This is a genomic window from Pseudoalteromonas sp. CNC9-20, assembly GCF_022347875.1.
Taxonomy (GTDB): Bacteria; Pseudomonadota; Gammaproteobacteria; order Enterobacterales; family Alteromonadaceae; genus Pseudoalteromonas; species Pseudoalteromonas ruthenica.
This window is the reverse complement of record NZ_JAKRFS010000003.1, coordinates 230,686-346,028: the sequence shown is the minus strand read 5'-3', so window position 1 is coordinate 346,028 and position 115,343 is coordinate 230,686. Positions and strand designations below refer to the sequence as shown.

General features: G+C 48.5%; 102 protein-coding genes (2 of these 102 only partly in view). 43 read left to right on the top strand and 59 right to left on the bottom strand.

Annotated features, from left to right (window positions below; genetic code table 11):
- The 3 genes from MHM89_RS08715 to MHM89_RS08705 all read right to left on the bottom strand — a co-directional run.
- Nucleotides 1-1,818 carry the 5' portion of an exonuclease domain-containing protein gene (locus MHM89_RS08715; RefSeq protein ID WP_239408615.1) on the bottom strand. 321 nt of this gene lie to the left of the window's left edge, so only the first 1,818 of its 2,139 coding nucleotides appear in the window; the start codon lies at nucleotides 1,816-1,818; its stop codon lies off the left edge, out of view.
- Between the two features lie 46 nt (nucleotides 1,819-1,864).
- On the bottom strand, nucleotides 1,865-2,470 hold the full coding sequence (locus tag MHM89_RS08710; protein ID WP_130148659.1) for a fumarylacetoacetate hydrolase family protein: 606 nt from the start codon (nucleotides 2,468-2,470) through the stop codon (nucleotides 1,865-1,867).
- 63 nt (nucleotides 2,471-2,533) lie between these two features.
- Nucleotides 2,534-3,271, bottom strand: a complete 738-nt coding sequence (locus MHM89_RS08705) for a hypothetical protein (RefSeq protein WP_239408614.1) — start codon at nucleotides 3,269-3,271, stop codon at nucleotides 2,534-2,536.
- 151 nt (nucleotides 3,272-3,422) lie between these two features.
- Between MHM89_RS08705 and MHM89_RS08700 the strand changes: the two genes are divergently transcribed.
- Both MHM89_RS08700 and MHM89_RS08695 read left to right on the top strand, forming a co-directional pair.
- Nucleotides 3,423-4,556, top strand: a complete 1,134-nt coding sequence (locus MHM89_RS08700; RefSeq protein WP_239408613.1) for a histidine kinase — start codon at nucleotides 3,423-3,425, stop codon at nucleotides 4,554-4,556.
- A complete protein-coding gene (locus MHM89_RS08695) occupies nucleotides 4,537-5,202 on the top strand; it encodes a response regulator transcription factor (RefSeq protein ID WP_239408612.1) in 666 nt (221 codons plus the stop codon). The genes MHM89_RS08700 and MHM89_RS08695 overlap by 20 nt, the downstream gene beginning before the upstream one ends.
- Here the strand turns inward: MHM89_RS08695 and MHM89_RS08690 are convergent.
- Nucleotides 5,192-6,610 (bottom strand): diguanylate cyclase, encoded by a 1,419-nt coding sequence (locus tag MHM89_RS08690; RefSeq protein WP_239408611.1) that lies wholly within the window; start codon nucleotides 6,608-6,610, stop codon nucleotides 5,192-5,194. The genes MHM89_RS08695 and MHM89_RS08690 overlap by 11 nt on opposite strands.
- Before the next feature lie 128 nt (nucleotides 6,611-6,738).
- Between MHM89_RS08690 and MHM89_RS08685 the strand changes: the two genes are divergently transcribed.
- Complete coding sequence (locus MHM89_RS08685) at nucleotides 6,739-6,972, top strand: hypothetical protein (protein ID WP_045979681.1); 234 nt, start codon at nucleotides 6,739-6,741, stop codon at nucleotides 6,970-6,972.
- 57 nt (nucleotides 6,973-7,029) lie between these two features.
- Here the strand turns inward: MHM89_RS08685 and pepB are convergent, their stop codons facing one another.
- Complete coding sequence (pepB, locus tag MHM89_RS08680) at nucleotides 7,030-8,325, bottom strand: aminopeptidase PepB (RefSeq protein ID WP_045979682.1); 1,296 nt, start codon at nucleotides 8,323-8,325, stop codon at nucleotides 7,030-7,032.
- Nucleotides 8,326-8,403: 78 nt separating this feature from the next.
- Here pepB and sfsA point away from each other — a divergent pair, with 78 nt between their 5' ends.
- Nucleotides 8,404-9,111 (top strand): DNA/RNA nuclease SfsA, encoded by a 708-nt coding sequence (gene sfsA, locus MHM89_RS08675; RefSeq protein ID WP_022944265.1) that lies wholly within the window; start codon nucleotides 8,404-8,406, stop codon nucleotides 9,109-9,111.
- Here sfsA and MHM89_RS08670 read toward each other — a convergent pair.
- Entirely contained in the window at nucleotides 9,083-11,641 is a 2,559-nt protein-coding gene (locus MHM89_RS08670) for a penicillin acylase family protein (protein WP_239408610.1), read from the bottom strand. The genes sfsA and MHM89_RS08670 overlap by 29 nt on opposite strands.
- A gap of 151 nt (nucleotides 11,642-11,792) precedes the next feature.
- Between MHM89_RS08670 and MHM89_RS08665 the strand changes: the two genes are divergently transcribed.
- The 8 genes from MHM89_RS08665 to MHM89_RS08630 all read left to right on the top strand — a co-directional run bounded on the left by MHM89_RS08665 (nucleotide 11,793) and on the right by MHM89_RS08630 (nucleotide 18,303).
- Entirely contained in the window at nucleotides 11,793-12,800 is a 1,008-nt protein-coding gene (locus MHM89_RS08665) for an AraC family transcriptional regulator (RefSeq protein ID WP_239408609.1), read from the top strand.
- Between the two features lie 193 nt (nucleotides 12,801-12,993).
- Nucleotides 12,994-13,437: an RNA polymerase-binding protein DksA gene (gene dksA, locus MHM89_RS08660; protein ID WP_022944268.1), complete on the top strand. Its 444-nt coding sequence runs from the start codon at nucleotides 12,994-12,996 to the stop codon at nucleotides 13,435-13,437.
- A 6-nt stretch (nucleotides 13,438-13,443) separates the two neighbouring features.
- Nucleotides 13,444-14,388 carry a tRNA glutamyl-Q(34) synthetase GluQRS gene (gluQRS, locus tag MHM89_RS08655; protein ID WP_239408608.1) on the top strand — a complete coding sequence of 315 codons (945 nt, stop codon included), beginning with the start codon at nucleotides 13,444-13,446 and terminating at the stop codon, nucleotides 14,386-14,388.
- Nucleotides 14,389-14,465: 77 nt separating this feature from the next.
- On the top strand, nucleotides 14,466-15,896 hold the full coding sequence (gene pcnB, locus MHM89_RS08650) for a polynucleotide adenylyltransferase PcnB (protein ID WP_082079329.1): 1,431 nt from the start codon (nucleotides 14,466-14,468) through the stop codon (nucleotides 15,894-15,896).
- A complete protein-coding gene (gene folK / locus MHM89_RS08645) occupies nucleotides 15,896-16,375 on the top strand; it encodes a 2-amino-4-hydroxy-6-hydroxymethyldihydropteridine diphosphokinase (protein WP_239408607.1) in 480 nt (159 codons plus the stop codon). Before pcnB ends, folK begins: the two co-directional genes overlap by 1 nt.
- A 12-nt stretch (nucleotides 16,376-16,387) precedes the next feature.
- Nucleotides 16,388-17,182, top strand: a complete 795-nt coding sequence (gene panB / locus MHM89_RS08640; RefSeq protein WP_239408606.1) for a 3-methyl-2-oxobutanoate hydroxymethyltransferase — start codon at nucleotides 16,388-16,390, stop codon at nucleotides 17,180-17,182.
- A 12-nt stretch (nucleotides 17,183-17,194) separates the two neighbouring features.
- Complete coding sequence (panC, locus tag MHM89_RS08635; protein ID WP_045979689.1) at nucleotides 17,195-18,046, top strand: pantoate--beta-alanine ligase; 852 nt, start codon at nucleotides 17,195-17,197, stop codon at nucleotides 18,044-18,046.
- 20 nt (nucleotides 18,047-18,066) lie between these two features.
- Nucleotides 18,067-18,303: a hypothetical protein gene (locus tag MHM89_RS08630; RefSeq protein WP_026111017.1), complete on the top strand. Its 237-nt coding sequence runs from the start codon at nucleotides 18,067-18,069 to the stop codon at nucleotides 18,301-18,303.
- Between the two features lie 27 nt (nucleotides 18,304-18,330).
- Here the strand turns inward: MHM89_RS08630 and MHM89_RS08625 are convergent, their stop codons facing one another.
- The 10 genes from MHM89_RS08625 to ndk all read right to left on the bottom strand — a co-directional run bounded on the left by MHM89_RS08625 (nucleotide 18,331) and on the right by ndk (nucleotide 29,533).
- Nucleotides 18,331-18,714, bottom strand: a complete 384-nt coding sequence (locus MHM89_RS08625; RefSeq protein ID WP_045979690.1) for a VOC family protein — start codon at nucleotides 18,712-18,714, stop codon at nucleotides 18,331-18,333.
- 92 nt (nucleotides 18,715-18,806) lie between these two features.
- Nucleotides 18,807-20,267, bottom strand: a complete 1,461-nt coding sequence (gene der / locus MHM89_RS08620; RefSeq protein WP_045979691.1) for a ribosome biogenesis GTPase Der — start codon at nucleotides 20,265-20,267, stop codon at nucleotides 18,807-18,809.
- Nucleotides 20,268-20,357: 90 nt separating this feature from the next.
- Nucleotides 20,358-21,530, bottom strand: a complete 1,173-nt coding sequence (gene bamB, locus MHM89_RS08615) for an outer membrane protein assembly factor BamB (RefSeq protein WP_022944277.1) — start codon at nucleotides 21,528-21,530, stop codon at nucleotides 20,358-20,360.
- Between the two features lie 12 nt (nucleotides 21,531-21,542).
- The gene (locus tag MHM89_RS08610; RefSeq protein WP_022944278.1) at nucleotides 21,543-22,178 is read right to left on the bottom strand and encodes a tetratricopeptide repeat protein; all 636 of its coding nucleotides are present in this window, start codon (nucleotides 22,176-22,178) and stop codon (nucleotides 21,543-21,545) included.
- A gap of 21 nt (nucleotides 22,179-22,199) precedes the next feature.
- Nucleotides 22,200-23,474 carry a histidine--tRNA ligase gene (gene hisS, locus MHM89_RS08605; RefSeq protein ID WP_022944279.1) on the bottom strand — a complete coding sequence of 425 codons (1,275 nt, stop codon included), beginning with the start codon at nucleotides 23,472-23,474 and terminating at the stop codon, nucleotides 22,200-22,202.
- Nucleotides 23,475-23,587: 113 nt separating this feature from the next.
- Nucleotides 23,588-24,706 carry a flavodoxin-dependent (E)-4-hydroxy-3-methylbut-2-enyl-diphosphate synthase gene (gene ispG / locus MHM89_RS08600; protein ID WP_022944280.1) on the bottom strand — a complete coding sequence of 373 codons (1,119 nt, stop codon included), beginning with the start codon at nucleotides 24,704-24,706 and terminating at the stop codon, nucleotides 23,588-23,590.
- Between the two features lie 5 nt (nucleotides 24,707-24,711).
- Entirely contained in the window at nucleotides 24,712-25,641 is a 930-nt protein-coding gene (locus MHM89_RS08595) for a RodZ domain-containing protein (RefSeq protein ID WP_239408605.1), read from the bottom strand.
- Between the two features lie 2 nt (nucleotides 25,642-25,643).
- The gene (gene pilW / locus MHM89_RS08590; RefSeq protein ID WP_239408604.1) at nucleotides 25,644-27,710 is read right to left on the bottom strand and encodes a type IV pilus biogenesis/stability protein PilW; all 2,067 of its coding nucleotides are present in this window, start codon (nucleotides 27,708-27,710) and stop codon (nucleotides 25,644-25,646) included.
- 91 nt (nucleotides 27,711-27,801) lie between these two features.
- Nucleotides 27,802-28,932 carry a bifunctional tRNA (adenosine(37)-C2)-methyltransferase TrmG/ribosomal RNA large subunit methyltransferase RlmN gene (locus MHM89_RS08585; RefSeq protein ID WP_022943790.1) on the bottom strand — a complete coding sequence of 377 codons (1,131 nt, stop codon included), beginning with the start codon at nucleotides 28,930-28,932 and terminating at the stop codon, nucleotides 27,802-27,804.
- Between the two features lie 169 nt (nucleotides 28,933-29,101).
- A complete protein-coding gene (gene ndk, locus MHM89_RS08580; protein WP_130148693.1) occupies nucleotides 29,102-29,533 on the bottom strand; it encodes a nucleoside-diphosphate kinase in 432 nt (143 codons plus the stop codon).
- Nucleotides 29,534-29,820: 287 nt separating this feature from the next.
- Between ndk and yegQ the strand changes: the two genes are divergently transcribed.
- The gene (gene yegQ, locus MHM89_RS08575; protein WP_022943788.1) at nucleotides 29,821-31,176 is read left to right on the top strand and encodes a tRNA 5-hydroxyuridine modification protein YegQ; all 1,356 of its coding nucleotides are present in this window, start codon (nucleotides 29,821-29,823) and stop codon (nucleotides 31,174-31,176) included.
- Here yegQ and MHM89_RS08570 read toward each other — a convergent pair.
- From MHM89_RS08570 to MHM89_RS08560, 3 genes are read right to left on the bottom strand one after another with little or no spacing between them, the layout of a single operon-like run.
- Nucleotides 31,157-32,935 (bottom strand): sugar phosphorylase, encoded by a 1,779-nt coding sequence (locus tag MHM89_RS08570; RefSeq protein WP_239408603.1) that lies wholly within the window; start codon nucleotides 32,933-32,935, stop codon nucleotides 31,157-31,159. The two genes, yegQ and MHM89_RS08570, sit on opposite strands and share 20 nt — an antisense overlap.
- Before the next feature lies 1 nt (nucleotide 32,936).
- Nucleotides 32,937-34,178, bottom strand: coding sequence for a glycosyl transferase (locus MHM89_RS08565; protein WP_239408602.1), 1,242 nt, complete (start codon nucleotides 34,176-34,178; stop codon nucleotides 32,937-32,939).
- Nucleotides 34,171-35,898, bottom strand: coding sequence for an HAD-IIB family hydrolase (locus MHM89_RS08560; RefSeq protein ID WP_239408601.1), 1,728 nt, complete (start codon nucleotides 35,896-35,898; stop codon nucleotides 34,171-34,173). Before MHM89_RS08560 ends, MHM89_RS08565 begins: the two co-directional genes overlap by 8 nt.
- A 258-nt stretch (nucleotides 35,899-36,156) precedes the next feature.
- Between MHM89_RS08560 and MHM89_RS08555 the strand changes: the two genes are divergently transcribed.
- Complete coding sequence (locus MHM89_RS08555) at nucleotides 36,157-36,426, top strand: YfhL family 4Fe-4S dicluster ferredoxin (RefSeq protein WP_152440252.1); 270 nt, start codon at nucleotides 36,157-36,159, stop codon at nucleotides 36,424-36,426.
- A 1-nt stretch (nucleotide 36,427) separates the two neighbouring features.
- On the opposite strand, the gene MHM89_RS08550 is transcribed toward MHM89_RS08555, so the two are convergent.
- From MHM89_RS08550 to trmJ, 13 genes are all read right to left on the bottom strand, one after another.
- A complete protein-coding gene (locus MHM89_RS08550; RefSeq protein WP_138509400.1) occupies nucleotides 36,428-36,670 on the bottom strand; it encodes a hypothetical protein in 243 nt (80 codons plus the stop codon).
- Nucleotides 36,671-36,949: 279 nt separating this feature from the next.
- A complete protein-coding gene (locus tag MHM89_RS08545) occupies nucleotides 36,950-38,326 on the bottom strand; it encodes a Gfo/Idh/MocA family oxidoreductase (RefSeq protein WP_239408600.1) in 1,377 nt (458 codons plus the stop codon).
- A gap of 128 nt (nucleotides 38,327-38,454) precedes the next feature.
- Entirely contained in the window at nucleotides 38,455-39,528 is a 1,074-nt protein-coding gene (locus tag MHM89_RS08540) for an aminoglycoside phosphotransferase family protein (protein ID WP_239408731.1), read from the bottom strand.
- A gap of 4 nt (nucleotides 39,529-39,532) precedes the next feature.
- Entirely contained in the window at nucleotides 39,533-40,438 is a 906-nt protein-coding gene (locus MHM89_RS08535; protein ID WP_239408599.1) for a sugar phosphate nucleotidyltransferase, read from the bottom strand.
- A 114-nt stretch (nucleotides 40,439-40,552) separates the two neighbouring features.
- A complete protein-coding gene (locus MHM89_RS08530; RefSeq protein ID WP_239408598.1) occupies nucleotides 40,553-41,986 on the bottom strand; it encodes an NAD-dependent succinate-semialdehyde dehydrogenase in 1,434 nt (477 codons plus the stop codon).
- Between the two features lie 75 nt (nucleotides 41,987-42,061).
- On the bottom strand, nucleotides 42,062-42,400 hold the full coding sequence (fdx, locus tag MHM89_RS08525; RefSeq protein ID WP_022943778.1) for an ISC system 2Fe-2S type ferredoxin: 339 nt from the start codon (nucleotides 42,398-42,400) through the stop codon (nucleotides 42,062-42,064).
- Nucleotides 42,401-42,403: 3 nt separating this feature from the next.
- A complete protein-coding gene (hscA, locus tag MHM89_RS08520) occupies nucleotides 42,404-44,266 on the bottom strand; it encodes a Fe-S protein assembly chaperone HscA (protein WP_239408597.1) in 1,863 nt (620 codons plus the stop codon).
- A 30-nt stretch (nucleotides 44,267-44,296) separates the two neighbouring features.
- Complete coding sequence (gene hscB, locus MHM89_RS08515) at nucleotides 44,297-44,821, bottom strand: co-chaperone HscB (protein ID WP_022943776.1); 525 nt, start codon at nucleotides 44,819-44,821, stop codon at nucleotides 44,297-44,299.
- 88 nt (nucleotides 44,822-44,909) lie between these two features.
- Nucleotides 44,910-45,233 (bottom strand): iron-sulfur cluster assembly protein IscA, encoded by a 324-nt coding sequence (gene iscA / locus MHM89_RS08510; protein WP_022943775.1) that lies wholly within the window; start codon nucleotides 45,231-45,233, stop codon nucleotides 44,910-44,912.
- Between the two features lie 11 nt (nucleotides 45,234-45,244).
- Nucleotides 45,245-45,628 (bottom strand): Fe-S cluster assembly scaffold IscU, encoded by a 384-nt coding sequence (iscU, locus tag MHM89_RS08505; RefSeq protein ID WP_022943774.1) that lies wholly within the window; start codon nucleotides 45,626-45,628, stop codon nucleotides 45,245-45,247.
- 35 nt (nucleotides 45,629-45,663) lie between these two features.
- Nucleotides 45,664-46,881, bottom strand: a complete 1,218-nt coding sequence (locus tag MHM89_RS08500) for an IscS subfamily cysteine desulfurase (RefSeq protein ID WP_045980587.1) — start codon at nucleotides 46,879-46,881, stop codon at nucleotides 45,664-45,666.
- 30 nt (nucleotides 46,882-46,911) lie between these two features.
- Complete coding sequence (iscR, locus tag MHM89_RS08495) at nucleotides 46,912-47,403, bottom strand: Fe-S cluster assembly transcriptional regulator IscR (protein ID WP_022945495.1); 492 nt, start codon at nucleotides 47,401-47,403, stop codon at nucleotides 46,912-46,914.
- Nucleotides 47,404-47,605: 202 nt separating this feature from the next.
- Nucleotides 47,606-48,337, bottom strand: a complete 732-nt coding sequence (gene trmJ, locus MHM89_RS08490; protein ID WP_022945496.1) for a tRNA (cytosine(32)/uridine(32)-2'-O)-methyltransferase TrmJ — start codon at nucleotides 48,335-48,337, stop codon at nucleotides 47,606-47,608.
- Between the two features lie 206 nt (nucleotides 48,338-48,543).
- Here trmJ and suhB point away from each other — a divergent pair, with 206 nt between their 5' ends.
- The gene (gene suhB / locus MHM89_RS08485) at nucleotides 48,544-49,347 is read left to right on the top strand and encodes an inositol-1-monophosphatase (protein WP_022945497.1); all 804 of its coding nucleotides are present in this window, start codon (nucleotides 48,544-48,546) and stop codon (nucleotides 49,345-49,347) included.
- Nucleotides 49,348-49,421: 74 nt separating this feature from the next.
- Here the strand turns inward: suhB and MHM89_RS08480 are convergent, their stop codons facing one another.
- Together MHM89_RS08480 and MHM89_RS08475 are read right to left on the bottom strand one after the other, a co-directional pair.
- Nucleotides 49,422-51,515, bottom strand: coding sequence for a TonB-dependent receptor (locus MHM89_RS08480; RefSeq protein WP_152440245.1), 2,094 nt, complete (start codon nucleotides 51,513-51,515; stop codon nucleotides 49,422-49,424).
- A gap of 82 nt (nucleotides 51,516-51,597) precedes the next feature.
- A complete protein-coding gene (locus tag MHM89_RS08475) occupies nucleotides 51,598-52,263 on the bottom strand; it encodes a tRNA-uridine aminocarboxypropyltransferase (protein ID WP_343224223.1) in 666 nt (221 codons plus the stop codon).
- Between the two features lie 57 nt (nucleotides 52,264-52,320).
- Between MHM89_RS08475 and MHM89_RS08470 the strand changes: the two genes are divergently transcribed.
- From MHM89_RS08470 to MHM89_RS08450, 5 genes are all read left to right on the top strand, one after another.
- Nucleotides 52,321-52,863 carry a GNAT family N-acetyltransferase gene (locus tag MHM89_RS08470; protein ID WP_239408595.1) on the top strand — a complete coding sequence of 181 codons (543 nt, stop codon included), beginning with the start codon at nucleotides 52,321-52,323 and terminating at the stop codon, nucleotides 52,861-52,863.
- 108 nt (nucleotides 52,864-52,971) lie between these two features.
- Nucleotides 52,972-54,267 (top strand): hypothetical protein, encoded by a 1,296-nt coding sequence (locus tag MHM89_RS08465; RefSeq protein ID WP_239408594.1) that lies wholly within the window; start codon nucleotides 52,972-52,974, stop codon nucleotides 54,265-54,267.
- Complete coding sequence (locus tag MHM89_RS08460) at nucleotides 54,267-54,761, top strand: hypothetical protein (RefSeq protein ID WP_239408593.1); 495 nt, start codon at nucleotides 54,267-54,269, stop codon at nucleotides 54,759-54,761. Before MHM89_RS08465 ends, MHM89_RS08460 begins: the two co-directional genes overlap by 1 nt.
- An 8-nt stretch (nucleotides 54,762-54,769) precedes the next feature.
- Nucleotides 54,770-56,773 (top strand): GMC family oxidoreductase, encoded by a 2,004-nt coding sequence (locus tag MHM89_RS08455; protein ID WP_238319702.1) that lies wholly within the window; start codon nucleotides 54,770-54,772, stop codon nucleotides 56,771-56,773.
- A gap of 4 nt (nucleotides 56,774-56,777) precedes the next feature.
- Complete coding sequence (locus MHM89_RS08450; RefSeq protein ID WP_045980581.1) at nucleotides 56,778-57,740, top strand: DUF2608 domain-containing protein; 963 nt, start codon at nucleotides 56,778-56,780, stop codon at nucleotides 57,738-57,740.
- Between the two features lie 95 nt (nucleotides 57,741-57,835).
- On the opposite strand, the gene lpdA is transcribed toward MHM89_RS08450, so the two are convergent.
- The 5 genes from lpdA to mdh all read right to left on the bottom strand — a co-directional run bounded on the left by lpdA (nucleotide 57,836) and on the right by mdh (nucleotide 66,062).
- Nucleotides 57,836-59,263 carry a dihydrolipoyl dehydrogenase gene (gene lpdA, locus MHM89_RS08445; RefSeq protein WP_045980580.1) on the bottom strand — a complete coding sequence of 476 codons (1,428 nt, stop codon included), beginning with the start codon at nucleotides 59,261-59,263 and terminating at the stop codon, nucleotides 57,836-57,838.
- 155 nt (nucleotides 59,264-59,418) lie between these two features.
- On the bottom strand, nucleotides 59,419-61,326 hold the full coding sequence (gene aceF, locus MHM89_RS08440) for a pyruvate dehydrogenase complex dihydrolipoyllysine-residue acetyltransferase (protein ID WP_239408592.1): 1,908 nt from the start codon (nucleotides 61,324-61,326) through the stop codon (nucleotides 59,419-59,421).
- An 11-nt stretch (nucleotides 61,327-61,337) separates the two neighbouring features.
- Nucleotides 61,338-64,004 carry a pyruvate dehydrogenase (acetyl-transferring), homodimeric type gene (gene aceE, locus MHM89_RS08435; RefSeq protein WP_239408591.1) on the bottom strand — a complete coding sequence of 889 codons (2,667 nt, stop codon included), beginning with the start codon at nucleotides 64,002-64,004 and terminating at the stop codon, nucleotides 61,338-61,340.
- Between the two features lie 89 nt (nucleotides 64,005-64,093).
- Nucleotides 64,094-64,843: a pyruvate dehydrogenase complex transcriptional repressor PdhR gene (pdhR, locus tag MHM89_RS08430; protein ID WP_022945361.1), complete on the bottom strand. Its 750-nt coding sequence runs from the start codon at nucleotides 64,841-64,843 to the stop codon at nucleotides 64,094-64,096.
- Between the two features lie 283 nt (nucleotides 64,844-65,126).
- Nucleotides 65,127-66,062, bottom strand: coding sequence for a malate dehydrogenase (gene mdh / locus MHM89_RS08425; protein WP_053910041.1), 936 nt, complete (start codon nucleotides 66,060-66,062; stop codon nucleotides 65,127-65,129).
- Between the two features lie 229 nt (nucleotides 66,063-66,291).
- Between mdh and argR the strand changes: the two genes are divergently transcribed.
- Nucleotides 66,292-66,759 carry a transcriptional regulator ArgR gene (gene argR / locus MHM89_RS08420; RefSeq protein WP_022945358.1) on the top strand — a complete coding sequence of 156 codons (468 nt, stop codon included), beginning with the start codon at nucleotides 66,292-66,294 and terminating at the stop codon, nucleotides 66,757-66,759.
- On the opposite strand, the gene MHM89_RS08415 is transcribed toward argR, so the two are convergent.
- From MHM89_RS08415 to MHM89_RS08390, 6 genes are all read right to left on the bottom strand, one after another.
- Nucleotides 66,719-67,657, bottom strand: coding sequence for a Dyp-type peroxidase (locus MHM89_RS08415; RefSeq protein ID WP_022945357.1), 939 nt, complete (start codon nucleotides 67,655-67,657; stop codon nucleotides 66,719-66,721). The two genes, argR and MHM89_RS08415, sit on opposite strands and share 41 nt — an antisense overlap.
- A gap of 92 nt (nucleotides 67,658-67,749) precedes the next feature.
- On the bottom strand, nucleotides 67,750-68,784 hold the full coding sequence (locus MHM89_RS08410) for an ABC transporter ATP-binding protein (protein WP_239408590.1): 1,035 nt from the start codon (nucleotides 68,782-68,784) through the stop codon (nucleotides 67,750-67,752).
- Complete coding sequence (locus tag MHM89_RS08405; RefSeq protein ID WP_151173222.1) at nucleotides 68,781-70,415, bottom strand: iron ABC transporter permease; 1,635 nt, start codon at nucleotides 70,413-70,415, stop codon at nucleotides 68,781-68,783. Before MHM89_RS08405 ends, MHM89_RS08410 begins: the two co-directional genes overlap by 4 nt.
- Before the next feature lie 13 nt (nucleotides 70,416-70,428).
- On the bottom strand, nucleotides 70,429-71,445 hold the full coding sequence (locus MHM89_RS08400; protein ID WP_022945354.1) for a Fe(3+) ABC transporter substrate-binding protein: 1,017 nt from the start codon (nucleotides 71,443-71,445) through the stop codon (nucleotides 70,429-70,431).
- Between the two features lie 1,062 nt (nucleotides 71,446-72,507).
- Nucleotides 72,508-73,023, bottom strand: coding sequence for a hypothetical protein (locus MHM89_RS08395; protein ID WP_239408589.1), 516 nt, complete (start codon nucleotides 73,021-73,023; stop codon nucleotides 72,508-72,510).
- A gap of 294 nt (nucleotides 73,024-73,317) precedes the next feature.
- The gene (locus tag MHM89_RS08390) at nucleotides 73,318-73,764 is read right to left on the bottom strand and encodes a Spy/CpxP family protein refolding chaperone (RefSeq protein ID WP_045980573.1); all 447 of its coding nucleotides are present in this window, start codon (nucleotides 73,762-73,764) and stop codon (nucleotides 73,318-73,320) included.
- Nucleotides 73,765-73,929: 165 nt separating this feature from the next.
- Here MHM89_RS08390 and MHM89_RS08385 point away from each other — a divergent pair, with 165 nt between their 5' ends.
- From MHM89_RS08385 to MHM89_RS08375, 3 genes are read left to right on the top strand one after another with little or no spacing between them, the layout of a single operon-like run.
- A complete protein-coding gene (locus tag MHM89_RS08385) occupies nucleotides 73,930-74,613 on the top strand; it encodes a response regulator transcription factor (RefSeq protein ID WP_045980572.1) in 684 nt (227 codons plus the stop codon).
- Nucleotides 74,614-75,981, top strand: coding sequence for an ATP-binding protein (locus tag MHM89_RS08380; RefSeq protein WP_239408588.1), 1,368 nt, complete (start codon nucleotides 74,614-74,616; stop codon nucleotides 75,979-75,981).
- Nucleotides 75,982-75,987: 6 nt separating this feature from the next.
- Entirely contained in the window at nucleotides 75,988-76,929 is a 942-nt protein-coding gene (locus MHM89_RS08375; RefSeq protein ID WP_235419260.1) for an alpha/beta fold hydrolase, read from the top strand.
- A gap of 12 nt (nucleotides 76,930-76,941) precedes the next feature.
- Here MHM89_RS08375 and panP read toward each other — a convergent pair whose 3' ends face one another.
- Nucleotides 76,942-78,567, bottom strand: a complete 1,626-nt coding sequence (gene panP, locus MHM89_RS08370) for a pyridoxal-dependent aspartate 1-decarboxylase PanP (RefSeq protein ID WP_022945348.1) — start codon at nucleotides 78,565-78,567, stop codon at nucleotides 76,942-76,944.
- Between the two features lie 241 nt (nucleotides 78,568-78,808).
- Nucleotides 78,809-79,825, bottom strand: a complete 1,017-nt coding sequence (gene tsaD, locus MHM89_RS08365; protein WP_239408587.1) for a tRNA (adenosine(37)-N6)-threonylcarbamoyltransferase complex transferase subunit TsaD — start codon at nucleotides 79,823-79,825, stop codon at nucleotides 78,809-78,811.
- Between the two features lie 199 nt (nucleotides 79,826-80,024).
- Between tsaD and rpsU the strand changes: the two genes are divergently transcribed.
- From rpsU to MHM89_RS08305, 12 genes are all read left to right on the top strand, one after another.
- Nucleotides 80,025-80,240, top strand: a complete 216-nt coding sequence (rpsU, locus tag MHM89_RS08360; RefSeq protein ID WP_022945346.1) for a 30S ribosomal protein S21 — start codon at nucleotides 80,025-80,027, stop codon at nucleotides 80,238-80,240.
- A gap of 21 nt (nucleotides 80,241-80,261) precedes the next feature.
- Nucleotides 80,262-80,708 (top strand): GatB/YqeY domain-containing protein, encoded by a 447-nt coding sequence (locus tag MHM89_RS08355; RefSeq protein ID WP_239408586.1) that lies wholly within the window; start codon nucleotides 80,262-80,264, stop codon nucleotides 80,706-80,708.
- 148 nt (nucleotides 80,709-80,856) lie between these two features.
- The gene (gene dnaG, locus MHM89_RS08350) at nucleotides 80,857-82,626 is read left to right on the top strand and encodes a DNA primase (RefSeq protein ID WP_239408585.1); all 1,770 of its coding nucleotides are present in this window, start codon (nucleotides 80,857-80,859) and stop codon (nucleotides 82,624-82,626) included.
- Between the two features lie 124 nt (nucleotides 82,627-82,750).
- Entirely contained in the window at nucleotides 82,751-84,592 is a 1,842-nt protein-coding gene (gene rpoD, locus MHM89_RS08345) for an RNA polymerase sigma factor RpoD (protein WP_022945343.1), read from the top strand.
- A gap of 62 nt (nucleotides 84,593-84,654) precedes the next feature.
- Nucleotides 84,655-85,533, top strand: coding sequence for a 50S ribosomal protein L11 methyltransferase (gene prmA / locus MHM89_RS08340; RefSeq protein WP_239408584.1), 879 nt, complete (start codon nucleotides 84,655-84,657; stop codon nucleotides 85,531-85,533).
- A 263-nt stretch (nucleotides 85,534-85,796) separates the two neighbouring features.
- A complete protein-coding gene (dusB, locus tag MHM89_RS08335; RefSeq protein ID WP_045980568.1) occupies nucleotides 85,797-86,762 on the top strand; it encodes a tRNA dihydrouridine synthase DusB in 966 nt (321 codons plus the stop codon).
- A 26-nt stretch (nucleotides 86,763-86,788) separates the two neighbouring features.
- Nucleotides 86,789-87,079: a DNA-binding transcriptional regulator Fis gene (fis, locus tag MHM89_RS08330; RefSeq protein WP_010374122.1), complete on the top strand. Its 291-nt coding sequence runs from the start codon at nucleotides 86,789-86,791 to the stop codon at nucleotides 87,077-87,079.
- A 211-nt stretch (nucleotides 87,080-87,290) separates the two neighbouring features.
- Nucleotides 87,291-88,877, top strand: a complete 1,587-nt coding sequence (gene purH, locus MHM89_RS08325) for a bifunctional phosphoribosylaminoimidazolecarboxamide formyltransferase/IMP cyclohydrolase (protein ID WP_022945340.1) — start codon at nucleotides 87,291-87,293, stop codon at nucleotides 88,875-88,877.
- Nucleotides 88,878-88,987: 110 nt separating this feature from the next.
- Nucleotides 88,988-89,809: a class I SAM-dependent methyltransferase gene (locus tag MHM89_RS08320; protein ID WP_045980566.1), complete on the top strand. Its 822-nt coding sequence runs from the start codon at nucleotides 88,988-88,990 to the stop codon at nucleotides 89,807-89,809.
- 12 nt (nucleotides 89,810-89,821) lie between these two features.
- Complete coding sequence (gene purD / locus MHM89_RS08315; protein WP_130148753.1) at nucleotides 89,822-91,108, top strand: phosphoribosylamine--glycine ligase; 1,287 nt, start codon at nucleotides 89,822-89,824, stop codon at nucleotides 91,106-91,108.
- Nucleotides 91,109-91,477: 369 nt separating this feature from the next.
- Nucleotides 91,478-94,000 (top strand): EAL domain-containing protein, encoded by a 2,523-nt coding sequence (locus MHM89_RS08310; protein WP_239408583.1) that lies wholly within the window; start codon nucleotides 91,478-91,480, stop codon nucleotides 93,998-94,000.
- Nucleotides 94,001-94,042: 42 nt separating this feature from the next.
- Entirely contained in the window at nucleotides 94,043-94,864 is an 822-nt protein-coding gene (locus MHM89_RS08305) for a DUF2797 domain-containing protein (RefSeq protein ID WP_022946777.1), read from the top strand.
- Here MHM89_RS08305 and MHM89_RS08300 read toward each other — a convergent pair.
- Nucleotides 94,837-97,353 (bottom strand): EAL domain-containing protein, encoded by a 2,517-nt coding sequence (locus MHM89_RS08300; RefSeq protein ID WP_239408582.1) that lies wholly within the window; start codon nucleotides 97,351-97,353, stop codon nucleotides 94,837-94,839. The two genes, MHM89_RS08305 and MHM89_RS08300, sit on opposite strands and share 28 nt — an antisense overlap.
- 22 nt (nucleotides 97,354-97,375) lie before the next feature.
- Here MHM89_RS08300 and MHM89_RS08295 point away from each other — a divergent pair, with 22 nt between their 5' ends.
- A complete protein-coding gene (locus tag MHM89_RS08295; RefSeq protein ID WP_053910054.1) occupies nucleotides 97,376-97,702 on the top strand; it encodes a hypothetical protein in 327 nt (108 codons plus the stop codon).
- Here MHM89_RS08295 and MHM89_RS08290 read toward each other — a convergent pair.
- From MHM89_RS08290 to MHM89_RS08270, 5 genes are all read right to left on the bottom strand, one after another.
- On the bottom strand, nucleotides 97,699-98,616 hold the full coding sequence (locus MHM89_RS08290; RefSeq protein WP_239408581.1) for a histone deacetylase family protein: 918 nt from the start codon (nucleotides 98,614-98,616) through the stop codon (nucleotides 97,699-97,701). The two genes, MHM89_RS08295 and MHM89_RS08290, sit on opposite strands and share 4 nt — an antisense overlap.
- Nucleotides 98,617-98,731: 115 nt before the next feature.
- On the bottom strand, nucleotides 98,732-100,288 hold the full coding sequence (locus tag MHM89_RS08285) for a serine hydrolase (RefSeq protein ID WP_239408580.1): 1,557 nt from the start codon (nucleotides 100,286-100,288) through the stop codon (nucleotides 98,732-98,734).
- Nucleotides 100,285-100,785: a gamma-glutamylcyclotransferase family protein gene (locus MHM89_RS08280; RefSeq protein WP_022945892.1), complete on the bottom strand. Its 501-nt coding sequence runs from the start codon at nucleotides 100,783-100,785 to the stop codon at nucleotides 100,285-100,287. The genes MHM89_RS08285 and MHM89_RS08280 overlap by 4 nt, the downstream gene beginning before the upstream one ends.
- A complete protein-coding gene (locus tag MHM89_RS08275; RefSeq protein WP_239408579.1) occupies nucleotides 100,782-101,408 on the bottom strand; it encodes a LysE family transporter in 627 nt (208 codons plus the stop codon). Before MHM89_RS08275 ends, MHM89_RS08280 begins: the two co-directional genes overlap by 4 nt.
- On the bottom strand, nucleotides 101,405-102,184 hold the full coding sequence (locus MHM89_RS08270; RefSeq protein WP_239408578.1) for a hypothetical protein: 780 nt from the start codon (nucleotides 102,182-102,184) through the stop codon (nucleotides 101,405-101,407). The genes MHM89_RS08275 and MHM89_RS08270 overlap by 4 nt, the downstream gene beginning before the upstream one ends.
- A 120-nt stretch (nucleotides 102,185-102,304) precedes the next feature.
- Here MHM89_RS08270 and MHM89_RS08265 point away from each other — a divergent pair, with 120 nt between their 5' ends.
- Nucleotides 102,305-102,892, top strand: a complete 588-nt coding sequence (locus MHM89_RS08265; protein ID WP_022945895.1) for an outer membrane beta-barrel protein — start codon at nucleotides 102,305-102,307, stop codon at nucleotides 102,890-102,892.
- A gap of 11 nt (nucleotides 102,893-102,903) precedes the next feature.
- Nucleotides 102,904-103,233 (top strand): 5-carboxymethyl-2-hydroxymuconate Delta-isomerase, encoded by a 330-nt coding sequence (locus MHM89_RS08260; RefSeq protein ID WP_022945896.1) that lies wholly within the window; start codon nucleotides 102,904-102,906, stop codon nucleotides 103,231-103,233.
- Nucleotides 103,234-103,286: 53 nt separating this feature from the next.
- Here MHM89_RS08260 and MHM89_RS08255 read toward each other — a convergent pair whose 3' ends face one another.
- A complete protein-coding gene (locus MHM89_RS08255) occupies nucleotides 103,287-105,329 on the bottom strand; it encodes a winged helix-turn-helix domain-containing protein (protein ID WP_343224225.1) in 2,043 nt (680 codons plus the stop codon).
- A gap of 340 nt (nucleotides 105,330-105,669) precedes the next feature.
- Between MHM89_RS08255 and MHM89_RS08250 the strand changes: the two genes are divergently transcribed.
- Nucleotides 105,670-108,708 (top strand): TonB-dependent receptor, encoded by a 3,039-nt coding sequence (locus MHM89_RS08250; protein WP_239408576.1) that lies wholly within the window; start codon nucleotides 105,670-105,672, stop codon nucleotides 108,706-108,708.
- Nucleotides 108,709-108,763: 55 nt separating this feature from the next.
- Here the strand turns inward: MHM89_RS08250 and MHM89_RS08245 are convergent, their stop codons facing one another.
- Both MHM89_RS08245 and MHM89_RS08240 read right to left on the bottom strand, forming a co-directional pair.
- Entirely contained in the window at nucleotides 108,764-109,606 is an 843-nt protein-coding gene (locus MHM89_RS08245) for an amidohydrolase family protein (protein WP_239408575.1), read from the bottom strand.
- A complete protein-coding gene (locus MHM89_RS08240; RefSeq protein ID WP_045980555.1) occupies nucleotides 109,607-110,335 on the bottom strand; it encodes an SDR family NAD(P)-dependent oxidoreductase in 729 nt (242 codons plus the stop codon). It abuts the gene before it with no gap.
- A 74-nt stretch (nucleotides 110,336-110,409) separates the two neighbouring features.
- Between MHM89_RS08240 and MHM89_RS08235 the strand changes: the two genes are divergently transcribed.
- Nucleotides 110,410-110,799 carry an acyl-CoA thioesterase gene (locus MHM89_RS08235; RefSeq protein WP_022945901.1) on the top strand — a complete coding sequence of 130 codons (390 nt, stop codon included), beginning with the start codon at nucleotides 110,410-110,412 and terminating at the stop codon, nucleotides 110,797-110,799.
- On the opposite strand, the gene MHM89_RS08230 is transcribed toward MHM89_RS08235, so the two are convergent.
- Nucleotides 110,796-111,200 carry an META domain-containing protein gene (locus MHM89_RS08230; RefSeq protein WP_239408574.1) on the bottom strand — a complete coding sequence of 135 codons (405 nt, stop codon included), beginning with the start codon at nucleotides 111,198-111,200 and terminating at the stop codon, nucleotides 110,796-110,798. The two genes, MHM89_RS08235 and MHM89_RS08230, sit on opposite strands and share 4 nt — an antisense overlap.
- A gap of 197 nt (nucleotides 111,201-111,397) precedes the next feature.
- Here MHM89_RS08230 and MHM89_RS08225 point away from each other — a divergent pair, with 197 nt between their 5' ends.
- Nucleotides 111,398-112,972 carry a S41 family peptidase gene (locus MHM89_RS08225; protein WP_130148773.1) on the top strand — a complete coding sequence of 525 codons (1,575 nt, stop codon included), beginning with the start codon at nucleotides 111,398-111,400 and terminating at the stop codon, nucleotides 112,970-112,972.
- Between the two features lie 5 nt (nucleotides 112,973-112,977).
- Nucleotides 112,978-113,346 (top strand): hypothetical protein, encoded by a 369-nt coding sequence (locus tag MHM89_RS08220; RefSeq protein WP_045980552.1) that lies wholly within the window; start codon nucleotides 112,978-112,980, stop codon nucleotides 113,344-113,346.
- A 49-nt stretch (nucleotides 113,347-113,395) separates the two neighbouring features.
- Here the strand turns inward: MHM89_RS08220 and MHM89_RS08215 are convergent, their stop codons facing one another.
- A complete protein-coding gene (locus MHM89_RS08215) occupies nucleotides 113,396-114,571 on the bottom strand; it encodes a mandelate racemase/muconate lactonizing enzyme family protein (protein WP_022945905.1) in 1,176 nt (391 codons plus the stop codon).
- A gap of 12 nt (nucleotides 114,572-114,583) precedes the next feature.
- Nucleotides 114,584-115,343, bottom strand: the 3' portion of a protein-coding gene (locus MHM89_RS08210) for a class II aldolase/adducin family protein (protein ID WP_239408730.1). Its footprint extends 8 nt past the window's final position; only the last 760 of its 768 coding nucleotides appear in the window; its start codon lies beyond the right edge, outside the window; the stop codon is at nucleotides 114,584-114,586.

Below are 115,343 nucleotides of genomic sequence, written 5' to 3'. Positions count from 1 at the left end.
CATCACATTATCTATGCCGGTAAGCTCGGTAATTGCTCGCGGTATGTGACGCTGTGGGTTAACTAACGAATGCCAACGCGCAACTTCCTTACCAGCCACCACCTTGATAGCGGCGACTTCGGTGATCCGATGGCTTTGATGGCGCCCACCGGTGGTTTCTATATCAACAATCACATAAGGCTGTTCACTGTTCACCTGCCAGCGTACGGTTTGCACACTGACATCAAACCCGGCACGCTGCAATTGTTTTAACGCCACCAGCTGGTTACGGCGCAAGCTATCACCCGGCGCTTTTATTTCTTCAAAACGCACTTTGCCAGATGTGATCACCATCAAATCTGGATAACCGTCCTTGGCGCTGCGGAAGTCTTTCGCCATGGTTTCCAGCTGCGTATAAACCGCGCTTAGGGGAGCATGATTGATTAGAGCGACCAATGGCGCTAATACTTCTTCGTGCCAACGAATAAATGCGTTAGGCTGATGGTAGTAGCGACTGGCCGCCGCGCTGATGTGAGTGATTAACGCCCCTTTACTACTATGCTCTGCGAACAGTTCACGTATTTGCTGCTGATAATAGTGATAAAACTGGCCGTCACGTAAGCTTGCAGGAAAAACATCAAACTCACTCCCCCTGCCAGCCTGCTCGCCATCAAACAGTAAGTGCCAAAAACAGAGCGCAAATAAGTGTTGCCACAACTGATTTTCGCTATGCAGCGCTTGTTCGCCGCGTTGGGTATATAAATCTATCACCCCCTGCTCGACTTGATGGCGATACGCCTCATCTATAGCCAGCGGTTCTTTCTCAGCCAGCAGGTCGCTCAGTACGCTGGTGCGTTTGCCTTGATATTTTAAAGCGTAAAAACCCTCGGCGAATACAAATACCTCATCGCTAGGCGGATCGTCAATCAATGCGCATAAACGCTGCTCAACCCATTGCCTGTGCCCTTTTTTAAAGCGCTGACGCAGCAGCAATTCAATGGCGCGGTTATCCTCACTGTGTGCTAGCACTGATAATGCTAAATCTTGATGCGGCGCTTCCGCGAGTAAGGCTTTACCTAAACGATAGAGATACTCATGCGAGTAGCGCTCTGCCAGCGCACCAATAGCGCTTGGTAGCTGCGTTACTTGCTCGCCATGCTGCACCAGCTGCTGCTCGCTCAACTCGCTAACCTGGGCCCGTAATTGCGCATAAGTGAACGCACTTTTAGCCTCCTCTAAGGTGTCAAAGCGCGGGATGACCTTGCCTTGTTGGGTGCGCATGATCCCTAAATCACGTAACGAAAAATGACCCAGCCCAGCTTGTAGACGACCAAAAAAGATAAAACATAAATAAGCTAAAACCGGGTTATAGGCATGGACTACATAACTGAGAAATACATGGCTGTGGCAAGCTTTAGCAAAGCTCACGTGGGTTTGGCAATAGCCCAACCATTGCTCTTTACGCTTAGACAACGCCACCCCGGGTAGTCCCAGTTCACGACAAAGTGCGACTAGCTCAGCTTTGGTTAATGCCACCAACCATTGTTCAAACTCCCCCTCGTGTACATGACGCAACCAACCTCGACGCTTGAGTAAGGCGAGCGCCAGTGGCGCTTGCTCTATCTCGTCATAATGCAAGCTGCTTTGTTCAAGAAAATCAGACTTGCGATTAAAGCCGCGTACCAACACACATTGGGCATTTTTTGGCAAGGCTAAAAAGTCATCAATAAAGCGTTGTTCATGGGCACCGCATAAATGCCAGCCTTGGTGCTGGAAAAAATGCAGCAACTCCAAGAAGTGATCATGATAATAGGTTGGGGGTAAAGACTTGTTGTACATAAACTCGGTAATTCCGACTTGGTGGCACAAGCCTAATACTGTTTATTTATACAGTCAAGTTATCTCTTGCGCGCCAGCTCTGGCTCACTATCACCTCTTGGGAGAGCAGCAGCTGCGCCGTAAACTCAGCTCCTGCGTGTACTTCACCAACGCCTTTAGGGGTGCCAGTCATCAGCCAATCGCCCGGCTGCAGAGCCATAAATGTGGCCAGCTCTTGCACCGCCATAAGAGGCGGATACATCATATGCTTTACTTCACCGTGCTGTACTTGCTTGCCATCAATCAGTAAACGCACACCCAATTGCGAAATCTGTGCTTCGCTAATATCAATAAAGTCGCTCATCACCACGGCACCGTCAAAGGCTTTAGCACGCTCCCAAGGCAGTCCTGCTTGCTTGAGCTGGCTTTGCAGCATGCGCTTAGTTAAATCAAGGCCCACCGCTGCTTGAGTGAGACCTTGCTCGGTCATACGCAAGCAGATCTCAGCTTCGTAATGTAACCTATCGCCTTGATGCTGAGCATAAAGATGCTGGCTAAGACTACTGCTAGGCTTGTTAAATACCACCATCTGCTCTGGAATAGCATTGCCCAACTCGTGAATATGCTCAACATAATTACGGCCAATACATACAATTTTTCCCGGTAAGCTCATGGGCGTTATCTCTTTTTTCTTTATTTGCGGCTCAGTGTAACTGCCTTTGTAAAGAGCGCCAAGCTAGACACCATAGCGTCGACGATAGTGCTGCGCGGCGTACATCAAACCCGCGCTACCTATCAAAGAGGGTAGCAGCCAACCAATTAACTGGGCATCACTTCCTAGTACCGCATTAAATAGACGGCGTCCGCCAAAGGCACCAAAAGCGGTATACACACCAATACCGGAGCCTAACATGGCGCTCAGGTGCTCAATAACCCAGCTACGAGGCCGCACAGAGGGGCGGTAAATATAATGCGCCATAGTGACTGCGATAACCATGGCTAACACCGAAAACGCCAGCAATAACACTTGTTGCTGTTGCCACCCTAGGTAAAAGGTATAACAAGCACATAGAGCCAGTGCTGCAATAAGCCCAAGGTGAGCTGGCGTGCGTAATAAGGAACGCTGCTCCTTGGCCACCAACACTCGCCGACCATGATAAACCGACACCCACACTAACATTGACAACATGCTTAAAAACCATGCCATACGATGGTTAACCTGTAGATAGCGGCGCAACTCTTCTGCCGTGCTCAAGGTATCGATATTGCGCGCGCCCAACGGGTCTAATAGCACTAGTGCACAGCAAAAAAGGCCACTGCCTGCAATTGCGTACATCACATACGCATAGACCTTACCACTTTGATTGTGCAGCCGGGAGCCTTTGGCTGCGCACACTGGCAGCCAAAATAACACTAAAGCAATGCATCCTAATACAATATGTATATAAAGCGCCCCTTGATGTAACCAATACATAACTCTTCTCACTGTGTTGCCAATTAACAGTGTTAGAGTACAAACGCCAAGCTGGCACGGTAAGTCACATTCGTCATTTTGGCGCATGACATCTGTCACAACATGCGTTGCACTGCTGGTGTTAGATGCGTGCTGTGGATATAGTTAAGAAATGAAAAAATACTTTCGTTATCAGTTATCTTGGTTAGTGGTCGTGCTCGTAACTTGGGCCGTTATCGCGATACCGCGCATCATGGTCAACACTGAGCATGGGTTTACTGCATTAGCCACCATAGAAGTGGTGATACACACACTCATGTTGCTTTGCTTACTACTGGTCATAAACGAGCAAGAGCAAAGTTACGGCTACCCGGTACGCTATGTACTACTCGTTGTTATTGGCGCGGGCATTATCGGCCTGCAACTGCTCACTAGCGCAACACTGATTCTCATCTACATGGTGATGTTTAGCGCCATTTTAGTTTATTACTTGCCGCTGCGTTACTGTTACCTCAGCATTGCTGTTAACGCGGTACTTTTTTTACTCCTACAGCGATTTTATTGGCATCACCCATGGCCTGTTTTGAATACGCTTTCTACCAGCGCCTTTTGCTTATTCGCGTTAGTGGTGAGTCAACGCACAATGGCCGAACAGCAAGCCAAAGAAGCACTGCAAATCAGTAATGCTTCATTACAAACCACTCAAGCCTTATTAATCCAAGCTGGAGCAAGTGAAGAGCGCTTACATCTTGCGCGTGAACTGCATGATGATGTAGGCCATCAATTAACGAGCCTTATAATGCAACTAGATATTGCTCGGCGTACCGCCTCGGATACGCTTAAACCACAACTTGAACACTGTTATCAACATGCTCGGAAAACGCTTGCTAGTGTCCGCTCTGTAGTCAGTGACAAACGCAACCACAGCCCGATTGATTTACAGCCTACCTTAATGCAGTTAGCTGAAAACACACCACGCATTGCGGTGGTTGTACACTACCAAGCTCACCCACTGCTGACACAACTTAATTATGCCCAATGTGTGCTGCGCTGTGCTCAAGAGGGAATTAGCAACGCTTTAAAGCATTCGCTTGCTACGGAGCTACATATACATTTATATAACCATAACCCACTGCGGTTGACGATAAGTGACAATGGTGGTCACTTACATAATCCAGTACCTGGCAATGGCCTGTTAGGGTTAAAGGAGCGCGTTGAAACCTTAGGCGGCACGTTTACGTTCACCCCCAATAGTAAAGGCATGGTGTTAAATGCGGAGTTTCCCTATGCAAACGACAGCCATTAAAGTTCACCTGGTTGACGACCAACACTTAGTTCGTGCAGGGTTGGCGAGTTTGCTGGCGCTCGATAAGCGCATCCAGGTCAGTGGTGAGTCTGTGGACGGCCAAGCCTTTTTAGAGTGTTATCAACAGGGAAACGTGGATGCGGATGTAATTCTACTGGATGTACGCATGCCACGATTAGACGGCATAGGCGTGCTACAGGCACTTGCGAAGTACCACGCGCCACCCTGCCTTATCTTAACCACCTTCAACGACAGCGACATTTTGTTTCGGGCTATTGAGCACAACGCCAAAGGATTCATGCTCAAGGATGCATCACTGGAAGAGTTGGTTGCGGGGATCATAGCACTCTCGCAAGGCGGTAGCGTATTACAACAAGCACTAAAAGAGGCGGTGATGGCTAAGCAGCGCGGTGCAATAACACCACAAGTACAGGGCTTAACAGCGCGCGAACAGCAAATTTTACAGCTTATTTGTGCAGGCTATGCCAATAAAGAAATCGCCGCTAAATTACACAAAGCACCAGGCACTATTCGCAACGCGGTATCGACGATATTAACTAAACTTGAAGTGCGCGATCGCACCCAAGCCACCATTAAAGCCATCGAATTAGGCCTGTACTGCGCTGCGAATACACCTAGTGATTAATACACACTTGATTACGACCCTGCTGCTTTGCCTTGTAGAGGCTTCCATCCGCACGACTGAGCGCAGAACCGATATCTTCACCTTGGTTAACGTGAGTAACACCGATGCTGCACGTCACGCGAAGTTCGGGGTAGTCATCAAAAGTAAGTTCACTAATGGCGATGCGAATTCGCTCGACAATGCCACAGCCTTGCTCAAGGTGGGCACTGAGCAACAATACAAACTCTTCACCACCAAAACGAGCGGCTAAGTCATGCTCACGTAATTGCTTGGTGAGGCAGTAGGCCACGCATTCCAACACTTCATCACCAGCCTGATGACCAAAGCGGTCATTCACCTTCTTAAATAAATCTAAATCGACGACCGCAATGCTGCTACTTTTTCCCTTTAGCCCACCGCAGCGTAAGCTGTGCTCAGCGGCATCCATAAAGGCATTTCGCTGCATTAACTGCGTCAAGTCGTCAAACCGAGCTTGGTGCTGCCAATAGTGTTTTGAATCGGTCTCATTGAGTAATTGCGACTGCAATAGCCGCCCACCTATAGTCAACATAGAAAGGGTCACAATAAACGATTGCAGCATAAACAATGACTGCATGGGGGTATCTTGAATAAAAGGGCCAAAGTCATGACCAAAAAGCACCACCAGCGCCGCCACAACGGCTAGCAATACCGAATAAACAAAGACACTGGCGCAGACAAATATCATCACCAGTACGCAAGGCAAAACAGCAAAAATAAAGCCACCGAGCCAGAGTTTGGCTGTGAGCATCGCCGCCAAAGCCAGCACAATCGCTGCACATGCCAGCGCCGATTGGCGCAGTGGCCATTGCTGTTGCTTCACAAAAGCATCAAAAAATGCGTAGACCAGCAAAGCACCTAAAATGTCGGAAAACAGCAATTGCAGCACATACTGAGCAAAGAGTTCGCTACCAATATACCCACCTAAAATAAGGTTGACCGTTAGCATCACCACAGACAACGCAATAGGTAGCAGATAAACTCGCACAACCAAGGTGACCAAGTCTTGAAAGCGGCTTAAGCCACTTTGTAAATGGCGTTTAACAAGCCCCGCCATCACCCAAGGCGCAAGTGTATCAATCAAAGCCGCGATACTGGTATGCACTACCCCATGGGCCATGTCCGCCACCTGCATACCAGGATAATTAGCAGCGAAACTTGCAATAAAAACCACAATGGCCGATGCCTTGCCCAATCGCAAATACATCACTAGCGCTACACCGACACTGAGCCAAATCAAGGTGATATTAGCAGGCTGAGTTGCCATAAAGGTCATACCGAACTGCGCTAAAGCGTAGTACAACAGGCCGCCAATCAATAGCTTAGGAAACGTATTGAGATGAGGTAAGCGCGCGCTTGCATGAGATTGTGCTTTTACTGTCGGTGTCACAGCGAACCTGTCTAATGATTATTTATTATTTTGGGACGAAATATACCTTGTATGAGGTAGATCAATCCAATAAAAATTTACATTTGCTTAAATAATAGTCGCAAAATGTGACTAAAAGTGATTACCCCATGCAAAAAACCACCCAACTCACCCTATTAAAATGCATCATAGTATTGGGACTGTTGCTCATTTTGAGTGGTCATAGCCTGCTTGTCGTGGATGGATTCCGCCAGTATTTTGGTATGTACAGCTATATGCTTGGCGCTATGTGTATTGCTATTGGGCTTATTCTCTCGCTCCCCACCAAAATATATCTAACCATTTTATTAATGCGCCATGAGGGCCACGATTCCAAGCTTTAGGTTAATTTTAGGCATAAAAAAAGCGGCGCAAGGCCGCTTTCTATCGAAGTGTTAAAGTTACGACTTTTCTTGTAGCGTACGTGCAACCGTACGCATGCCTTGTGTCGTTGCCCCAGCTGCCCACATGCCCGTAGCGGATGTTTGAAACGCTGCGGCTAAATCGATATGCACCCAGCCTTGGCCTTCATCACGAACAAAGCGAGACAAGAATCCGGCGGCGTTTGAGGCGCCACCAAAACCACCACCTTTTTGTGGACGACTATTAGCGGTGTCAGCATAAGGTGATGGACAGTTGTGCTGGTGGAACTTCTCTAATGGCAACGGCCATGCACCTTCAAATTCTTCTTTAGCGAAGCCTTCAACATCGCGCACCATGTCTTTGTCTAAGCCAAACAGAGCGTTATATTCCTGACCCACAGCCACTAACGCTGCGCCCGTTAAGGTGGCTGCATTAATAATGGTTTTCGCCCCAGACTCACTGGCGGCCATCAAACCATCAGCTAGCACTAGGCGGCCTTCGGCGTCGGTATTCACAATTTCCACTGTGGTGCCGTTTTTATAGGTCAGAATGTCACCAAGTTTATATGCGTGCCCTGAAATCAGGTTCTCGGCACAACAAAGGTATAATTTTACTCGCTTATCTAAACCACGACTAATTGCCAGAGCCAAGCCTGCGGTGACAGTTGCTGCACCGCCCATATCGCACTTCATGCCCAGCATTCCTTCGCTCGGCTTGATTGAATAACCGCCAGAATCAAAGGTGATCCCTTTACCAACAAGTGCAGAAGCCACTTCAGCGGCATCATCACCTGTGGGGTTAAAATCAAGCTCTAGTAGCACCGGTGGGCGCTCACTACCGCGACCTACTTCGTAAATACCAATCCACTGCTGCTCTTTTAGTGCTTCGCCTTTAATAATTTGATAGCTGACATGCTCAGGCGCCAGCGACTGAATAAACTCACCCGCCTTTTCTGCCAGGCTTTCTGGGTAAATTTCTTCTGCCGTGCCGTTGATCATCTGGCGCATCCAAGTCGCTGCTTGCTTAAGCGCTTGCAGCTCCTTAATGTCGCTTTGGTCGTTATCAACAAAGCTCACCCCATCGAGTACCTTAGGGCTAACAAAGCCTTGGTAGAATGCCCACTGACTTTCAGTGCACCAAGTATCGCCGCTTAACTGCACCGCTTTTACGCCTTGATTAGCTATGGCGCGGCCCGCCTTTTGTACGTTTTTAAGGGTTTCATCTTCACTTAAGTGCACCGTGGCACCTTGTTCATTGAAAGACACTGATGCAGATTCGCCCCAATGACTAGGCGCAGCTTGTTCACTTAGGTGTACTAAAAATTGTTGACTCATGTGGGTCCTCTTGGACTGTGATTACAATTACTCGCAGTTTACACTAGGGCTATGCAGTTCTAAAGCGAAGTGAGATTAATGTTATTTCCTGCCCCGTTACAAAGCGCCATCCTGCTAAAGCGCTATAAACGTTTCTTAGTGGATTTGCGCGACGAAGATGGTAATGAGTTCACCGTGCACTGTGCTAACACCGGTAAAATGACCGGCTGTGCCGAGCCTGGCGTGCACGCCTACTACTCCACCAGCGACAACGCCAAACGCAAATACCCGCATAGTTTGGAGCTCAGTAGTAACGCCCAAGGGGATTTAATTTGTGTTAATACCGCCGTGGCTAATAAAGTCGCCATTGAGGCCATCAACAACGATGTGATCGAAGAACTGCAAGGCTATGAACAACTACACAGTGAAGTAAAATACGGTGCAGAAAATAGCCGTATCGACATACTGTTGCGCGATGCCGACAAAGCAGATTGCTATATCGAAGTAAAATCGGTGACCTTACTTGAGCACTCAGGACAGGGTTACTTCCCCGACGCGCAAACGCTACGTGGGCAAAAACACCTGCGCGAGTTAACCGCCATGCGCCAACAAGGAAAGCGGGCGGTGTTACTGTTTGCAGTGCTGCACAGCGGCATCAACCAAGTCAGCGCCGCCGCCCATATTGATCCGGTTTACGCCGACCTCCTGCGCCAAGCGCAGCAAGCCGGCGTTGAAGTGTTAGCCTATAAGGCCCGCATCAGTGCCGAGGAGGTCACCCTCACTCAGCGCTTGGCTTTTCAAGACTAATACTCATCTCGGCAATCAAGTTGTTGCTAATGTCGCCCTCAGAAAAATACAGCGGGCGCAAAGCGGCTTGTTGCGAATAATAACGGCTTTGATCGTCGAAGTGTGGTGAGTCTGAGTGTGCGCTCTGAGACATGGTCAGCAACCCTTTGGCAACCGGGCCGTTCTCGGTAAAGTTCATCACAAACATCCAGCTTGAGCCATAGTTGACGGGGTAACCAGATGCACTGAGATTGGAAGCCAGTGGTGCGCCGCTAAGCGCATCATTGAGCGCGGGGTAGCTGACATAGGGGATCACCGTCGAATCGGAAAGCCCACGGCGGTCAAAGCGAAATACATTAAAGCCGCCTTCAACATGCATAGGGCCAGCCCAGGGGAGTTTTTCTCCTGAGGCCATGCCCCCGGCCAGTGTTTTTTCAACGAACTGCAACTCACCTAAGGTCGCATCCAGGGCAAAACCATTGTCGGTCACATTTAGTACCGCATGCGCCAGAGCTCGCAATGCTGAGCCATCGGGGCGCAACGTATTCGGAGTATTTGCAGCATCGATGCTGGAGAAGTTATCAAACAAGTGCACTGCTGGGTCAAATAAGTGTGCAAACTCACGGATCAGCGCAGCGCCTTTGGTCTGCAAGGTCATCTTGCCGTCAAACTGAGCCAACAGCGCGCAGGCATCACTTAAGTCAACCGCCCGACCATCAAGGTTAATAGGCTCGTTGCCCTGAGCCTGACATTGATTTACCAGCTCCGGAAAGACCAAGTCATAAAGGTAAATATCATTGCCTATTAACGCTTGCTCGAGCTCAGCTAATGAGAACTTGCCGTCTTCGCCACCGCCTTCACGCAGTAGCTTTAGTCCCATGCGCGTGCGCAGTGATTGCGGGTATTGCACGTCACCATATTGCGCGGCAAATCCTGACAGCGGTTGCTCGGGGTTGGTAAGCCAATAACTGTCATTGGAATTTTGCACATAATCGCTGCGCTCTAACTTCGGTGCCTCAGCATAAGGCACGACACCATCAGCGGCAAATAATGAGGTATCGCCAGGGACTAAATCGAACCCTGTTTGCTCACGTAATGCCACTAATTGTGGCTCTAATCGCAGCGCCAAGTTAGCGGTTTCCCCTACTTTTAGAACGGTGGAGTCATCAATAAAAAAGGCATTGCCGTGCTTGTCCGCTGCCATAGTATTGTTAAAGGATACGCCATCAAATTCGGCAAATGCTGCTTTCATGTCGTCCAAGCTACTGGCGGCATTCATACGCGACCAAAAGCCTACCACATCCATATTAAATTCGTTGGCATCTTTAATGGTAAATGCATGACTGTCACTCCACCCTAATCCTTGCGCGGCTGGGGTCTCGATCATCAAGCCTTGATGTGAGTAATAGTAGTCTTTCGTCAAGGTAATACTCTGCCCTGGTGCAATGGCAACATCGACATTGATGGTTTTGCTGTTAATGGCCATAGGCTCACCATCTAAGGTGTAACTTAGGCGGTCATTGTCACTGAGCGCTAACTGGTAAATAATGAAATGCCGAGCCTTGGAGAAGGTGTGAGTCCAAGCGACATGCTCATTAAAGCCGATATTGACCACACCCGGCATGCCCTGCAAGCTGCCGCCCATGACATTGAGTGATTCAGGAATGGTCAAATGCGATTGCCAGAACCTGAGGTTACCGCGATGCGGAAAATGTGGGTTCGCTAACAAGCCACCCATGCCATTTTCCATTTTATCTTTACCTAACCCCCAACCGTTCGAGCCCAAGTGCTCATACTTCTTTTCTAGCTTTAAGGTTTTCGTACGGGCATTCAAATTGGCGGCAAAACTCTGCGCCACCGCCCCGTTTTGGGCCATAACTGGTAGGTATTCATCGCCCTCACCAGGGTTGGCATAAAAGGCTAAATCAAGAAAGTTGGCTGAGCTGGCTAATTGCACCGTAGCCATAGAGTAGGCCAGCATATCTTCAGGGGTGAGCGTGATCACCCAAGGTTGTGAGGCGCACTCGGGGGCCAGATTATCAGCCCCGGTGTCACTGACATACTTATTAAACCCAGCAACAAAGCCTTGATAATGGGCGCGACTTTGCGCATCGAGCTGGTCGTAGTTTTCTGCAGCGTAGTCATTAACGCCCAAGGCCTTATAGCCAAAGTCCGAAATCAAATGAGCGGAGTCGCCGCTGCCAGGGACTTCATCTGGGCCAAAGTAACGACTACGGTGGCCTCGTACTTTGACGATTTGATCCATCAACACACAGGCGTTGTCTTTGGCATAGGCGTAGCCACTACCAAATGCCAAGCTCTCAACATTGTCTGCTTTAATATGGGGGACGCCATAAGTGGTCCAACGTATATCAGCGTTTAAGGTACCATCGTCATCAAATAGCACCAGAGGTTTAGGTTCAGGGTCCGGTTGTACTGGGTCCGGGGTTTCGACCACAGGCGAGGTATTGTCATCGGAGTCAGAGCCGCAACCATTTAAGGTTAGTGCGCTGATGACGGCAAGGCACAGCGGCGTAAACGATATTTTCATAGGGTGTCCTTCTCTATTGTTATTCTACTTGCTCTGCTTCACCTTGCCCTAAGCTCAGGTGTAAATCTTGACCTATAACGCCAAAAATTGACTTTACGCGCCAATTAGCGCAGCGTGGATAAAGAACAATAAAATAATAACAAATAGCACTATGAGTCCCTCTTTTGTCAGCCATCAAGTACTGCGTTCTTTGGTTTTGTTTTTAGAAACAAAGGGGCTGAAACGAGCCGACGCCTTGCACCAGCTGCGCTGCGATGAGCAGGCACTACACCAGCCCAGTGAAAGTTTTCACCTTGGCCATTACCACCGTCTAATGCTTTGGGCGCATCAGCAACTCAATTGCGCACATATCGGCTTATACTTTGGCGTGCAATTGGACCTTGAGCGCTGGGGCGTGCTTGGTCACCTTGCTGCCGTGAGCCCTAATTTACACCGGGTCATTGACTACGGACGTCGATTTCATCCATTAGTGCGCCACACCCAAAGCCTCACCTTTCATCAGCGAGCGCAAACGCTAACTTTAGATTTAGGGCCCACGCAATCGCACTGTTACTACGTAATTGATGAGCTTTTTGCTAGCTGGCTAAGCTTTGCTCGCATGTATGTTTTGCAAGCAGAGCAGCTGACGCCGGTTGCCGTACACCTAATGCGCTCGCCACCTAATAACACCAAGGAACAGCGTATTTACGAAAACGTGTTTAAATGTCCAGTGTATTTCAATAGCAGCACTAACAGCATGACCATCGCAAGGGGGTTGCTTGGCCAACCTCTCAAGCAGCCCGATACTACCCTAGAGCAGCTGTTACTGCATCAAGCTCAACAACAACTGGATGCGCGCTTTGATTTACGTGAAAAAGTAAAACAACAACTGGTAGCGCATTTGCCACAGCGGCTCAATGTAGAGCAAGCGGCGCAACTGTGCGCTGTGCCAACACGTACACTGCAGCGTCATCTGGCGCAGCAGCAAACAAGCTTTTCGCAATTATTGGATGAAGCCCGTGCGCGTCTGGCTTTACAGCTCTTTGAATCCGGCTACAAAGCCATTGATATTGCAACAAAACTTGGTTTTTCTGAGCAAAGTGCGTTGCAACGAGCTTTCAAGCGCTGGTACGGCAAATCACCAAAACGTTATCTTATTACAAAAAACAACTTGAAATAGTGATCAAGAACACCATATAAAGCTGAATTAAGAAAAGAATAAACGCCACACTTTATCGTTCCTTTTTACCAGTCATGATGGATTCAGTCGCCATCGGGTTAAGAAAAAAGTGTTTGCTAAGGGGGTGGTATTCTGCTATTTATAGCCGCCGGTTATTTCCGGGGACTGTATATTAAGGATTTAGGAGAGTGTTATGCCAGAGCAGCGTAAACTAGGGTTAATCGCTCAGGCGGGGTTAGAACCGTATCAAGAACAGCCAGGCGAAGAGTATATGAATGAGCAGCAACGTGCTCACTTTCGCAAAATTCTGGAATCATGGCGTAACGAACTGAGAAACGAAGTTGACCGCACCAAGACCCATATGGCGGATGAAGCGGCTAACTTTCCAGACCCAGTCGATCGTGCCGCGCAAGAGGAAGAGTTCTCTTTGGAACTTCGCACTCGTGACCGCGAACGTAAGCTAATTAAAAAGATTGAAAAAACCCTCACACTTATCGATGAAGACGAGTTTGGTTATTGCGAATCTTGTGGTATTGAAATCGGTATTCGCCGCTTAGAAGCGCGACCAACTGCAGATTTGTGTGTGGACTGTAAATCACTCGCTGAGATTAAAGAGAAGCAAGCCGGTCGCGGTTAATCAACCATGACAACTACGGGTTTGGGCACGAGCACACCTGCCGCGCGCCATTACGTTGGCCGTTTTGCCCCTTCCCCATCCGGTCCCCTGCATTTCGGCTCTCTGGTAGCTGCTCTTGGTAGCTACCTAGATGCCCGCTGTCATCATGGCCGCTGGCTCGTTCGCATTGAAGATATTGACACTCCACGCGTCAAAGCCGGCGCTGATACCGACATTCTAAAAACCCTCGAAGCCTATGCACTGCATTGGCATGGTGACGTCGTTTACCAAAGCCAACGTTTAGAGCGCTATCAAGCAATCACCGATGAACTTTATGACCGAGGTTTAATTTACCGCTGTCAATGCACTCGCAAACAAATTAAAGCCATGGGTGGCGTCTATGATAATCGCTGCCGCAACTTGACGGTGAGCGGTGATGAATATGCCCTCAGATTAGTTCAAAACCAGATTGTCGAGCGTTTTCAAGACCGCCTTCAAGGCGAGGTAAAAGTGTTGACGCAACAAGCACGCGAAGACTACATTATTAAGCGCCGGGACGGCTTGTTCGCATATCAACTGGTCGTGGTCATCGATGACATTGACCAAGGCATTACTGATGTTGTCCGTGGTGCCGACTTACTTATCCCCAGCGCACGGCAAATCGGCTTATTTACTGAATTAGGGGCCACTCCACCGAGCTATATGCACCTGCCGTTAGCTGTGGCCAGCCCAGGCTTTAAGCTGTCGAAGCAAAATTACGCGCCAGCTATCGAGCGCGCACACCCTCAACCAGCTCTATTAGATGCATTACGCTTTTTAGGTTTTCAACCTGACCCTGAACTGCTCCATGAGCGCGCTGCAACCATTGTTGATTGGGCTGTTAGCCAATACCCTAAAGTACAGCTGCGTCAGGCCCTAGAAGTGCAAGTAAGTGAAGATGAAGCGGGCAACACCGAATTAACCACCCTATAAAGCCGTGATTTTTTGCTCCCTCGCTTAATTTTTCCGCCGCGCTGGTATATTATAAGCCACTTCTAAAATCGCCATAAATGCAGCCTAGGAGAGCGATTATCATTTCCAAATTGTTTCATTTTTGCCGACAAGCACTGTCCGCAAAAGAGCACATTGACGCCCACTCAGCAACCGTAGGGACGCTCGACGAGCCGGTGATTATCCCCCGCAGCGAGCACGGGATTTCGCGCAGCCAGTTTAGTCCCAACGCGTTAAAAGTATTATACCGACTCAAAGACGGTGGTTTTGAAGCCTATCTGGTCGGTGGTTGTGTGCGCGATTTGCTACTGGGTCTGCAACCAAAAGACTTTGATGTCGTTACTAATGCGACGCCAGAGCAGGTTAAGAAGCTGTTTCGTAACTGTCGTTTAATTGGTCGTCGCTTTCGTCTCGCGCATATCGTATTTGGCCGCGAGATCATTGAAGTCGCCACCATGCGTGGTCACCACGAGGCGCAAGACTCAAAAAATAACGTCAGTCAGTCATCTGAGCATGGTCAACTGCTCCGCGACAACGTCTACGGTACTATCGACGAAGATGCCGAGCGCCGTGATTTCACTATCAATGCGCTGTACTACTCAATTAAAGATTTCTGCATTTATGATTACGCTAATGGCGTCGCAGCCATTAAAGGCCGCCGCATAGAGCTTATTGGCGATCCAGAGACACGCTACCGCGAAGACCCTGTGCGGATGTTGCGTGCCATTCGCTTTGCCACCAAATTAGACATGAGCATTAGCAGCGCTACAGCAAAACCCATTACTGAATTGGCTGACTTACTTGCGCATATCCCGCCAGCTCGTTTGTTTGAAGAGTGTTTGAAGTTGTTTTTGGGCGGCAAAGCCGAAGCTAATTTCCATGCTTTGCGCCAATATGGGTTATTTAAGTATTTATTTCCCGCATTAGACAAGCTGCTTGATGCCAACCCTGGTGGTCAAGAAGAGCGTTTTATAGCGCAGATGTTTGCCAATACCGATGTGCGGATTAACGGCGATAAGAAAGTTACCCCGGCGTTTATTTTTGCCGCACTGCTGTGGTTCCCGCTGTTAGAGCGTTGTCAGTTGTTGATGCAACGCGATCAATTGCCACATTTTGAAGCCTTGGCTGCGGCCATGAACCAAATTTTATCGGAAAACGCCCAACATGTGGCAGTGCCTAAGCGTTTCACGCTAGGAGCACGAGACATTTGGCACATTCAACACCGCTTTGATAAACGCGGTGGCCAACGCGCCTATCGCCTGAGCCAGCAACCACGCTTTAAAGCCGCTTACGACTTTATGTTGCTACTGGTAGATAGCGGTCAAGAGGACCTAAAAGAGCTGGCTGATTGGTGGAGTGCCTACCTTAATGCCGATGTGAACGGTCAAAAGATGATGGTCAAAGCCCTAGGAGGCAATAACCGCCCTCGTCGGCGTCGTCGTAGCGGCGGCTCACGCAACCGCAACAAACCTAAGGGTGAGTCACAATAATGACTCAGGTGTACTTAGGATTAGGTGCAAACCAAGGCGACCCTATCGCCCAATTACACCATGCTATTACTGAACTCAAGGCTCTGGCGGGCACCACAGCACACCGCTGCTCGGCGCTGTACGCCAGTAAACCTATGGGACCGCAAGATCAGCCCGACTATGTGAATGCGGTGCTCGCAATGCAATGCACCTTAAGGGCGCACCAACTTCTCGATGCCACTCAAGCGATTGAACAACGACTCGGTCGAGTGCGCAAGGCCGAGCGCTGGGGGCCACGTACTTTAGATATCGATATCCTCTTATTTGGCGAGCAATGCATTGATGATGCCCGCCTCACAGTGCCACATTACGGTATGAAAGAGCGTGAATTTGTGCTCTACCCACTTCATGAGCTAGCTCCTGATTTACATCTACCAGATGGCAGCTCGCTGCAACGCCTCGTGGCCAATACCCCACGCAATGGCTTAGAACAACTCTAATAAGGACAGCATATGGCGAAGATCTCAGTTTCTACTCTGGCAAAGAAAAAACAAGCAGGTGAAAAAATAACCTCGCTTACAGCCTATGATGCCAGTTTTGCCAAACTTTTTGCCGACAATGGCGTTGATGCCGTATTGGTCGGTGACTCCCTAGGCATGGTGCTGCAAGGCAGTGATGATACGCTCGCAGTCAGTATAGAGGATATTGCATATCACACGCGTTGCGTTCGCGCTGGCAGCCGCGATTTGTTTGTCATCGCTGATATGCCATTTATGACTTACAACACTGTTGCAGCAAGCTGCGAGAATGCAGCCAAGCTGATGCGTGCTGGTGCCAACATGGTTAAGGTGGAAGGCGGCGAGTGGCTGCATGACAGTATCCAAGCCCTCACTCAGCAAGGCGTGCCGGTCTGTGGACATTTGGGGCTAACGCCGCAATCGGTCCATGTATTTGGCGGCTTTAAAATTCAAGGCCGTGACCAAGCGCAGGCGCAGAAAATGATTGCCGATGCACAGGCGTTAGAGCAAGCTGGAGCGCAGCTTTTGGTACTTGAATGCATTCCAAGCGCCTTAGCCAAAGCCATCACCGATGCGGTGAGTATTCCCACTATAGGCATTGGCGCGGGCAACCAGACCGATGGACAGATTCTAGTTATGCATGATTTAGTCGGTATTTCCGCAGGGTATATTCCTAAATTCTCGAAAAACTTTCTTGCCGAAACCGGTAACATGCCTGCGGCGGTGCAGAAGTTTTGTGAAGATGTAAAAAGTGGTGCCTTTCCTGGCCCTGACCATGAATTCAATTAGACGAAGATAGCTATGCAGACTACCAGCGAAATTCGCTCACTACGCAGCCAAATTAAGTCTTGGCGCCAAGCGGGGTTGAGCATCGCCTTTGTTCCAACTATGGGCAACTTACATGAGGGGCACTACTCACTTGTTGATAAAGCGAAAACGTTAGCAGATAAGGTGGTCGTCAGTATTTTTGTTAATCCCATGCAATTTGGTGCCAATGAGGATTTAGATGCGTACCCGCGTACCTTAAAAGCTGATCAACAGGGGTTAAGTGAGCGCGGTGCCGATTACTTATTTACTCCCACAGTACAAACCATCTACCCCAATGGCTTAGAAAGTCAAAGCTATGTTGACGTCCCTGGCGTATCATTGGGTTATTGCGGCGGTGCCCGCCCAGGACACTTTCGCGGTGTTGCCACTGTGGTCACTAAGCTGTTCAATTTAGTACAGCCTGACTTCGCCTGTTTTGGCGAGAAAGACTTTCAGCAGCTACAAGTCATAAAAACCATGGTGCGCGACCTGTCCATGCCTATAGAGGTCATCGGTGTGCCAACCCAACGAGATGTGAATGGTTTAGCACTAAGCTCTCGGAATAACTATCTTAATGAAGCGCAAAAGCAGCAAGCGAGCACCTTGTTCACTACCTTGCAATGGGTCAAAGAACAAATACAGGCCGGTAATAACGACTTTGCCGACTTGGAGCATCAAGCTATCGCCCGCATAGAACAGCAAGGACTGCGTATCGATTACTTTAATGTGGCTGAGCGCAATCGACTGACAGCAGCGACAGCCAAAGACTCTGAGCTGGTGTTATTAGTGGCCGCCTATTTGGATAAAGTGAGACTTATCGATAATTTAACGCTAGACTGCAGCTAAGTAACAGAAAAATAAAAGGGATGAATACCATGAAAGCGATTTTCGCGTTAGCTTTAGTCGCCGCTCTAAGTGGCTGTCAGAACAGTGTGGAAAACCCTGAGCTTAACCAGTGTGCGCAGCAAAATTTTCAGTGTGAAACCAACTGTAGCAACAGCACCGTTGAAGAGAGTATGACCAACACCGTGTGCGTGGCCCAGTGCCAAGAAATCTACAACCGCTGTAAAGAGCAAGCCGAAAAGCTCGGCGAAATTCAATAACCAAACAAGCCGCCTAGAGCGGCTTTTTTATGGCTCATTGCTGAGCACAACTAAAGTCCCCTCCAGGGTGCGCACATAGGCGTAGGTGAGCCCTTGATGAGTTGCCGGTGGCGACAGTGGTTCAGCCCCAGCGGCCACCGCTTTAGCAAAGCTCTGGGCAACATTATCGCAGCATAGACTCAACTCAAAGCCCAGTGCCGGTTGCTTTGGCTGAGTACGGATATATTCTTGGCGAAAGCGTGATTGCGCAAATGGATGGCTGGCAAAGGCGATTTTGGCGACCCCGCAGGCTAGTTCGCCGTAAGTGCCTTGCTCGTCAATGTAGTGTGTCGATAAACCAAAAGCTTGGTAATAAAAATCCAGCACTTCTTCGACATTATCAACGAAGATAGTCGTCCCTACGCACTTCATAGCCACTCGTTTTATTTCTGAACAATAGCTTAAGAATAGCGCTAAGGGCGTATAAAATAAACAAAAACGGCGCTCTAATTGCGCCGCTTTCATTACTTACCTTTAGACTCTTGGCTGATTTTTTTCAGCTTCCGTCGCTGTGATAAGGTCATTTTATTACTGCGTCCCGCATAAGGGTTATCCCCTTCACGGAATTCAATTTTGATCGGCGTCCCCATGATGTCTAGAGCTTTGCGATAATAGTTCATTAAGTAACGCTTATAGCTATCCGGCAACTCATGCACTTGGTTACCATGAATAACGATACGCGGTGGGTTATAGCCGCCCGCATGCGCATACTTTAACTTCACTCGACGACCACGCACCAAAGGTGGTTGGTGATCCGCCTGTGCCATATCCATGATCCGCCGTAACATCGCCGTACTAATGCGTTTAGTGGCGCTATCAAAGGCTTCTTCCACCGACTCAAATAAATGCCCTACCCCAGTGCCGTGCAGCGCTGAGATAAAGTGAATACGCGCAAAGTCAACAAAGCCAAGACGACGGTCTAACTCAGACTTAATACGGTCTTTGACATCGGTATCCAGTCCGTCCCATTTATTTACCGCCAATACCAAGGAGCGTCCGGCATTGAGGGCAAAGCCAAGCAAGCTTAGGTCTTGATCGGAAATGCCTGTGCGCGCATCAATCACCAACAGCACGACGTTCGCATCTTCTATGGCCTTGAGCGTTTTAATCACCGAAAACTTCTCAACCACATCACTGACTTTCTTGCGCTTTCGAACACCGGCGGTGTCTATCAACACATACTCGCGCTCATTGCGAGTCATAGGAATATAAATGGAGTCTCGTGTGGTACCTGGCATATCATAAACAATCACCCGCTCTTCACCAAGGATACGGTTAGTGAGTGTTGACTTACCAACATTAGGACGACCAATAATAGCCAATTTTATGGCTTGATTCTCCAGCTCTTGCTGAGCTTCGTCACTCAGCTCACCGTCGTGATCAAACGCAGCAAAGGCTTCTTCCTCAGTGTCAGCCTCTAATGCGCTGAGCTCCTCGATAACCGGGTGCAATGCTGTAGTAAGTAGCCCAGCTATACCACGACCGTGGGCAGCTGCAATCTGGTATACTTCTCCGAGGGCTAACTGATAAAACTCCGCACAGTTGGAATCAGCATCGATACCGTCGGTTTTATTTGCTACCAAGAACACCTTTTTTTCCTGCTTACGCAGGTGGTGGGCAATGGCCTGATCAGCCACCGTCATGCCAGCACGAGCATCGACTAAAAACAGCACCACATCGGCTTCATCAATCGCCAACAGCGACTGCTCTGCCATTTCTGTTTCTATGCCCTCTTCAGAGCCATCGATACCACCGGTGTCGACCACAATAAAGTCATAGCCATCATAGCTCGCTTGACCATATTTACGATCACGAGTGAGCCCGGGAAAATCAGCAACGAGCGCATCTCGAGTGCGAGTTAAGCGGTTAAACAATGTCGACTTACCAACATTAGGTCGCCCCACTAAGGCGATCACAGGAAGCATAATATACCTCTTAAACAACAAAAAAGCTCCGCCATGACCAATTGGCCTGAAGGCGAAGCCTATTTTAGGGCAAAGCCCAATTAATCTAACTTACGGCGCTTTAACGGCGCTTACTTCGCCATCGCGCGTGACAATGATCAAGCGATCATCAGCAACCACAGGTTCAACGTAAAACCCTGAGCCATCAAACTCGTGACGAGCGACTAACTCACCGCTGTTGCGGTCTAACCAGTGCAAGTTACCTTCTTGGTCACCCACAGCGAGGTAATCACCTAGTACTGCAGGGCCTGTGATATACCAGCCACGCAGTGCTGGCTGTGACCAGCGTTCGATCCCCGAACTCTTATCTAAAGCATAGATAACACCATCAGAATCGACCACATAAATCGTAGTACCAACAATACTGAATTCGCGGTAGCTGCTGTATTCACGTTTCCAGACCACGTTACCAGAGCGAATATCAACGGCAGCTAAGTTGCCGTTATAAGCTAAGGTGTACACCATAGAGCCGCTTACTTTGGGCTCAGTGTCAACGTCGACTAAACGTTCGAACTCAGAAGCACCTTTAGGCTGGGCAATATCTGCCTGCCACGCGGCAAATCCACTGTCAGAAATAAGCACAGATAACTTACCCGTCTCTTCACCCACTAAGACTCCGCCATTCGCGACAGTGGGAGCACTTAGGCCACGCAAGGTCAACGGCGGCACTTCTTGCTCATAGCGCCAGCGCTCTTCCCCGCTATCAGGGTGTAACGCCAGTAACTTACCCGAGCCTAAGTTAACGTAAACCAGGCCATCTCCGGCGGCGGGCTTTGATAGCGCTTCACCGGGAACACTTTTACGCCAAATGACCTCACCAGTTTCTCGGTCAAGAGCAACCACTTGGCCATGCTCCGAGCCGATAAATAGCTTGCCATAGGCTTGCAAGATACCACCTGAGAGTTTGGCGCTGTCTGTGCTTTCCCATGGCCAAAACGAGGCGTCTGCGCGCACATCGTTCTCCCACAAGACGTCGCCATCAGTTAATGACAATGCTTGTACTTCACCAAAACGCGAGGCAACAAAGACGCGGTCTTTATAAACAGCGGGCTGTAAACGAGAAAAATAATGCTCTACACCATCTCCCACAGTTTCTTGCCACAACACTTGCGTTTCAAACTGGTTGGCAATCTCTGGTAACACCAACTCATCTTCATCACTGGAAGAGCAACCGGTGAGCGACGCCATACACAGTGCTAAGCCTGCCAGGGTTAACTTTTTCATACTACCCACTCCTTAAGCTGCTGGAGTCTGCTCGGCTAAATCGTCTAACTTCACTTGTAGTAAAGGGTTACTCTCTAAACCGCCATTGTCTGCTGCCGCTTGGTACGACGCCCGCGCTTGTGCTTTATCGCCTTGAGCTAGGTAAATATCACCCTTGAGCTCGGCAACATTGGCCTTATAGCTTTCAGGTAACTGCGTATCAAGCGTTGCCAGTGCCGCATCATAGTCTTTCTGAGCTAGTTGAATACGCGCTAAGCGCGTGGTAGCAATCGCTTGCAATTCTGCTTTGCCAGCATTTTTTTGTGCCCACGTTAGCTTCTCAGCAGCCAGAGCTAAGTCGTCATTATCAACCGCTTCTTTCGCTGCAACGAAAGCCGCCAGCACGGCATAGCTCGAGCCATTGTACTGCTCAATAAAGGCATCACTTTTAGCAACTACATCACTGTCTTGTGACCCAGCACCTTCAATCACCTTGTTAAAGGCATCAGATGCTTGCTCGGCGCTGCTTAACTGGTTTTGGTTATAGGCTTTCCAGCCATATAAGCCACCTAGACCGATAACAATACCTAGGCCTAGCGTAATACCATTTTCTTTGAAAAAGCGCTTAATCGCTTCTGCTTGTTGTTCTTCTGTTGAATAAATTTCCATTATTACCTCGTAGACTCAGGTCTAAATCATCTCAGCCAATAGCTGGGTAATTTCATTCAAGGAGTGGGTTGCTTGTGGTTTTTCTTCACGCAGGTATTTCACTGTCACCACTCCCTGCTCAAGTTCGTCTTCACCGAGGATCAGCGCTACTTCAGCACCGCTCTTATCGGCTCGTTTTAATTGTTTTTTAAAGTTACCACCACCGGCATGTACTAACACTCGTAAACCTGGCACTTGCGCACGTAACTGGGCAGCAATAACGGGGGCTTGAATACTGGCTTTGTCACCCATTGCTGCAACGTATACATCGGCGTCACGGCGAATGTCGCCGACGCTATCTAATGCTTGCAACAACAACACCAAACGTTCCATACCCATGGCAAAGCCAACAGCCGGCGTCGCTTTACCACCAAGTTGCTCAACTAAGCCATCGTAACGGCCGCCCGCACAAACTGTGCCTTGGGCACCCAAACTATCAGTCACCCACTCAAACACAGTGCGGTTGTAGTAATCAAGACCACGCACGAGTTTTTCGTTAACCTGATATTCGATACCCGCTGCGTCTAAACGTTCACATAAATCTGCAAAATGTGCTTTAGATTCATCATCTAAGTGCTCAGATAACTTAGGTGCGTCGGCCAAAACAGCTTGTACATCAGGGTTTTTACTATCAAGCACTCGCAGTGGGTTGGAGTGCATACGACGCTTTGAATCTTCATCGAGCTTGTCTTCGTGCTGCGCTAGGTAAGCAATAAGTGCATCACGATATTGTGCACGCGCTTCATTGGAGCCCAACGAATTAAGCTCGAGGCGCACATGCTCGCTAATACCAAATTGCTGCCAAAGCTGCGCAGTAAGCATGATCACTTCGGCATCAATATCAGCACTGGCAATACCAAACACTTCCAAACCGAACTGATGAAATTGGCGATAACGACCTTTTTGAGGGCGCTCATGGCGGAACATAGGCCCCATATACCACAGGCGCTGTTCTTGATTATACAGTAAACCATTTTGGTTCCCGGCACGCACACACACCGCTGTGCCCTCAGGACGTAAGGTGAGGCTATCACCGTTACGATCGGCAAAGGTATACATTTCCTTTTCTACGATATCAGTCACTTCGCCAATAGAGCGCTTGAAAAGATCGGTTGATTCAACGATCGGGAAGCGGATTTCTTGATAACCGAAAGAGGCCACACACTGGCGCAAGGTATCTTCCACTTTCTGCCAAACTTGTGTATCACCCGGTAGGATGTCATTCATCCCACGGACTGCTTGAATTTGTTTTGCCACTGATAATCCCAAAAATTCTGTTTAGGCGCTCAAGCGCCGATGTCAAAGCGTCGATAAATTAAGCGCGCCATTATAGCCTTTTGCGCCGCTACCACCAAGTAGCAGAGCAAGGCTTAATCAACTAATTTAACGTCGATTGGCGTTTGTTGTTCTTGTTTAGCGAGGTAATCGCGCACTTGCTCTTCAAGTTGATCGACAATGTTATCGTTATCGATACGCAGCTTTTGTCGCTGACCGTTGATATACAGGCCTGAACGGCGATTTGCCCCGGCTAAGCCAATATCACTGACCAAGGCTTCACCCGGGCCATTGACTACGCAGCCGATCACAGAAACGGTCATCGGCTTGACCACGTCTTCGAGGCGCTCTTCAAGCTGGTTCATGGTGCCGACCACATCAAACTCTTGACGCGAACAGCTTGGGCAGGCAATAAAGTTAATACCGCGCGAACGTATACGCAACGATTTAAGGATGTCAAAGCCGACTTTAATTTCTTGCACAGGATCGGCCGCCAACGACACCCGTAAAGTATCACCAATGCCCTCGGCTAGGAGCATGCCTAAACCGACTGCTGACTTCACCGAGCCAGAACGAAAACCACCTGCTTCGGTGATCCCTAAATGCAACGGCTGATCAATTTCTTGTGCTAACAATCGGTATGCGCCGACAGCCAAAAATACATCGGAGGCTTTGACGGACACTTTAAACTGGTCGAAGTTGAGACGCTGTAAAATTTCCACATGACGCATCGCCGACTCAAGCAGAGCTTCAGGCGTTGGCTCGCCGTACTTCTCTTGTAAGTCACGCTCTAGTGAACCGCCATTAACACCGATACGAATCGGAATATTACGTTCACCAGCGGCATCGACTACTGCTCGAATTCGCTCTTCATTACCGATATTCCCGGGATTAATACGTAGGCAATCAGCGCCGTACTCAGCCACTTTAAGCGCGATACGATAGTCAAAGTGGATATCCGTAACTAGCGGAATATCCACTTGTTCTTTAATGCTTTTAAACGCCTCAGCCGCCGCCATAGTGGGCACTGAGACACGCACCAAGTCTGCGCCTGCTTGCTCAATAGCTTGAATTTGCTTGACTGTGGCATCGACGTCCATGGTGTCGGTATTGGTCATGGACTGCACCGCAATTGGCGCGCCGTCGCCAATAGGCACATCACCTACATAAATACGCGTCGATTTGCGGCGTTTGATCGGTGACTCTGAAAACATACTACTTACTCTGTTAACGGTAATGAAAATTTAGCGAGGCGGTTTTTCGGAAACTGTGAAATATCAACCGCTTCACCATTTAATTCGATATCAACAACATCGTGTTTGCCAAGCGTGACAGCAAAAGGCGCTTTGCCAATGAGTTCAAGCTCTTGTCCTGCATTTTTTATATCGTAAACTAGGCGCTTACCATCAGCATCTTCTACCGCCACCCAGCACTCACCGCTAAAACGCATATATACACGCTGCTGACCACTTTTTAAGGGCTCGCTTTGCACTGCAGTATTTGCTGTAGGTGCTGCATCAGCAGTCTCTTCACGCTCTTCTGTCGCAGTGTCAGACAGTGGCTCTTGCGCGCTCAGCGTCGTCGCTGATTGTTGTGCTTCGGAAGCGGGTGTTTGTTGACTTTGTTCTTGGATTTCGCCACCTGGTTGCACTGGCTGTTGCTCAGCGTTTTCAGGCCCCTCACTGGATATTGGGTTCGAGCTCACAGTGCTGGACTCTGGGGTAGACAAACTCAGCGGGTCATCACTATTTTGCCACCACCAAATAGCGGAGGAGCCCAAGATGATGGCCAGGATAATATAGCTTACCAGCATCAAGCGGCTGTCATGGGCTTCTTTTTCAGTTCTTCGCGAAAAGCTTTGCATGGCCGCGATTTGTTCACTGTCATCTTGTGGGTCATAACCCTCAAGCAATTCTTTATGATCTAGGCCTACCACTTTGCAGTAAGCCTTCACATAGCCTTTAACAAAGATCGGCGGGCCGAGCTTTTCGAGGCGGTCATGCTCTAAATCATCAAGCTTTTGCACTGTCAGGTTCAGCCTTTTCGCCATTTGTTCTTGGCTTAACCTGTGTTGCTCCCTCGCTTGTACTAAATATTTCCCTATTTCTAATGGAGCACTTTCCTCTGTTATTTCACTATTTTCGCTCATATTTAATAGTTTTGAGGATCAACTAAATACAGTTTCTCGCCGGGTACTAGGCGAGCGCCCTCATCTAGCTGATTCCATTCCATTAGTCGTTGCAGAAGAATGTTATACTGGGTGGAGATACTAAACAGCGTATCTCCTTCTTGCACAGTATGATAAATGTTCGGCTCTTTTAAGTAAATTTTACTACCACTGAGCACGTGATCTGCGCTCTTAAGGTTATTCCATTCACGCAATGTGCTTAAGCGAATATTATAGCGTGCAGAAACACTGAATAAGGTCTCCCCTTTTTTCATTACGTGATAAGGCAGCGCCAGTGGGTCATCACTATCGACCTGTGCGCCTTGAGCGATAAACTCGCTGACCCCTTCACTGAGCTCAGTATTACTTTGCTGTACCACCACATCTTCACTTGCGAGGGCCTGTGCATCGGACGCTTGCGTACTGTCTACAGGCGTGGTGGTGTCATCGCTCTCATGCTGTGCAGGGACATCACTCACCTGTGCCATTGCTTGTTCATCGGTGGATAAAGATGGCGGCTCGGCGCCGTCATTACTTTCGGCCACTACGTCAGATGCACTGTCAGCCCCTTCGCTTTGGGTCGCTACTTCAGCATTTTGTTGCTCAGCAACCGTGTCGACCTCATCGGTGGCGGCTGTGGTTGCAAGCTCATCTTGTGCAGCGGAGTCATGCTCTGGCAAATCGGCCGGTGACGTTGATTGTTCATCAATTTCGGCGCTTGCTTGCAGCGCTTCAGCAGGCTGTTGCGGTGCACTCTGCGCGCCATCGCTATTATCGTCACTCGGCTGTGCTGCAGGTTGCGCAGCTGACGGCTCTGGATTCGGGGTCGTTATCTCGTCACTGGTATCGGTGGTCGTGACCACCGCAATGTCCTGAGAGTCTGCATTAACCTGCTCGGTAGCACTTTGTTCGGTTTGAGTCGCTTCAGTATCTGAGGTTTGTGCTTTAACAGCTTCTGCGGCTGTATCCACCTCAGTATTTGCTGCTTCTACCTTGTCATTTGTGGTTGCTGCATCGTCATTTGCAACTAGGTCGCTATTTTCATGAGCACTGTCGACCATTTCTTGAGTCTGCTCGGCACTGCTGGTTGCGGCCTGTTGCTGCGCTGGTGAAGTGATGACTACCGGCGCTGTGGTAGGCATTGTCGAGGTGCTCGACTTTTTCTTCATCACCTTGATTTTTGGCTTGGCAACGATGCGGTCATCTTGCATCACCCCTTGCAACTCAGAAAGTTGGTGTTTGCGATACTGCTCTCGCAACTGTTCAAACTCACTGGCGCTATAGCGCTGCTCGCGGACAATACGCGCTTCAATCGACGACGGGTACGTCAGCTCGATGGTTTCTGCTAATTTACGCGCATCTTCCACATGACCCATACGATCTTGAATCAAATAACCAAGTAACAATGACCGCGATGAAACTCGTCCAGTGCGCTCATAACGCTGGAGCACCTGCTGTGCTTTATAAAAATCGCTTTTAGCATAGTGCACTGCAGCTAAATTAATGAGGCTGGATGCACGTAAAGAACTGTGATTCAACGCTTCTTCAAGGTAGGACTCAGCGGCATCAAATTTATCAAATTCGAGTGCGCACAAAGCTAAGTTTTCGTAGCTTTCCGCAACCCGTAAATAGCTTGGAATTTCGATTGCTGACATAAACTTGTCAACTGCGCCTTCATAATCGCCAATATCACATAAAAACACCCCATAATTATTCAAGGTGTTTGGATCATTCGGCTCGAGCTCAATCGCACGTTCGTAAGCATCTTGGGCACGCTGATGCTCACCGACTCGTTGATAGTAGTAAGCCATCGAGTAATGTACTTCAGGAAGCTCTGGTGCAAACTTAGCTGCGCGTTCGAGGTTATATTTAGCTTGTGTGCTGTTGCCCTGCGAGAGATAGTTGAGGGCTAAAGAGATGCGCGTACGCGCGGCGTCGACATTATTTATTCGTTTTTCTACTACAGGCCGGTCGCTGCCCACATAGGTGCTTTCGGTTACACACCCGCCTAAGGCGAGTAAACTGACACTGGTCACTAAAAGCTTGCGCATGGCGTCGCCTCGTTAATTCCGTTATTGCACCTATATTACCGAAAAGCCCTTTTGTTTCATCTATTTTTTAACAAAAGGGCGATATTTTCTGTTATTGAGCCACATTTATAGCGATAGCGCTCTTTTCTCGCTCTTTTCTCTTGGCCAAACGTTTGGTTCTATCAACCACATCACCCACCAGCTGACCACATGCGGCGTCGATATCATCGCCTCGGGTACGACGCACGATGGTGGTAATACCGGCCCCTTGCAGTACCTTCGAGAAGCGGTCGATACGACTGTTGCTTGAGCGCCCGTAATCATTGCCTGGGAAAGGGTTAAAAGGAATCAAGTTAACCTTCGATGGCGTGCCTTTAAGTACTTTCACTAATTCATGGGCATGATCGGTGCTGTCATTGACTTCTTGCAGCATCACATACTCAATGGTGATGTCTTTATTCGCTTTTGAACCATCAATATAACGGCGACACGCCGCTAAAAACTCTTCAATAGGGTACTTTTTATTAATCGGCACTAGCTCATCACGCAATTCGTTATTCGGAGCGTGTAAGGAGATAGCCAAGGCCACGTCTATTTGCTCTTTTAACAAATCAAGCGCTGGAACCACACCTGAAGTACTCAAGGTAACGCGACGCTTCGATAAACCAAACGCCCAATCATCCATCATCAATTCCATCGCCGGAACCACGTTTTTCAAATTCAGCAGTGGCTCTCCCATGCCCATCATCACCACATTGGTGATTGGACGGCGGGTGCTGTCACCGTGCAGACCAATGTCACGAGCCACACGCCATACCTGACCGATGATTTCAGAAACCTTGAGGTTACGGTTAAAGCCCTGTTGTGCGGTCGAGCAGAAAGTACATTCCAATGCACAACCCACTTGCGACGATACGCACAAGGTGGCGCGATCTTTTTCCGGGATCCAAACGGTTTCGACCTCTTGGCCACCATCGAGTAGCAAGGCATATTTGATAGTGCCATCGCTGGATGGCTGCTTTACCGAAATTTCCGGGGCGCGAATCTCACACTCAGCACTCAGTCGCGCTTTGAGTTTCTTATTGAGATTGGTCATGTCGTCGAAATTGTCGATGCCAAAATGGTAAATCCACTTCATCACCTGATCGGCGCGGAACGGCTTTTCACCAATGGATGCGAAATACTCGCGCATTCCTTGGCGATTAAAATCGAGTAAATTGATTTTTTTCTCAGTCGTGGCCATGAACAAACCTCTATCAGGTGACGGATAAAACGAAGGTGGCAAATTGTACACAATTTAACCATTATAGCAATTCCTTAGCACACTGGCTGCAGTGCCAATAAACTAAGGAATTACAAGGACAAGAAAAGGGCCCGAAAGCCCTTCCCGCGACTGTTGTCGTAGCTCGAAATTAACGAGTACGAGGACAGATTTCTTCTTCAGCGAAGAAGTAAGCGATTTCGCGAGCCGCAGACTCTGGCGCGTCAGAACCGTGTACTGCGTTTTCGTCGATGCTTTCTGCGTAGTCAGCACGTAGTGTGCCAGCAGCCGCTTCCGCAGGGTTAGTCGCACCCATGATTTCGCGGTTTTTACGGATTGCATCTTCACCTTCAAGAACTTGCACCATTACTGGGCCAGAAGTCATGAAAGAAACAAGGGCACCGAAGAAAGGACGCTCTTTGTGTTCAGCGTAGAAGCCTTCAGCTTGCTCTTGTGATAGGTGAACCATTTTTGATGCAACGATCTTAAGACCTGCAGTTTCGAAACGGTTGTAGATTGCACCGATGTGGTTTTTAGCTACCGCATCAGGCTTAACGATAGAGAAAGTGCGCTCTAAAGCCATGTTTTGCTCCAAATAACGTTAAATTTTAAGTGTTAAACTTTACCGGGCGCGAATTATACGCGCTTTGGCGTGAAAATCCTACTACATTGTTACGCCCGTGAGCTTAGTGAATAAACAAGTCAGGGCGATGACAACCCCGTTTCGGTGATGATGTGCTCTACCGCCCTACTGTGCTTAGTGCGTTGACGCAATAGCAAAAGCTGATCCATATCAAACCATCCTAGCGCCCTCACCGCTACACTGCCGAGCTATTTTTTCACTGACCTGGACTCAGTTAAGGAATCATTATGTCTGTATTTTCACCAGAGCTGCTCAGCCCTGCGGGTAGTTTAAAAAATATGCGCTACGCCTTTGCCTATGGCGCAGATGCCGTCTATGCGGGACAGCCTCGCTATAGTTTGCGAGTTCGAAACAACGAGTTTAACCTCGCTAACCTCGAGCTTGGTATAAATGAGGCCCACCAGCAAAATAAAAAACTTTATGTGGTTTCTAATATTGCGCCGCACAACGCCAAAATAAAAACCTATTTGCGCGATATAGAGCCGGTTATCGCCATGAAGCCCGATGCCCTGATCATGTCTGACCCGGGGCTTATTATGTTGGTGAGAGAAAAATGGCCTGATATGCCCATTCACTTGAGTGTTCAAGCCAACGCCGTGAATTATGCCAGCGTGCTGTTTTGGGCCAAACAGGGAGTTGAGCGGGTGATTCTATCGCGCGAGTTATCACTGCAAGAGATTGCAGAGATCCGCGAACTGTGTCCTAACACCGAATTAGAAGTGTTTGTCCATGGCGCGTTATGCATGGCGTATTCAGGGCGCTGCTTACTCAGTGGCTACATCAACAAACGCGACCCCAACCAAGGTACTTGCACGAATGCCTGTCGCTGGAGCTACGATGTGCAACCGGCCACCGAAACGCCGACCGGTGATGTGGTGCATAAGGTGGACCCAACACTTGGGTTGGGTGCGCCTACCAATGAGGTATTTATGCTTGAAGAACAAGGCCGCCCGGGGGAGTATATGCCAGCATTTGAGGATGAACACGGCACCTACATCATGAACTCCAAAGACCTGCGCGCCGTGCAGTATGTGGATGCGCTGACGCGTATGGGCGTTCATAGTCTTAAAATAGAAGGCCGTACTAAATCGTTCTATTACGTTGCACGCACGGCTCAGGTGTACCGCCAAGCCATTGATGACGCCGTCGCTGGCAAGCCATTCGACGCCAACTTACTGCGCAGTCTCGAGCATCTCGCCCACCGAGGCTATACCGAGGGCTTTTTAAAACGCCATGCGCACCAAGAGTATCAAAATTATGACTATGGCCACTCTATTTCTGATTCACAGCAGTTCGTTGGTGAGGTGCTTGGTCGAACCGCGAATGGCTTAGCAGAAATAGACGTTAAAAATAAATTTTGTACCGGCCACTCATTGGAGTTAATGACACCTAAAGGCAACGTGCATTTTAACTTACAACACATGGAAAACACCAAGGGCGAGCGTATTAGCGATGCAAAAGGCTCTGGCCATCAAGTGCGTATTCCCATCCCCGAGGATATCGACCTTGAACACGCCATTTTGATGCGTAACTTAGAAAGTGGTCAAGATACACGCAACCCGTTTAAGTCGTCGTGTTCGTAAGCCATATGGCTTGATAAGGGCGCATGCTCAGGCATGTGCTCATGTCTTTATAGACAATGTCACTGAGCAAATCGCACCACGGCTGGGTGTTCACCAAGTTTAAATCTTCCAGTGACAAGGTTTGTGGCTGATTGCTAATGTTAAACAGACAAAAAATACTTTGTTGGCGGTCGGCGCTTTGCCGCCAAAAGCCGAAAATTTCTTGGCCAAGGTGCAAAGTAAACTGCGTTGCATTGGGGTGAAAGGCTTTTTGCTTCCCGCGTATCTTAAGCAAATTCAACATACCACGATGCACCTTTTGGTGATGGCTATGTGGATCGGCCAATTTGGCCTCTAAGTCATGCCAGTGCCAACGATGGCGATTAATGGCACGATTATGCTGGGTATTATTAAAACGCTCATAGTCGTTTTCGGTCCCCGTGAGCGAGTGAATATACACACCGGGAATTCCCTCCAGTGCCAACATAATGGCATGAGCACATAGAAATCGCGCCACAGCAAAGTTATCTGGCCCCTGCTGCGCTCCCTGTAAGGCATCAAACAACGCGATGTTGATTTCATAAGGCGCTAACGTACCGTCATTTTGTGTGCGCCAACTCACCTTGGCACCAAAGCGCTGCATACAGGCCACCAGAGCATTAATTTGCACGGTATCTAACAGGCCCTCTGCTGGGCGCAGGCCAATGCCGTCATGGGAGGCTATAAAGTTAAAATAGGCCGTACCATCTTGGGCGGGGGGCATCCGCATCATCCACTTTTTCAGTGCTGTGCAGTCACCGGTAGTCAAGGTGTGTAATAACAAAGGAGGTAAAGAGAAGTTATAAATGCAATGCGCTTCATTGGCATTACCAAAATAGGAGAGGTTTTGCTCATTGGGAATATTGGTTTCAGTAATGATAATAGCCTGTGGCTGCACATGTTCTATCAAAGTGCGAAGCAGACGCACCACTTCATGTGTTTGCGGCAAATTAATGCAGGAAGTTCCGGGGACTTTCCATAAGAAGGCCACCGCATCGAGGCGAAATAAACGTACTCCGTTGTCGAGATAAAAGCGGATAATCGCCACAAACTCTCGCAACACCTGCGGGTTAGCAAAATCAAAGTCCACTTGATCATGACTAAAAGTGCACCACACATGTTGCTCACCCGCTGCCGTACGCACCTTGTTGAGTAGCTCAGATGTGCGTGGACGCACCACGTCGTCTAGATTGTCACTGACATTGGCCGTTTTAAAATAACCCTTTCCGGGGGCAACGTTAGCAATAAAGTTACTAAACCACAGGCTCTTACTGGAACAATGATTGATCACTAAATCGGCCATCAGCCGGTAATCTTTGCTGATATCGTTAATATGCTGCCAACTGCCAAGGGCCTCATTGACTTGCACGTAATTCATCACCGCAAACCCCTCGTCTGACGAGTAAGGGTAAAATGGCAAAATATGCACCGAGTTAATGGCGCCTTCGGTGTAGGTATCGAGAAATTGTTTCAGTGTATACAAAGGCGGTTCAGTGGGCAGCGTATGGGGTTCATGAGCCTGAGTTTTATTCACCGAGTCGCCATAACAAATCAACACCGCATCCCGTTCATCCCAGCGACTTTTATGAGGTGTGGGCTGGCGAACCACATCACCTTTAAGCATCAGTTCAAGCAATTGTGCCGCGAGCTCCTGACATTGCGCATCATCAAGAATACCGGCGTAAATGATCGCTAAATGGTGGGTGACACGTTGCTCAAACTGACGCTGGCGAGAAGTCATACTACCCCGCCTTGCGTATGTGTGCGCTGAACTGCTGATTATCAAGCTCAACCGCTTCACGTAATCGGGCAAACACGTCAGGCATTGCCGACACTACGCGGTTCCAGCTGGGCACGAAAGGCGCTTCCATCGGGTGCTCTAAAAAATGTTGCCCGGCATGCACAATATTTTGCGCGAACATTTCCACCGCCTTTTCTTCTTGGTGAATATCGAGGCTTAAACCATTCATAAGCGCATCATTATGATAGGTTTCGACAAAATCCAAGGCAATGCGGTAGTAAGTTGCTTTCAGTGAGCGAATGGTTTCGGTGGTAAAGGTTTCCCCTTGGGTGGCAAGCTTGCGAAATAGCGCTTTGGTAATATCCACCGACATTTTTGATAGCCCAGCGTTTCTATCTTCCAAGGAAAGATCTTGGTGTTTGTGGTCATAGGTTTGGGCAATATCGACTTGGCATAAACGGTTATGAGCGTAGTTACGGTACATCTCCGAAAGCACGCCAATCTCTAAGCCCCAATCACTGGGGATACGAATATCATTGAGCACATCGCGGCGAAACGAAAACTCCCCCGCTAAGGGGTAGCGAAATGAGTCCATGTACTCGAGGTAATCGGTACTACCTAATACCGTTTTGAATGAGCGCAGCAGTGGCGTCACCAATAAACGCGAGACTCGGCCATTGATTTTTCCTGCCGCAGTACGGGCATAAAAGCCCTTACAGAACTCATAGTTAAAGCGTGGGTGGGCCACAGGGTAGATAAGCCGAGCCAGCAGTGCACGGTCATAGGTGAGAATGTCGCAATCATGTAAAGCGATAGATTCAACTTTTGATGCAGCAAGGGTATAGCCCATGCAATACCATACATTACGCCCCTTCCCTAACTCCTTAGGGGCCACACCAAGGGCCTGTAGCTCACTATCCAAGGCACGTAAACGCGGGCCATCATTCCATAGTACCCGGTGTTTTTGCGGCAATTTGTCGAAGAATGTCAGCGCATGACGGTACTGTTGCTCGTCTGCTCGGTCCAGGCCTATGATGATTTCATCGAGATAAGGCACTTGCTGCAGGTGATTCACTATGTTTCCTAACGCGGGGCCTTCGAGTTCGGAAAAAAGCGATGGCAGAATAAGACCCATGGGCCGTTCTTGGGCAAATTGCACCAACTCCCCTTCAAGTTCAGCGACCGAACGCTGAGAAATATTGTGGAGTGTTGTGACAATGCCATTTTGATGAAAATCAGCCATGGTTACGCACCTCATCTGCTGCTAGTTGCTCTTTGATCAGCGCTAAACTACTGAGCGTTTCCTGCCAACCTCGCGGCCCGGCATGAACACTGAATAACGCGCTGCGTTTTTTTAAAATCGGGGCTGTGTTTTCGCTGTTCGCAATAACTATCGCAGTGTCTGCCGCCTCTAGCATTGCCACATCATTATGGCTGTCGCCCAGGGCGATGCTGTGCAGTGGGCAACTATATTGCGGCGCCAGCATCTGCATCACATAGTGCAGCGCTTTGCCCTTGTTCACTCCCAGACTCAGGTGCACAAAGCGCCCACCGCGCAACACTTCACATCCTAATTTCTGCGCCGCCAGCGTGAATTGGTGTAACACCTCGTCACTACCTTGCCAGTAAAGCGGATCGCTGTAATGGCGCGTTTGCGCTTGTGTTAATGCCTCGCCAGTGAGGCCAGTTAAGGCACTTAAGCGCTTAGACGATAGTTGACTAAAAGAACGAAAGCTGTCACCGAATTGTTCTGCCAAAGCAGAAATGCACTGTTGTAAGGTCTCTAAAGGCGGGGCAAAGGGCATGATCCAGTAGTTATCGCACTGCTGAGCAGCTTTAGGTGGTGTAATAAAGTGCCCTTTGGGCACATACAGAGCGGCGCCATTTTCGCAAATAAAGGGCAAGTCAAGGTGTAAAGCCTGGCACAGCGCACGGATTTCCGCCGCTGTTTTACTGGAATTAACGATCACTGGCACCTGCGCCTGATTCAAAGCATTGAGTAAGGGCTTCGCCTCATCACACTGATAGCTATGATGATCTAATAAAGTGCCATCCAAATCGGTAAAGACCACCGGAAATGCCGACCCCTGAGTGGCTAGTTTATTATCGCATTGGTAAATGTGTCGTGTGTTATCAAGGTGATAAACTACATCACAGTGCGCGGGTAAGTGAGCTAAACAATGGCGGGTTAAGCGCTCAAAATAGCTAATAAAGGATTTGACTCCTTGCTCGTCGAGAGTGTGCTCACTGGCTCCATGGCGGGCAATAAGATGCTGCTCTTGCTGCCAACGCCACGCTTGCACAGCATCAAAGCTGGGCGCTTTCAACATGATGCGAATATCAGCGGCGTTGAAAACCGCTTGATACTCATTGGCCAAACGGGAATTCACACAACGCCGCCAGCGGCCATCTGGATCTTGGTTCTGCTCTAGACTATTAACCGCGACGTTAAGCTCACACGGGCTTTGTGGCTGCGCACCAACACACCAGCCTTCAAGAATAAACACATCGATGGGGCGCTCAAAGCAAGGCCAATTCACTAACGGCTCGCGGTCATCGGTGGCTTTATTGAATCGCGGCACTCGGATACCACGAGCTCCGTCTTGAACTTGTGCGATCACTTTATTGAGCAGTGCAATATCATGGGTGCCCGGCACACCTCGGGTGGCAAACAGCGGGTGCACTGACTGTGCTAACTGTTCACGTACCGCTCTTGGAAAGTAGAAATCATCTATAGAGCACGCGCAGGTATGCAAAGCAAAGCGCTGTTGTAATGCTTGCGCCAAGAACGCTGCTAAGGTGCTTTTACCCGACCCTTGCGCACCATTTATGGTGATAAACAACGCCTGTCGAGGTTGCTTACTATTTGCTAACTGCTGCGCCAGCGGCATGAAGTGGTGCTGAATTTGCAATTTATAACTCGACTGCAACTGTTGCGCTGATATAAATTTTTCAATATCCATGCCGTGCTCACACAAGGTTCGATTGTAACTATGAAGGTAATCTGCAGGACTTAGGCCAAATTGTAAAAGGCGGCCTTTTCATAAGGTTAGTAAATAAGCGAAGAGTAAGCGCACCAAAAAAGTGCAAAAAGGAGGGATTATGCGCTGCTATCGCACTTTGTTTTAGATCAAGCAAAGTAGTAAAACGATAACTAAAAGGCTGTGCTTGAACCACGTTTTTTGTACTATCGCGTCCGCGCTGAAACAAGGGGAGTCGTGATGGCTTTATTAATCAACGATAAGTGTATTAACTGCGATATGTGTGAGCCCGAGTGCCCTAATGGCGCTATTTTTATGGGCGAAGAAATCTATCAAATCGAGGCGAGTAAATGCACTGAGTGTGTTGGTCACTATGATCAACCAACCTGCGTGCAAGTATGCCCTATTGATTGCATAAAACCAGACCCTGCACATCAAGAGAGTGTGGAGCAGCTTGCCGATAAGTATGTACGATTAACCGAACAAACTGCCCACTACGGCAACACATAAATTACGACCGAGGCGCAGATGTATTGCCTTGCTCTGCGGTATTCACATCATCATCAAGTGCTTGCTCTAGCAAATTAGAGACACTCGCTCGCAGTGCTTCACGTTGCGCTTGTACAAAATTTTCAAGTGCTTGCTCAGCCGCTTGTTTAACGGCTAATTCCACCTCTTCGGCTAGACTGGCTGCTTGAGTAGAAAAGCTCAATGTCATTACAGTAGTGATAAGTGCGATACGTGCGAATTTCATAGTTGTATTCCTTTTTCAGTTTAATTAAAGCATCTTTTGATACGCTTACTGTAGGAATATCAAGGTCCGTGCCAAAAATTTAAATACTTAATTATCAATGACTTAAATATTTAACACGCATTTTATTCGTAGCTAAGCTGTCCGTCTGTGGACACGTATGCGTCCGCAATCGGACACTTTTGTTGTATCAGCTTGCTTATCACCGCAACCAAAAACAGCCATTGCTCGATAGACTCACCCCAACAGGTTCAGTATCAAGCTATCGAAGTTAAAGAGGGGTTAAGCGCCAACAATCCCCAATGGTGTGGCACTTTCCCAGGCACCACGAGTAAAGTCAGGAATACTCAAGGACTCACTGCGATTAGCCACCGACTGCGCAGATAAGGGAGAGATCACTGACCACGCGGCGCCATCGTATACATCTTGATCCAATGGTTCACCATTGCGCAGACAGTAGATCATGCGCCAAAACATCAAGAAATCCATACCACCATGGCCACCATTATGCTCTGCTTGCGCACCCATTTTTTGCCATAAGGGATGATCGTATTTGTCATACCATGGCTGCATGTCGTACTCCCACTCATGGAAGCTTTTGTCGCCCCCTTGCTCCAGAGCGATGCGATTAGGGAAGCCGGCAAACACGCCGTTGGTTCCTTGGATAAGATTATGACGACTATAAGGGCGAGGAGTGGTGGTATCGTGCTGGACCATAATACTGCGCCCTTTAACGGTTTTTATCAGCGTGGTATTCATATCGCCAGCTATGAATTCCATTTGATTACGCGAGTGTTCGGGGGGAAATTCGCGCTGTGCATACGCAGCACGTCCTAATGCTGGGGAACTCATAGAGGTGAGGTAATCAAAACGATCGCCACGATTGATATTCATGTATTGCGACACCGGACCTAAACCATGTGTTGGATACAAGTTACCATTACGTTTGGTGTGCCATGCAGTACGCCAAGAGCCGGTCTTATGGGTGATCTCTTTCATTTGCCAACGCAGCTCATGAATGTACGCAGCTTCACCATGGAGTAACTCACCAAATACGCCTTGGCGCACCATATTTAACACCATAAGCTCATCGCGACCGTAATTGACGTTTTCCATCATCATACAGTTCATTTGCGTGCGCTCAGCGGTATCCACCAGCTCCCACATTTCTTCTACAGTCAACGCCAGTGGCACTTCAACAAACGCGTGCTTGCCGCTTGTCATGGTATCGATAGCCATCGGCGCATGCCATTGCCAGGGCGTAGAAATAATAACAATATCAATGTCATCGCGTGCGAGCATATCGCGATAAGCATAGTCACTATCGCCGTAGGCAGTGGGCTTAGGTTGACCGTTATTAACAACGAACTGGACGCTGCGCTCCAGCACTTCTTGGTGGGTATCGCAGATGGCTTTGATTTCGGTGCCTGCAATGGCACTCATGCGCTTTACATGGCCGTAGCCTCGTTGACCAACGCCGATAAAGCCGACCCGAACAACCTCCATTTTAGGTGCCACCAAACCGATCACTGAGCTGCCTTGGCGTGCAGGCGTCACTGCTCGTTGTGAACTGGCACAGCCAGCCAAAGAGGCGGTTGCCGCCCCAGCGGCAACCGCGCCTGCGGCCTTAATGAAATCGCGTCGATTAAACTGCTTCATAATCTATTCCTTGGTAAATGCGTCACTAGCACGCTATCGCAAAGCGGTTGGCTAGGCAAAAGGAACAGGATGAATAACGGGCTGGTTGGAGCTGTCGTCAGCTGAGATAACGCGACGACAGCAAAAAGCTAAGCGTGATCGATCAGTGTTTTCAGAGTGTCGGTGTTATTGATGAGATCGCGATACAAGGCAAACTGATTGTTTGCTCTGTCCAAATTATGCTCGGGGTACTTAGTGGCAAAGTACTTATCGCCATTAATATAATCAGTTAAAAAGCGTACACCAATCATAAATGGCATCACTTGCGCACCGAGCCAAAAACTGCGCTTTTCCTGTACCGTGATCAGCCCTTTTAATGGCTCAATATAACCTTCAACAATAGCGGCAAATATATTTTTACGCACTCGCACGTTACTAAGCTCGGTACTGTCTTCGGGTTCAGGCGAGCAAAAGGTACGGACCATATCACCGAAATCAAATAACCAATAACCTGGCATACAGGTATCAAGGTCAATGACCGCCTTGGCCTGATCGGTTTTGTTGCTAAAGAGCATGTTATTTATCTTGGTGTCGTTATGACATGGACGCACTGGAACACAGGTCACAAGTTCTGCCAATTGGTGCACAAGATGGGTTTGCTGTTGGCAAAAGGCTAATTGCTCATCCACCTTTGCTACACGCCCTTGGCTATCCGCTTGCACCGCTTGCTCGAGCATGTCCAAGCGCATTGCTAAGTTATGAAAGTCCTTAATCACCGGATAAAGCTGCTCGGCGTCGAAATCCTCAAGCGCTGCTGCAAATTGACCGAACGCATTAGCCGCGACCCTCGCTTGGCTTGGTGAGCGCACCACTTCCTCGCTGTAACTACCACCGATAAACTCCAATGCACGCCATTTCTCACCGTTGATATCGAGTAGGTAGCGCTGATCTGTAGTGGCTACATGTTTAATAATATCAAGCTGATATTGTTGTTTACGATGCTTTTTAAGCAAGTGCTGTTCGATTTTACGGGCATTCGCGACCAGCTTATCAGGCTTAGGAAACACATCGGTATTGAGGCGTTGTACCACGACCGCGCCGTGAGCATGTTTCAATAACATGGTGGTATTAATGTGACCATTACCAATGGGATTTAAACTAAGCTGGGTCGGCTCAAAGCCGAACTGGTGCGCCAATAACTGCGCATGAGAGTCTGTATTCATAGGTTCAATCTTGAGTGCCGCTTCGCTCATTGCTTAATCCCTTGAGCTGTTTTATTTTTTTTGCGATTACAGCGAGTTCATCTTTATAAGTCATGCCGAGCCAGGGCTGTGTGGCAGGGTAAACATCAACGGTCGCCAAATGATGGTCAATGCAATATTGTATTTGATCGGGAAGATAATACTCTTTTTTGACACCGTTGTCAGTGCGCGCCAAAAAGTGCTCGAAATTATCCGCTAACACATCAAATAATGCTCGCCCTACACCCCAAAAGGTCATTGACGCGAGCGCTCCTGAATCAATTTGTAACCTTTCATCCTTATCATTATAGCCGACAAGTTCGTCATCAACGTTTTGAATATTAAGCACTTCATCAACACGTTGAAGTTGATTATGGCTGTTAAGCTGACAGATCCCCCGATTCACGCCGCCCTGCTCACTACAGGTACTCACCACCGGGTAAGCAACACAGGCCCAGTGCTCACTCTGCTCAAAGTGTGCCACCACTTGCTGATAGGCGTGCTCACCATAATAGTCATCGGCGGTGATCACGATGGCTTTATCCCTCACCTTGTCTCTCGCACATAGCAAAGCATGGCCAGTTCCCCAAGGCTTATTGCGCTCATGTACTAAGTGAGCATAAGCCGCTGGTACATCACTGATATGTTGCTCGACCAAGTCAACACTCATGTCCTTTGGTAATTGCGGTAATATATGCTCGCACAGCGTCGCCCGTACTTGTTGGTTAATGACCAATACTACATGGCGCACCCCCGCCCTATAAGCGTCTTCAATACTCAATTGCATTATAGTCTTTTGCAAACCCGGCAATACCGCCACCTGCTTGGCGCCACCAAAACGACTCCCTAAGCCGCCAGCAAGAATAACTAAACTTAGCGTTGCTGCACTCATATTCGTCCAATTACTACGACAAAAGGTAGAGTGTACAGATAACTGAGGGAGTTGAGCAAATAGTTGGGAGGGAATCCAGATGAGGCGCGTTTGCACGCGCCCCCACTTAAGCTGTTAATCAAGGTTGAGACACAAATACTTCTCTTCGAGGTACTCTTCTAACCCTTGGTGCCCCCCTTCACGGCCAAGACCAGACTGTTTCACCCCGCCAAAGGGTGCTACAGGATTAGAAATGAGTCCTTCATTGATACCTACCATGCCATATTCAAGCGTCTCTGCGACCCGGTGTATCTGGGCTATATCTTGACTGTAAAAATACGCCGCTAAGCCATAGGGGGTGTCATTAGCCTGCTGTAGTGCCTGTTGCTCGTCTTTAAAAGTGGCAACCGTGAGCACTGGGCCAAAGATTTCCTCACGACTGATACGCATCTCACTGGTAACATTACTCAATAACACTGGCGCCACAAAATTTCCTTCAAGACTTTGGCGCTCACCCACTAAGGTCGCGCCTTCTTGCAGCGCCGAGTCGATAAGCTCATTCACTTTAGTTTTGGCTTGTGGGTAAATAAGCGGGCCAATATCAACACCCTCTTCGGTGCCTGGCCCCACCTTTAATTTGGCCACTCGCTGCTGTAACTTGGCAAGTAACTTGTCGGCAATGCGTTCGTCAGCTAAAACACGATTAACGCACACGCAGGTCTGCCCAGCATTGCGAAACTTACTGGCAATGATGCCATCAGCCGCCTTATCTAAGTCGGCACTGGCGAACACCAATAAAGGCGCGTTGCCCCCCAGCTCCATAGAGGTGCGCTTAATGGTATTCGCGCATTGTTTTAGCAGCTGGCTGCCGACCTGGGTTGAGCCAGTAAAGGTGAATTTACGCACCGTTTCGCTGGCCGTAAGTTGCTCCCCAACCGCTTTAGCATCATCACTAAGCAGAACATTAAAGGCGCCCCGAGGGAACCCCGCTTGATGCGCCAAGTGAGCCAGAGCTAACGCGCACAGTGGTGTGTGTTCTGAGGGCTTAAGCACAAAGCTACAGCCCGCCGCATAAGCAGGTGCAACCTTACGAGTGATCATGGCAATGGGAAAGTTCCACGGGGTAATGCCAGCAACCACACCAACGCCTTGCTTAATAACACTAATGCGATGTTCAGGCTTGCTAGCTGGAATAATTTCACCATAGCTACGTTTGGCTTGCTCAGCAAACCATTTTACGAACCCGGCACCATACGCGACCTCACCTTGCGATTCGGCTAACGGCTTACCCTGCTCCAGCGTCATCAGCTCAGCAAGGCTGTGTTGATGCTTCATAATCAACTCATACCAACGGTAGAGTACTTCGCTGCGCTGCTCAGCAGTGGTTGTTTTGAGATCTTTAAAAGCACGTTGTGCACTCGTTATTGCCTGCTCTACCTGAGAAGGGCTCACCCTTGAGGCACGCACTATCTCGCTCCCATCGGCGGGGTTAGTTACGGCAAACTCCCCCTCTCCTTTTAGCCATTGCCCATCAATAAATGAGTGTTGAAATATCCAAGCTGAATCCATAACGCGCCTCCAAAACAAAAAAGCCGCTGAAGATAAATTACAGCGGCTTTTTGCATAAATTAAGTTCGAACCAAATTAATGCTCTTCATTAACGATGTTGAGGTTGTATTTGGGAATTTCAACCACTAAGTCTTCGTCATGAATTTTGGCTTGGCACCCAAGGCGTGATTCGGCCTCAAGTCCCCAGGCTTTATCAAGCATGTCATCTTCAAGTTCATCACTTTCTTCTAAAGAATCAAACCCTTCGCGGATCACCACGTGACAGGTAGTGCAGGCACAAGATTTTTCGCAAGCATGGGGAATACTGATGCCATTTTTCAGTGCCACATCAAGGACTGTTTCGCCCTCTTTTGCCTCTAAAGCCGCGCCATCGGGGCACAATTCATCATGGGGTAAAAAGATAATCTGTGGCATTGCTTATACCTCGTCTACTGACTGGCCCGTAAGAGCCTTTTTAATGGATGCATCCATACGGCGCGCAGCGAACTCGCTGCTGGCCGCATCAACTTTCTCAATTGCTTGTTTAATTTGCTGTGGCTCATCGGCCTGACTGCTAATTTCCGTGAGCTCCGCCATGGCTGCTCGCAGCGCATTCAACTCTTGCTCATCAAGCAAGTGACTGTCGGTTGCCAATGAAGCTTCTAGTGCCTCAACAACCCGTAGCGCCTCTACTTGCTGCTCTTTAAGCATACGCGCTTGCATGTCCTCTTTCGCGTTGCTCATTGACGATGTAAGCATCTCGGCAACCTGATCATCAGATAGACCATAAGAAGGTTTGACCTGAATCTCTGCTTGCACACCGGTGGATTTTTCCATCGCCGTCACACTGAGTAAGCCATCAGCATCAACATTAAAGGTAACCCGAATGTGCGCTGCACCAGCGGCCATGGGCGGGATTCCTTTTAAGCTAAATTTCGCCAGAGAACGACAATCGTCAACCAGCTCTCGCTCGCCCTGCAAAACATGTAACGACATGGCTGTTTGCCCATCTTTGAACGTGGTGAACTCTTGCGCCCGTGCAACCGGAATTGTGGTATTGCGGGGAATGATTTTCTCCACCAAGCCACCCATGGTTTCTAATCCTAAAGACAGCGGCAACACATCAAGCAATAACATATCAGAGTCAGGCTTATTACCGACTAAAATATCGGCTTGAATCGCAGCGCCGACGGCAACAACACGATCTGGGTCAATGCTGGTTAATGGCTGTTTGGCAAAAAACTCGGCCACTTGCTCACGCACTACCGGCATTCGAGTCGAGCCACCGACCATCACCACTTCGAGCACTTCTTCGTTGCTGATTTGGGCATCTTTTAACGCCCGGCGACAGCTGCGTAAGGTTTTCTTAACCAGCGGCTGTGCCAGCTCGGCAAACTGTTCACGGGTCACGGTAACGGTATGAGATTGACCATCAAATTCCAATACCACATTCACTTTGCCATAGCTTGTCAGTGCTTCCTTACAGGCTTTGGCTTTATTGATAAATAACCGTAAGGTATTGGCCGTTAATTGCGTAACGCCGGTCTGCTGCTTAAAGTAATCCACCAGCAAAGAATCAAAGTCATCGCCGCCCAAAGCGGAGTCGCCACCGGTTGCCAGCACTTCAAACACGCCTTTGTTTAAGCGCAAAATAGAGATATCGAAGGTACCGCCACCGAGATCATAAACGGCAATCACCCCTTCTTGGCCCGAATCTAAACCGTATGCCACCGCTGCTGCGGTTGGTTCATTTAGTAAGCGCAACACTTTTAGCCCTGCTAATTGAGCCGCATCTTTGGTGCTTTGGCGCTGGGCATCATCAAAATAGGCAGGCACGGTGATCACCGCCCCGGTGATGCCCTCACCGCCGAAGCTTTGCTCGGCGCGGTTACGCAATGCTTTGAGAATCTCACTGGAAGCTTGTACTGGGCTAACATCGCCTTGACGAGTGTGAATATGCAGGCTGTTATTGGTATCAGTGAACTGATACGGCAGCTGGCCGTAACTGGCTTCGATTTCCGCTTGGGTCTTACCTAAAAAGCGCTTAACCGAGATCAGCGTATTATGAGGGTCATCTGCAGCGTGCTGCTGCGCGTCAGTGCCGACGACCACGTCTTGCTCTAAATAACGCACAACAGAGGGTAAAATGGCCTCACCTTGCTCATTAGCTAAGGTTTTTGCCTCGCCGCTTTGCACCGTAGCAACAAGCGAGTTGGTGGTGCCTAAATCAATTCCCACAGCGAGTTTATGTTCATGTGGTGCCGCGCTTTGCCCCGGCTCAGCGATTTGCAATAATGCCATGTAATCTAAAAAACCTTTTCGTTTAATGCGCTAGTCAAATAACTCATCTTCAATGCGTTCTAGTTCGTCTCGTAACTTGTAGACAAACTTCAGTTTGCGCACGTCATCTGCAGCCTTGTGCCATTGTGCTGAATCGTCGCTCGCTAACAGCGTCGCGAGTTCATTGCTGTATTGCTTATCTAAGGCAGCAATATGCTTTTCAAACTCAGCGATGGCCGCATCCGGATCGCTGGCTGATTGCAATTCTTCAAGCTCTTCACGGAGCTCCATTTGCTGCATCAAAAATTCAGGGTCTTGCAGCGTCTGCTGTTCGCCGCGTAGGTCCACCCCAAGCTCAGCCAGCATATACTCTGCGCGCTTTACTGGGTGCTTAAGCGTTTGCAACGCATCATTGATTTCCGCTGTTTTTTGCACGGCGACGAGCTTATCTCGCTCACTGCCACCACTGTGTCTGTCTGGGTGAGCAGCACGTTGCAATTCTAAATAGCGCTCATTAATTAAGGTTAAATCAACCGTAAAGCTGACTGGAATAGAAAATAGTTCAAAATAACGCATTGGTTAAACCCTATAATGAAAAGCCCTACATTGGGTAGGGCTTAAAAACGTGCGATGCACACCGCTTCGGCGTACTCACTGCTGGTTATTAAACAGTGAAGCTCTCGCCGCAGCCACATTCACCACTTTGGTTCGGGTTATTAAACTTAAACCCTTCATTCAACCCTTCTTTGGTGAAGTCCAGTTCAGTGCCATCAATATACACCAGGCTTTTTGCATCAATGATCAGGGTTACGCCCTTGTCTTCGAAGGTTTGATCTCCTTCGCTGAGCTCGTCGACAAACTCTAGCACATAGGCAAGCCCCGAACAGCCGGTGGTTTTAATCCCCACGCGCAAACCTATGCCCTTGCCACGGTTTGCGAGGAAGGATTTAACTCGGTCTGCTGCTGAGTCTGTTAAGGTGATTGCCATATACTGCCGCCTTATTTGTCTTGCTTGCTCTTGTAATCTTTGATTGCTGCTTGGATTGCATCTTCCGCTAGGATTGAACAGTGAATTTTCACTGGTGGTAACTCTAGCTCTGCACTGATGTCGGTATTTTTGATAGTCGCCGCTTCATCTAAAGTTTTGCCTTTCACCCATTCGGTGACCAGCGATGATGATGCGATTGCACTACCACAGCCATAGGTTTTGAACTTAGCGTCTTCGATGACACCTGTATCAGATACCTTGATTTGCAACTTCATAACGTCGCCACACGCAGGTGCGCCGACCATACCAGTTGCAACGCTGGGATCGTTTTTGTCTAGAACGCCCACGTTACGTGGGTTTTCAACATGATCAATTACTTTATCACTGTATGCCATAACTTTTACCTCGCTACCTTGTCATTCGCCAAGGCTTAATGATGTGCCCATTCAACCGATTCTAAATCAATCCCTTCTTGGTGCATCTCCCACAATGGAGACATTTCACGCAAGCGGCCAATGGACTCTTTAATAAGTTTTACGGTGTAATCGATTTCCTCTTCAGTGGTGAAACGACCAATACTGAAGCGAATCGAGCTGTGTGCTAGCTCATCGTTACGACCTAGTGCACGCAGCACGTAAGACGGCTCCAAGCTTGCTGATGTACAGGCTGAGCCAGAAGATACGGCAATGTCTTTCACTGCCATTAACAGCGACTCACCCTCAACAAAGTTGAAGCTAATGTTGGTAATACCAGGAACCGATTGCTCCGGTGCACCGTTAAAATACACTTCGTCCATGTCATTCATAATGCCGTCAATTAAACGCTGACGCAGGGCACTGATGTGTGCATGGTCTTTATCAAAGTCCTGTTTGGCATAGCGGAATGCCGCGCCCATGCCAACGATTTGATGCGTTGCCAGCGTGCCCGAGCGCATACCACGCTCATGACCACCACCGTGCATTTGCGCTTCTAAACGCGCACGTGGCTTACGGCGCACATACAATGCACCAATGCCTTTGGGGCCATATACTTTGTGGCCAGAAAATGACATGAAGTCGACTTTCAACTCTTGTAAGTCAATTTTCACCTTACCGGCGCTTTGAGCGGCGTCGACATGGAACATAATTTTACGTTCGCGACACATCTCACCGATGGTGGCGATATCTTGAATGACACCAAGTTCGTTATTTACGTGCATCACGCTCACCAAAATGGTGTCGTCACGCATTGCTGCTTCCAGCTTTTTCAAATCAAGTAGGCCGTTTTCTTCAACGTCCATATAAGTCACTTCAAAGCCCTGACGCTCAAGCTCACGACAGGTATCGATCACCGCTTTGTGCTCGGTACGCACGGTAATCACGTGCTTACCTTTTTTCTTATAAAAGTTAGCGGCGCCTTTAATAGCTAGGTTATTCGATTCAGTCGCACCTGAAGTAAATACAATTTCACGGGCATCGGCGTTGATTAAATCGGCAATGTCGTGACGCGCCTGATCGACCGCTTCTTCCGCTTGCCAACCGAAGCGGTGTGAACGCGATGCGGGGTTACCAAAATTACCTTCCATTGTCAGGCATTGCATCATTTCTTCGGCAACGCGCGGGTCCACCGGCGTTGTTGCTGCATAATCTAAATAAATCGGTAACTTCATTACTTTCTCCGCTTACGGCAACCTAGTTGCTTACAGTTGACAGCTGACTTGAATATTTTCTAACTTGCTAATGGCATCATTAAGCTGTTTATCTTGGCGATCGGCCACTTCTTTAATGTCAGATTTGCTGACTAACTCAGATAAACTAATACCATGTAAAAACTCTTCTATGCGCTGACTTAAGTCAGACCACAAAGTGTGGGTCAAACAGCGCATGCCGCTTTGACACCCACCATCAGCGCCATGACAACGAGTGGCATCCACCGACTCATTAACCGCACTGATAACATCGCCGACCGAAATAGCACCGGCTTCTTTACCTAGTAAATAACCGCCGCCTGGACCGCGCACTGAGGTCACTAACCCTTGCTTACGTAGGCGAGCGAATAATTGTTCAAGATAAGATAATGAGATTTCCTGCCGCTGTGAAATATCGGCAAGGGGAACGGGCCCTGCATCGGTGTGCAGCGCAACATCGAGCATCGCGGTAACCGCATATCTGCCTTTGGATGTTAACTTCATATCGCCCCCATACTCTTCAAGAGTGTGAATTTTAATTACCTGAGTATTAGAGTCAAGTATTTACTGGAAGTACTTGAGTAAAATACTCGGGTATTGACTGTCATTGTAATTACCTGAGTAAAATAGTCAAGTATTAACCTGCAGTGTATAGAGGGATCACGAGCGCCCCTTTACAGTGGCGCTCTAGTGACGTTTCTGAGTATCAGTCTTGGTTGTTTTGCTGTTTATCTACGGAAGTCAGCATACCGCGCAGAATATTGAGCTCTTGTTGCTCTGGGCGGGCACGGTTAAACAAACGTTTTAGTTTTGTCATCACCTGGCCAGGGTGCTGTTTGATGATAAATCCGGTGTTGCTAAAGGTACTTTGCAAGTGTTCATAGAAGCGCTGCATTTGTTCGTTGGTGGGGTACTCGTTGTCGTCTTGTTCGACCGCTTGCTCTTGAGTATCTAAAAACTGCATGCGCGTCTCATAACACAGAGTTTGTACCGCCATGGCTAGGTTCAATGAGCTGTAATCTGGGTTCGCAGGAATACAGACATGGAAATTACATAGCTGCAACTCTTCGTTGGTTAAGCCGCTGTTTTCACGACCAAAAACCAATGCCACAGGGCTGCTCTCGCCCTCTTTAACAAGTTTTTCACCGCATTGACGAGGGTCGACCATCGGCCAGCTCAAAGTGCGAGAACGGGCGCTAGTGCCTATGGCCAATACACAGCCTTCAAGTGCTTGCTCTAGCGTATCGACCACCTGAGCCTGCCCTAAAACATCCGTAGCTCCAGCTGCGAGTGCGCTGGCATGACTATCAATTTCACAGGCTGGGTCAACAAGATAAAGGTTACTAAAACCCATGGTTTTCATTGCTCGAGCCGCCGAGCCAATATTACCTGAATGCGAGGTGTTAACCAAAACGATGCGAATGTTCTCAAGTGCCATAGTACGGTGTTTATTCTTTAGTAAATTACAATACGCCGTAGTTTATCATAACCCTAGATAGAGAGCCGCTGAAAAATTTTTATAAGCAAAACAGCACTGCACAAAAAATCATCAGGTTATTTTTACTCGCGTATTTACTTTAGTTGAAAAACCGCTAGAATACGCCGGCTCGAAATATTGTTCTTTTACAACCCAAAGGTAATGCTATGCATCCGATGTTAAACATTGCGATTCGCGCTGCGCGAAACGCAAGCAAGGTGATTTTGCGCGCCTGTGAAGATTTATCAAAAGTAGAAGCCAGCCAAAAAGGCAGCAATGACTTTGTAACCAGCGTTGATAAAGAGGCGGAAGCCGTTATTCGCGAAACCATCTTAAAATCTTACCCTAACCACAGTATTATAGGGGAAGAGTTAGGCCAACATAATGGCACTGATGCTGACTACCTTTGGGTGATCGATCCCCTCGATGGCACCACTAACTTCATTAAAGATATCCCGCACTTCTGCGTCTCTATTGCCTTAAAGGTAAAAGGCCGTATCGAACAGGCCGTTGTCTATGATCCTATCCGTGGTGAGCTTTTCACTGCAAGTCGAGGTCAAGGCGCGCAACTTAACAGCAAGCGTATTCGTGTTAGTAACGCTAAAGAGCTTTCTGGCACAGTGCTAGCCACAGGCTTCCCATTTAAGCAAAAGCATCACATGGATGCATACATGGAAGCGTTTAAATCGCTATTTGTATACACTGCCGATATTCGTCGCGCGGGCTCTGCCGCGTTAGATATGGCCTATGTGGCGGCAGGCCGTGTTGATGGCTTCTTTGAGATTGGTTTGAAGCCTTGGGATACCGCTGCCGGTCAACTATTGGTAAAAGAAGCCGGTGGTTTGGTGATGGATTTTGCTGGCGGTGCTAACCACGAGAAAAGCGGTAATGTGATCTGCGGTTCACCAAAACTCGCTAAAGCAATTGTAAAAGAGATTCGCCCGGTATTAACAGAGTCATTACTGAAGTAATGTCGTGACCGGCGCTTGAACTATCAAGCATAATAGAAAAAACGCGAGCTTAGGCTCGCGTTTTTTATTGCTCTCTAAAAACCGTAGTTAAAGCTGACGCCTGCAACTCTTGGCTCGGCATATTGCACGTAAGTTTGCGCGATGTAACCATTCACTGGGTTATTGCCGAATTTAAAGCCGCGATTGTAGTAGTCTTTATCTAGGGCATTGCGCACCCAGAAGTTCACTCCCCAATATTCGGCTTGGTAGCCAACACTGGCATTAACAAGGTTGTAGCTCGGCGACTTCGAATTATGGCTATTTGAGAAATAGTATTCGTCTTTGCCTTCTACCCCTAAGTTCACGAATAGCGCGTCGGTGATGTCAAAACGGGCGTTCAATGCATACTGATAATGGGGCGCTTGCGCTTGATCGCGGTCACTTTGATCAACGCCCTCAGCGGTAACAAAACCATCGATTTCACTGTCCAGTGCACCGACACTGCCCGTTAAGGTTAAGCGCTTAGAAACAGCATACTCGCCTTCAATTTCAAGGCCGTAGTTTTCGCCGCTGTTGCCGTTATCAAAGTAGCCTGCGAACTGCTGGTCTTCGGTTTTCCAGGCCTTTAGCTGGATATTATCGCGATACATATAAAACGCGGTGATGCGCAAATTAAGGCGCTTATCGGCTGAGCTGCCCTTCACGCCGAACTCAGCATTCCATAAGTACTCTGGGTCGAAAGTGCGATGGTTTAAGAAAAAATCAGCATCTTGGCTTAACCCTTCATCATTGGCCTTGGCGATGGCTTCGGCATTGATACCACCGGCTTTGTAGCCTCGGCTGATACTGGTATAAATCATCGTTCTCGGCACTACTTGATACTCAAGTGCCACTTTTGCACCGACCATGGTGTCGTCCACATTCTCGACGACCGCAGCGGAGTCACTGTATTGGCCCTCATTGCGCTCTACGCGAAGTCCCGTGACCAACCGCGTTTTGTCGCTGATAGGCGTTTCTATTTGCCCATATAAGGCAATATTTTCACTGTCATAGGTCGATGTGAAATCACCGGCATTCCAGGTGTACTGGCGCAATAAGTCAACATCGCGAGATTGGTAATATAGCCCAGTGACCCAATTCCCCGCTTTACCGCTAAGTTGTAGCTCTGCAGTGTAATCTTGACGGTCACGTTGATAACTGTCAGTGGAGCTGTAAGCGTAGGGATGCAAGCCCTCTAAACACAACGCTGGCTGCTCGGGGTCATTACACACCCAATCTTCATCGTAACTATACAAAAGGTCAGCGTCTAAACCGGTTAAGTTAAATTGCACATCGGCAAAGTTAAAGCCACTGTAGATGTTGCTCAGCCCCACAGCTACACTCTCTTGAGTATCTTTACCGGGCTCATCGGCCACACTGATACGGGAATTATCTAAGGTGAACGCATCATAGCCGTTATCAATATCCATATAATGAGCAACGAGTTCCGTACGCCAATGCTCTGTAATTTGCGAGTGCAGCTTTATGCGGGCGACTTGTTCATCAATATTTTGACTGTTGCTATCAAGGTATTGGTTATCAACATAGCCGTCTGACTTATTTTGATAGAAGCTCGCGCGCACACTGCTTTTTTCACCAAACCCGGTGCCTGCAGCAATACCAGCATCCCACGCATTGTAGTTACCCGCACCGAGCTTCACCTTAACACTAGGCTCCAAGGTTGGCTCAGCGCTTTCCATGTGGATCATCCCCGCGAGCGCATCGGCGCCAAAACGCGTGCCTTGTGGGCCTCGATAAATCTCTACTTGGTCAACATCAAACAGCATTGCGGCGCCGCCAAGGCCGGAATAATTAATACCATCAATCACCACTCCGACCGATGGATTAACAGGGTCAACAAACTGCGAACGCAAGCCGATACCACGAATTTGCACAAACTTACCGCGCGACGCGCCGGCAGTAAAATTCACATTGGCAGCTTGGTTAAGTAGCTCATCTAAATATTTGGCTTCGCGGGAGGCAATATCGGCCTCGGAGAACAAGCTTGCGCTAGCGCTAAGCTCTTGGATTGATTCGCTTTTAAAGTCACCCGTTACAATGATCTTTTCAATATCACTTTCATCAGCGTGTGCACTGAGACTCAAACTTTGAGCCACGGCACAGGCCAGCAAACATAGACGTGCATTCATGCGCAGCTTGGCATCCCTAGTGGATTAAAAAAGGAACACCGAGTCTAGCAAAATCAGGCTATTAAATGAATATCTGTGGGGGCTAAAGCTTAGAACGTTTACCTTTAAGATAAGCGTTGCGAAAGTCAATAAAATGCTCGGCGAGCTTGCTTGCAGCTTGGTGCTGTTCAGCTAACTCTAAAACCATAATAGCCACTTCAGCAGTCCCTAACTGATGCTCATGTGGGGCAATACGTAAGCGATAGTCCGACACCTGCTCTGGGGCAATGGATAGCACCGGAAAACCATCTAAATAAGGCGATTTACGCATCATTTTTTTCGCCTCACGCCAAGTGCCGTCAAGGAAAATAAACAAAGGCGTTTTGCCCTCAATAGGCTGTACCTCAGTACAGACTCGTTGTGGTTCAACGCCTTGCTCCGGGAACACCACCCACGGCTGATAACGACTATCTTCTAATAGCGCTAATAATGCAGGGTCTGGATCGGTTCTATCCCAGCGAAAAGCAAAGTTCTGCGGCACGATATCGGCAATGAGCCGACCGGTATTAGAGGGTTTAAAACTCTCATTGTGATACATCAGCAAACACACGGCAACATCACAAGGCACCGTTTTAACCCCGGCACAAATACATAATGACTGCGCTAACAAGCAGTGTTCACAACGGCTGAGCTTACTGCCTCGGGCTTTGTATTCGCGTTTAGCATCAGCAATTTGCTGCGCACGAAGTTTTAATACAGAATTAGTCACCACACACCTCAGGTCGACGATAGCCGCTTATTGTAAGCGAATTAAGGATGCAAGAACATGGTTAACCTAACCAATAGCGCGCGATTACGCTTTCGCCTTATGGATCTTAGCGACGCCGAGCTATTGTACGAACTAGACCAAGACCCCGAGGTGATGCGCTATATTAATGGTGGAACACCCACCTCCAGAGCAAGCATCAACGAAGTGTTTGTACCTCGCCTTCGCGCCTACCTTAATCCTGCAAAGGGCTGGGGCATTTGGCAAGTGAACCGTATCGCAGATGATGCCTATCTCGGCTGGATACTCGTGCGCCCTTTTGATTTTTTCAGTGACGCACCAAAATGGCACGATATTGAGCTCGGTTGGCGCTTTAAACACTCAGCATGGGGCCAAGGTTATGCCACTGAAGCGGCTCATGCGGTGCTTCATGGTCTTGCTGAACAGCAACCAGAAATACGTTACTTCAGCGCCATCGCGATGGCCGAAAATCTTGGTTCCATCGCCGTCATGAAGCGCCTAGGTATGCGCTTTCAGCGCCAGTATGTGCACCATGATCCACTGGGGGACTGGCCCGTTGTCCACTATCAGTTAGCGGTGTAACCCACTGTAATGTGAAGTCCCAGCGTTTGAATCTACATTGGTTAGTACACCTAACAGGCACTGAGTGCGTGTTAACCGTCATTACCCTATTGATTCAAGGAGCTGAATATGAGGCTACCCCTCATTGCTGTTGCCACTGTTGGCGCACTCAGTACGTTTGCTAACGGCCATGCGCAAACAGCGCCCACACAACAGTTAACCCCCCATCTACCCAAAGACATCAGCGTCACCGAGCCAGTCACATTGCAGTCTTTACAGCATGACTTTGATGTATTTTCTTGGCAGTCCTTTATTGCTCTGAATTGGCCTGCAAATGCGGACGGTCTGCCGGATACCAGCAAAACCATAGGCCAACAAGGCAACGCTGTGGTATGGCAGCACTATAAGGAAAGTCGCGATATATTTTTAGCTGGCGGCGCCAAACCGCCCGGCTGGAAAGAGCACAACCCGCCGCCAACTCAGTGCGATGCACCTAATAATGCGTTAGTGCTGTCGCAAGTGGGGAAAACTCCGAATGTGCTTGATGAAAGCGGTGAGCCGTTTCAAACCGGGCCCCTGATAGACCAAAATGGCCAGTACACGCGCTTTGAAATTCTCACCAATAAAAAGATGTTCGATTACATCGTTGATAACGAACTCTATAACCAGCAAGGGCAACATAAATTCAAAGGCGACGCTGACTTTCCGTCTACCGATAACAGTAAGGATAAAGACGGCGCAATTATGATAAAAGCCGCTTGGAAAGTGATGGGCCCAGGCGATGATCGCAGCCGTTTTTATACCGTAGATGCCTATGTGTATAACAATCCCGACGAAAACCAGGGAGTCCAAGCTGCGTGCCAATTGCAGCGGGTTGGTTTAGTTGGTTTTCATATCGCCACAAAAGTAGCAGGCAACCCACAATGGATTTGGTCTACCTTCGAGCATATTAATAATGCACCCACGCAAGGCCAACCGGCAACTAAGCAGAGCTACAACTATTACCGGCCCAACTGCGATGATTGCACTGCGGTGAATACTCCGCCACCACGCCCGTGGGACCCAAGCACACCCCATACGCAACCCTCGCAGGTTGAACGCGTAATTGCAATTGACGAGGCGACCAACAAGCTGAACCAGAAATATCATGCCCAACTCAAGCACGCCTTTGCCGAAAGCGTTTGGGTGAACTACGAACTAGTAAGCACTCAGTGGCCCACAGACGCTAAAAGTAAAACGGATCCAACCGGCGTCCCAGCCCCCAGTTTTCTTGCCAATACCACCTTGGAGACTTACATACAAGGCGAGGTTAAACAAACGTCATCAAGCTGTATTGGCTGTCACAACAATGCCGCTATGACCAATGGCCGCTTTGCTGATTTCACCTACCTACTACAACGTGCACAAGCCAAAGGAGAAAAGTAATGAGTAAAATGGATGATTTCATCGGCTTGAGTGCCGTTTTAACAGGCTTTGCCGAGAGCAAACTCGCGCCGCAAATCGACCCTATTGATATCAAATCTGAGTACCTGCCGCTGTGGCAAGAAAAGGTTGATGAGCAAAGTAACGGCTTAAGCAGCAAAATTCTCGCCACTTACAGCGACCTAAAAAGCGTTCAACCGCCCTTGTCAGATCAAAAAATTGGTGAGGCCATGCTCAGCGAGCGCAACGGCGCTGACTTCACTATGGCCTGCCGACAACTGATTTACCTTTGGTATATGGGGGCCTGGCCCAGTGTCCCAAAGGACAATAGCCGTACCGACTTCACCATAGTGTCAAGTAAAGCTTACTCTGCAGGGCTGGTGTGGCAGGTCATGCAAGCCCACCCTATGGGCGATTCGAATGAACGCTACGGCTATTGGGCGGAGAAACCCAGCGCCACATTAAGTGACTTTACCGGCCACAGCAGCGAGCAATAAGGAGTAGCATGATGAATAGCAAAACCGAATATGATGTGGTGATTGTCGGCGCGGGAATCGCAGGTGCCATTGTCGCCTACGAGCTTGGCAAAGCAGGTAAAAAGGTACTTATTTTAGAGGCCGGACCTGCCGTGCCCGCTGATCGCTCCAAATATATGGATACATTTTTTAAAGCTGCCGCAAAAACACCTGAAAGCCCGTACCCACCGGCAACACAGAATGCGGTGGCAAATAGCCTAAACAATCCCCTTGGCTTACCCGATCCCAGTACCGAAAACACACCAAGATACACAGTATTACAAGTGGATGCTTGGCGTAAGCCGACACAATGTTACTTTGATTATCCACCGCAAGATGCCAATGTCAGCGGCACGAGTTTAAATGCTAAGTTTGCTTTTGCCAGCTCCTACGAACGCATCGGTGGCGGTACCACATGGCATTGGTTAGGCACCTGCTTGCGCTTGTTACCACAAGATTTTGAGCTTAAAACCTTGTATGGCCAAGGGGTTGATTGGCCCGGTGGTGAGCAGTTTTATCAGGACTTAGTGCCGTTTTATGAAAAAGCGGACCAAGAGATAAACGTCGCTGGCGACAAACAGCGGATGCAACGCCTGTATGAGCAGTTTGGCGTCGACCCCAGCGGCACCTACGGCGCTCATTATGATTTCCCCATGCCGGGGATCGTCCCTGCCCTACAAGACAGAGTCTACGAGCATGCCACCTTGGGCATGAAATATGAGGGCAATGAAGTCTATGTATCGCCAACGCCACAGGGACGAAACTCTCGCCCCGGTGAGCGCCGCCAATGCGCCGGCAACACCAACTGCATACCTATTTGCCCCATTCAGGCTAAATATGATGCCACCGTGACCTTGGCTCGAGCACTGCAAACCGGCAACGTTGAGATCCGCTATCAACATGTGGCAAGCAATATCCAGCTCGATAGCACGACCCAACAGGTATGCGCCATTGATTACATCAGCTATACCCATGCTAACGGCATTGCCACTGGTCAGGGTTCGGTCACTGGCAAACGCTTTGTGCTTGCCGCGCACGCTATTGAAACTCCGAAACTACTGCTTATGTCGAATAAAAACCCTGGCTTCGAAAACGGGGTTGCTAACAGCAGCGATCAGGTGGGCCGCAACCTCATGGACCATATTATGTATTTAGGCTGGGGACTAGCGGAAAAGCCAATTTACCCGTATCGCGGTCCACTTTCCACAGGTGGCATTGAATCGCTGCGCGATGGCGACTTTCGTAAACAGCGCTCAGCTTATCGCATCGAGATTGGTAACGAGGGCTGGCAATGGGCCGCTAATGATCCCGGCACGACGCTCGCTGATTTCATATTTGGGCAGAACAATAGTCAGTTGAACGGCAACTCGGTGAATCAACAAGGACAACAGCTACGCTTAGATGATAACTTACCGGCGAATAGTAAGTTGTTCGGTCAACAACTGGTGCAGACCTTGAATCAGGCCTACACCCGTCAACTGCGTTTAGGTTACCTAATTGAGCAACTCCCCGATGCCAATAACCGAGTCGAGCTATCTTCGACGCTGAAGGACAACCTTGGCTTGCCAAGACCCAAGGTCACCTACCGCTTGGCATCCGATTACGAGCGTAAGGCATTTGTTTCGGCGAAACAAATTACCACAGAGTTGTTCACCCAATTAGGCGCCACCGAATATACTCAAGACCCCGGCGAGCCCAACCTCAGTAATGCCGAGGATGCCTCGGCGACAAAATTCCAATACCAGGATGACAGTGGCACCTTACATAATTTTAAGTTTTATGGCGCAGGGCATATCGTTGGCACCTATCGCATGGGGGATGACCCAGCGACCTCGGTGCTTAACCACCGCCAACAATCATGGGACCATGCTAACCTGTATATGGTAGGAAGCGGTGTGTTTCCAACCATTGGTACGGGTAACCCCACATTGACGATCGCCGCCTTGGCGTTTCAAGGTGCTGGCCACATACTCGACGATTTAGCAGGAGCTTAATGCCATGCGCTTTTTATCTTTGACTTACTATGCCTTACTTACAGGCATCGCCACCCTGACTCTGAGCACCCATGTGTATGCTGAGTCAGCAAAGAGCATTTTAACCACCGATTCGTTTGCTATGCTAGAGCAGCAAGTAATGCAGTGGGGCGAGCCAGAAAACACTCTGGTAGTGATGGATAACGACGATACGCTGACGATGATCGCCTGCGCTGACGACCAATCCTCGAGTGAGTGCCAGTATCTCGGTGGGGCCGCTTGGTATGCGTGGCAAAGTGAGTTAGTCACTGCACAATCAGCTCCGCGTGTCGCCGACACAAGTCTGGAGCTTATTGAAGCCTCAGACCTATTATTTGCGCTTAACACCATGGTTTACACTCGAGATAACGTCCCCGCCATATTGGCACGGTTAAGCAGTCAAGGGGTGAGGCTAATGGTTGAGACGGCACGTGGTAACCAAACGATTTCTGCTACAGAAGACCAGTTTACCGACTTAACACTACCAGATGGCGGCAATTTACTGAGCTTTTTTGCCACCCATGCGCCCAAGTTTGCAGGACTTGCTAGTAAAGCCAGCCCCTACTCATCGTGTGATAGTGACAGCCAGCGTCGCATTTCCTATCGCCAAGGAGTGATGTATTTAGCAGGCCAAGATAAAGGCAAAAACCTACTGTGCTTTGTGATCCAGTACAACGACACGCTATCACCCGATAAGCAAATTCGTAATATCGCCTTTATTGATGACACACTGGAGAATGTCGAAAGTATAAACCACGCATTTGCAACTCAAGCGCAGTTCAACGTTGCCGCCTACCACTACACGGCGCTGGCGGCGCATAAAGCGGCACTGACTCAAGGGCCAATGGCGAAAAAGCACCAAGCAAAGGCCACCGAACGCTGGTGTAAGGTAATAAAAACCATGACCAAGGAGCTGATAAAACCAAGCTACACCCGCGAGTGCCGCTAATGTATAGGTAGTGATGGTAGCAACCGCGCTTTGGTCATATGCAAACATAAAAAAACCCGGTACTAAGCCGGGTTTTTAAATTCAGTTGAAGAAGCTTACTTCTTCTTTTTCGCAGCTTTTTTGTTCGGTAGGTCAGTGATTGACCCTTCGAAAATTTCAGCCGCGAGACCGATTGACTCATTAAGCGTTGGGTGCGCGTGGATGGTTAAAGCGATGTCTTCGGCATCGGCGCCCATTTCCACACCTAGACCAATCTCACCCAGCATTTCGCCAGCGTTGATACCGATCATTGCACCACCGATAAGACGATCTGTGTCTTTATCGAAAATGAGTTTAGTTTGACCTTCGGTGCGTGATGAAGCAATCGCACGACCTGAAGCAGCCCATGGGAATACCGCTGTTTCAATATTCAGCCCTTGCTCTTTTGCTTCTTTCTCAGTGACACCAACCCATGCAATTTCAGGGTCTGTGTAGGCAATTGAAGGAATGCACTTAGGATCAAAATAGTGCTTCTTGCCAGAAATTACTTCAGCGGCAACATGGCCTTCATGAACAGCTTTGTGAGCAAGCATAGGCTGGCCAACGATGTCACCAATGGCATAGATATGCTCAACATTGGTCTTCATTTGCTTATCGGTGTTGATAAAGCCGCGCTCATCAACGTTAACACCGGCTTTGTCGGCATCAACCAACTTACCATTTGGTGTACGACCGACAGCAACTAATACTTTGTCGTAACGCACAGGCTCCGCCGGCGCATTTTTGCCTTCAAAAGTAACGTATAGACCGTCGTCTTTCGCTTCAACACCGGTTACCTTAGTCGATAGCATAACGTTGAACTTGTCTTTAACGTACTTCTGGTAAATCTTGATAACGTCTTTGTCCGCTGCCGGAACTAGCTGATCAGCAAATTCGACCACGTCGATTTGTGAGCCAAGAGCGCGGTATACAGTGCCCATTTCAAGACCGATAATACCACCACCTAGTACCAATAGTTTTTCTGGTACGTCTTTCAGCTCAAGCGCGCCAGTCGAGTCAATAACACGCTCGTCTTCAGGGATGAAAGGTAGATTCACCGGCTGTGAACCAGCCGCGATAATAGCATTATCAAAAGTGATGGTGGTTTTGCCGTCATCGCCTTCTACGTCAATGGTATTGCTGCCAGTGAATTTACCGTAGCCGCTCACGACTTTCACTTTACGCATTTTTGCCATGCCGTCTAGGCCACCAGTCAGCTGACCAATAACAGAGTCCTTCCAATCGCGGATCTTGTCTAGGTCAATTTCAGGCTTGCCAAAAGAAACACCGTGTGACGCCATTTCGCTCGCGTCATCAATCACTTTAGCAACGTGTAGAAGTGCTTTTGAAGGGATACAACCGACATTCAAGCACACACCACCTAGGGTCGCGCGTGACTCAACGAGGGTCACTTCCAAACCTAAATCCGCAGCACGGAATGCCGCAGAGTAACCACCAGGACCACCGCCTAGTACAACGACTTGTGTTTTGATTTCGTTGCTCATGCTATTACCTTATTTTGTCCGAACGGGAAGCAATGACACGGTTTGCTGTCAACATGCCATCGCTCACAAAAATTGTGCAAAGATTGTATCATTGCAATTTAAAAAAATCCCAGTAAAAACCGATTACTGGGATTAAAGTTCATTATCTGTATGGCTTACATTACCAAGTGGCGAATATCGCTTAGGTAATTTGCCAGAGTCACAGTAAAGCGTGCTGCCAGCGCACCGTCAATAACACGGTGGTCGTAAGAGCAGCTTAGCGGCACCATTAAGCGCGGCTCAAACTCTTTACCATTCCACTTCGGTTTAAAGTCTGACTTAGAGACACCCAAAATAGCCACCTCAGGCGCATTGACGATAGGCGTAAACGCAGTGCCGCCGATGCCACCGAGGCTAGAGATGGTGAAGCAACCGCCCTGCATATCGGCTGAGGTTAGCTTACCATCGCGGGCCTTTTTGGAGATATCCATCAGCTCGCGTGATAACTCCATAATGCCTTTTTTGTTGACATCACGAACCACAGGAACAACGAGGCCATTTGGGGTATCAACCGCAATACCGATATGTACATACTTCTTCAGAATCAAGCTCTCGCCGTCTTCTGAAAGTGATGAGTTAAAGGTTGGGAACTCTTCCAACGCCTTGGCTGCCGCTTTCATCACAAACACCAATGGAGTGATTTTAACGCCCAGCTTTTTCTTCTCAGCCAGCGCGTTTTGCTCTTTACGGAATGCCTCTAAGCTGGTGATATCGGCTTCGTCGTATTGGGTTACATGAGGAATATGTACCCAGTTACGGTGTAAGTTAGCACCAGACAACTTTTGAATGCGCGATAGCTTCTTCTCTTCGACTTCACCAAACTTGCTGAAGTCGACTTTTGGCCATGGGATCAAGTCGACACCGGCACCGCTGCCGCCTTTACCTGCGCTACCGGATTCAACTTGCTTCACTAAGTCTTTCACATAGTTTTGCACGTCTTCTTTTAACACCCGGTTTTTACGGCCTGTGCCTTTGACTTTCGCTAGGTTAATACCAAACTCACGGGCCAAACGGCGCACTACCGGTGAAGCATGGGCATAATCAGCATTTTCAACGAAGTCTTCACGCTTCGCTGGCGCTGGGCCACTGGCCTTGTGCTCTTGCGGTTGCGCGCCGCTTGCAGTTGTTGATTGTTGCTTAGCCGGAGCCTGTTGCTGTGCAGGGGCACTGCCTTGCACCTCAAAGGTAAAGATTAAGCTGCCCGTTTTCACGGTATCGCCCACGGCAACTTTCACTTCTTTTACTTTGCCGGCAAAAGGAGCAGGCACTTCCATAGAAGCTTTATCGCCTTCAACGTTAAGAATCGACTGCTCTTCATCAACGGTGTCGCCGGCACTGACCATCACTTCGGTCACTTCCACTTCGTCGCCGCCAATATCCGGCACCGTCACTTCTTTAACTTCAACACTGCCGCTGTCTTTGTCTGCTTTCGCTTCTTGCTTGTCGCTATCGCTCGAGCTTGGACTCTCGGCACTGCCACCGCCTGCGGTTTCAAAGATAAATACCAGCGACCCTGTCTTTACGGTGTCGCCGACATTGATTTTGATTTCTTTAACTTTACCAGCTTGTGGCGCAGGCACTTCCATAGAAGCTTTATCGCCTTCAACGTTAAGAATTGATTGTTCTTCTTCAACGCTATCACCAACACTGACCATAATTTCGGTGACTTCAACTTCGTCATCACCAATATCAGGCACAGTAATTTCCACCTCGGCGCCGGCTTGATTGCTAGCACCGCTGTTGTCATCACTGCTGTCTGCCGCCTCGCTTGGCTCGGTATCGGCATTGCCTTGCTCGCCTTCGAAAATCATAATCAAAGTGCCGGTAGAGACGGTATCGCCCTCTTTCACTTTAATCTCTTTTACTACGCCCGCTTCGCTGGCAGGTACTTCCATAGAGGCTTTATCACCTTCTACGGTAATCAAAGATTGCTCAACTTCAACCTTGTCGCCTACCGAGACAAGCACTTCGGTGACTTCAACTTCATCGCCACCAATATCAGGTACTTTAATTTCAATGCTCATTTGCAAACCCCTTAAGCGTGCAGCGGGTTAATCTTGTCGGCATCAATGTCGAACTTCTTGATTGCTTCTGCAATCAAAGATTTTTCTACATCGCCACGTTTCGCTAATTCTGTTAGTGCAGCAACCACCACGTAACCTGCATTCACCTCGAAGTGACGGCGCAGATTCTCGCGGCTGTCGGAGCGGCCATAGCCATCGGTACCCAGTACGCGATATGACTCAGCCGGGATGAAGGCACGAATTTGTTCGGCGTAGTTCTTCATGTAGTCGGTAGCCGCAATCGCAGGCTCTTCACCTAATACAGTTTGCAGATACGGCACTTTCGCCTCTGCCTCTGGGTGCAGCATGTTATAGCGGTCGGCTTCTTGACCATCACGGGTGATCTCATTAAACGAGGTTACCGAGAATATATCTGAGCTAACGCCGTAGTCATCACTTAGAATTTGCGCTGCTTTGCGCACTTCGTTCATGATCGTACCCGAGCTTAATAGCTGTACTTTGCCCTTGTTGCCTTCGTAGCTTTCGAGCTTATAAATACCCTTACGGATCCCTTCTTCCGCATCTTCTGGCATGGCTGGCTGATGATAGTTTTCGTTCATCAACGTCAGGTAGTAGTAGATATTTTCTTGGTCTTCACCATACATACGGCGAATACCATCTTGAACGATAACCGCGACTTCATAGCCGAAGGTTGGGTCATAAGAAATACAGTTCGGCACGGTGTTCGCTAGAATATGGCTGTGGCCATCTTCGTGCTGCAACCCTTCACCATTAAGCGTTGTTCGCCCTGCGGTGGCACCAAGTAAGAAGCCACGAGCTTGTTGGTCACCAGCCATCCACGCCATATCACCTACACGTTGGAAACCAAACATCGAGTAGTAGATGTAGAACGGGATCATCGGTAGGTCGTTAGTGCTGTATGAGGTCGCTGCAGCAACCCATGAGGACATCGCACCGAGCTCGTTAATACCTTCTTGCAACACCTGACCTTTTTGGTCTTCTTTATAGTAAGCAACGATATCACGGTCTTCCGGGCTGTAATTTTGGCCCCGTGGATTATAAATACCAATTTGACGGAACAAGCCTTCCATGCCGAAGGTACGTGCTTCATCGGCAATAATTGGCACAATGTTTTTGCCAATGCCTTTGTCTTTTAGCAATACATTAAGAGTACGCACAAATGCCATGGTGGTGGAAATATCACGCTTTTGCTCTTCAAGTAATTGCTTGAACGCATCCATCTGCGGCAACTGCAACTGTTCGCTGAAATTAGGCAAACGCGTTGGCGTGTAACCATGCAACTCTTTACGACGGGCGTGCATATACTCGTACTCTTTTGAGCCTTCTTCTAAGGTCAGGTACGGTAAGTCTTTAAGCTCATCTTCGGAAACAAGATCTTCTAACCCTAGGCGCTTACGTAAGTGAGCCACGTGGGTCATGTCCATTTTCTTCACTTGGTGAGCAATGTTTTTACCTTCGGCGGCATCGCCCATACCATAACCTTTAACGGTTTTCGCTAAGATCACCGTAGGACGGCCCTTGGTATCTTGCGCCGATTTAAAGGCTGCGAATAGCTTCGATGGCTCGTGACCACCGCGCTTTAAGGCAAAGATTTCGTCGTCGGTCATATCGGCAACAAGAGCTGCTGTTTCTGGGTAACGACCGAAGAAGTGCTCGCGCACATAAGCACCGTCTTTTGACTTATAGGTTTGGTAATCGCCGTCAACCGTTTCGTTCATCAGCTGTAGCAATTTACCGGTGGTGTCTTTAGCCAGTAATTTATCCCAGCCACTGCCCCACACGACTTTGATGACGTTCCAACCAGCCCCTTTGAACAGGCCTTCAAGCTCTTGGATAATCTTGCCATTACCCATAACTGGGCCATCTAGACGCTGCAGGTTACAGTTAATTAGGTAGCATAAGTTGTCCAGACCTTCACGAGCGGCAAAGGAAATTGCGCCCCGTGATTCTGGCTCATCCATTTCACCATCACCTAGGAAGGCATAAACGCGTTGGTTGCTGGTGTCTTTCAGGCCACGACCTTCAAGATACTTGAGGAAGCGAGCTTGATAGATTGAAGCGATAGGGCCTAGACCCATAGACACAGTTGGGAACTGCCAAAACTCAGGCATCAACTTAGGGTGTGGGTATGAAGGTAACCCTTTTCCATCTACTTCTTGGCGGAAGTTATCAAGCTGCTCTGCGCTCAGGCGTCCTTCAACGAAGGCACGTGCATAAATACCCGGTGAAATGTGACCTTGGTAATACACCAAATCACCACCGTCTTGCTCATTTGGCGCGCGGAAGAAGTGGTTGAAGCAAACTTCATAAAATGCCGCTGATGATTGGAAAGACGCCATGTGTCCACCCAAGTCAAGATCCTTTTTCGAGGCACGCAGAACAATCATAATCGCATTCCAGCGAATGATAGAGCGGATACGACGCTCAACGTTCACATCACCTGGGTACGCTGGCTCTTGGTCAGCGGGGATGGTATTGACGTAGTTTGTGGTAGTGCCAGTTGGCATATCTACGCCATCAAGACGTGCTTGCTCTAGCACTTGTTCAAGGATGTATTGAGCTCGCTCAACGCCCTCTTCACGCACAACCGACTCAAGGGCTTGTAGCCATTCCTGGGTTTCGAGTGCGTCTACGTCAACGTTATTGACTTCAGACATATGGAGTTTTCCTTATGTTTAAAATACGAATTTAAAATGCCAAAAAGCCCCAGCTTAAGCGCGATGCTCAACTGAGGCTCACAGCGAATTTATTGTGCTCTGGTACGTCGCAAAGAGCGCTCAATACGCGAATGCTCTTTCGTTGCTTCCAGTAAGGCTTCTTCGATAAAGGCTAAGTGCGCATTACTGGCCAGGCGTGCCTCTTCTGGGCGGCCTTCAATGACGGCGTCCATCAACACTTTGCGGTGCTGCGCTAATTGCTGCGACACGGCGGTTTTCTTCATCAATACCTGCAAGTTTTGCAGTACGTTTTGCTCTAGTAAAGCTTGCATGCCACGCACTAAGTGCAGTAACACCACGTTATGAGACGCTTCAGCGATACAAAAGTGAAAAGCGTTAATAGCTTTCGCTTTGGCACTCAGGTCATCACTTACTTGCGCTATTTTTTCAAAGCTATGCTTTACCTTTACAAAGTCATTTTGAGTCCCGCGTAATGCCGCATAATAGGCGGCGATACCTTCGAGGGCGTGGCGAAACTCAAGCAAATCAAACTGCGACTCTGGGTGCTTACTGATCAACTCAAACAGTGGATCACTTAAGCCCTCTTCCAATTGATTCTTTACAAAGGTGCCACCACCTTGGCGGCGCGTAACCAACCCCTTGGCTTCGAGTTTTTGAATTGCCTCACGCAGCGATGGGCGTGATACTTCAAACTGCTTAGCCAGCTCACGCTCAGGCGGAAGCTTTTCCCCTGGTGCCAGCGATCCCTCAAGAATCATATTCTCAAGCTGGGCCAAGATCACGTCCGATAATTTCGCTGCTTTTACTTTCAATGACATCGTTGATTTATGCTTTGGGTAAATTGGTCATACCAAAAAGTGCGGTTAAGGTATCAAATTCACCGCAAGCTGTCAAAATTGACCCAGTTCACATCAATTTTTATTCAGCCAATTATGGTGGATATGCGCGCAAATTAAAGTAATTTACGCTTAGCGACAAATGGTCAGACCAGTAAGGAGAAAGGAAATAAATGCACAAAAAAGCCCCTACAGCAGAACTATAGGGGCTTTTAGCATGATATCGCTATTAGCCAATATCATGAAGTAACGGCCATGGTGGCTATTACTTATTCATGAAGTCGATGCCTTCTTGAATATCTTTATTCAAGGTGCCTAGCATGTCTTCTTTGGCTTGTTGTTCAAAGGCGCTTAGCTCACCGTAAGAAAGCAACTCTTCGACACCATTTTTACCAAGACGTACCGGCTGAGCGAAGAACTGTGCGTCTTCACCATTGCCTTCAACATAGGCGTATTCAATAACATCTTCACCTTGCATGCCTTTGACTAGTGACAAGCAGAAGCGCGCTGCAGCTGCGCCCATGGAAAGTGTAGCGCTACCGCCACCGGCTTTTGCTTCAACAACTTCGGTACCGGCGTTTTGGATACGCTTAGTTAGCGCAGCAACTTCCTCATCAGAGAAGCTCGCACCTTCTACTTGAGACAGTAGAGGAAGAATAGTCGTTCCTGAATGACCACCAATTACTGGCACTTTCACGTCGTTCACGTTCAAGCCTTTTAGCTCAGCAATGAAAGTTTCTGCACGGATCACGTCAAGTGTGGTTACACCAAATACGCGTGCAGGGTCATAAGTGCCCGCTTTTTTGAATACTTCAGCAACGATTGGCACTGTGCCATTGACTGGGTTAGTGATAACACCGACCATGGCTTTCGGGCAGTTTTTAACAATGCCTTCGGCTAGCGTCTGGACAATGCTGGCGTTTACATTAAACAAATCAGCGCGATCCATGCCCGGCTTACGCGGCATACCCGCTGGGATTAAAACAATGTCACAACCGTTTAGTGCTGCGTCTAAGTCTTCTTTACCGAAGCCCTTTACATCAACCGCAGTTGGGATGTGTGATAGGTCAACTGCAACACCAGGAACCACAGGGGCTACGTCGTATAGAGCAAGCTCAGAACCAGCAGGAAGGCTATTTTTTAGTAGCAAAGAGAGCGCTTGACCGATACCACCGGCAGCACCTAAAACGGCAACTTTCATTTTAATTCTCCGTAAAATAACGAGATTGGGTTATCAAGATTTGGGTCATCTGACCTTTTGGTGGCCTTAAAGATAATGAAAAGCGCCGATAAAGACAAATTTATCCGCGTTATTTTGACGATAATCTCGACCATAGTCGTAAACTTCACTGTAAACCTCAGTGCCTTGGATGAAATAACCCCGGTTCTTGGGTAGAATGATAAGACTTTAAGCTACAAAGACCATTATTATGCACGCGCAAGAAAAACAAGAAGCCTTGGTAAAAGCCTTTAAAGCCCTCCTAAAAGAAGAAAATTTCGGCTCACAAGGAGAGATTGTTGATGCCTTAAAAGAACAAGGCTTCGATAACATCAGCCAAAGCAAAGTTTCGCGCATGCTCAGCAAGTTTGGTGCGGTGCGTACACGCAACGCCAAACAAGAAATGGTCTATTGCTTACCCGCAGAATTAGCCGTTCCCACTGCAAAGTCGCCACTACGCCAATTAGTGCTGGATATTGTTCACAATGAGATGATGATCATCATCACCACCAGCCCGGGGGCAGCACAATTAATCGCGCGCTTGCTCGATTCTCTCGGTAAGGCCGATGGCGTGCTGGGAACCATAGCCGGAGATGACACCATCTTTATTGCCCCCGCCAAAGTCTCAGAAATTGATATTACTCTGGAGCGGGTGCGTAAGCTGTTTGAGAACGTGTAGCTAACGACTTTAGAAAATCCACCGAGGGGGCAAAAAACGCTGAGCCCATGTCGGCCTGGGTAAAGTCCAGCCAAGCATCATAATGATGATGATCCCCTAGCTGACTTTTCAGCATTTGCGTAAACGCGTCGCCACTGGCGGCGCAGGTCACCGACAACAAGCCTTGCTTGGTCATGGTGCCAAAAGGCATGCCTTGGTGCAGTAACAGCGGCTCGCCTTTTTCATCTTTCAACTCTGAGCGCGCCGCGTGACTGTTGGCATTAATCGGCATTAGCAGCTCGGCATCCAGACGAGTACGGCCAATCACCAACTCTTGCTCTTCAATACTGAGCGCTTGCCAGGCATTGAGGTTGTGGGTAAAGCGCTGGACGTGCACATAACTGCCTTTTACAAAATCATTGCCGGGGTCATTAATGAGGGCCGTGAGGTTTTTTTGCCGCCCATGAGGCGTATCCGGAGCGTAAAGAAAGCCATTAAAATCACGCCCGTCTAAAAAACGATAACAGGTGATCTCCTCGACAAGCTCCACATCACTGCCTAACAGCTTCAATACTCGCTGGCCAAATAGATGATTGACATCTTCTCGGTCCGAGCGAATTTGTATAAACAAATCAAACGGCTGTGCTAGCACGTGGTGGTCACGGTTGGGGATACTCGGAAAGCTCGCTAATTCTGCAGGCATGGCATCGGGATGAAAATGCGGCCAGTACTGCGCACCTATGGCGACAAAGCTGGAAACCATGGCCTCAGAGAAGCGATCATCGTATTCGCTTTGCAGGTCCACTAACTGTGCGAGCTTACTTTTAACTGCGTGATCATGGCCATCAAGGACATTGAGAAACAAGTGCAAGCCGTGCAAATTGGCCTGCGCGCACACACCGGATTGCGCTCTGGGCATTAAGTTATCATTCCTTTCGTTGTTATTGTTAGCAGCGCCTATTACGAGCGCTAAGCCGCCTGCGCGGCTACATACAGGCTATGAATTCGCGCTTAATCAGCGAAGAAATTCACAGAGTGTGGGGTAATTGTAAGCGATAGCTTCTGACTCGGCAAAAACTCTTGTTCAGCTTTAGCAGGAATTTCAACTTCTTGAGCAAACACGCTGACGCGATAAACGTATTCTGTGCCGACAAAACGCTGTGATAGTAACGTCACTTCACCGTGTTCATCACCAATCAATTGCATATCGTGAGGACGAACATACACTTGCCCCTTCCCCGATGATGGCAAAGGCTGTAAAGAGCGCACAATACCAAAGGGCGTTTGTACATGCTCGGCATCAACGATAGTGGCATCAATATACACACCCGTGCCTAAGAACTCTGCCACGACTTTAGAGTTAGGGTACTGGAATAATTGTTTCGCCGTACCTTGCTGCGCAATTTGTCCGTTGTGCATGACCGCTAATGTGTCGGCAAAGGCAAATGCTTCTTCTTTGGAGTGGGTAACAAAAATAGCAGAGACGCGCTGGTCTTTAATAATGCGGCGAATGTCAGCAATTAGTTGAAAACGCACCTGATGGTCAATATTCGAAAACGGCTCATCAAGCAGCAATAGGCTAGGTTTGTATGCCAGCGCTCTAGCTATGGCAACACGTTGCTGTTGGCCGCCTGAAAGCTGGTGTGGATAACGCCCTCCACACTCATCTAGATGCACCAATGCGAGCATTTCCGCGACCCGCTGCTGTTTGTTTGCTTTGCTCATGCCCTTTAAACCAAAGGCTATGTTTTGCGCCACGGTTAAGTGTGGAAACAGCGCGTAATCCTGAAACATCATACCCATGTTGCGGTGCTGTGGGGGCACGCAATGCTGGTCACTACACAGTACCTCTTTCCCTAAGCGGATCACCCCTCTATGCGGGCGTATAAGCCCAGCAATGGCTTTTAGTGTGGTTGTTTTGCCGCAACCGCTGGCGCCTAGCAAACACAAAATCTCATCGTCTGCTAAGGTCAGGCTTAAATTGTTGACCACCGCCCGCTCAGCGTATTCGAAACTAATGTTGTCTAATTCTAGTTGCGCTGTCATGACCGAGAATGCTCCATTGAGCGGTTAATAAAATACAAGGGCAGTAGCCCCACTAATACAATAAATAGTGCCGACACTGAAGCCAGCTCTAATTGCTCATCGCTCACATACTGAAACACATGGGTCGCCAATGTTTCAAAGTTAAATGGCCGCAACAGTAATGCTGCTGGCAACTCTTTCATACACTCGATAAACACTAATAAGGCAGCGGTTAAGATACCGCGTTTAAGAATGGGAATATGCACGCCAAGTAAGGTTTGTCGCTCATTGCGGCCCATTGAGTGGCTGGCCATATCCAAGCTCGGGCTAATGCGGCTAAAGCTTGATTCTATGGCGCCATGGGCAATGGCGTAAAATCGCACCAAGTAACCAAACACGATGGCAAATATAGTACCGCTTAAGAATAACCCTGGTTGATAGTCATATTGGGCGAGCCAATCATTAATGCCGACTTCTAAACTAGTCAGCGGTAACAGCACCGCAATGGCTAAAACGGTGCCAGGTAAGGCGTATCCAGTGCTGGCTAAGCGCCCAGGCCACAGTGTATATCGTGCTGTACTCAAGCGTTGGTAGTACACCACAAGAATACTCAGAGTAATGGCGAGGATGCTGACCATAGTGGCAATTTTTAGGCTTTGCCAGGCATAGAGGAAAAACTCATCATTCCACGCTTGGTCAAAATAATTAAACGCGTAGCTAACCAGCACCGCCGTCGGAATAGCGAAAGCAAGCGCCAGAATAACTAAGGCAAAGCCTGTGGCTGCCAACGCTTTAGCTCCTTTGAGAGTATAAAGAGGCTCACCGCTTAGCTGGGTTTGGCGCTCAAATACGGCGCGGTTGCGGCGCGAATAACGCTCAATAATGATAGCCAAAAACAAAATGAGCAGCATGATCCCTGAGATTTTCGCAGCGGCGGTTAATGAATAATACCCAAACCAAGTATCGTACACCGCTGTCGTTAGGGTGCTTACAGCAAAGTAATTGACGGTGGCAAAATCCGCCATCGCCTCCATGCTAATTAAGGTTATAGCGGCGACAATCGCCCCTCGAGCTAAAGGAAGACTGACTTTAAAAAAGCCTGCAACTGGGCCGTGTCCCATAATATGGGCGGCTTGAACCAGCTTATGAGACTGCTCCTTCAGCGCGGTTTTAAAAATTAAGAATAAGTAGGGGTACAGCACTAACGCAATCATCACAATTGCGCCACCGAGCGTACGAATATCAAAAAACCAGTAATCATCCGGCGACTGCCAGCCAAACCACTGCCGTAACTGGATTTGCACCGGACCAGCATAATCCAGTAAGTCGGTATAAACATAGGCAATAAGATAGGTAGGCATGGCTAAGGGCAGCATCAAAGCCCATTCAAAGTGTTTTCGCCCCGGAAAGTCGCAGCAGGCGACCAGCCACCCTAAAGGCAACGCAATCAAGCAACTCAGTAGCGCTACACCGAGGATCAACACTAAGGTATTACGGGTATAATCCCACAGCACCGTATCCCAGAGGTGGTTAAACACGTTAGGATCACTTTGCAAGGACTCAAAAATAAGGAAAGCTAACGGTAACGACAGGCCTAAGCCTGTCGTCCACGCAATAAGCTGCCACGATGACAGCGAGAATTTAAAGCGCATCAATACCCAGTAATTAAAGGTCGAATTTTACCTCATCGAGCAGCTTCAACGCCGTTTGACGATGTTTACTGATTTCCGATAAAGGCAGAGAGTCCTCTTTAAAGTCACCCCAAGAGGCAACTAACTCAGACAATGGCACACCCTTTTTCACTGGGTATTCCATATTCACAGAGGCATACATATTTTGCGCTGTATTGTCGGTCATAAACTCGATCAGTTTCAAGGCGTTATCCTTGTTTTTAGCATACTTTGTTAAGGCAACGCCGGAGACATTAACGTGTGCTCCTCGGTCTTGTTGGTTAGGAAAGTTAATATAAACGGCATCAGCCCAAGTACGTTGTTGCTCGTCTTGCATCATTTTTCCAAAGTAATAGCTGTTACCGATGGCCACATCGCACAGCCCTTCTTTTACGGCCTTAACCTGCGCTCGATCGTTGCCCTGCGGTTTACGGGCAAGGTTCTGCTTTAACGCGGTTAACCACTGCTTGGTTTGCGCTTCGCCATGATGGGCAATCATAGATGCGACCAACGCCAAGTTATAAGGGTGCTTGCCTGAGCGCATGCACACCTTACCTGCAAATTGCTCGCTGCCCAGGTCTTCATAACGCACGCTGCTTAACTGGCCCACACGTTCTTTTGACGAGTAGACATTGCGCACCCGTTTGGTTAATGCCACCCATTGCCCATTGGGGTCGCGGAAGCTAGCAGGAATATTGTCGGCCACCGCGTCGCTATTAATGCTTTGCGTTAGCTCCATATCGTCTAGTTGCATTAAGGCACTAAAATTAGAGGTAAGTACTAAATCAGCGCGAGTATGCTTGCCTTCACGCTTTAAGCGCTCAATAAGCCCTTTTTTCGCAAACACCACGTTGGTCTCTATTCCCGTTTGTGCTGTAAACTTCTCTAGTATGGGCTCAATAAGAAAAGGCTGACGAAACGAGTAAATATTGACGCTGTCTTGCGCCAAGGTGGGAGCGGCTGTTAACGTAGTGAGTAACGATGCCAAGCCCAAAGCCAATGCTTTTTTCATAAAGCCTCCAATAGATAAAAATAATTCTCAAGCGCATCATATCTTTTGCACCGCAAAAGTACAGCACCATCATCACAACATAAACACCAGCTGAACAACTTCCATCTTTGCCCGAATTACTGTGAGATATATCTCACATAGCATCAGGTTATTGCGTCATTTGCGATAAAGAACAGCACGCAAAAATACACAAAGCACTGATAATTAATGGATTTTTAATTATTTCGTTTATTTTACTAAATCAGTTTTTGTTACCACTACCTGACCTGTACCTAATTCATCCTTATACTGTCTCCATCGCTTGTAAGGGCATATGGGCGATAAAGTTAAGGAAAGCCAACCTCAAAGGACGGACCGGAAGTTCAAGGACAGGCGCAGGACGCGTAACGCAACGGACACGCAGACAGGACGGTAGGATTTGGCAAGATGCCATAGAAGGACAGGTGCAGGACGCATAACACAAGGGAATTGTTATTCTAAGGATAGTCAAGGGAAAACGGCAAGATGCCAATATGGACAGATGCAGGATGCATAACGCAAAGGAGTTGCTACTTTAAGGACAGCAAAGGAAAAATAGGCAGGATGCCGAGCACACCGGACGTGATACTCAAGGTTGAGTATAGGACAGGCGAGTGAACGCAGCTCACAAAGGAAATGTGAATAAGGACAGCGAAGGATTTGTCAGTGATAGCTCCACTGAGGATTATGTGCAGGATGTACATATCACAGGAAGTACAGGATGAGCTAAACAATCATAGCAGTCATAATGCGAACCACATGCGACTGACTTGGATGTGTATCACAGGTTTATACAGGAAGTGGACAAGGATGAACCTACAAAGCGATTTGTAGCGCTCACTACGGTGAGTAAAGGAACATTGGACTTGCTCCAATCCCGGCAGGAAGCTGGAAATTATTCCGTCAGCGCGGCCCTCAACGGCCGCGTATTTTTTTGTCTATCTTTTTGTCTATCGCACACGCCTAGTGGTGATACTCAGATAGACAACTGTAACTGTGCCGTGCACTGAAGTCCCTTATTCCACGACTTTCACACATCAGTCGTTATTGTAAAAAAGCCTGCTTAGGGTTTACCTCACACTGCTCTACAGGGCGGGCTTGAAGCGAGCGACTCACCACCCAACAGTCGTCATAAATTGAGCAGTAACACAGCTCGATTTCGAGGCGTTTATCTATCTTTAAGATATTTTCTACATCCTCCCCTTTGTATACCAAGGGCTTTAACATTTCGCCTGCAGGAAGCGTGGTTGAACTTATATGGGATTGGTAAATGGAGTCGAACTCAGGTAAATCCGACCACCGCTGCAAATACCGCTTACCGATACTGACTTTTACATACTTAATAATGGCCGGGCCCGTGCCTCTATTCGCCACACCATAACTAAAGCGATCCTTTCCTTTGCTTCTGAAAACCTCTACTTTTGGCCACACAGAAGCTTTCGCGTAGGCGCGATCTATGTACGCAGAATAAATAGAGATAAAGGCCGTAATTAAGCCAATAAAAAGCGCGGTCAGCGCAATGAGCATTTCTGGATTTTTATACCACTTCTGTTTTTCCAACAACTTAGTCCTTTAATACGCGAAGCCTCTGTATTGTGTTCGCTCCGTAAACTTGGACCCTACCCTAATACAGCATCAATAATGGTTATTTCAGTGGCTCAGGGGAGGGAAAAAACCACGAGATACCTGATCAACTTTAAGCATTTACACTTTAGTAAGCTATCGAGTCATAGCTCAACGTTATTATTGATAACAAAATTTGCTATTGCTTACTAGCACTTAAACGCAAGTCACTGAAAATGTCCGCACAAAAAAACGACCCAATGGGCCGTTTACGTGCACTGACATAAAATTTTAATGACCACGCTTATGATGGCCGCGCGACTGACGCTTTTCCTTGAGTTCCTGCAACTTTTGTTGCTGCTGCTCGGTGAGTAAGTTCCATATTTGATGCTGGGTGTGTAACCGTGCAATCTTACGTTCAAGCTGTTTAGCTTGCTGATCTTGGATTAACGCTCGCGCAGCCTGCTCATCGAAGCTCGCATTGGTGTTCGTTAAGGCATTTAGCTGCTGCTTCATGTCACCACGCTGGCCTCGCTGCGGCTGCAGTTGCTTTTGCGCATCTAAAATAGCGTCGATTTGGCTCTGTTGCTGCTCGCTAAGCTGTAAATAATTGGCCATACGTTTGTTAAACATACCACGCTCACCATGGTTGTGGTGACCGCCTTGACCAGCAAACACGGCGCTGGATGCCAAGGCTAAAGAAAGCAACGTCGCGCTGATACTCTTACCTAGTTTCATTGTGGACTCCTTGTTTGTCCTGATTGAAAACAATTCACAGTGCCTAGCATAGCGCCGTCAACGCAAAGCACTGTCAGGGCGGTGTAAAGGTTATGTAAAGGATTCACACTGCTGGCAAGGGATAAGGTAGTATAGCGTTGTCGCTGTATACGTATTGGGAATGACATGCATATTTTACTAACCGACGATGATACTGAACTGGCGCAAATGCTCAGCGAATACCTACAGAGTCAGCATTTCCAAGTGACCTGTGCGCATGATGGAAAAACAGGCTTGGAGCTTGCCGAAACTGGCAATTTTGATCTGTTATTACTGGATGTCATGCTGCCAGAGTTAGATGGCTTCGAGGTCTTAAAAAGGCTCAGAGCTCAATCGCTGATGCCAGTCATCATGCTGACCGCCAAAGGCGATGATTTTGATCGTATTTTTGGCCTAGAGCTCGGTGCCGATGACTATATCCCCAAGCCTTTCAACCACCGAGAGCTGCTCGCCCGCGTCAAGGCTATTACTCGACGCATCGAGCATATCAATGCCACTAAGCCTCGTCAGGACTTACAGTTTGCCGGTCTGGATATGTGTATGCATAGCCGCAGCGTCAGCGCCAATACACAGCCTTTGGCACTCACCGGCACTGAGTTTGCTATTTTGCACTTATTACTACAACAACCGGGCACCGTGATCAGTAAAGAGCAAATAAGTGAACAAGTGTTGGGCCGCCGCTTAGCGCCATATGACCGCTCTATTGACATGCATGTCAGTAACTTGCGCAAGAAAATAGCCGAACATATTGAGGCCGAGCGTATTCGCACGCTACGCGGTGCCGGTTACGTCTTGGTGGGAGATGCGTAAATGCGGCCATTGTTTAGCAAACTCTATGTGAAAATATTCTTGTGGTTTTGGCTCACCCTAGCCGCGACCTTCGCGTTGCTTGCCGGGCTAAGCTCGATGAGCTTCAGTGAACTGTCTTATGAGCCTTTACGCGGTGGCGATGCGCACTACTTAAAGCGCTTAGGGCATGCCATTGAGCGCAGTGCTAATAAACACGATATCAGCGCTGAGCAGCTCATCAACCATGGCCGCTTTACCAAAAGAAAGCAGCTTTATCTGTATTCTGTTGACCAAGATAAAGCGCTACAGAACTTCACCCCGCCCCACGACATTGGCCTCAATGAGCTTAATTTTCGCCAGAGCATGGCACCACAAATGATTTTCCACGAGCACTTTCAAGCATTAGGCCCTTTGCTGATCACCCTACCGGACGGGCAATATCAGCTGTATGAGCTGCGCCCCGGTCGCAAGCTACCTTGGTTATTGCGGCTCAAACTCATGCCTACTTGGCTTAAAGTAGTTGTGGCTTTGGGTGCCTCTTTATTGTTGAGTTTGCTGTTTACCCGTACCTTGATCACACCGGTCAATGCGCTGCGAAGCGCCGCGAAAGACATCGCCGCAGGTAATTTACAAAGTCGTGCGCCGAGTAACGTGCGCCATGATGAGCTTGGCGTTCTCACCGACGAGTTCAATGCCATGGCGGCGCGTCTAGAAACCCTTGTGAATAGTCAACGTTCGTTGTTGGGTGATATTTCTCATGAGCTACGTTCGCCATTAACGCGACTCTCGCTCGCCTGTGCATTAGCCCAAGACAGTGCCGATAGCGCAACCTTATTACAACTGCAGCGCATAGAAAAAGAAGCCAAGCAGCTTGATACTCTTATTGCCCGTATTTTGATGCTCTCACGGCTAGAAAATCGTCAACAAAGTATTGTGCGCCAGCGCATCAGTGTGCGTGAGTTACTGGCTCCAGTGTTTGCCGACGCCAAGTTCGAGGCCGACTCTGAGCATAAGCAGCTCTCTCTTGCTGAGCTCAGTGATAGCCATTTCCTCAACATTGACCCCCAAGTGGTAGCCAGTGCCTGCGATAACTTACTGCGTAACGCAATCAAATATGCCAATCAGCATATTGAAGTGAGCTTGCAGTGGATAGACACGATAATGCTACTGTCTATTAGCGACGATGGTCCTGGCGTTGCTGAGCATGAGCTTGCTCATCTCAAGGAACCCTTTTACCGCGTTGGCTCTGCGCGCAGCCGCGATAGTGGCGGCACCGGTTTAGGCTTAGCGATTGCCAACAAGGCTATAGCGGCCCACAATGGGGAACTTGTATTGCAAAATAACCCTCAAGGTGGTTTAGTAGCGACCATAAAACTCCCTACGACCTGATACTGAATGTTCTACTCCAGCGAAGCACTACTGCATAAAAATGATGACGCCATCGCGCAATTTTGGCAGCAAGATATGCATAAGGGCTTTGTGGACACACGCCAAGGTAAGTTATTTTACGCCTACCATTTACCCTACCAAGCTGACTTTGCGTTAGTGATCAGCTCAGGGCGCATTGAAGCGGCACAGAAATACCAAGAGCTGCTGTGGGAATTTGCGCGTAATAACATTGCCGTGTTTATTGTTGACCATCAAGGTCAAGGGCGCTCTTATCGCCATCTTGAAGATAGCCACAAAGGGTATGTAGGGCACTTTGATGATTACAGCCAAGACCTTGCGCAATTCGTAAACGAGGTGGTTGAACGCCACTGGCAAGGGAAAAAAATACTCCTTGGCCACTCCATGGGGGGAGCAATCGCCTTAGATTATCTTTGTCACCACCGCCATTCGTTCAGCGGCGCGTTTTTAAGCGCCCCGATGCTGCAACTGGATACCGGTAATATCAAAGCTTGGCAAGCACGCTTATGGGCATGGCTAATGACCTTAGTCGGTCAAGGCGGGCGTTATGTCCCTGGACACGGCCCTTATCGTAATATCCCCTTTGCAGAAAATGAACTCACCCACAGTGAAGCCCGGTATACGCGCTTTCGCCAGTTATATGAGCAGCACAGCGATATGCAATTAGGGGGGGTGACTTACGCCTGGCTTAACGCCGCTTTTGCCGCTATCAAGAAGCTACGGACCTGCCAATGTCCTGTGCCGTTATTTGTCGCTGCAGCACAATGCGATACCGTGGTTGACCCAAGTCCTTATAACGACTTTATTCATGGTCAACGCCAAGCTGTATTAAAAACCTACCAAGGGGCTAAGCATGAGCTTTTGTGTGAGCATGATACGGTGCGTAAGCCACTCATTCGCGACTTACTCACCTTCTGTCAGGGCTTGTAGTTTAAGGCAGGATTAAAGGTACTTAGACAAGTACTTTTTGTACATCGGATCTGAGGCGGCTAATTCGCGCTGCTCTGCCAGAATGTCCTTAAGTATCGCTTTCGATGTGAGTGGGTTCGCCAATACCACACGAAATACCACCGTAGGCTGATAGCCGTAGGCAGCCGGAGTCAACCGGGTACGCGATACAAATGAACGCCCCGCCTCACGCTGGCGCTTTTGCATGCTAGCGGTGAAACGATTCAATGCGGCGTAAATATCCAGCTTGGTTTGCTCATCCGCCTGCTGCAACCGTGCCTTTATTTTCTCTGGAACATAACGGTAGGTTAATAAGCACAGTTCAGGCTCGGAGATCAGTTCAAAATCCGCTTCCGATTTAATTAAATCAGCGAAAAAGCGCGCTTTCTCTAAGCTTTTATCGATCAGCATCTCATAGCCTTTACGACCGATAATACGTAAGCAGGCATGCACCAACATCGCCATTCCCGGGCGGCTACCCTCTAAAGTATGACTGCCTAAATCTTTTGAACCTTTACGCAGTATATATTCAGCGTGGTGCTCTATGGCGTCGGTCGCACTGGGGTCTTTAAATAACACGATTCCCGCGCCCATAGGCACATACATTTGTTTGTGCGCATCAATGGTGATGGAGTCTGCACGCTCAATGCCACTGAGCAGATGACGGTGATTATTCGATAACAAGGTGGCTCCACCCCAAGCCGCATCGACATGGAAGTGACAGCCTAGCTCCTCGGCCAGATCAGCCATGTCATTCAACGGGTCGATATTGCCGGTTTCGGTGGTCCCAGCGACTCCCACCAAGGCCATCACTTTAATACCTTGGGCTTCGAGGGCACGCGCTTCTTTGCGCATCGCCGCAACATCGACTTTATTATCTTCATCGGTAGGAATCGCGATAAAGTTATCGCGGCCAATACCGAGCACATCGGCGGCCTTGCCAAGGGAATAATGGCCTCGCTCGGAAACCAATACCGCCAAACCTTTGTAGCCATAGTGAAACATCGCCGACACCAATCCTTGGGCGCCAATGCCTTTAAAATCACCTTCGGCCTTAAGCAAGCAGTTGCGCGCTATCCACAAGGCGGTAATGTTCGCCACCGTGCCCCCGGAGCAAAACGCACCGAGCGAGGTTTTGGCGCTATGCATCCACTTGTCGTAAAACTTTTGCTCGCGACCATACGCCATATGATGCAGCATGCCGACCACTTGGCGCTCTAACGGAGTAAAAGCTTTGGAGGTTTCGATCTTTACCAGGTTTTGGTTAAGACCCACCATGAGTTTGGACAGTGGCAGCACAAAATGAGGCAACGCCGAGGTCATATGACCAATAAAGCTCGGGGCAGCGGTATGCACAGAATGCGCTACCAGCTTTTCCATGATGTCCTGAGCATGGGCACTGACAAACATCGGCTCTTCGGGAACCTGAGCTGATTCAAAGTCGCGCTCGATTTCATGCAGCGGTTTTTCAACCGCAGCAATGTTCTCATTTAAAAAGCCAGCTAGATTACTAGAAATCTCGGCTTCTATTTTACTGAGCGTTGAGTCCGGTGCCTCTGGCACCGTAAAGACGCGCATCAAGCTCTGCTCTGATGCGACGGCAAAACGCTTATCACTCATGACATACCTAAATGCATTGGCTTTAAGGCGGTGACGGGTTGCTTAAAGCAGTTCAATTTAATTGCGCTCACTTTATAGCAATCACCTTAGAAAGTCTTGCAGCTTTGGTCAAATTTAAGAAAGTTAGGTGAATTTTTTACGACATTACCAGCATAAGCGGCACTTATACTGGTACAAAAGAATGAATTAACAATGCCTCATCTAAGGCTGCGCGCATGGATTGAACATGCACACACGACCCTTAAGCAATGCTCGGTAAACTATCTATTGGCCAGCGCGGCATAACTTGCGTGCTCACATCGCCAGTTTGCCCTGCTTTTAAGCGCTGCATGCCGGCGTAGGCGATCATCGCACCGTTATCTGTACAAAAAGCTGGACGCGGATAGTACACCTCACCTTGCATGCCTTGCATTACCTTCGCCAACTGTTCACGTAAATAAGTATTGGCACTGACTCCACCGGCGATCACCAAACGTTTTATACCGGTTTGCTTAAGTGCTCGCTTACACTTAATCGCCAAGGTATCGATCACCGCTGTTTGAAAAGCATGAGCAATATCAGCCTTCGTTTGTGAGTCGTCCCCTTCATTACGAATGGTATTTGCCGCAGAGGTCTTCAACCCGCTAAAGCTAAAATCCAAGCCAGGTCTGTCGGTCATTGGTCGGGGGAACTTAAAGCGCCCCGGCGTGCCTTGCTCTGCCGACTTCGCCAATAAGGGCCCGCCTGGATAATCTAACCCAAGTAACTTTGCGGTTTTATCGAAGGCTTCACCGGCAGCATCATCCACCGACTCACCGAGCACTTGGTATTCACCGATATTGCTAACCTTTACCAACAGCGTGTGCCCTCCGGATACCAACAGAGCCACAAAAGGAAACTCTGGTACTCGCTCTTCCAACATTGGTGCCAGCAAATGCCCTTCCATATGGTGAACCGCCACAGTAGGGAGCTGCCACCCATAGGCTAAGGAGCGTGCAATGGATGAGCCTACTAATAAGGCCCCGACAAGGCCTGGGCCTGCGGTATAGGCCACACCATCTAAATCCTCAGGGCCACACTTTGCTTCGGCAAACGCAGCTTCAATTAAAGGCAACGTTTTACGCACATGATCGCGCGATGCTAATTCAGGCACCACGCCGCCATAATCGGCATGCATTTTCACTTGGCTATATAATTGATGCGCAAGCAAACCTTGTTCATCGTCATAAATAGCAATCCCGGTCTCGTCACAGGAAGATTCTATTCCCAAAATGCGCAATGTGAGTCTCCTACATGGGCTTAGGTGGCATGGATAAGGCCGCATATTCTACTTGGTTGCTGCAATTTTACCAGTATTGTGATATTTATTCTTTACACACGGGGGTAAGTCGGATTACAATGCCGCACCATTTTTGAACCACTTGATCATAATTTGATCAGATGAGTGAAGCTCATTTAGTTAGGTAGGTGAATTTTTAATGCCAGTAGTTAAAGTAAGAGAAAACGAGCCGTTTGACGTAGCTCTACGCCGCTTCAAGCGTTCATGTGAAAAAGCAGGTATCCTTTCAGAAGTTCGTCGTCGCGAGCACTATGAAAAGCCAACCGCTGCGCGTAAGCGTAAGAAAGCGGCTGCTGTTAAGCGTCACATGAAAAAGCTTTCTCGCGAAAACGCACGTCGCGTTCGTTTATACTAATCGCTTTCCGGTCTTGATGTCATGAGTCTTTTAGTTACTTTAAAAGATGCACAAAAAGACGCGATGCGTGCCAAGGACAAAGTGCGCCTTGGTGCTGTGCGTTCAGTATTAGCAGCCATTAAACAGCGTGAGATCGACGAGCGCATTACCTTAGACGAAGCCGCGATTACCTCGGTTATCGTTAAGCTCGTTAAGCAACGCCGTGATTCTTATACTCAGTATAAAGACGCCGGTCGTGACGATCTCGCTGATGTGGAAGCTGCTGAAATTGCGGTTTTAGAGGAGTTTCTTCCAAAGCCACTGAACGAGGATGAGATCAATCAACTGATTGATAACGCCATCGCCGACACCGGTGCCCAAGGCATGCAAGACATGGGTAAAGTGATGGGCGTAATTAAGAGTCAAGCTGAAGGCCGTGCCGATATGGGCAAATTATCAGGCCTTATTAAACAGCGACTCAGCGCCTAGATTGCGAAAGCAAATTCAAGCAAACCGAGCCTCGTGCTCGGTTTCTTCGTTTGTGCGCGATTGAAAAATAAAGTCACTGTGACAGCTCCATTTCTTCGTGGCGATTGATATACTACTGAGATTCTCTATTCCCAATTAGGTGTTAGCAATGGCAGGCAAGATCCCACGGCAGTTTATTGATGATCTTTTAGCTCGCACCGATATTGTAGAGTTAATAGACGCTCGCGTTAATCTTAAAAAAGCAGGCAAAGACTACCAAGCCTGTTGCCCTTTCCATAACGAAAAAACACCGTCGTTTACCGTCTCTCAAGACAAACAGTTTTATCACTGCTTTGGTTGTGGCGCCAATGGCAACGCCATCAGCTTTGTCATGGAATACGATAAACTCGACTTTGTTGACGCTATCGAAGAGCTCGCCAGTTTATTGCACCTCGAAGTGCCAAGAGAGCAAGGCCATAATAATTCCGAGCGCCCTCCTGTCAGTCAAGAACAAAAGCGCTCAGACTATGAATTGATGGAACAAGCAGCACGGTATTATCAGCAGCAGTTGCGCCATCATGCTAACTCACAGTTGGTGATTGATTACCTTAAAGGGCGAGGCCTCAGCGGCCAAACGGTTAAAGACTATCAAATTGGCTATGCCCCGAGTGAGTGGGAAGCCTTGTGTCAGACTCTGGGGAAAAATCCCAAGCAAAAGCAGCAGTTAATCGAACTAAAACTGGCCACCCAAAAAGACAATGGCCGCACTTTTGATTTCTTCCGTGACCGACTGATGTTCCCTATCCGCGACCGTCGCGGTCGGGTCATTGCTTTTGGCGGACGTATCATGGGCAGCGATGATAACGGCCCTAAATACCTAAACTCACCTGAGACCCGGGTATTCCATAAAGGTTTTGAGCTGTACGGTTTTTATGAGGCTAAGCAAGCGCACAAAAAGCTTGAGCAGTTACTCATTGTTGAAGGCTATATGGATGTGGTGGCCTTGGCTGAGCATGATATTAAATATGCCGTTGCCGCCTTGGGCACTGCGACCACCGCCGAACACATGCAGTTACTGCTGCGGGCCACCGACAAAGTTATTTGTTGTTATGATGGCGACCGCGCGGGTCGCGACGCGGCTTGGCGCGCGCTTGAAAACGCCCTTCCCTATTTAAAAGACGGCAAAGCTCTGAAGTTCGTGTTTTTGCCGGACGGCGAAGACCCAGATTCATTGGTACAGCAAGAGGGCAAAGCGGCCTTTGAAGAACGCTTGGGTGACGCCAAAGATTTTATCGAGGTGTTTTTTGCTCGTTTGAGCGAACATTTAGATCTTACTCAGGATGCAGGCAAAGCCAAGTTACTAAGTGAAGCCTTACCACTGATTGAAAAAATTCCCAGTGAGTTTTATCAAGAAAGCCTATTAGAACGTTTAGCACGGTTTATTGGCCGCACTCGGGAACAACTCAATGCCAAGCTCAAAACCCCAAAACAACAAAAACGGGTTGAGAGCCAATTTAAAATGACGCCCATGCGCACCGCCATCGCGCTTATGGTGCAACACCCGCAATTGGCACCTACGGTTGAGTACATGCCAGAGCTTGCCAGTTTAGGTTTACCGGGTTTGGAATTGTTTTTAGCCATTCAAAAACAATGTTTAGACAACCCACAAATAACCACCGCACAGTTGTTAGAAAGTTACCGTGAACGCCCTGAATACGGCGCGCTTACTAAGCTTGCGGCGTGGCCACACCAAATAAACGACGAGGTTTTGGAACCTCATTTCCAACAAACGGTCAAATTCATTGAAGATCAGTGTTTAAATCATCGCCTCGAGACCTTATTAATAAAGGACAAGACGCAAGGTTTAAGCTTTGAAGAACGACGTGAATACGCGCTACTGACGCAAGCACTAAAAGGCAGTGAAGTGCTCGAAAGCTAGCCAGAAAAAACTCGGTCTGTTATAATACGCAATTCACTGCGTCAAACCGGCTTGGGGCTCCCAGCTTAGGTTCTTAAGCTGACGCCTGTTGTATCAACTTATCAGGGTGGAAGAGCAAATCTCTATGGATCCAACTCCTCAGTCACAACTAAAACTTCTGATTCAGAAAGGTAAAGAGCAAGGTTATCTTACATTCGCGGAAGTGAACGATCACCTTCCACAAGACATCATTGACTCGGATCAGGTCGAAGACATTATCAGCATGATTAATGACATGGGTATTAAGGTCAGCGAGTCTGCGCCTGATGCCGATGAATTAATGATGGCTGAAACGACCACGGATGAGGACGCAGCAGAGGCTGCGGCTGCAGCCCTGGCAACGGTAGAAAAAGAGATCGGTCGTACTACGGACCCTGTGCGCATGTATATGCGTGAAATGGGGACGGTTGAGCTACTTACTCGTGAGGGCGAAATTGATATCGCCAAGCGTATTGAGGAAGGCATCAACCAAGTACAGATTTCTGTTGCTGAATATCCAGAGGCTATCTCGCACCTACTTGAACAGTGGGACATGTTCGAAGCCGAAGAAATTCGCTTGAGCGACATCATCACTGGCTTTTTCGATCCCAACGAGGACGAAACACAAATCTCTGCCACACACATTGGTTCTGAATTGAGCGAAGAAGAGCTCGATGACGAAGACGATGATGCTGACAGCGATGACGATGATGAAGAAGAAACCGATAACGGTCCAGATCCGGAAGAAGCGCGCGAGCACTTTGAAAAGCTTCGTGCCTTGTACACTGGCGCACGCGAGATTTTCGAGCAAAAAGGCCGTTCGCATCCCGATGCTAAAGCCGCGATTATCGAGATCGGCGAGCTATTTCGTACCTTCAAACTAGTACCGAAGCAATTTGATCGCATGGTTAACAACATGCGTGCAATGATGGATAAAGTGCGTGTGCAAGAACGCATCATCATGAAGCAAGCGGTACAAGTTGCTAAAATGCCAAAGAAAACGTTCGTTAAGCATTTTGCTAATAACGAAACCGATGCCTCTTGGCTTGATGCCGAAATCGCCAAAGGCGAGAGCTACTCAGCGAAATTAAGCGAGCTAAAACCAGAAATTGAACGTTGCATCAATAAGCTAAAACAGATTGAGCAAAGCACCGGTTTATCCATTGAGCGTATTAAAGACATCAACCGTCGTATGAGTATTGGTGAGGCGAAAGCCCGCCGTGCGAAAAAAGAGATGGTTGAGGCAAACTTACGTCTGGTTATTTCAATTGCCAAGAAATACACCAACCGAGGTCTGCAGTTCTTGGATCTGATCCAAGAAGGTAATATCGGCTTGATGAAAGCAGTAGATAAATTTGAATATCGCCGTGGTTATAAGTTCTCAACTTATGCAACTTGGTGGATCCGTCAGGCAATCACTCGCTCGATTGCTGACCAAGCGCGTACTATTCGTATTCCGGTACATATGATTGAGACCATTAATAAGCTCAATCGTATCTCGCGTCAGATGCTTCAGGAAATGGGCCGCGAGCCAAACCCTGAAGAACTGGCTGAGCGCATGCTAATGCCTGAAGATAAGATTCGTAAGGTATTAAAAATCGCTAAAGAGCCGATTTCAATGGAGACGCCTATCGGTGACGATGAAGATTCGCACTTAGGTGATTTCATTGAGGATACCACCATTGACTCGCCAATCGATTCAGCGACCATGGAAAGCCTTAAAGGCGCGACTCACGAAGTACTGGCAGGCCTGACAGCCCGCGAAGCAAAAGTACTACGTATGCGTTTTGGTATCGACATGAATACCGACCACACCCTAGAGGAAGTGGGTAAGCAGTTTGACGTTACTCGAGAGCGTATCCGTCAAATCGAAGCGAAGGCACTGCGTAAGTTACGCCATCCATCGCGCTCTGACCTGCTGAAGAGTTTCTTAGACGCCAGCAAATAAGCCGCGTCTTACACACTACATCAAGGCCGCTTTTTAGCGGCCTTTTTTAACGAGGATTTACAATGGCTTGGATCCAAATCCGCATTCGTGCCACCGAGTCAACGGCTGATGCCATTAGTGATCACCTTATGGACATCGGTTGTCCATCGGTGACCTTCATGGACACTAAAGACACGCCTATTTTTGAACCCCAGCCCGGGGAAGTAAAATACTGGGCAGAAACCACAGTGATTGGCCTGTTTGAGGCCAACCACGATATGCAAGCCGTGGTTGACTACCTAAAAGTACAGCCTGAGCTGAAAGAGCAATTTCATTATAAAATTGAGCAACTTGAAGACAAAGATTGGGAACGAGAGTGGATGAAAAACTTCCACCCTATCCGCTTTGGCGAGCGTTTGTGGATTTGCCCAAGCTGGCTCGATGTGCCAGACCCCAGTGCGGTTAATGTTATGCTCGACCCAGGTCTGGCCTTTGGCACCGGCACTCATGCTACTACCGCGCTGTGCTTAAAGTGGTTAGAAAGCCTCGATTTAAGCGGCAAAACTGTGGTCGATTTTGGCTGTGGTTCCGGTATTTTGGGGATTGCGGCCATCAAGTTAGGTGCTGCCCGCGTTATCGGTATAGATATCGACCAGCAAGCCCTCGATGCCAGTCAAGATAACGCCGCACGTAATGGTGTTGCTGAACAGCTAGAGGTGTATTTGCCACAGAACCAACCTCATCTTGAAGCTGATGTGGTGGTTGCTAATATTCTTGCCCAGCCCTTGCGTGAACTTAATGAAGTGATTCTCAGCTTGCTAAAATCCGGCGGTGACATTGCTCTATCTGGAGTGCTGGCTGAGCAAGCGCAATCGGTAGCCAGTCATTATGACCAGCAAGTAAGCCTCGCCCCTATCGAACAAGAAGGGGATTGGGTGCGCATCAGCGGGGTTAAAAAGTAACCATAGCTGACACTATTTGCGCAGCGGACAATTGTCCCTGCGCGACTTTTTTACACTTTTTACGCATCATCAACACCCCGCAGAGTAAGCTTTCACGGGCCTGTGTTCATAAAACGAACAAAAAAATCACTCCCTCAGCTCGTTACCAAATGTCAATACGAAAAGTTTAAAAAAAAAGCACTTTTGTTCAATTTATAGCCTTTGATTTTGGCGCAAAAAACCGTAAACTTAGCGCCCCTTGAAACGAGGTGAATTGAGTCGCTGTGCAAATTGGTCCGTACCAGTTAGAAAACAACTTAATGGTCGCTCCCATGGCTGGGATAACCGACCGCCCTTTTCGACAACTCTGTCGTCGATTAGGTGCAGGCCTCGCGGTCTCCGAGATGTTGTCTTCCAACCCAAAGGTTTGGCGTACAGCTAAATCCATGGGCCGTATGGATCACAGTGGTGAGTCAGGTATTCGTTCCGTGCAAATTGCCGGTGCCGACCCTGAACTTATGGCGCAAGCCGCACAATTTAACGTTTCCAATGGCGCGCAGATCATAGATATCAATATGGGCTGCCCGGCAAAAAAAGTGAATAAAAAGCTTGCAGGCTCTGCGTTGCTGCAATATCCAGAGTTGGTCGAAGCCATCGTTAAAGCGGTGGTTAATGCGGTGGATGTGCCCGTCACATTGAAAATCCGTACTGGCTGGGATGTGGATAATCGCAACGGCGTCGAGATTGCAGCTATCGCTGAGCACAATGGTATTCAGTCACTTGCCGTCCATGGACGCACTCGTGCGTGCATGTATAAAGGCAATGCTGAATACGACACGATTAGAGCCGTGAAACGCTCAGTGTCAATTCCTGTGGTGGCTAATGGTGATATTACATCGCCACATAAGGCACAACAGGTTTTAGAGTATACGGGCGCAGATGCCATCATGGTTGGCCGAGCCGCCCAAGGTCGCCCCTGGATTTTCCGGGAAATCGATCATTATTTAAAAACCGGAACGCTGCTAGCGCCGCCTGAATTAGGCGAAGTACGCAGCATATTGATGGAGCATTTAACTAATCTGCATCAATTTTACGGTGAGCCCATGGGGGCGCGGATTGCTCGCAAGCATGTTGGATGGTATTTGCACGCTCATGACGAAAACGGTCAGTTTAGGCGAGTATTCAATGCGCTAGAAACACCTCAACAGCAGGTGGAAGCGCTTAATGAGTACTTTGAAACTTATTGCTAATCCAGAAAGAAAGAGACAATACAACGATGTTTGAACAAAATGTGACTTCTCCTTTTATTACTAACGCTCACGTTCAGTCACAAGAGAAACCACAGCCTCTTCGCGACGCTGTTAAAAAAGCTGTTCACCACTACTTAAAGCAGCTTAACGGTCAGGACGTACAAGATGTATACGAGCTTGTTCTTTCTGAACTAGAAGCACCGCTTCTAGAAGAAGTAATGACTTACACACGTGGCAACCAAACGCGTGCGGCCATCTTGCTAGGTATCAACCGTGGTACTTTACGCAAGAAGCTGAAAAAGTACGGCATGAACTAATGAATACGCAGCGCTAAGCTGCACCTAAAAGCACCTTCGGGTGCTTTTTTATTTTCGTCCATACGCGAAAATGACCAGCGCTACACCTGGTCTGGTGTTATACAAAAGCACCATCATTGTTTAAAATAAGGGATTCTAAGCAAGTCCCCTTGCCTAACCCCAAGGCGTAAGCCTAGGCAAGCTTTCACTCATTGAGGTAATCAAAACAACCATGGATACACATCGTCCAATTCGTCGCGCACTTATCAGTGTGTCTGACAAAACGGGTATCGTTGAATTCGCTCGCGAACTAGCCGCTCAAGGCGTTGACATTCTTTCTACCGGCGGCACCTGCAAACTGCTTGCTGACAACGGCATTAAGGTCACTGAAGTATCTGACCACACCGGTCATCCAGAAATTATGGACGGTCGCGTAAAAACCCTACACCCGAAAATCCACGGCGGCATATTAGCGCGTCGCGGCCAAGATGAAGGGGTGATGAGCGACAACAACATCGATGCCATCGATATGGTTGTAGTGAACCTATATCCTTTTGCACAAACCGTTGCTAAAGCGGATTGCAGCCTTGAAGACGCCGTTGAGAATATCGATATCGGCGGCCCAACTATGGTACGCGCGGCAGCGAAAAATCACAAAGACGTGACCATCGTAGTAAATGCGGGTGATTACACACGCGTAATTGACGAAATGAAAGCCAACCAAGGTTCAACCACCCATGCCACACGTTTTGATTTAGCTATTGCGGCTTTTGAGCACACCGCTCAGTACGATGGCATGATCGCCAACTACTTCGGTAAAATGGTGCCAGATTACACCGAGGAAGCGGCGGCTGAGACTAAATTTCCGCGCACTTTCAACATGCAATTCACCAAAAAGCAGGACATGCGCTATGGTGAAAACTCGCACCAAGATGCGGCGTTTTACGTTGAAAATGATCTTAGCGAAGCCTCTGTGGCCACCGCTAAGCAGCTACAAGGCAAGGCGCTATCATACAACAACATTGCTGATACCGACGCAGCCCTTGAGTGCGTAAAAGAATTCGATGCGCCAGCGTGTGTGATCGTCAAACACGCCAACCCATGTGGCGTATCGGTCGGTGAAAACATCCTTAGCGCCTATGACCGCGCCTTTAAAACCGACCCAACTTCCGCTTTCGGCGGCATTATTGCCTTTAACCGTGAACTTGATGGTGATACCGCAGAAGCCATCGTCGCGCGCCAGTTTGTGGAAGTGATTATTGCGCCCAGCATCAGCGAAGAAGCGGCGCAAATCGTTTCAGCAAAACAAAATGTACGCCTACTAGAGTGTGGCCAGTGGCAAGATAAAACCACCGCTGTGGATATTAAGCGCGTTAATGGCGGTGTTTTAGTGCAAGACCGCGACCAAGGCATGGTGGCCAAAGAAGAGCTAAAAGTTGTGTCTAAGCGCCAACCTACCGAGCAAGAGCTAAACGATTTAATGTTCTGCTGGAAGGTGGCTAAGTTTGTTAAATCGAACGCCATCGTATACGCCAAAGACGGCATGACCATTGGTGTGGGTGCCGGACAAATGAGCCGCGTTTATTCAGCGAAAATCGCCGGTATTAAAGCTGCTGACGAAAACCTCGTGGTTGAGGGCTCGGTCATGGCCTCGGATGCCTTCTTCCCGTTCCGTGATGGCATCGACGCCGCCGCAGCGGCTGGTATCACTGCCGTGATTCAGCCCGGTGGCTCAATGCGCGATGAAGAAGTTATCGCCGCTGCAGACGAAGCAGGCATGGCCATGGTATTCACCGGCATGCGCCACTTCCGCCACTAAAACCGCTAACCACGCCAGTGCATAATTTGTACTGGCGTGTTTTCGTAGACTATTCAAATCAATCTGTTATGTTGGCACTAAATACCAAAAACAACAGCAAGGATTAGATTATGAAACTAGGCTTGAAAACCGCGCTCAGCGCTGCTTTAGCTGTCTCTTTAAGTGCTTGTGCTGCAACTAGTGGCACCGAAGCACTCACCGATGCCGCGCAAAACGATTTGCGTAGCGAGCAAGCAAAAAGTCGCGACCAATATCGCCACCCGGTGGAAACCTTGGCGTTTTTTGGCTTCGAACCGTCGATGACGGTAGTTGAGATCTGGCCTGGTGGCGGCTGGTACAGCGATATTATCGCCCCTGCGATGAAAGGTGAAGGCACCTTTTACGCCGCCCACTTCCCTGCTGATAGCGATGTTGAGTATTACCAACGCTCACTGACCCGTTTCCAAGATAAACTTGCCAGCGACAGTGCCTACAGCGACGTTAAACTCAGTGAGTTTGCGCCTGGCACACATCATAGCATCGCTCCTGAAGGAAGCGCCGACATGGTGCTGACGTTCAGAAACCTGCACAACTGGTATATGCAAAAAGACGAACAAGGCGTTAAAGATGCCTTTAAAGCCTTTTATGCAGCCTTAAAGCCCGGTGGCGTACTTGGTGTAGTTGATCACCGCTTACCCGAAAGCCGCGATGCAGGTAAAGCGAAACGCTCAGGCTATGTTAAAGAAAGTTGGGTGATTGAGCTGGCTAAACAGGCCGGATTTGAACTCGCTGCGAAAAGTGAAATCAATGCAAACCCGAATGATTTTGCCGACCACCCTCGTGGCGTGTGGACATTACCACCGCGTTTAGCGCTAGGCGATGAAGACCGCGCTAAATATGAGGCGATTGGTGAAAGCGATCGGATGACGCTGAAATTCATCAAACCGCAATAGGATTTTTACGCCATGAATGTACTTGTCATTGGCAGTGGCGGCCGCGAACACGCACTTGCGTTTAAGGCCGCTCAATCAAGCAAAGTAGAAAAAGTATTTGTCGCGCCAGGTAATGCTGGCACGGCACTAGAGCCAAAACTAGAAAACGTCGCCATTGGTGTCGAAGACATCGATGCGCTTATCGCTTTCGTCAAAGAAAACCAAGTTGAACTGACCATTGTCGGCCCTGAGGCACCGCTAGTGATTGGTGTGGTCGATGCCTTTCGCGAACAAGGCTTGGCTATTTTCGGGCCGACACAAGGCGCCGCCCAACTGGAAGGCTCTAAGTCATTCACTAAAGACTTTTTAGCACGCCACGATATCCCAACGGCGTTCTACAAGACCTTTGAGCAAATCGAGCCTGCACTTGCTTACATCAAAGAGCAAGGCGCTCCCATCGTGGTCAAAGCCGATGGTTTGGCTGCAGGTAAAGGCGTTATTGTGGCGATGACCGAAGCCGAAGCTGAGGCTGCTGTACGCGATATGCTCGCAGGCAATGCCTTTGGTGAAGCAGGTAGCCGCGTGGTTATCGAGGAGTTCTTAGAAGGCGAGGAAGCCTCGTTTATCGTTATGGTTGACGGTAAGAACGTACTACCTTTTGCCACCAGCCAAGACCATAAGCGTGCCTATGATGGTGATAAAGGCCCGAACACCGGTGGCATGGGAGCCTACTCTCCAGCCCCTGTGGTCAGTGAAGAAATTCACAACCGCATTATGGATGAAGTGATCAACCCAACCGTAGCAGGTATGGCTGCAGAGGGTCATCCGTATACTGGCTTTTTGTATGCAGGGCTGATGATTGCCGCCGATGGCACGCCTAAGGTCATTGAATACAACTGCCGTTTTGGCGACCCAGAAACGCAACCGATTATGCTGCGTCTGCAATCAGACCTAGTGTCGTTGATTGAAGCTGCGAATCGTCAAGAACTGGATCGCACAGAAATTAACTTCGACCCACGCGCCGCCGTTGGCGTGGTGCTGGCAGCGAAAGGGTATCCAGGTTCTTACCCTAAAGGTGATGCTATCTCGGGTCTAAAGGTAAATTACCCACAGGGCGAAAAAGTCTTCCATGCAGGCACCAAGCAGCAAGGTGAAGACATCGTCACTGCCGGGGGCCGGGTGCTGTGTGCGACAGCGCTAGGCGATACCGTAACTGCGGCGCAACAACGTGCGTATGAGTTGGTGAAAGAGATTAACTGGGACGGTGTTGAATACCGCACCGATATCGCTCACCACGCCATTCGTCGCGAGCGTACTTAACCCCACGAGAACATTCGTTCCGAGAACCTTCGTTCCGAGAACCTTCGTTCAAAACAGGGTTAAGAGCTAATAACCGTACATATCAAGCGAGGCTAAATGCCTCGCTTTTTTATGAAGTCCTAAGAAATGGAAACAAAATGCTCGACTTGCGCTCGTTCTTCGCCAGTTTGATTGTCTCCTCACTAGACGCTTCCCTATTCACTTACTTCACTGTAACTAGTATCAAGCGTTATCGTAGCCCAGTGTAAACACCTCTACCTTTGCATCTACCTAAACTCCTGGTACCGCAAAGTAACTGGGCGTTAATCCGTCCATTTTTCTGTGCTTTGCTACACTTTGACCATCTAAATTAGAAGAAAGTATTGCATTTTGTTGCCACGGCTGGATTTATTTAACGTACTTGCTGCTTGTTTGCTCGCCACCCTAGTGCTTATCGCCGGTGTGTTAGCCGCCAATATTACTCAGTCTTCACCCCACAGCCTGGGCGATGAACCAGGGTTAACAGTGGAGCCAAGTTATATAGTGCTCCCGCAAGCGGTCACATTTTCAGCGCTTCATGAAAAGCATTTTGATGACTTCACTGCAGGGTCATGGCGGCAAGTTCCTTGGCAATTTGGTACACAGCAATATTGGCTACGTTTAACTATCACCAACAATCAAGCAGAGCCAAGATCGCTTGTTGCCCGCTTTGATAACCCCATGGTCGACAATTTGCTCGTGTATCACCTTGATGAAGCAGGCCAAGTGCAACATAGCGTGCAATTGGGCGACCACCGCCGCAATTTAAGCCAGCTTGAATATGCCCTGCCCCACTATGCATTTACTTTGCAGGCGCAACAACAACATACTCTGGTTATTGGTATACACACCACAGGCATAAGCAAAACCCCAGTCAACCTTTACTCCGAACAGACCTTTTTTGAGCTTAGCCGCAGTACTTTCTCGTTGTGGAGCGTATATGTTGGCGTGTTATTAATGACCGCGCTGTATAACTTGATTTTATACTTCAGCATTCGCGATCGCGTGTATTTGCTCTATGTGGGCTATATTCTTGCGGTGATGACCTTGCTCGGCATCGTGCTCGGCTATGGCTTTTATTTATGGCCCACGTCATGGCAGCAATGGTTTCACCACCAAGTCATTTTATTTAACTACGCCATTGCCATTACCACGCTGGGGTTTTGCATTATGTTTTTGCGTTATCACAAAGACCGAGGCAAGCCGTATCGCGTGGCGCTAGGTTATTTGCAGCTTTTGCTGTTGTTGTGCGTGCTCAGCCTGTTTTTACCGGAATTTTATAGCGCACCGATATTTTTTATGACCATGCCGGGGCTGTATATCATTTGCTTCTGGCTAATTTTCAAAAAGCTCATCAGTGGTTTTCGGTGGGCTAAATATTACGTGCTTTCGTGGTTTCCGTTGTTATGTGCCGCCGCCATCCAGCCGTTAGAATTGACCGGTGTTATTGAATACAGCTATCTAACCCGTCATGCTTTTTTATTTGGCAGCTTAATTGAAATTACCCTGATGGCCCTGGCACTGGCCGATAGAGTACGCTATCAACGTAAGAAATCACTGTATTACGCCATCCATAATAGCCACAGTGGCTTACTGACCTACACCACCTTGATGCGCCGGATTGCGCAACTACAAAATCAACGTCGCAGTTTCACACTGTGTATCGTGCATATGGCGAACTTTCAAAACCTACAGAAGACCATTGGCATCGAAAGTAGCTCGCAACTGCTCAAAAGTATTGCAGCAACGCTCAGTGAACACGCTAAGGCGCTTCGCTGTTATCGCATTCACTCAAGCAGCAAAGAAACCGTGGCTGAGCTTAACAACGGCTGCTTAGCAGTGCTCAGCGCAGAGCCTGCGGCAACACTCGAGCATCAGCGACTGCCGCACTTGCTTAGCCAGTTACAGGCCGAGTTGAGTGTGGCCGATTTACGCCTTAAGCCCAGTTACATTCTTGCCACTGTCGCTGCTGAGCAAAGCTCACAGCCTTTTAAACAGCTAATAGAGCAAGCTTGCCAGTGCGTACAAAAAGCCCCTGCTGGCCGGCATCGTATATTCTCAGTGGATGACAACAACGATGTCAGCCAGTTACAACGCGCCACTGCACTGCAGCAAGCCATGCACAACAATGAATTGTGCCTTTATTACCAGCCGCAGCTTAATCTGCAAACTCTGCAAGTATGCGGCGCTGAAGCGCTGCTGCGCTGGCCCCAACAACAAAGCCGTGATTTTACCGTTGAAGATATTATTCATTTGGCAGAGCAAACGGGGTTGATCAATCAGCTGACCCTGTGGATTCTTAATTGCGCCTGCAGAGATATCGCTGCGCAAGGAGTGCTGTGGCAAGGGCAGCGTATATCTGTCAACCTCAGTGCCCGAGACATACATATTGCAGATTTTACCCACAAGCTTGCTGATATCCTTAATGAGCATGGGGTGGCCCCGACACAGCTGAAACTGGAACTGACAGAGTCAGCCCTTGTTGATGATCCAGAAGCGCTTAAAGCCCTTATTGCTAGGCTTGCTGAGTTGGGGGTCAAGGTCGTGTTGGATGATTATGGTACTGGCTACTCATCGCTCGAGTATCTCGTTAAATACGCCTTCGCGGAGCTTAAAATTGATAAATACTTTGTTATGTCATTGGCGCATTCTCAACACCATCAAGCGATTGTAAACACGACTATTATGATGGCCCATAACCTAGGTTTAAAGGTCACTGCTGAGGGCGTTGAAACGCAAGAAATTGCTCACTTGCTACGCCATTATGGTGCGGATACGGCACAAGGCTATTTGTATGCTAAACCCATGATTATTGCCGATTACAACGCATGGCTACAGCAGCACAAGCAATGGAGCAACGACAGTCTAGCCTAGGTTTGCTACCATACGCGCTGACTTTTAACATTGGGGCGTTAAATGCTAGGCACACTAAATAAAATGAAAGCCGCGCTAAGTGATAGCGACGGCGTACATTACCAGCTACCTGTCGGTGACGAACTGCTGTCATTGAATGAGTTAATGGGTCAGCCCATTACCTTAACTCACACCGGCAATATCTTTTGTAAAAACTGCGGCAAAAAAACCAAGAAGAGCTACTCACAAGGTCACTGCTTCGTATGTATGCGCAAGCTCGCTAGCTGCGACATGTGTATTATGAAGCCGGAAACCTGCCACTATGACCAAGGCACCTGCCGCGAGCCACAGTGGGGTGAGGAAAACTGTATGATCCCGCACTATGTCTACTTGGCTAACACCTCAGGGCTTAAAGTGGGTATTACTCGCCATACACAAATCCCCACTCGCTGGATAGATCAAGGTGCGACCGCTGCGCTGCCTATTTTTAAGGTGCAAACCCGCCTACAGTCTGGCTTAGTCGAGGTTGCTCTCGCTGATTTTATTGCCGATAAAACCAATTGGCGCAATATGCTAAAAGGCACGAGCGTCGATGTTGACTTGAAAGCGGCGCGCGATGAGTTAGTGCCACAAATTCAGCACAAATTAGATGAGCTGGCTGAGCTCTTCGGAGCCACCGCAGTGGAACTGCTCGACGAAGAGGTGGTAGAAATTAACTACCCAGTACAAGATTATCCAAGCAAAGTCAGTTCCTTTAACTTTGATAAGAACCCTCAGGTCAGTGGTGTACTACAAGGAATTAAAGGCCAGTACTTAATTTTAGATACGGGTGTAATTAATATTCGCAAATTTGGCGCTTACGAAGTAGAAGTAGCGCACGGATAAACATAGCGATTATTAAAATCTGTGATACTGCAAGGCTCACCAAGTAAAAAGCCTTGCACGTAATCACAGGCTAAGCCTTGTAAAAACTGGTGTTGGCAAGGCTTCTCCACCCCTTCGGCAACCACCAACAAGTTCAGACTAGAGGCCATGGCAATAATGGCGCTGACAATTTCGCTATTGCCGTATTCATCCGGCACTTTAGCAATAAAGCTAGAATCAACCTTGAGCTTATCAATCGGTAACTTGGTCAAATAACTAAGCGCCGAATAGCCGGTGCCAAAGTCATCCAAAGCCACTTTTACTCCTAATAATTTGAGCGCTAACAATACTTCCCGTGCTTGGCTAAAAGAGCTAATGAAGCTACTTTCGGTAATTTCAATTTCCAGTTGCTCGGCACTCACTCCATGCTCATTGATAGCCGCTGTCACGGTATCGACTAAATCATGGTGACATAAGTGCGCCGCTGACAAGTTAATTGATAAAGTGCCACTAAAGTGTGTTTGCTGTTGCCACTGGGCAAGCAGCGCGCAGCTTCGAGTGATCACCCATTTATCAATATCAATGATCAATCCGAGCTCCTCGGCCAGTGGAATAAATTGTCCCGGTGCCACCATGCCCAGTTGCGGATCTTGCCATCGCAGTAAAGCCTCAGCACCACACAACTGCGTTGTTTGGCAATCGACAATAGGCTGTAAAAACAATTCAAACTCATCATTGACCAGCGCCTGTTTAATTCGACTGCTCATGGTTAGGCGCTCCAAAGAGCGGGCATTCATGGTCGCTTTAAACAGCTGATAAGAGTTTCTACCTAAGTCTTTAGAGCGGTACATCGCAACATCAGCATGCTTTAGCAAGGTTTCCATGCTCTCACCATCATCAGGGTAAATAGCAATACCTATTGATGTAGTAATGGTGATGGCTTGGCCTGCCAACGAAAAGGAGGGCTTAAATTGAGCCAACACTTTCTCTGCACAGGCGATCACCTCATCGATATCCGCTACCTCGTTAAGCAGTAAGGTAAACTCATCGCCCCCCAAACGTGCTAGGGTATCGCCACTGCGCACACAGCGTTGTAATCGCTTCGCCACTTGCTTTAGCAGCTCATCGCCAACACTGTGACCAAGGCTGTCATTGACGCCTTTAAAGTGGTCTAAGTCGATAAACATAATGGCTAAGCGCTGATGTTGCCGCTGACCGTGCGCGAGGGCGACACTGAGCCGGTCTTTAAACAAGCGTCGATTCGGCAGCCCGGTCAGGTCATCAAAGTAAGCAAGCTTAGTGATTTTGCGCTCCGATGCTTTGCGCTCAGTTATATCGGTAAAGATCCCCGCATAGACTAAATCGCTGTCTTGCTTATCTTTAATCTCAATGATGGTGAGCCACTCAACATAGGTGTCGCCGTCTTTACGGCGATTACAAATCTCGCCTTGCCATACCCCCTGCTGCGATAAACTCTGCCACATCGCCTGGTAAAAACTGCGATCATGAGTGCCAGAGCTCAATATTCGCGGGGTCTTGCCTAGTACTTCTTCAGCGCTATAACCAGTTAGTCGAGTAAAAGCAGGGTTAACTTGTAGAATCGTTCCCTGAGCATCGGTGATCATGATGCCATCTAGGGAAGCGGCAATAATTTTATTTGCTAAATACAAATCTTTTTGCGAGGCCTGCAACGCACAATCGCGCTCAGCCAATACCGCTTCCAATTCACTTAAATAAGCAGACTCAATTTCGGTATTGATATGCTTGAGGGTGAGCACCCCCTTTACTCGCTGCGACTCTTTGCTCGCTGTGACAAGCAAATGACGAATACCATGTTGGTGCAATAACCGATAAGCATGCAGCAAGGTATCTTCACAACTTACAGTGACCAGCTCTTTACTGGCAAAGGGCCAACAGCATTGTCCCTGTGCCGCGAGCATCATTTCCAGCACATCCGTAGCAGTAATAATACCCACGTGCTGTTGCTGCTCCACCAGCACCGCATGGGTATTCGACTTCGCCATGTGTTGGGCTACGACCCGAGCATTGTCGCTGCCTTGCACTTTGGGCACACGGTGATCAAAATGATCGCCAATCAATTTTAGATTAAGGTAATGATCCAACCCCTGATTGCCGACAATATCAGCCAATGACAACAGCCCTAAGGGGGTATCGTCGTCAGCAACCACAATTAAGTGACGAATCGCCAAGGTTGCACATTTATTGGCGGCGTCATTAAGCGCACTATCATCACTAATCGTATGCACTGGAGTCGACATTAAGGTACGAATGGGTTGGCGTAAAACATCACCATTGTGCGCTTGCGCACGAACACAATCCGACTCAGTCCAAATTCCGATCACCTTATTTTTATCACGAATGGCAATCGCACTGACATTGTGGGTGCGCATGAGCTTGATAACAGCAATGGCTGGCTGGTGAGGCATACAAAAGTGCAACGCCGATAGCTTGGCGTCTTTTACTTTGTAGTCACGAGTGCTCAGTTGCATAGCCATTCCTAGAGGTTGTAACATGGCTATACTAGACAATCACTGCATTGCACAATTTGACATAAAACAAAAAATGACCAACTTTCACTTTCCCGTACTGGCCGTTGAAGCCGCTCACCTGACCCGTTGTGATAGCGCCAGCGAACTGGCACACCTTTGCAACAGTGCTCAGGTGCTGTTTATTGTTGATGCTCACCAGCAGTATTTTGATGTGTCCGGGCAGCGCATTGAGCGCCAGTGGCCGATGTTACAGCAGGCGTTAAAAGCTTACCTGATTGGCGAAGGCGAATGTTGTGTTAGCAAGCTAAGGCTTGGTGATGAAAGCCAAGTGTGGAAGTTCGTCGATTAACCCAGCTGGCCTCGTAGATAATGCTCAACGCTGCGAGATAAAGCAGAGAGGTGATAACCCCCTTCTAAAAAAGACACCACCCCTTTCACGTCATGACTTTGTGCAAACTCACTAATGCATTGACTAAACCAGCCGTAGTCTTGCTCGACAAATTTCAGCGCCGACATATCATCTTCTAAATGCGCATCAAAGCCCGCAGAGACGAAGATAAGCTGGGGTTTAAATTCTTGCAGCCTTGGCAGCCACTGCTGCGCAACCACTTCGCGCAATGCTTGGCCATCACTGGCAGGCGGCAGTGGTGATTGCACTAGGTTATCGCGCGCGATGAGTTCGGGGTCTGGGTATAAAGGCCGTTGGAACAGCGAGCACAACAACACCGAATCGTCGTCGCTAAAAATACTCTGAGTACCATCACCATGGTGAACATCAATATCCAATACCGCTATACGTTCAATACCCAGTGACTGCGCATAGCGTACAGCGATTGCCAGGTTATTGAAAATACAAAACCCGGCGCTGCGATCTTCGCTGGCATGATGCCCCGGTGGACGCACCGCACAAAAACCAGCATCGATATGCCCGGCGAGAATTTCGTCTACCGCCGTGAGTCCAGCGCCGACGGCTCGCTCAATAGCATGAAGGGTTTGTGGACACAGACGCGTATCGCCATCTAAATCGGCGTAGCCAATATCAGGTATGTGCTGCTCTACCTCATGCACTAAGCGCTCACTGTGAACCCGCAGATAATCTTGACGTTGCGCCCCACGTGCTTGCAGCTGCCGCACTTCTAAGTCCAGGCTGCTAGCAAGTAAACGATCAGAGATAACATCAAGGCGCTCCGGTGACTCAGGATGTTCACTGCCCATTTCGTGACGGCGACATGCGGGGTGAGTAATAACAGCGATTCGAGACATAAGCGGTTTAGGCAATTACATGGAGCCTATATAGTAAACAAGCTCGCATCAATGCGCTTTTCTCCTTTAGTCTTATAATGAACAAGGCACCCTTAGGTGCCTTATTATCACGGTTTTACTGCTCTGTGGCTCGTAAATCTAAATTACGGAAGTCGAAGCTAAAGTCTGTCACCTGTGGTGCCACCGCACGCATAGAGGCTGACTTTAGCGTATTATCGCTACCCATGGTAAATTCGATAAAAGCATCGGCTTCAAGCAATGGCTCGTCCCACTTAACGATAAAGGTGTTGCCACTGTGATGCTTGAGCTGCCCTTTTAAGCGTTTAGTATGGGTAAAATCGATACGCAACGTGCCGCTCACTTCTTCGATAATCACATCGCCGTACCAAGCATCGTGCAAAGTGCCGGTATAATAATGATTAGGCAATGCCTGTTGGTAATCTTCCACCATGGCTGGTTTAGCTGAAGCATAGGCTTTTTCCTTGCGGCTAAAGTGCTGTTCAGCGTAAATTTCGACCCAGTCTTTATCTTCTAGCTCCAGCGCTTGCTCAAAAATTTCCTCGGTCACCGCTGATAAAGCCGAAAACGCCTGCTGGTTTGATAACACCACAACACCGAGCTTTTCTTCAGGGATCAAAGAAACCTGAGAGACCATGCCAAGAATACCGCCACCATGGCCAACACGCTTGTAACCGTGATAGTCAACAATCGACCACCCTAAACCATAGCCACTGAATTGACGACGCGAGTCGGCAAAGGCTTTTTTCGACACGGCGCGGTTAATATGCGGTAACCACATCTCACGTTGCTGCTTTTCACTGAAAAGTTGCTCGCCATTAGCCATTGTGCCGCCATTGAGCTGAGTATTTAACCACGAACTCATCTCTTCAACATTAGAAGCTATTGCGCCAGCACCACGGAAGTCTTCAAGGTAGTTGACAAAAAACGGGTGCAGCTTGCCATCTAAAGGAATGTGCCCGGTAGCATAGTTAGTATTATCTGGTGCAATACGCGAGAAACCGGCGCGTGAGCGGGTCATCTCAAGCGGTGTGAGAATCTTCTGTTCAATATAATCCTGCCAACTCATACCACTGACTCGCGCCACCACTTCACCGGCGGTAACGAACATTAAGTTGTTGTAGGCATATTGACTACGAAAGCTCGACTTTGGTTTTAAATGCTTTAGCCCGGCGAGAATATCCGCCACCGATTTATTGGTGTCTGGCCAAATCATTAAGTCACCCTGCCCAAGCCCCAATCCGCTACGGTGACTCAACAGGTCGCGAATAGTCATATGCGCCGATGCATACGGATCGTGCAAACGAAACTCCGGCAGATGTGTCTGCACCTTATCATCCCAGTCCAACTTGCCTTCATCTACCAGCATTGCGAGCGCCGCACTGGTAAAAGCTTTGGTATTGGAGGCAATGCCAAACAAGGTCTCGCTAGTCACTGGCTCTTGGCTTTGAATATGGCGCACACCAAAACCCTGGGCATACACCATTTCGCCATCTTCGACGACAGCCACAGCCATACCCGGCACATCAAATCGGGCCATAGAGTGCTCAATAGCGGCGGTTATTTTATCTTTATCAAGCGCTGCCGAGGCCGAATTAGGTAGGTGCAGAGCGGCGAATAGCGCACTCGAAGCTAACAATGTTTTCAGTTTCATTTTTGTTCCTTGTTATACATCTGTGTTTCCCGTAAATGCCGTTCGCGATTTAAATCCTCTACGCTGGCCCTGGTTTTAATAGCGTTCACATAATGCTCCGGTAGCTGAGCTTCACGGGCGCCGTAATACACATGCTGAACATACCAATCAAACGGCAGCGCAACTTTATCTAAGGTATTGGCAATGTAGCAAAACACCTGCACGTGTTCATTGCTGTCGATAAGAGTGACCGTGCGAGTTTCAATGTCATAACGCGGCCCTTCGATATCGTGCAAAATACCTTGTTCGTGATCACTTAATTGCCACACAACCCCATACACGGATTCATCGTCACTGGGATGAATCGTACATTTTCCAGAACCATCCAGACTGAGCATATCAAAATCAAGACGGTGGCCTTTGAGTTCTGCTACGCCAATGCGCTCAGCCCCTGGCAGGCGAGCGCGAATACGGTGAAGTGACATATTTGAGCCAAAGGCAAAATAAAACTGTGTCATAAAAGCACCACTTGTGTCGCTAATAGTAGAAGTACTACGCCGATGGCACGGTCAAACCAAAACCCCTTAGCAAGGAAGAATGTGCGCACTCGTGCTCGTGTCAGCATAATGGATAAAAAAGAAAACCACGCCCAAGTCGCCAGTGCCATATAGAGCCCGTAGCCAAGTTGCACCCATTTGGGCGTGTCGATTGAGATCACTAGGGTAAATAACGATAAAAAAAACAGCGTTGCCTTGGGGTTTAACGCATTGGTTAAAAAACCACGGCGAAAGGCCACTATAAATGACTCTGTAGGCTGCGTGGTAGTAGGGTGAACTTGCTCAACTTGCCCCGGTTTCGCGTGACGTAAAGCCTGAATACCCATGTATGCCAAATAGGCGGCTGCCATGTATTTAAGTAAATTAAATAAATCAGGTGCCTGCGAGATAAGTAATGCCACACCTACGAAGCAGTAAATAATGTGTACGAGAATACCCGCGCCCACCCCAGCGCTGGTAATAAGTGCATTATCGCGACCAAAACGCACACTTTGACGCAGTACTACGGCAAAGTCAGGACCGGGACTGGCAACGGCAAAGAAGTGGGCACTGGCAATCGCTAAAAATTCCGGCCAATAGCTCATACTTGCTCCTTGCTCAGCAAGGATAGCAACATCGGGTTCGGACTATGATTGGCCAGTGTGCTGATAATCTTGTGTGCTTTTTTATAATAACTGCGCAAGTGTCCTTTCAAGTGCGCGGTGCCTTGCTTTTCCCCTTTGATAAAACAAAATAACGCCAGTAAAAACACATGTTGCTGCTCAGAAAGTTCACTGGCGCGATTAGCGTAGGGGTTATAACACTTGCCACAGCCGCCACGGAACTGATAGACGGTGTTGCTAAGCATCACGCCAAAACCAAAGAAGCTGGCCACTACCTCAGTAGCGGCACCTATCATGGCTTCGCCACCTGGTGGCAATACCCCACGCTGATAAATCATAATGCGTGCAAATGCTTGTGCATAACTGGCGATTAAGTCTTGAGGTTGATTAATTTGCTGCGGGTTATAAGACACAAAGATCGCATGACTGTGCTCAACACAGTGCGCTTGCTCGCCTCGTAAAGCACCACTGAAACGCATCAGCGGAAATTGCTGCTCTGGCATCTGCCCTGAACCGAGTAATTGAATAGGCCAATTTTGCAAGCCACTGTGCGCTTTGACTTGGGCAAACACTTGCGCCGCCATTTGCTCTGTACTGCTACTTTGCCCCTGGAAAAATTCATTACTGGGCTGCACCAAGCGACTGTGATTGCGAAAGTAATCCGCATCAAAATGTTCGAAGGCCCATAAAAAGGCATCAAGCAGCCACTGCTGTTCGCTCTCGGTCAGTAACGGCGAGGGTTTTAACCAACTTAACATGTAATTTTTTATTGCAACTTATGTCGTTAACTGCAAGCATATCAACTTGGGTAAAAAATGATAGCCATCAGCGATATGGCTCAGCTATCGATGTCACACTAACGCTCAAGGAGAGCCCTTATGATCACTCGCTCATTGTTGTTAGCCACGACCCTATTTAGCAGCGTTGCTGCCGCCGATGTAGCCGTGACCCTTTATGGCGGTCAATCATTTAGTCAAAGCTTAGAAACCAAAGAAGGCGCCGATATCGACCTTGAAGATGCCAATCACTTTGCTTTTAGTATCGATAGGACCATTACCGATGCTCGCTATGGCTTTTATTACTCAGCCAACAAGAGCGATATTCAAGGGAATAATGAGCGCCAAGTAAATATTCAACACTATATGTTTCAAAGTGCCGTAGAGTATCCCCTAGCGAGCTCGACAACGGGTTACTTTGGGGCCCAAATTGGCGCCGCGAATGTCGACCCCGAATGGTTAAGCAGCGATACCTACTTTGCCACCGGGTTATTCACTGGCGCTGGCTATCATGTCACCGACAACGCTCAGCTTATGTTCGAGGTGCGCTGGTTAGCGACCATTATTAATAATGACAGCGACTTTAATTGCACCATTAGCAACGATCCAAATGATCAATGCCTCTGGCATTTTGATGGAGATGTGCTAAACCAATTCAATACCAGCTTGGCATTTAGTATGCGATTTTAACGAGTTCAGCCATGCCACACATTGTTGTAGAACACTCAGAAGATTTGCCTGTACTCCCCCAGGTACTGGTAGAAAAAGTACACCAAGCCACCTTTTCCAGTGGCCTCTTTGAATTAGATGCGATTAAGACGCGAGCCATCGCCTATCGCCATTATCAACTTGGCGAAAACAAAGAGGGCTTCATTCACATCTGTGCTTACATTATGGCGGGACGCTCGCCCATGCAGAAACAGCAACTCAGCAATCACTTATTAGAGTGTCTGCGCACTTATTGTCGCGAATCAGATTGTCTCAGCGTCGATGTGCGTGATCTTGAGCCAGATATATACTGTAAAGGGTAATACGGACCAAGACAGGTGAGGCGAGTATTCGGTTCTCGTCTTACCTTTGGCCGTTAGCGATATACCATAATGTCAATTTGCGGGTCTTTATAGGCACTGTACAGCAGCCAGTTCTTGTGCGGCACAAAGCTCATTCCCAAATTACGAGAGAAGCCGCGCTCTTGCACCCTGATCACATCGGTCACCTTATTCGTGGCCATATCATAGCGACTAATACGATAATCGGCGCGATTAACTTTAAAGAAGTACACCTTTTCATTGTGATAATGCCATCCGTAGGCGCCCGACAAGAGCACCTCCTCGGTCAGCGGTGCCGAAGTGCCATCGCTTAAGTTAAGTAAGTACAATCGCTTACCTTGAGGTTTGGCGTATATCAAGGTCTGCTCATCCATCGCCATTGCATAAGCGCCGCCATCTTGAGTCAGCGCCTGCACGCTCAGGGTGTTCAAATCAATACTATAAAGTTGCTTCTGGTCAGAAACATAAAGGTGATGGTTGTCTAGAGACCACGTAGGACGCCCAAAATAATTAAGCGACACTTCTAGCTGCTGAGCGCGGCCACTGTGCATATCATAGATATACAAATGATTACTGTGTTCACTGAAGGCATTAAAAGCAATATAGCGGCCATCATGAGACCAGCTCGGGTCCTCTGCGGTCATCTGCAAATGCGTGAGTTGGCGGCGATTGCTGCCGTCGACATCGGCACCCCATAGCTCATCAAAGCCTGACTCATTGGAGACAAACACTATTTTTTTGGCTTGTTCGCTGTATGCGGGGTAGCGCACACTGTGTTCACCTAGCAGCAAGGGGAAAGGAGTTGAGGCCACATCGGCGTCTAGGCTTAATCTCACAATCGATTTAGGAATGCGCCAACGGTGGTAATACAAGGCACCATCTGGCCCATAATGCGGATAGCTAAAGCCAGGTAAATCGAGGGCTTGTAACTGTCCACTGGGCAAATGCAAGTGATAACCTTGACGACGCCCTTGTTCAATAACAGAAAATGTAAGCCGAGATAACAAAGGATGCCATGCCACACCACGCACATCGAGAAAGCCTGATGTGAGTTGCTGTTGCTCGCCGCTGGTGGCATTGATCAATACTAACTCTTCATGGCCTGAGTCATAGTTGCGGCTGACCACCACCTGCGAGGCATCCGGCGATAAAGCTAATGCTTCATCACGAAACTGGCAAGGCTCATGGGTGCAGCTCAAAGGCCGTTTGCTACCGGTGCGCAAATCACGCAAATAAGCAATGTTAGTAGTACCGTCGGCACTTAAGCCGATATACGCTAATGTGTGACCATCTTTCGAGATAGCAACATCAGCACTGCCTTTACTTAAACACTGATCCAATATCTGCACCTTATTATTAAGCAAAGAATGTTGCACCACTTGGCAGCCGATATCCTTACCCTTACGGTAGTAAAATAATGAATGCATATCAGCGCTAAATACCCCACGACTTTCACGATACGGGCTTTGCGTAATTGCCTGCGCACTTTGCTCCGGTGCTAATAAGCTTTGTTTGTAAAGGTTGGTGGGTTGGCCAAGGCGGCGCCACGAGTACAACAGCCATTGACCATCGGGCGATACACTGGGGAAGAGTTCACGCCCTAACTCATCGGTGATTTTAGTGCTACTCGCCTGCGCTATTTTAGCTGCCGGTTGCGGCCACCAGAAAAAAATGATCGCAGACAGAGCCATAATCCCCAAGAAAATCAAAGCGAACGAGCGTTTAAGCGGTTTTGTCTGTGCTTGCTTAGACTCTTGTGTCTGCGGCGAAATACACAAGCGATAACCCGTTTTGCGCAATGTTTCAATGTATTCATGCTGCGCATCGCATTGTTTAAAGGCACTACGCAGGTGCCAGATAGCATTAGTGAGTGCTTTTTTGCCTACATAGGCGTTGCCTTGCCAAATATGCGCAATTAACTCGTCGCGACTGACAGGCTCAGGATAGCGCTCGGCTAGATAGCATAATAATTCCATGAATTTGGGCTGCAATGCATGACTATTCTGCCCACATGTAATAATGCAACGGCTTACATCTATATGACACGCACCTATTAAAAATTCCTTGCCAAACTGCACTAATTCTATACAACCCAAAAAGCCAACATATCCACTTTTGCAGTCTACAGTGATTCACTTTAGTTAACCAAGCCGTTTGCGATAAAGGGTCGAGAAATTAAATTAAGCACATGATTTTTAAGGAATAGATATTTAATAGATATAAAAAAGGTTGATAAAAGAGGCTCCCTTGTTTGCTAGTTGTCAGCAATCAAATTACAACGGTTACATGTAATTAACCACTGTAATATTACACATAATTAAAGACCCATCGCTGCCGCGCAGGCAAACTGATTTCCCCCCAGTTATTGGTTTAAAACGCTGCGGCAGCACTTCGAATATAATAATAAAGGGAACAATCGTGTCTTACTCCAAAACCCCACTCAAAAAGTGTCTAGTCGCGGCAGCAATTAGCGCCTGTTTTAGCAGCTATGCAGTGGCTAACGAGCAACAAGTAGCGCGACAAGATAACGCTGCGCCCGCCACCGTTGAACAGCCAGAAGAAGTTGAAAAAATCATCGTCACTGGGTCACGACTACGTCGTACCAATTTTGACACGCCTTCACCCATTGTCAGCGTCGGTAAAGACGAACTAAACGACACTGGGCTTGGCTCATTATCTGAGATATTAGTCGATCAAATACCCGCGATCAGTGAATCATTCAGTAACACCAACAGCCAATCTAGTGTACAAAATACCGGGTTATCCACCATAAACCTACGAGACTTAGGCACTGACCGCACCTTAACCCTGATCGATGGCCGACGCGTTGTCTCCAACAGCTACAGCGGCAACTATATCAGTCTGGGCACCATCCCCTCCGGTATGGTTCAACGTGTTGAAGTCATTTCCGGTGGTGCTTCAGCTGTCTACGGCTCTGATGCCATAGCCGGGGTGGTTAACATCATCACCCAAACAGATAAAGTCGGCAGCGAAATTAAAGTGCGCGGCGGCACCACGCCTGAAGGCGGTGGCGACGAATTTACCCTAGATGCCGAGCATGGCTTTACCTTTGCTGATGGCCAAGGCTACGGCTTTTTTAGCGCCACATGGGATCGTCAATTTGGCATTAATTGGGAGGACCGTGACCGAGCAGCGATTGAGGCCAGTTATGATTACCTCGCCAGTAAAATGTGTAATGCCATGAACACCATCGATGGTGACCAATGTATGCGTGACATCACTCAAGCCGATTGGCGAGAGCGCAGCGATGGTACCTATGGCGGGGTATTCGAAGAAGGGTTAGATGCCGCTGACGGAGGCTACTACTACACCGCTGATGGCTTACAAAGTGGCTGGAATGAAGAGCGCGATGGTATCAACTATGAGATGTTCGATAAGATTAAGGTCCCCAATGATCGCTTCGCAACCGCCTTTAAATTTGATTACGATTTGAATGACAGTGTTCGCGGCTATGCGCAAGTGCAATACAGCAAAACTGGTTCCCGCAATGTGAAATCGCCAGAGGACGAATATGAAGGCGCAGATGCTCTTATTCTCGACCCATTAACGGGCGCTGCAGGTGAAATTAGCCCGGGCTATATTGAGCTTGATAACCCCTTCTTGCCCGATGAAATTCGCGATAATGCGAAAGGCCGTATCAACTGGGACCGCCGCTTTGCCGAAGTCGGCCCTGTGACCACAGATAACAGCCGAGAAACGATTCGTAGCTGGGCAGGCTTAAAAGGCACAGCCTTTAATGATGAGTGGGACTGGGATGTCTCAATAGGCTATGGCACCTTTGAGCAAAAACAAAAGCGCCTTAATGAGCTAAATACCGTGCGTGTACGCCAAGCCCTCGCCTCTGAGCGTCTGGCTGATGGCACGGTGCAATGTAAAGATGCCGATGCACGAGCCGAGGGCTGTGTACCGCTGAATATTTTCGGTATTGGCTCGATTACACCAGAGATGGCGGATTGGATCCGGGCCACTCCTGTGATCACCACAGATATTACTCAGCTTAACGTGCAAGGCTATATGACGGGCGATCTATTCGAGATGCCAGCTGGCCCAGTGGCGACTGCTTTTGGCTTTGAGTACCGCCGCGATACCCAAGATGTGATCACCAATAAAGAGCAGCGGTATGGCGGCGTAACCTTTAACGTAGTGCCGACCTTCTCAGGTGATATGGATATCTATGAAGCCTTTGCCGAGGCCTCGCTCCCCTTACTAAGAGACACAACCTTAGCGAAATCTCTGGATTTAGAAACCTCGCTACGCATTGCCAACTATAGCCCAGAAGGCATAGATACCATGGCGAGTTACCGCGCAGGGTTTAGCTGGGTGCCAGCCTCAGGTTATATGGTTCGAGCCAACTACTCTCGAGCACAGCGAGCCCCGAACATTACTGAGCTAATGTCGCCACCACGCGGTGACTTTGATAGCTTCAGCGATATTTGTGATGGCGTAACAGCAACCTCCACAGAGCTTGGTCATGATGCCTGTCGCCAAGAAGCGGGAATTGCCCAAGCGATTGCAAACGAAGGCGTGTTTGAAGATGAAAACAGCGGCTACTCACCTAACACCGGTAACGAACTGCTCAAAGAAGAAACCGCCGACACCTACACGTTAGGATTAACCATTCAGCCAGATTTCGCTCCTAACTTAGGGATGTCGTTCGATTATTATGATATCCAAATCAGTGACTCCATCGAACAAATTGGTAATGAGGATATTCTCCAAGAGTGCTACGCTTCTGCTGCTGTGCCCTTTGGTGAGAATAATAGTTTCTGTGGTGACATTACCCGTGACAGTGATGGTCAAATCACACAAATTTTGCAGCGTGTATTTAACCTCAGCGAAACGCGTACTCGGGGCTATGATATTGCCATCAACTACCGTTACGACTTGCCCGAGTACGGTAGTCTGCGCTTAAAGCTCGATTGGAACCACGTCACCGAGTACAGCATTACCTATGAAGGTAACGACGGCACGGTGGTCAATCGCTACGATGGTGAGCTAGATTCTGGCATTTTCACCGACAAAGCTCGCGCTTCACTCACTTGGTCTTATGAAGACTTACGAGTACGTTGGACCACCAAGTACAAAAGCGACATCGTTGATAGCCATGACCGCGTTGAAGACATGCGCGAACTCTTTGCCGAGAATGCCGCAAATTGTGCCACTGGCGATGATAGCTGTGTCGAAAATCCAGAGCAGCCAAAATATTTATATTACCCCTCTTATATCACCCATGATATTTCGCTTTCTTATAACCTCTCATTGCAAGGGGATCAGGACGTGCGCCTATTTGCTGGGGTAAATAATATTTTTGACGACCAAGGCCCGTTTATTCCTTACACAGGCGATAATGTCGAGCATGGCGTCGGCAACTTTGATAGTGAATATGGCGGTGGTGTCGGCCGGTTTGCCTATCTTGGAGCCCAGTACAGCTTCTAAACGAGTAGGCTCATCCCCTACCTTGTTGACTAAAGCCTCTCAATGAGAGGCTTTTTTATGGCTGATGATAAAGCTGCCACGCATTATCGTGCATAAGTTTGTGTTTTTGTGGCAACACCATATCGGCGTACCCCTGCCACACCTGATGATAACTTTGCTGCATTAAACACAGGGGAAAGTTACTGGCGAGCATCACCCGTTCAGCGCCCAGCGCGTTAATACAACATCTAATAACCTGCTGCTGCCACTGCACTGACTTATGCGGATACAACATTTCCCAGCCACTGCATTTGATCAAGATGTTGTCACAGCTACGCAATAACGCTAGGTTGTCTTGCCATAATGACCACCCATCCACACTCACCAAGCCACAATGGTTAATGACTATGTTGATAGTCGGCACAGCTGTGGCTAAATCAATAAGGCGTTTGCACAATTGGCTATCAGCAAGTGTAAATTGCGCCTCAAAAAGAAGCCCTTGCTCTGCTAACAGCGCGGCGTTGTCGATGCAATGGGGGTTAAGTAATCGCGCTCCATCTGCGCCTTCGGTGATATCACGAATACCACGCAATAGCGGGTGTTGTAACTTAGCTAATGCCTCAGCAAAATCAGCAGGGGCCAGGTCAATCGCGGCATGACTAATGGCGGCCCCAGTAAACCCCGAGGCAGCCAACCACTGTAGCTCTCGAGCGGGTTCAGCATTGTCAAAACCGGCTTCAATATGCACCGCGCCGCAGTGTTGCAACGGCTCCTTGAGGTGCAAATCCTGCTGCTTAAAATTACGCGTAATAGCCTGTTTTTGCGGCCAAAATGGCGCTCCTTTGCGCCTTAACCAGTGATAGTCACCCTGGCTAAGGTCAAACAAGTGCACATGAGGGTCAAACAGGCGCTGCGACATTTACTGGGCCGTGTAACCACCGTCGATCACCTGCAGTGATCCGGTGATAAACCCAGCTTCATCGCTGGCTAAAAATGCCACGAGGCTCGCCACTTCATGGGCTTGCCCGAGTCGCCCCAACGGCTGCATGGCTGACTCCTGTGCCACCACTTCTTCTTTGTTAGCACCACTGCGTTGGCAGTAGTTGTCGATGGCATTGTGGAACAACGGCGTTTCTATGGTACCTGGACACACCGCATTGGCCCGAATGCCAAACTCGGCGTAATCCAGTGCGGTGGTTTTCGCCATCGAAGCCAATGCAGATTTCGATAGGCTGTAGGCGAAGGAGTTGCGCTTCCCCACTAGTGCTTGGTCAGAAGAAATATAAACTATCGCCCCTTTATTAGCGCTGCGCATACTGGGCAGCACGGCTTGGGTTGCCGCATAAGCGCCTTTTATGTTGAGCGCGATAACTTCATCTAGCAACGCTTCATCGGTTTGCTCTATGGTGGCGCTGCGGTGAATTCCTGCATTACATACCAACACATCAACCCCTTGTTCACGCTCGCATATCTCTGCAATGATCGCTTTTACGCTAGGCACATCGCGCATATCACAATGGCGATACTCGCCTTGCTCCGACGTGACAATATCTAAGTTATAAACGCGATACCCTTGCGCTAATAACTTTTCAACAATGGCCAGACCAATTCCTTTACTACCACCGGTTACAATAGCGATTTCACTCATATTCATTTACGCCTTGATGTACTGTAATCCCCATACTAGCATCAGCGCCAAATAAAAATATAGGAATTGAGATTATGACCTTTCGTATTGATATGAAAGTACGCGATTACGAATGTGATATTCAAGGAATTGTTAACAACAGTGTTTATTTCAACTACTTAGAGCATGCTCGTCACGAGTTTTTACTTGCGCAAGGGGTTGATTTTGCTGCGCTTGCGAGAGATAAAATCAACTTGGTGGTGCTGCGTAGCGAGCTGGATTACAAGGCATCGCTTATGCCAGGGGATCATTTCTACGTGACCGTAGAGGTTGTGCGCGAAAGCCGCTTAAAATTTGCTTTTGTGCAAAATGTTTATCGCAGTGCTGACGACAAAGTGGCCCTGCAAGCCAAAGTGATAGGGACTGCGGTGAATGCCAAAGGGCGCCCTTTTGTTGCCAAAGAACTGGAAACGCTAATCGCTTAAGGTGTGGTGCGCTTGAAGGTGAGCACATGCTCGCCGCTCAGCGTCATTTGACGCTCGCCAAGGCGCACAATCGGCGCTGACTTCAACGTCGCCAATAGTGCTTGCTCTGTGCCTGTCAGTGCGGCGTTACATTGTTTATAGGTCATTCCCAGATTAGTGACTTCTAGGCGTTGCTCGCGAATATTGCTGGCGGCAAAGAAGTCATTACAACCGGAAAAGCCATTTAGCTGCAAAGCATCAATAAAGCTGAGTGAGGCTTGATGATGGCGCACATCTTCACCGTCAACCGACATAAGCTGCCAGTCATGGTACTTCGCTGCATCCGCTAGCTGCTCGTCAGTTGATGCACAACCGCTCAACGCTAAAACCATAGCCATCGCAAAGACTTGTTTTGCTCTCACCTATTACACCTTACGCTTATTCTTAGCCACGTCCGTAGTGGGTATTAACTATCGCGCTAATGCTAATGCAAAGCAACGTATAATGCACTGCTTTAACTAAAAGAAAGCGATATAAATCATAAGAGTTAACTTTCTTTTTACAGTCTTACACGCTTTGATATAAAGTTACTTACAGGCTAACACTAAGGCGAAACTCCATGATCATTAAACATTCTTTTCGAACGGCTTTATGTGCCGCTATCATAGCTACCTTAAATGGCTGTGGGAGTGGCAGTGACGATACAACATCCCCAGGCCCTAGCCCCGATACAGGGTGGGTTGCCGGTGTTTTTGCTGACTCCGAACAATTTAAAGGCCAATGCGCTGCGCTAGACCAAAAGTACTGGCTGCGCTCATGGAGTAATGAAACTTACCTCTGGTACGATGAAATTGAAGACCGCGATCCCGCGTCCATCACTGATGTCATTGACTACTTCAATGTACTGAAAACGAATGACGTCACCGCGTCCGGTGCGCCCAAAGATAACTTTCACTTTAGCCTGCCCACCGATGAATGGGAGCAACAACAGCAAAGTGGCAGTGTGTTAGGCTATGGTTTTAACTTTCGCGTTGTCAAGGCGACTCCTCCGCGCGAGGTCGTGGTGACCTACAGCGAGCCGAATACTGATGCGAGCACCCAAGGCATTGAGCGAGGTTGGCAAATCGCCGCTGTAAATGGCGTGGATGTTGTCAATAGCGACAATGTCGATGCCATTAACGCCGCTTTGTTCCCCACGCAAACAGGTGTTGAAACACAGTTTACCTTCACCCTGCGCGGCTCCAACCAGCAACAGCGTATTACCTTAGACTCGGCGCAATTCACCCAAGACCCAGTAATGAAGGTGGGCACACTCAGTACCGGCACTGGCAATGTTGGTTATATGCAGTTTAATGATCACAATGCACCTGCCGAGCGTCAGTTAGTTGATGCCGTTAATCAACTCGCGGGCGCCAATATTTCTGACTTGGTGGTTGATATGCGCTACAACGGTGGTGGCTTTCTCGCCATGGCGGCTCAGCTCGGGTATATGATTGCAGGTAGCAATAACACCAACGGGGTGATATTCGAGCAAACTATTTTTAATGATAAAAACCCAGACACAAACCCGGTAACTGGCGATCCCTTAACTCCCTTTCCTTTTATTGACGAATACATTGGCTTCGACCCCGACTCCGGCATCAGCGCGGGCACAGCCTTGCCAAGTCTTAATTTGAACCGTGTATTTGTGCTCACCACCGGCAACACGTGCTCCGCCAGCGAAGCGTTAATTAACGGCTTACGGGGTATCCCCGATAGCCGTAACTTTGAAGTAGTACTCATTGGCGATGGCACCTGTGGCAAGCCTTATGGCTTTTACCCTACCGATAATTGCGATACCACCTTTTTCACCATTCAATTTACTGGCGTCAATGACAAAGGGTTTGGTGAATATGCCGATGGCTTTGCGCCGCAGAATATTACTAATACCGAGCGCGCGCCAGTGCTTGTGCAAGGCTGCGCTGTAGCCGATGACTTTAATCATTTACTCGGCGATCGTAATGAGGCCTTGCTCAGTGCAGCTCTTGGCTACCGCGCGACCGGTAACTGCCCTGCTGCAAGCACTTTAGCTGGCTTAAAAGGTTATGCTGTTAGCAATGCTGCGGCTAATTCAGGAGCAGCTGCCATCGGCGACAACCGCACGCACAGCAAGTTGCAAAACAACCGGATAATGACGCCAGTGAGAAAGGACTAACGGCTATGACTCTTAAAAAAATCACCACCCTGTTGGCGTCAATGCTGTTTATCACCAGTACCGGTTGCAATAGCACCAGCGACTCGCAGCTCAAGCAAACCCTACTGGTCAATGCCGCAGACGAGCAAGTCGCTGAGATTATCAGTCGCATCCTTGACGCTGATAAGGTGCGCCTCAGTGGCGGCGTGTTCACCCAGCAAAGCTCATTGGTACTAAGCCATCCCAATGTGGTCGATAGCCAAGGCAACCCTATCATGGGCAAACAAATCACCATGCCCGATCGCTTTATGCTGATGCGCGATGAAGACCAGTGTTATATCCATCACCTAAATAGCGACACCCTAGTCGCGGCACCACAGCTGCAATGCCAGTAAAAACAAAAAAGGCCAGCGCATAGGCTGGCCTTTTTTGTATCCAGTGAAGCTACTTCACTTCAACTCTTGATGAGCGCATCACGACCTCATCATTAAGCTCAATGCCAATGCCTGGCGCTTCACTGACCTTAAACTTACCATTCACTGGCTGCGGATCTTGAATACACAGCTCGCGGTTCCACTTTTTAATGGCATAGGTGTGGTGCTCGTGAATTAAAAAGTTCGGAATCGCACTTTCTAGATGCAAGGACGCCGCCGTAGCCACTGGCCCGCCACACACATGCGCTTGAATACGCACATCGAAGATATCGGCATAGTCACAGACTTTTTTAGTTTCGGTAAAGCCACCGCACAAACCAATATCCGGTTGCAGTACGTCAATACTTTGATCTTCAAGATAAGGGCGTACACCCCAGCGGTTATATAAACGCTCACCACCGGCGATGGGCACGGCGACTTTGTCTGCCACCTTTGCATGCAAAGAATGGTTGAGGTAATTCACCGGCTCTTCGTAGTACATACAATCGAATTCTTCAGCGATTTCACCAATCTGAATTGCCGATGTTGCTCCGGGCAGGCTATGACATTCAAAAATAATATCCACCTCGTCCCCCACCGCTTCACGAATGGCTTGCATCCGCGCGCGGTACAGTTTCATCTCGCCACGGTCGATGATCTTAGTGCGATCGTAGTAAGTGTTCCCTTGTTTATCGTATTGAATTGGGTCCACTTTCACAGCATCGTAGCCTTGCGCCACCGCCTTAAGTGCGGCTTCAGCATACTCTTGCGGTTGCACTAAGGCCTTAAATTCGCTGTCCCAGTCAAACTGTAACTGCGACGCATAAGTACGCAGTTCATCATTCACCTTGCCGCCCAATAATTGGTATACAGGTAAGCCCAAAGCTTTACCCTTGATATCCCAAAGCGCGGTATCTATCGCACTCATGGCAGCGTAGACCACCGGCCCGCCACCGAGCCCCCAAAAACTCTCACGCAGCATCCGCGACCATAACAATTCTGTTTGGAATGGGTCATGACCGATTAAAAATGCATCCGCCATTTCTTTGATCATCGCTGCTGCAGCGCTGTGCCCTAAGTCATAAGCCAAGCCTGCTTCACCTACACCACTGATCCCCTCATCGGTGTGAATACGCACAAATACGGGTGTCCAAGCTGGGCGCTCTGGGCAGTGAATATCAAATATTTCTACACGATTTACTTTCATGGCTTATCCTTGTTATTCAGCAAAGCTAGGGTCAAGACGGTATGCTTTACGAAGCATAGCTGGCCACGCTTTTTGCCCGCCGGTGCTGCCGCTATGGACCACATTCGCTTGATTATAAATATTATCGATAATAGCCTGAGGCACAGGCGTAGGTGGCTGATTCATACTTTGAATGGCTACTTGAATTTCACACGCCCGCTGCAAGTCATAGAAACGCATAAAGGCATCGCCCACCGTTGGCCCGACGGTTAACCCGCCATGATTCACTAACAACATATGGTTAGTAGTGCCTAAGTCTTGTTGTAAGCGCTGCTTTTCCTCGTCATTCACTGCCAACCCCTCGTATTCGTGGTACGACAATGATGGCAACGAGAACATAGAGTGCTGGCTGTAAGGCTGCAGGCCACCCTTAACACTGGCTACAGCGATGGTTTCTTTGGTATGCAAGTGGATTACACAGTGGGCATCATCGCGCACTTCGTGAATGGCGCTATGAATAGTAAAGCCCGCTGGGTTTATTTGATGGGGCGTGTCGTCAAGAATATCACCTTGCAGATTCACCTTCACTAAATTAGAGGCAGTCACCTCATCGAAGCTCAAGCCAAATGCATTCACCAAGTACTCATCAGTGCCGGGAATACGCGCCGACATATGGGTGTAAATTAAATCGCCCCAACGCATATGCTCAACCAAGCGATAACACGCCGCCAAATCAACGCGTAAACGCCACTCTTGATCACTGACCTTATCGCGTAGCCTTAACAGGGGTAAT

Bases quoted from the DNA above. Each gene is read 5' to 3' on its own strand.
- MHM89_RS08480 (WP_152440245.1), bottom strand. From the start codon at position 51,515: ATGAATGCACGTCTATGTTTGCTGGCCTGTGCCGTGGCTCAAAGTTTG.
- MHM89_RS08570 (WP_239408603.1), bottom strand. From the start codon at position 32,935: ATGACTTCTCGCCAGCGTCAGTTTGAGCAACGTGTCACCCACCATTTA.
- rpoD (WP_022945343.1), top strand. From the start codon at position 82,751: ATGGATCCAACTCCTCAGTCACAACTAAAACTTCTGATTCAGAAAGGT.
- dksA (WP_022944268.1), top strand. From the start codon at position 12,994: ATGCCAGAGCAGCGTAAACTAGGGTTAATCGCTCAGGCGGGGTTAGAA.
- MHM89_RS08380 (WP_239408588.1), top strand. From the start codon at position 74,614: ATGCGGCCATTGTTTAGCAAACTCTATGTGAAAATATTCTTGTGGTTT.
- MHM89_RS08400 (WP_022945354.1), bottom strand. From the start codon at position 71,445: ATGAAAAAAGCATTGGCTTTGGGCTTGGCATCGTTACTCACTACGTTA.
- MHM89_RS08225 (WP_130148773.1), top strand. From the start codon at position 111,398: ATGATCATTAAACATTCTTTTCGAACGGCTTTATGTGCCGCTATCATA.
- MHM89_RS08625 (WP_045979690.1), bottom strand. From the start codon at position 18,714: ATGAAGTGCGTAGGGACGACTATCTTCGTTGATAATGTCGAAGAAGTG.
- fdx (WP_022943778.1), bottom strand. From the start codon at position 42,400: ATGCCACAGATTATCTTTTTACCCCATGATGAATTGTGCCCCGATGGC.
- MHM89_RS08260 (WP_022945896.1), top strand. From the start codon at position 102,904: ATGCCACACATTGTTGTAGAACACTCAGAAGATTTGCCTGTACTCCCC.
- MHM89_RS08540 (WP_239408731.1), bottom strand. From the start codon at position 39,528: ATGAATACAGACTCTCATGCGCAGTTATTGGCGCACCAGTTCGGCTTT.
- aceF (WP_239408592.1), bottom strand. From the start codon at position 61,326: ATGAGCATTGAAATTAAAGTACCTGATATTGGTGGCGATGAAGTTGAA.
- panC (WP_045979689.1), top strand. From the start codon at position 17,195: ATGCAGACTACCAGCGAAATTCGCTCACTACGCAGCCAAATTAAGTCT.
- MHM89_RS08560 (WP_239408601.1), bottom strand. From the start codon at position 35,898: ATGGATATTGAAAAATTTATATCAGCGCAACAGTTGCAGTCGAGTTAT.
- MHM89_RS08270 (WP_239408578.1), bottom strand. From the start codon at position 102,184: ATGTTAAGTTGGTTAAAACCCTCGCCGTTACTGACCGAGAGCGAACAG.
- MHM89_RS08585 (WP_022943790.1), bottom strand. From the start codon at position 28,932: ATGGCCACGACTGAGAAAAAAATCAATTTACTCGATTTTAATCGCCAA.
- purH (WP_022945340.1), top strand. From the start codon at position 87,291: ATGGATACACATCGTCCAATTCGTCGCGCACTTATCAGTGTGTCTGAC.
- purD (WP_130148753.1), top strand. From the start codon at position 89,822: ATGAATGTACTTGTCATTGGCAGTGGCGGCCGCGAACACGCACTTGCG.
- hscB (WP_022943776.1), bottom strand. From the start codon at position 44,821: ATGCGTTATTTTGAACTATTTTCTATTCCAGTCAGCTTTACGGTTGAT.
- MHM89_RS08550 (WP_138509400.1), bottom strand. From the start codon at position 36,670: ATGAAATTCGCACGTATCGCACTTATCACTACTGTAATGACATTGAGC.
- MHM89_RS08220 (WP_045980552.1), top strand. From the start codon at position 112,978: ATGACTCTTAAAAAAATCACCACCCTGTTGGCGTCAATGCTGTTTATC.
- gluQRS (WP_239408608.1), top strand. From the start codon at position 13,444: ATGACAACTACGGGTTTGGGCACGAGCACACCTGCCGCGCGCCATTAC.
- MHM89_RS08555 (WP_152440252.1), top strand. From the start codon at position 36,157: ATGGCTTTATTAATCAACGATAAGTGTATTAACTGCGATATGTGTGAG.
- prmA (WP_239408584.1), top strand. From the start codon at position 84,655: ATGGCTTGGATCCAAATCCGCATTCGTGCCACCGAGTCAACGGCTGAT.
- MHM89_RS08245 (WP_239408575.1), bottom strand. From the start codon at position 109,606: ATGTCGCAGCGCCTGTTTGACCCTCATGTGCACTTGTTTGACCTTAGC.
- suhB (WP_022945497.1), top strand. From the start codon at position 48,544: ATGCATCCGATGTTAAACATTGCGATTCGCGCTGCGCGAAACGCAAGC.
- yegQ (WP_022943788.1), top strand. From the start codon at position 29,821: ATGTCTGTATTTTCACCAGAGCTGCTCAGCCCTGCGGGTAGTTTAAAA.
- MHM89_RS08320 (WP_045980566.1), top strand. From the start codon at position 88,988: ATGAAACTAGGCTTGAAAACCGCGCTCAGCGCTGCTTTAGCTGTCTCT.
- MHM89_RS08460 (WP_239408593.1), top strand. From the start codon at position 54,267: ATGAGTAAAATGGATGATTTCATCGGCTTGAGTGCCGTTTTAACAGGC.
- MHM89_RS08285 (WP_239408580.1), bottom strand. From the start codon at position 100,288: ATGAAACTGAAAACATTGTTAGCTTCGAGTGCGCTATTCGCCGCTCTG.
- MHM89_RS08355 (WP_239408586.1), top strand. From the start codon at position 80,262: ATGAGTCTTTTAGTTACTTTAAAAGATGCACAAAAAGACGCGATGCGT.
- MHM89_RS08705 (WP_239408614.1), bottom strand. From the start codon at position 3,271: ATGTATTGGTTACATCAAGGGGCGCTTTATATACATATTGTATTAGGA.
- MHM89_RS08415 (WP_022945357.1), bottom strand. From the start codon at position 67,657: ATGCCCAGAGCGCAATCCGGTGTGTGCGCGCAGGCCAATTTGCACGGC.
- ndk (WP_130148693.1), bottom strand. From the start codon at position 29,533: ATGGCTTTAGAGCGCACTTTCTCTATCGTTAAGCCTGATGCGGTAGCT.
- iscU (WP_022943774.1), bottom strand. From the start codon at position 45,628: ATGGCATACAGTGATAAAGTAATTGATCATGTTGAAAACCCACGTAAC.
- MHM89_RS08465 (WP_239408594.1), top strand. From the start codon at position 52,972: ATGAGGCTACCCCTCATTGCTGTTGCCACTGTTGGCGCACTCAGTACG.
- MHM89_RS08385 (WP_045980572.1), top strand. From the start codon at position 73,930: ATGCATATTTTACTAACCGACGATGATACTGAACTGGCGCAAATGCTC.
- MHM89_RS08300 (WP_239408582.1), bottom strand. From the start codon at position 97,353: ATGCAACTGAGCACTCGTGACTACAAAGTAAAAGACGCCAAGCTATCG.
- MHM89_RS08545 (WP_239408600.1), bottom strand. From the start codon at position 38,326: ATGAAGCAGTTTAATCGACGCGATTTCATTAAGGCCGCAGGCGCGGTT.
- panB (WP_239408606.1), top strand. From the start codon at position 16,388: ATGGCGAAGATCTCAGTTTCTACTCTGGCAAAGAAAAAACAAGCAGGT.
- MHM89_RS08530 (WP_239408598.1), bottom strand. From the start codon at position 41,986: ATGGATTCAGCTTGGATATTTCAACACTCATTTATTGATGGGCAATGG.
- MHM89_RS08290 (WP_239408581.1), bottom strand. From the start codon at position 98,616: ATGTCTCGAATCGCTGTTATTACTCACCCCGCATGTCGCCGTCACGAA.
- bamB (WP_022944277.1), bottom strand. From the start codon at position 21,530: ATGAAAAAGTTAACCCTGGCAGGCTTAGCACTGTGTATGGCGTCGCTC.
- MHM89_RS08695 (WP_239408612.1), top strand. From the start codon at position 4,537: ATGCAAACGACAGCCATTAAAGTTCACCTGGTTGACGACCAACACTTA.
- MHM89_RS08240 (WP_045980555.1), bottom strand. From the start codon at position 110,335: ATGAGTGAAATCGCTATTGTAACCGGTGGTAGTAAAGGAATTGGTCTG.
- mdh (WP_053910041.1), bottom strand. From the start codon at position 66,062: ATGAAAGTTGCCGTTTTAGGTGCTGCCGGTGGTATCGGTCAAGCGCTC.
- panP (WP_022945348.1), bottom strand. From the start codon at position 78,567: ATGAGTGATAAGCGTTTTGCCGTCGCATCAGAGCAGAGCTTGATGCGC.
- lpdA (WP_045980580.1), bottom strand. From the start codon at position 59,263: ATGAGCAACGAAATCAAAACACAAGTCGTTGTACTAGGCGGTGGTCCT.
- MHM89_RS08215 (WP_022945905.1), bottom strand. From the start codon at position 114,571: ATGAAAGTAAATCGTGTAGAAATATTTGATATTCACTGCCCAGAGCGC.
- MHM89_RS08685 (WP_045979681.1), top strand. From the start codon at position 6,739: ATGCAAAAAACCACCCAACTCACCCTATTAAAATGCATCATAGTATTG.
- pilW (WP_239408604.1), bottom strand. From the start codon at position 27,710: ATGCGCAAGCTTTTAGTGACCAGTGTCAGTTTACTCGCCTTAGGCGGG.
- iscR (WP_022945495.1), bottom strand. From the start codon at position 47,403: ATGAAGTTAACATCCAAAGGCAGATATGCGGTTACCGCGATGCTCGAT.
- MHM89_RS08390 (WP_045980573.1), bottom strand. From the start codon at position 73,764: ATGAAACTAGGTAAGAGTATCAGCGCGACGTTGCTTTCTTTAGCCTTG.
- rpsU (WP_022945346.1), top strand. From the start codon at position 80,025: ATGCCAGTAGTTAAAGTAAGAGAAAACGAGCCGTTTGACGTAGCTCTA.
- MHM89_RS08500 (WP_045980587.1), bottom strand. From the start codon at position 46,881: ATGAAGTTACCGATTTATTTAGATTATGCAGCAACAACGCCGGTGGAC.
- MHM89_RS08470 (WP_239408595.1), top strand. From the start codon at position 52,321: ATGGTTAACCTAACCAATAGCGCGCGATTACGCTTTCGCCTTATGGAT.
- MHM89_RS08595 (WP_239408605.1), bottom strand. From the start codon at position 25,641: ATGAGCGAAAATAGTGAAATAACAGAGGAAAGTGCTCCATTAGAAATA.
- sfsA (WP_022944265.1), top strand. From the start codon at position 8,404: ATGTTATTTCCTGCCCCGTTACAAAGCGCCATCCTGCTAAAGCGCTAT.
- MHM89_RS08235 (WP_022945901.1), top strand. From the start codon at position 110,410: ATGACCTTTCGTATTGATATGAAAGTACGCGATTACGAATGTGATATT.
- MHM89_RS08700 (WP_239408613.1), top strand. From the start codon at position 3,423: ATGAAAAAATACTTTCGTTATCAGTTATCTTGGTTAGTGGTCGTGCTC.
- MHM89_RS08455 (WP_238319702.1), top strand. From the start codon at position 54,770: ATGATGAATAGCAAAACCGAATATGATGTGGTGATTGTCGGCGCGGGA.
- MHM89_RS08670 (WP_239408610.1), bottom strand. From the start codon at position 11,641: ATGAAAATATCGTTTACGCCGCTGTGCCTTGCCGTCATCAGCGCACTA.
- MHM89_RS08275 (WP_239408579.1), bottom strand. From the start codon at position 101,408: ATGAGCTATTGGCCGGAATTTTTAGCGATTGCCAGTGCCCACTTCTTT.
- pcnB (WP_082079329.1), top strand. From the start codon at position 14,466: ATGCAGCCTAGGAGAGCGATTATCATTTCCAAATTGTTTCATTTTTGC.
- MHM89_RS08665 (WP_239408609.1), top strand. From the start codon at position 11,793: ATGAGTCCCTCTTTTGTCAGCCATCAAGTACTGCGTTCTTTGGTTTTG.
- pepB (WP_045979682.1), bottom strand. From the start codon at position 8,325: ATGAGTCAACAATTTTTAGTACACCTAAGTGAACAAGCTGCGCCTAGT.
- MHM89_RS08450 (WP_045980581.1), top strand. From the start codon at position 56,778: ATGCGCTTTTTATCTTTGACTTACTATGCCTTACTTACAGGCATCGCC.
- fis (WP_010374122.1), top strand. From the start codon at position 86,789: ATGTTTGAACAAAATGTGACTTCTCCTTTTATTACTAACGCTCACGTT.
- MHM89_RS08630 (WP_026111017.1), top strand. From the start codon at position 18,067: ATGAATACCATGAAAGCGATTTTCGCGTTAGCTTTAGTCGCCGCTCTA.
- MHM89_RS08610 (WP_022944278.1), bottom strand. From the start codon at position 22,178: ATGGAAATTTATTCAACAGAAGAACAACAAGCAGAAGCGATTAAGCGC.
- MHM89_RS08565 (WP_239408602.1), bottom strand. From the start codon at position 34,178: ATGGCTGATTTTCATCAAAATGGCATTGTCACAACACTCCACAATATT.
- dnaG (WP_239408585.1), top strand. From the start codon at position 80,857: ATGGCAGGCAAGATCCCACGGCAGTTTATTGATGATCTTTTAGCTCGC.
- argR (WP_022945358.1), top strand. From the start codon at position 66,292: ATGCACGCGCAAGAAAAACAAGAAGCCTTGGTAAAAGCCTTTAAAGCC.
- MHM89_RS08305 (WP_022946777.1), top strand. From the start codon at position 94,043: ATGCTAGGCACACTAAATAAAATGAAAGCCGCGCTAAGTGATAGCGAC.
- iscA (WP_022943775.1), bottom strand. From the start codon at position 45,233: ATGGCAATCACCTTAACAGACTCAGCAGCAGACCGAGTTAAATCCTTC.
- MHM89_RS08410 (WP_239408590.1), bottom strand. From the start codon at position 68,784: ATGACAGCGCAACTAGAATTAGACAACATTAGTTTCGAATACGCTGAG.
- der (WP_045979691.1), bottom strand. From the start codon at position 20,267: ATGCTTCCTGTGATCGCCTTAGTGGGGCGACCTAATGTTGGTAAGTCG.
- MHM89_RS08295 (WP_053910054.1), top strand. From the start codon at position 97,376: ATGGCTATACTAGACAATCACTGCATTGCACAATTTGACATAAAACAA.
- MHM89_RS08265 (WP_022945895.1), top strand. From the start codon at position 102,305: ATGATCACTCGCTCATTGTTGTTAGCCACGACCCTATTTAGCAGCGTT.
- folK (WP_239408607.1), top strand. From the start codon at position 15,896: ATGACTCAGGTGTACTTAGGATTAGGTGCAAACCAAGGCGACCCTATC.
- aceE (WP_239408591.1), bottom strand. From the start codon at position 64,004: ATGTCTGAAGTCAATAACGTTGACGTAGACGCACTCGAAACCCAGGAA.
- MHM89_RS08280 (WP_022945892.1), bottom strand. From the start codon at position 100,785: ATGACACAGTTTTATTTTGCCTTTGGCTCAAATATGTCACTTCACCGT.
- MHM89_RS08710 (WP_130148659.1), bottom strand. From the start codon at position 2,470: ATGAGCTTACCGGGAAAAATTGTATGTATTGGCCGTAATTATGTTGAG.
- MHM89_RS08375 (WP_235419260.1), top strand. From the start codon at position 75,988: ATGTTCTACTCCAGCGAAGCACTACTGCATAAAAATGATGACGCCATC.
- pdhR (WP_022945361.1), bottom strand. From the start codon at position 64,843: ATGTCATTGAAAGTAAAAGCAGCGAAATTATCGGACGTGATCTTGGCC.
- MHM89_RS08535 (WP_239408599.1), bottom strand. From the start codon at position 40,438: ATGAGTGCAGCAACGCTAAGTTTAGTTATTCTTGCTGGCGGCTTAGGG.
- MHM89_RS08405 (WP_151173222.1), bottom strand. From the start codon at position 70,415: ATGCGCTTTAAATTCTCGCTGTCATCGTGGCAGCTTATTGCGTGGACG.
- hscA (WP_239408597.1), bottom strand. From the start codon at position 44,266: ATGGCATTATTGCAAATCGCTGAGCCGGGGCAAAGCGCGGCACCACAT.
- ispG (WP_022944280.1), bottom strand. From the start codon at position 24,706: ATGTTTTCAGAGTCACCGATCAAACGCCGCAAATCGACGCGTATTTAT.
- trmJ (WP_022945496.1), bottom strand. From the start codon at position 48,337: ATGGCACTTGAGAACATTCGCATCGTTTTGGTTAACACCTCGCATTCA.